Source organism: Kribbella catacumbae DSM 19601 (assembly GCF_000372465.1).
Classification (GTDB): Bacteria; Actinomycetota; Actinomycetes; order Propionibacteriales; family Kribbellaceae; genus Kribbella; species Kribbella catacumbae.
Genome location: NZ_AQUZ01000002.1, coordinates 114,360 through 229,702 on the forward strand (window position 1 = coordinate 114,360; position 115,343 = coordinate 229,702).

A 115,343-nucleotide genomic window follows, 5' to 3' on the forward strand; every position below is an offset into this window, starting at 1 on the left:
CGGTCGGGTTGCTGCTGACCAGCTTCGCGATCGGGCCCTCGATGATCTGTGGAAGCGAGACCAGGAGCTCCGAGACGAACTGGTAGAGGAACAGCGTGACCAGCACTTCGAGGATCATGGCAATCGAGTAGATGACGACCTTGGCGATGCCGGCCATCACGCCCAAAGTGGCGAAAGGAACTGCCGCGACGGTGCCGAAGGTCCGGCGCAGCGCACCGGTGAGCATTCCGACGCCGTAGAAGATTCCGATGAGTGTGATCGAACTGAGCAGGGTGAAGGTGTTGGCCCAGTACATGAACGACGCCGGCCCGTTGCCGATCTGAGCCACCGACGAGTGGAACGAACGCGTGAAGCCCGAGGTCACCTTGTTGGACGAGAAGATCGTCATCGAGTCCGTGTTGAACTCGGTGTTCAAGTAGTTGTAGGCGCTGAGCGGGGACAAGTTGCAGTCGGCCGGTTTACCGTCGGTGTTCGGCTCGACGACCGTGAAGCCGCACTTGGTGTTGCCACTGGCCGAGGTGAACTCGGTGCTTTCGCCGTCGGTTCGGGCTGTCAGGCCGGACCCGCTCGTCGCGAGTAGCGGGTGTTCGTTGGGAGGCACGGGCTTGTTGCCGTCGCCGAAGTCCTGGGAGTCCTTATAGCTCTTGCCGAGGAACCAGTCCTTCTTCAAGTCCCAGTCCACATCCTTCGGGTCGATCGCGGTCACCGACCCCTGGATGTTCGATTCGAAGTCCGACGCGTTCACCGTCTGGCCCTGGAGGTAGCGGCCGAGCATGCCCAGTGTGGCGAACACGGCGTTCTTGTCGGTGTCGTTGTCCTTCAGCCGCGGGGTGCTGTTGGCCCAGGCGCTGCCGGCGTCGCTGATCTTCTCGCCAGCGCTGATTCCGGGGAACTGCCCGGTCTGCGCGTTGATCGCGAGTGCGGAGTTCCGGGCCGAGAACACCGAGACAGGTTGGGCGTGGCCGGTGCTTGCGTCCCAGGTGATCGAGGCGTTCGCCGGCACCTGGAGGCGGTTCGTGTTCATCCATGCGTCGAAGTCGACATAGGTCGAGAGCACGACCTTCGTTGGGCCCGAGCTCTGTGAGAGCAGCGAGTCGTCGAACTGGTTGAGGATCGAGGTGTACATCCCGCCGATGAGAGGAAGCCCGACGCCGATGAAGACGATGCGTACGGCAACCTTCTTGATGGCGCTGCCGCGCTCCATCTTCTTGAAGAAGACCAACCCGAGCAGCAGGAAGCCGATAAAGAGCGGCACCAGCACTCCCCACGACAGCGACACGAGCGCGCCGTACCACTGGGACACGAAGCTCGACAGGCCCGAGAGGGCTTCCGGTGTCGTGTTGACGCCCGACGATGTGGTCACCATGCCGTCGGCCCATGTCTTGTAGGTCGGGGACACTGCCGCGATGCCGTCATGGAACCAGAGGAAGGGGTTCAGGAGCTTCAGGATCTGGATGAAGATCCAGAACAGCAACGAGACCCCCATGGCCAGCGCGTAGACCAGCCAGATCAGCGAGCCGCCAACCGCGTGGATCATCGGGTCGAAACCCGCGGACGACATCATGGCGTCGAAGCCGAGGTCGTGTGCGGCTGCTCCGAAGTGGGCGTAGTCCTTCATGCCGGAGGCTTGTGCGCTGTCGAGCGCGTCGTACTTGATCGTCTGTGACGAGCCCGAGATCGTTGAGAACAGCCATTTCACGAAGCCGTCGTCGTCGGCGTAACCGAGCATCGAGCCGGCCTGGGCAGGGTTGGCGACAACAGTCTTCCAGGAGTTGCCTACTCCTTTACCGCCGTTCTCAGGGGCGCTCTTCTCACTGAAGTACACGCTTGCGTTCGAGGCGAGGTGGTAGAGGCTGTAGTCCTTCTGATCCTTGTTGCTCGGGTCGTCGGCCTGCGCCAGCGGCGCTACCGCGAGCACGATGAGCAACGCGAGCAGAGCCGCGAGCAGCCCGCCTGCGACGGTCCGCATCCAGGACGGCCGCGCGTCGGCGGCTGCGATGACTCGTCCACGCAGCCACATGACGGATATCGTCGGCGTGCTGTGTCGAGTCATGGCGCTCTCCGGTCTGGTTGTCTCGTCATCGAGGTCTGCGTTTTCTGGAACCCCGGATCGCCGGGATGGGTTCTCGGCTGCGATCCGGCACCGAGGAACTTCTTCCGCAGCCGCGCTGGCACCGCACCGTCCTTCGGGATTGTCGTGTCCTTTCCCGAGCCGTTGCCGCCGCCTGCTTGGGTGATGTTGGCGCCCGGGACCGGTGGGTCGGTCATGACGGCGTCGAATCTGGCGGCGTCCGTGGCTTGTCGCGCGGCGCGCTGCATCGTGCGGCGTTGCTTCTCGCGGTTCGGATTGATGCCCAGCGCCAGGTCGAGGTGGAACACGACGTTGGAGACTCCACGCCGCAGGTAGCTCAGGTTCTCGCCCTTGCGGGTGATGAGCTGGGCCAGGTCGGGTGGGATTCGCTGGTGCAGCAGTTCCTGGTAGTCGGCCACGGTTTTGTCCCGCATCGAGCCGAAGATCGTGTAGTCGGCGGCGTCGAATTTGTTGAACTTCACGCAGGCGAGCATCTTGTCGATGTCGTTGTAGCTGAACACGACCCTGCCGCCGCGCTGGTAGAGCTGCTCGAGCTGCATCTCGATGTACGCCGTGACGCGGTCGTCGATGTTCTCCGCGCCGTGGATGACGACCGTATCGCCGCGCTCGAGTTTTCCGACCGCGAAGCCGACGATGTTGACGAGCTGCGCCATCGCGACGCCCCGGCCGCGACGCAGGAGCTTCGAGAAGTCGTAGATTACGCGCTTGGCGTCTCGGATACCGTCGACCGCGGCGGCTGTGTGGTTGTTGAACAGGTCACCGTTGTTGTCGAGCAGGTTCTTCGCGACGCTCTTGAGTACGTTGTACGCGCGCAGTTGGTCGGGGTCGTTCTTGTCGGAGTTCAGCAGGGCCTTGTGCTCGGTGTCCAGGTAGGAGACAAACATCTGTAGGCGCGGCACCTGCTCGTGTGGAATGCCCACGACGCGCAGGCGATGCCGCTGGGCTTTGGCATTTCGTACCCACATGCGCTGGTCGACGTAGAACTGTGTCGCTGTCTTCTCCAGTTCGTTGCGGATGATCGACCCGACTCCGCCATCGGCAGATTCGTAAAGCTGCTCGAACATCAGCGCGAGCTTCTGCATCTGTGCCGCGAAGACCGGCAGTTCGTCGGCCTCTTCACCGAACATCTCGAACATGTTCACGTCACCTGTGTTCAGGTCGACGCGAGACGTCAAGGCGTCGAAGCGTGGCCCCAGCGTGTCTAGTTCCGCGCCGTCGAGCACCAGGTGCACCACGTGCCCGTTGTTCAGCAGGCACGACTGCGAGAGCTTCGAGCACCACAGGTCGGAGATCTGTGCGCGGTCCAGATAGTCCGAGGTCGCACCGTCGGCGATGACTACGTGGTGGTCGTAGCCGTTGGAATCGAAGAGCACCGCGGAGTTGTTTACGTCGCCGACCATGTAGCCGACGTACTCGCCGCTGCGGTCGTTGAGGCCGTTCGTGACGAGCGAGTACGAACCGGCGAACTCCGTGGAGGTGAAGTGGAATCCGCGGCCGCGCTTCTTGTCGTTCTTCTTCAGCAGCCCTGACAGCTCCTGGCGCTGCTCGCCAGCGTAGGCCGCGGCCTGGAGCGTCCCGAAACGGTCGATGTAGAGCCGCGAGATCCGATCGATGCTGTCTTCCAGGATTGCCAGGTCTGGGGCTTTGAGCAGCAGCCTGTTCTGCACCGACAGGTATGCCGCCCCGTTTTGGATCTCGCTGATCGTGGCCTCGAGGTCGCCGGCGACCTTCCTCGCCTTGAGCTTCGAGGACGTCGTACCACCGTCGGCCAGCTCGCCCGCCTCCAGGTTGTCGAGCTTCTCGGACTGCTTCGTGTACTGGTCGATCCACTTGTCGGTCATCCGTGCGACCTGTTCGAGTACGACAGCGGTCACCCGTTCGTCGAGGCCATCGGGGATGCGCCCGATGCCCCAGAACGGGCCGAAGCTGTCGTGGGCGGCCATGTCGTGGAAGAACGCCAGGACGCAGCCGACCGAGGCGTCGACCTGGAAGTAATCCGACCGGAAGAGGTACTTCTCCTTGGGCTTCAGCGCGAGCAGGTGTGGGTACGACTCGAACTCGCCCTCGAGACGCTTCGCCTCCTGGCGGCGCCGCCACCAGCCGAGCCTGGCCTCCGAGACTGTTTGATCGGCGATTCCGCCGGCCGGATCCTGGCCGCTCGCCATGGATACGGCAGTTGCCGGCGCGTCGGACGAGAATTCGTCGGTGAGCTCGGGACGCGCTTCATCCTTGTTCGGGGTCCCGAGTGAGGTTCGAAGCTTGGTGAGCAGTGCCATCGTCTCGTTTTCTCCTGCGTATGTGCAGGGGTCGTGGTGCTGTCGGGTCAGCCCAGGAGGCTGTCGGTGGTGCCCTGGTAGAGGATCCGGAGCATCTGATGGGACTCGTCGCGGCCGAGCATCGTGACCTCCTTGATCATGAGAGAGGAACCCTCAACCTCGGCCTGCAGGACCAGGTGTCCTTGGCGCAGCGCGTCGACGCTCTTGCCCTTGAGCAGGACGTATTGATGGATGGAGGTGAACTTGCCACCCACATGGCCGGTGAGGATGTCGTACTGCTCGTTCTGCAGCTCCAGGAGATCCGGATCCCGTACCTGGAGCGCCTGGTTGCGGCGTTCGAGATTGGCCACCTGGTGGTAGATCCGCTGCGGCTCTTTCGTGGTGATGAAGATGTGCTCGCAACTGGTCGGCACTTTCCTCCAGAACGAATCGACGCGATCCAGGATCGAGGTCTGGTCCTCGTCGAACAGCAGGTAGCTCGCCGAACCGACGACGAGGTATAGCTGGCCGAGGCTGCCGTCGGAGAAGCTGATCGCGCCGTTTTCGGTCACGTCGTCGACACCGACGATCGAGTAGAAGCCGCTTGGATCAGCACTGCGCCGCGTGAGCACCAGCCGGGCCTTTCTCGGCAGGTAGGCCAGCAGTGCCGGCACGGTCATGAAGCGCAGTTCTCTGGTCCTGGTCAGGCCGCCGAGGTAGAACACGGTGATGAGCGACCAGACGACGAACAGCACGATGAGCGCCGGGCCGGCCGACTTGATGAACGTTGTCGTTGCCGCCCACAGGGTGACGAGGACGCCGCCGCCCAGGAACAGGATCTGCTTCATGGGAGACGGCGGGACTTGCCAGCCGCCGACGCTGAACGAGATCTCGTGGTCGAGGAAGGACCTGTTCAGTGGTGCTGGGATCTTGTAGGAGTGGCGGGCCATAGTTGCTGTCCTTACTGCCGGGTCATCGGGCCAGGGAGTCCTCGGCTGTCACGGTGCCTCGAGGAGGGGGACGGGACCGCGCAGATCGAGGACCGCGAAGCATCCGGGTGTCCGCTCGCGGTCGAGGATTTCCTGGCGGATAGGGACCGGCTGAGTCGCACCGTCTGCCGTTCCGCGCCGAAGGATCGTGCGCTCGGAGTGGCGCAGGTGATAGCGGCCGCTGACGGTGAGCGTTTCCTTGCCCGGGTCGAGCACCGAGAGCACGCGTTCGGTGTGTTCGCGCTGCGCTGTCCGCGCGTACGTCAGGTCGCTCGGGTCCCAGCCCGCGCCGTCGCCCAGGTAGGCGAGCAGCCCCGGAGTGGCCAGAGCCTCATGCGCGAGCACGACGTCAGGACCGATCGGCGACGACAACAGTCCCTGCGCCTGCGCATCAGTCGTGAGCTCCGCGGGCCACCAGTTCCTGCCCGGGACACGCAGGCTGCGGTCGAGGCTGGCTGCTCCCGACAGCCAGCCGATCGCGTGGACGGGATCGGCGAGGCCGCCGTTGCCTGCGAGGATCACGCCGGAGCGGGGCAACAGATCGATATGGGAGAAGATCTGAGCAGTGCCGTTGGCGTCGCGGGGGAGAGCGTCGATCAGGTCGTAGTTCTCGAGGCTGCCGAGCACCACGTAGAGCCGGAGCCCCACCTTGGCGAGGAAGCTGTTGAGCTCGTCGAGGGCGCGTGACTCGGCGCGGGTGCCGCTCCAGATCAGCCCGAAGTTGCCGAGCTGTACCAGCGAAGTGCACCCGCGCTGAGCCAGAATCGCCGCGGCTCCTCGCAGAAAGCAGGCGTCGCCGTGCGCGTCGCCGATCAGCCCGACGAGTCCGCCCAGGACCGGGTCCGATGCCAGCTGCGCAGGGGCTACAGCCCTCGAAGGATGAACGGTGGTCATCAAGGAAGTCCTTTCCGTTGCTGCCGCGGAGTTCATGCGAAGGCCGGCACGATCCTTTTCCTGCCGTCCTCGTTCTTCCAGGTGAGGTCCGCGTCGAACTTCCTGCCTCTGGCCGAGGTCAGGCCCTTCACATGGATGCTCGTCCCGCTGGCCAGCGCGGTGCGCTCGTCGTCGGTGAAGACGTGCTGGCACCAACTCGTCGGCGGGAGCGAGGTGTCGAAGTCGGGGACGATCTTCTTGCCTTCGCCGGGCTTGTCTTCCTTGAACCAGACCTTGCACTGGAAGGCGTTGCCCTGCTTGCTGAGGAAGTCGCCTGCCTCGACCGATCCACCGGCCGCGAGCTGTTTTAGCTCGGCGGGTGTGAACACGTGGGAGCACCACTCCTTGGGTGGCTGGGCAGCGCCGCTGGCGTCGCGGCGGCCGAGGCCGAGCTTGCTGAAGCCGACAAACTTGTTGCCTTTGAACGTCTGTTCGGCCAGCTCGCCGAACACGTCGTAGGCCTTGCCCTGCTGGCTCCTGGCCTCGAACTCGATTGTCTCGGCGGCCAGCAACTGCTGTACTTCCTGGTCGCTGAAACGGTGGCCACCCCACGCACGGGCAAATGTCACTGACTGGCCGGTCTTCACCCAGATACCAGCCGCACGCTCCTTGTGCGTGCCTGCGGTGCCTTGCGGACCGACTTTTGCCTCGATTGCCGCGGCGTTCTTCTCCATCTGCGCGATGTCCTCCCGCACCCAGTCCGCGACGACGGCGAGGCGTTCCTCGGCGGTCGCGGCTCCGGCGGCGATGTCGCGCATGTCGGCATAGATCTTCTCTGTGAGATCCAGGCTGCCGATCCGTGTGCCGGGCAGCAGTAGCCAGCTCAACTGGCCCGCGTCGGCGAGGGTGAGCTTGCGGCCGCGCTCCACGAGCAGTGGGTACTTCACGCTCGTAGAAGTCACCTCGCTGTAGGTCGAGGTCCGCGTCGCGCCTGTGCCGACGTCGCGCTTCTCGAGCTGCTTCATGAGCCACTTCATGCTCGGGTGCTCGGGGCGCTTGTTCGCACCTTCGAAGACGAACGGCTCGGCGCTGCGGCCGAGTCCTTTGCTGGTCTCAGTCGCCACCGGGTCTGCCGTAGCGGAGTTGTCTGCAGGATTGTCACCGGAGTCCGGATCGAACACAGCCTTCCAGCCAGCGCTCTTGGGAACGTTCGCGATCCCGACGAACTCCGGGTAGCGCTGCACGTGGCCCTTCTGCTGCTCGTAGACGTAGTCCTCGGCCAGCATGGCCAGGTAATTCTTGGCCAGGGTCTCGTAGATGAGGCGGCCGGTCTGGCCGAACCGCTGCGCGACGTCGTCCAGCGACGCAGGCACCTTCGGTCCCGGCCGGTTCGCACCGTGCGCGCCTTGCGGTTTGACGTGCGTTCGGCGTGGCTTGCGGTGCGTCAAAAGAGCAATGTCGACACCGGTGACCGCGGCGATGCTGTCGGCGAGCGGCGCGAGCTCGTTGAACTGCTCCGGGGTGATCGTTTTGTCCTCGGTGCGCGGGTAGCTGACGACCTGTGCCTCGTACATCTTCTGGTACGTCTCGAGTACGAGCTTGGCCTTCACACCCTTGCCCACCAGCATCGACGACAGCGCCGCGAGGTCGAGCAGCCGCGGCGGCGCGGTCTGCTTCGTCACCGTGGCGCCGAGCACGACCGGCGATGCCGAGTACCGCTGCGGCACCTGAGCCTTCTGCCCGAATCGCGGCTCGTTCGGGTTCGTGTACATGACGTCGTTCTCGTCGCGGAAGCGGTTCTGGAAGAACGGCTGCCTGACGTAGTCGCCGTACGCCTTCAGCTGGTCCCCGACCAGCTTGACCATCGCGGACTTCAGCCGGCCCTGCCGCAGCACCGTGTCCCGGCCGCGGGAGCGCGCGATGCTGGTTGCGCAACGGGTCCACTGCATCGACAGGAAGTCGAACTTGGAGCGGTAGATCGCCTTGGCGTACTCGTCGAAGTGCTGCAGCGAAGCGATCGTCTTACGCGACGAGAACGCCTTCTGCAGCGACACCGGTGCCTCGTCGGTGAAATACATGCGCGACCACGACTTCGGCCGCAGCCCCAGCTCAAGGAACGCATTCACGGCAATCATGCCGCCCTCACCCGTCGGGTCCACATCGGTCGCGATCACGATCTCGTCGCAGCCGGCCAGCGTCTGCTTCACCTCCTGCGCCACCTTGGCGGCGCCCTTCATGAGCTCCAAATCCCAGGTGAGGTCGCGCGGATTCCACGGAAGATTCGCCAGGTCCCACTGGTGATACCTGCCTGCCAGAGCGGGATCGGACACCATCTGGTGCGGGTCGACGAACTCATATAGGTGCCCACGCGCGTGGGCGATGACGAACCGCTCGCCGTTGTAACTGCCGCTCTTGCCTCCCAGCGCCGCTGCGAAGTGGCGCGCGGCCGACGGCTTCTCGGTCAGGATCCCCACAGTCATATCGACTCCACCTCAGATGTCGCCATCGCGGACACTGAGCAGCCTATCCTGATAGTCATTCAATAGTCTATTGAATGACTATCTGGATGGTTCGAGTGTTGAGGTGAGGACGTGGATCGGTCGCGACTACTGCGGTCGGAGCTTCCATGCGCCGGATGCTGATCTCGTGCTGCCGGCCGGCCGCGGCTCCGTGCTCACCGGATTGGCCTTCCGTCCCGGTCGTCCTCGAACTTGCTGCGTTTCCGCGTCTCATCCCGGGCTCTGTCGCGAATATAGATCGCGTCCTGGTGCGTGATCGGCGCGTCATGGATGTTGTGCGAACCGCGCAGGAAGTTCACGGTGCGATCGGCGATCGAGTACGCCACCGATTGCTCGATGACAGCGCTGGTCCGCTGAATGGCTGTCGCCATCGCGTGCAGACGCTCCAGCTGGGCGGTGCGCTCGTGCTCCAGTTGCTCGAGGGTATCGATGCGCCTGGCAATCGAACCGAGCAACGGGTCCTGTGAGCGGAACAGCTCGACGGCCGCTTGCGTCGCCGGGTCCGCTTCCATGCGCACGTCCAGCTGGGCCAGCAAGAATGCCGTCACCAGAGCACCCTGGCTCAGCCGCCGGCTGAACGCCTCGGCCACCTTGTCGCTGACACGTCGCTCGCGTATGGCCGCGGAGCGAAGCTGCAGGCGCAGCGCATCCACGAGCGGGCGAGGAAGGTTCCGCACCATGGGCTGGCTCGCCAGACCGATGATCCGGAAACCTGACTCCGGCAGGGATTCGGCAGTACCGCTGCCGCAGCCCCTTGTCCCGGTTGCCGCCTGGATCGCGTCCTGCTGGTCGGTCTTGCGGTGCGCTGACACCGCGGACACGGTCAGGTGATCGAGGTTCCGCTCGTCCTCGGCGTCCAGCACCGCATCGAGCTCCTGAGGTGCTCTGATCTCTGGCCGTGGACCACTCGTATCTGTGCCATCCGATCGGGGAGACGTCGCGGCTGGTTGCTGTGGGTCCGGTAGGGGCGCCGATGTACCGCCGCCCGACGAGCTGCTGCGGCGCGGGCTACCGCCGTGGTTCGTCGGACTTCCCGCGCCCACTGCCTCAAGCCCATCGTGCGCCGCTCTCTCGGGGGTGGGCTTGTCGGGCACCGGCTCGGACGCCGGGGGGCCGGCTGCCTGCCCAACATGAGTGGCATCTTCAATCGGTGGTTCGGCAACGTCGAAGGTCGGCTCGTCGTATCCGGCTCCCTCGGCCGGCGGAGGGGTTCCCGCGCCGGTCCGCCGGAACTCGTCGAGGAAGGATGTGTCGACCTCCATGGAGTCGTTGGCCTTCGCGTCATCGAGCAGGTCCTGAAAACTGCCGCCACCCATGATCACAACTCCCCGTCCTCGGCATCGAGCAGATAGTTGTCGCCTCGAGTGAGGCCGATGAGGGAGTCGAAGCCCTGTGTGACAACCCGCTCGAGATTCGCGCTGTTCGTCGACAAAGCCTTGACCTCGTCGACCAGCTGATTGAGCCGGGCGATCTCAAGGGTCGGCAGGTCGTAGTCCAGGTTCTCGCGCCGGATCTTCTCGTCGACAGCCTCGGCCATGTACTCGTTGACCGACGTGTAGCCGCGGCGCTGGGCCCAGTACTCCGCCCGCTGCTTGACGTCCGGATGGAGGCGCACGACCGCGCGCTCCCGGCGATCCTGGTTGACGACTGCCGACATGCTGAACCTCCCCGGTGAGCATCCACGTCCTTTATGAATACATCATACTAAGCCATTTAGATACCCATGTAATGTCGATCTGATGGTTCATTGTGCCTGCGGGTCGGCTTGGGCTAGTGAGATCGACAGAGTCGATCCGGGATCTCAGCGAAGAAGAAACCTGGTTGGTTGCAGGGCGCCCGGTTGAGTCCGGGCGCCGGAACCCGCAGCACTACGCGTGCGCAGGACCTCCAATGACCACTGCAGGTCTCATCCATCGACACGACATTGAGGACCATCTGCCATGCCCACAAAGACCATGACCCGAATCGACGCCGGACTGATCACCCTGAACCTTCCGGTGAGCTCAGACGGCGGAACCTGGTACCAGATCCCGTTCAAAGGCGAGAGCGCCACGTACGTCGACCGCCAGGCAGCCGCATACGTCATCGCCTACGGGGACCGGGTGGACATCGCCATCGACGAGAACACCGACTGGTCACGATTCCCGACAACCTTTGACGCCCTGTGCGCCAACGTGCCCGTCTACGCAGTGGAGTACGCGCAGGCCTGATCCACGTACTCGCTCACCCACGTCCCGAAGCGGGAGCACCGATCACCATGTCATTCCTCGAACGCATCGGCTACCTCGAGACCAAGGGACAGGAGCAGGCGCGACTCGCCCAGTCCCCCGAGGGCTCGACCAACCACTACCTGTCCACGCTGCCGATCACTCTTGCCGACTGGCCCCAAGACATGCTGGTCGAGCTGCCCTGGAAGCCGCCGCGCACCACGGAACCGCACCGTGTCGTCGTTGTCCCCCTCGACTACCGGCCGGACTCGCGGCCTGGTCGCGTTGACAAGGAGCCGTTGCCGCGCAAGCGCAACAGCGGTGCGTGGAGCTGTGCTGTGGTCTCGTCCGACCACCCGAGCTATCCGGCCGGCGGCTATCGCATCGTCGTGTCAGCCGCCGAGATCGCGCGCGGCCGCAGGGTCGACCTCGCCGGCGTCCTGGTCAGTCCGAAACCGACCCCAGCGATAGCCACGTGCAAAAGCACGGCTGGGCGGTCCAATGGAAGTGGGATGCCGTCATGAGCACCGCTACTTTCACCGACAAGCTCGGCGCCACCGGCCGCACCGGAGAGCAGGTGATCGTGCCGATCTGCAACGACGACGGGCTGCCTCAGCTCGCGATCGCCGAGGTGGTCGAAGTTGTCGTGCGGGAGCCCAATCCATTCGCTTCCGAACTGAGCGTGCGCACGCGCGTCGGCGACGACGAAAGCTGCGTCTACGAGCCCGACGAGATCGTCATTCTCGCTGCGGCCGGCACCGCGCCATGGGGTACGGCTATCGGTCCGGCGGCGAGACAAGCCAGCTCGCTGACAACGACTTCTCGATGACGTGCATGAGGAGCACCTGCAACACCATCCCTGTGCTGCCCTGCATGGTAGCCACCAAGACAGGAGAGCCGTGATCTTCCGTAACATCGCACGAATCCTCGCCGTCGTCCTGATCGGCGCCGGTGCCCTGGTGGCCTGCAGCGACGATCAGCAGGCCTGTGCCGCCATCGCAGGTAGCCTGTCGAAGCCGAGCCCGCCGAGGCCGGGATCCCAGCGCACCTCGTCGAAGGTGCAAGACCGGCCGATGAAGACCTCTGGCTCGAACCCGGGCAGCAGCAAAAAGACGACAACGAACCCGTACTGGCGCACGTCGACCAAGCCCAGCACCTGGGGCGGCTACAACACCGGCGGGCGAAACTGGTCGAAGCCGTACCGGAAGAACATGCCGCTCGCACCTCAGCCGGTAATCGTGAACTACTACGGCCGCGACTACCGCAGCTATCCAAGCTATCCCGGCTATTACCCAGTCGGGGTATGGCCCGAAGGGTACGGCGCCCGGTACGGCTGCGTGGCTGACCGCGAGAGTACTCCGGAGCCGATCGGCACACCGACGCCGTCCCCGACAGCAACGGTAACCACCACCGTCGAGCCGACCACGACTCCGACCGCCTCCGCGACTCGCAGCGGAACAGCCACTCCGAGCGGAACGGCCACTTCGAGCGGCACTGCTCGCTAAGCGGTCACCGCCACCTGGGCCTGTGTCCCGCTGCAGGACTCCCAGGCCAGGGCATGCGAACGGCCGCCCCGTTTCGAGGAGCGCGATGCAAGGACAGCCGCAGCCAGACGCCCCTCGTCCACCCCTCCACGCAGACAGGAACCGTCCAATGCGGATCTATCACGGCACAGCGGTAGATGGCGACGCGCCGATCATCAGCATGGTGGCAATCGCCAAGGATGAGGTGTCAGCGCGTCGGGTGATGCACGAGTACGAGGCAGACGTCCACACGGACGACCCGCGCCTGGACGACGAGATCTGGCTCAGTCCGGAGCTGACCCACATTCAGTTCCTCGGCGAGGCAGCACCGCACCTCGCAGCAGGGAGCGTGGTCTGTCCCGTACCGGGTGCGATCTAGCCGTGGAGGAGGCATTCGGCCCGACCTCCAGCAAGGAGTCATGGAAAGAGGTGATGGTCGATCCGACCGCTGCTCGCTCGGGAACGACCAGGCAGCCCAGAGGTCGCCCCAGAAGTGTGACGCAGTGCCGCCCTCTGCGCGTGCTCCCGAACGACCCGCCCAAAGCCCACCAAGGAGACCCCAATGACCAGGCCCGAGCCAACCATGACCACTATCGGCAATGAGGTACCGATCCGCTTCTCCGGAGGCCTGGTCGAACTCGTCGGCACAGTGCTCCACGACCCGGCAACCGGGCTACTCGTACTGGACACCGGCGACGGCGAGCCCGAGGAGTACCTGAGCATCTCGCTTGATGCCTACGGCATCTCGCGAACAGCCGACGACGAAGTGTTCGTCAAGGACTGCGACGAAGGCGAGGGCGTCGCACAGAGCCTCATCGACGCAGGCCTGGCAGAGATCGTCAGTGAGCACAGCATTGGATCGTTCTCGGCGCGGGCCGTACGCCTGCGCATCCTCCCGAAACAAGAGGGCTGACCAGCGTGGTCGGGAGGGAGGACGAGCACGCCCCTTACCAGGCGAGCCCGCAAGGCATCCGGGAGGCAGAGAAACAGCCAGCTTCAGTGGGGGATGCGGCGTGGCAGAACACGAGCAGGGATCAACGGAGTTGATCCGGGCTTCATCTGGACAGCACACCTGGTCTGGCTGATCTCGGCCTCGGCGGTCTGCTTGTCGCCACTCAACCGCCTATCCCGTCGACTGGTGCATGACACCTCGGCCGGAGGAGGCCTACGGCGTTCACAGGAGGACTGCCCCATGCCCGCACACGATCCGAGCGAGACCGAGATCGACATCGCCGTAGCACAGAAACAACTCGTAAAGCTCGCCGAAGAGCAGCGGCGCATTCAGGACAAGATCCAGGTCGAGCTGAGGACCCAGAACCTGATCGCGTTCTTTGCCGTCCTCAAGCAGCCTGCCAGTCCGGGCGCCGACGACTCGGAGCTCGAAGAACTCGAGCAGGACATTCGCAGCCGCTTGAAGAGCTGATCTGCATGACGCTGTGATGGCCGATCTAATGCCTGCTTCAGGTGGCTCTGGCGCGCCCATCATCACAGCCCCTCTCCCTGCGCCAGGTGTTCGGAAGACCTTCATCGAGGCCAGGGACCCGAGCACAGCAGGGCATCAGGCCAGGTCGACGTGGTTGATCCGCGACTCAGAAAGCGCTACTGCACTCGATCGGCGAGGCCGATTCGGGCTTTGAGATGACTACTGAATTGTGACGAGTCGTCTGAACGGCGCAGCCCATTCGAGGCACGCCACGAGCCCAGTCAGCCACCTGTTGCACGCCGTCTCGGCAATGGGACCAGCAAGTCCATGGCCGTGCCCGCTCCTCCATCCAGCCAACTCACCCAAGGAGACAACATGTCGAACCCGGTCAACCACGGAACCCTCATCGGCCGTCTGGCCCGCGACCCGATCCGATTCAACAACAGCGACGGCTCGCAGAAGGTCGTCTTCACAGTCTTCGCGGACCGCGACTACAAGAACGCCCAGGGCGAGGCACTGTCGGACGCGATCTCCGTCGAGGCGTTCGTGCGCAAGGAGACGACCTTCGAGGAGACTCCCTTCGCCAAGATCCATCAGGGAGACAAGGTCGCGCTGAGTACGACCTTGCGCATGGATTCCTACGTCCGCAACGGCGAGAACATCTTCGACCTGAAGGTCGTCGTCGAGAAGATCACTTTCCTCGATTCGCTTCAGGTGACCCAGGCCCGCCTGGCTGAACGCGTTGCCGCCGCCGAGCAGACCAACCAGGCGGCCCGCGCAGCTGCGCCGGCCCAGGCCAAGGCCCTTGCCGGGGCCCAGAGCTCGCCGATTGGCTCCGAACTCCCCTTCGGCTGATCACATCCGGCCAGCAGCCCAGACACCTGCGGACGGGAACCACACCAGGCATCGGCTGCCGGGAGATGGTTCCCGTCTTCTGGACAATGCCGCGCCGATGCAGATCAGCGTGGCCCGGTCCTGACCTGGACGAGGATCCGCACCGGGCCAGGCCCACCATTCACTTTCTGAGCGAACGCCCGGATCCACCGCAGCCCCCAGAGGGCCCCACCAGCGGAAATGAATTGAGAGTGCTGCCCCATGCCCGAACCACTGCTGTCGAAGACGTGGCGCTTCCTGCACCGCGGCCAGGTATTGCGTGCTGCGCAGAGCTTCCGCGCTGCCTGGGCCACACACGCGATGGTCGACGGACTCGCGCCACGCATGCTCTGTTCTGAGGCAATAACGCTAGTGCCTCGTCAAGCAACGTTGGGTAGGTAATCGGGTCGGCGGATCTTGGAGTCGACAGCGAAGTGGCGTTTGGGTTGAGAGCGTTTGTTGTGCCAGCGGACGTAGCCGGCGATCGCGTTCTCCTGAGCGGTGTGGCTGGGGTAGTCGCTGCCGTCGAGGGTGAAGTAGCGCAGCGCGGTGAACTCGCACTCGATCCAGTTCAGCCAGGAGGCGTTGCTCGGGGTGAACACTAACTCGACGCCGTTGTCACGGCACCAGGCAACGACTTCGGATTTCTTGTGGGGTGAGAAGTTGTCACAGATCACGTGCAGCTTCCCGGTCGGGAACCTGGCCCGGAGTTGCTTGAGGAAGGCGAGGAACTCCTGCCAGCGTTTGCGGTCGCGGAACCGGTAGAACATCTGGCCGGTGGCCAGGTCCAGGCCGGCGAGCATCTGCCTGATGCCACCGGTGCGATGGTAGGTGGCTCGCTGTCTGGCCGGGCCGGCGACCGGGAACCAGCCTCTACCAGGCCGGGGCTGGAGGTTGAGCGGGCCGAACTCGTCGACGCAGATCACCCGGCCATCAGCTGGTGGATGGTCATACAGGTCGAGGATGTGGGCCATCTTCGACGCGAACTCGGGGTCCCGGCTGCCTTTCCAGGTCTTGGTAGCTTGCCAGCTGACACCCGCGGCCCGCAGGATCTTGCGCACCGATTCGGTACTGATCCGGATCTTGCTGTTCTCGGCCAGGTACTCGACCAATTTCGTGAGGCTCCACGTCGTGAACGGCCGGCCCAGCCGTTGCGGCGGAGTTTTCGCGACCCGGCAGACCGTCTCACGAACCGGGGGGCCGAACCTCTTCGGTCGCCCCCCGCTCCATTTTGGGTCCAAAGCCGCGAACCCGGACTCGTTGAACGCGTGAATCACCTCCCGCGCATACTGCGCCGTCGCCGCGAACATCCCCGCCGCATCACCAGCACTACGACCCTGCACCGAGGCCAGCACGATCCCGGCCCGCCGCAACCGCACCCGGTCCTTGGCCGTGCGGGTGATCTTCACCAACCGAGCCGCTTCTTCGGGCTCCAACGCACGCACGAACACCTCAGGCTGTCGACCCATCGCCACCTCCGACAGCCAGCCTCCAAAACCAGCCCCAGCCAGGTCAACCCGACACGATTACAACGCCAACGTTTCTTGACGAGGCACTAGCTGACCTGCTGTGCGCGTTGGGCGAGCCAGAGTTCGCCGGCCTGCTGCTGACCGCCCACACCGTCGAGCACGCCGGCGTGCCGGAGCGCTTGGCCCGCCACCACGGCGATTCCAGGATCGACCACGCCCAAGTAGACGCCAGGCTCGCGCATTGGCGGGATTGGAACGAGGTCAGACAGCCACTCCCTGCCGATCACGGCCTCGACGTCACAGCGCATACAGCGGCCTGGGACCAGATCGCGGCTACGGACCGGATTGCCTGACCTCAACCAGTGCCGGCCTTGCGTCACCGCTCCACAAGGATTCTTCATTGAACTCACCGATCCCTGAAGATCCCCGAACCGGCGCCGCATCCGGCTGGCCATCTGGGCTGCCAGGTGCTGAGCAGAAGCCCGAGACGCTCCAGGCCCGCGACGAGGCCTGCCCGTGGACACCGACGTGATGTCCGATGGCACGTTGCCGCACTTCACGTACTTGCCAAGGGCACCGACACCGATGAGTCGTCCAATTCACCCCAGCCCATCACGCGCCACAGATCGACAGCGCCGGTCTGTGGCATTCCCCAGAGGAGATAGCACTCGATGCAGCTCATCAACGACCGCTCCGAGTACACGCAGTTCACCGACGAGCACCTGCTCAGCACCGACTGGCAGCACGCGGCCGAGAGCTACCTCGACGCCAGAGTCGAGGGACGCGCGTTCACTGCCCACGGCCACTGGCCCCGTGCGATCCAGCGCACCCTGAAGCAACCACTCGAGCAGCACGTGATCTTCTCTCGCGTAATTCGCGATGAGTTCACCGGCGCGGTGATGGTCTCGACCGACATCGCCGCGGTCAACCTCGCCACCTTGTGCGCCTGGGCCGCGGAACCACCGCAGAACCAGACAGCCCAGTCCGATGGCATCGACGGTCATCGACGAACCCCGGAATGAGGTGATGGCTGGATGAGCCAGCCCGTCGCGGTGTCGGACCTGAACCCAGGCGACTACGTATGGGACATCGGGTGGACAACGCCACTGTTCGTGACAGGAGTGTCGCCCCCCATGCACCCGGCACTGGAAGCCGCCGGCTACCTGGTCGTCGCCGGCCACCGGTACCTACTCACCGAGAACCACTGGAGCCCGCGCGAACAGAAGCTCACCTACCGGGCCAACAAGCAACTGACACTCGATGATCCGGCCGCGGCCGCCTCGATCTACGGCGCACCGGCAGGCAAGGAAACGATCGACGGCTAGAACGATCACCACCATCAAGCCCACCACGGTCTAACGCGGCACCGTCTCCAGATCCAAGCCACGAACACCAGACGATCGACAGGGCCACCGGAGCCACGGAGGAAGCCGTGAGCCAAGAATCTCAAGGCGAGATCGATGCTGCATGGCAAGCAATGAAGCTCAAGCACGGTTGTGTCTGTCTGAAGAACCAGACCTCTCCTGAGTGCAACCTGCACAAGGACCAGAAGGAAGTTTCGATCATGTTCCAGGGGCTCTTCGACAAGGCCGCTGACATCACCGACATCGAGTTCAGCCATCGCGTGGACGCCCTCCACATCGATATCTACGGGGAAACGTAGCGAGCAAATCCGAACCATCGCCCGGTGCCGGCGGCCCCGTTGAGCACACCAAGCTGAGGAGCGCTGCTTGACCAACCTCGTCCACAAGTACGCCGAACTGCAATACACAATTCCCAGGGCCACCGCCGCGACGATCCTGCATCGGGCAGCCGCCGACCCGAACGACCAAGTGACGCTGATCGCCGACGAAGGCGGCATCACTGCCACTGTCACCCTGCAGACCGGATACGACAGCGCCGCCCAAGCGACCAGCGACGCGATGACTCTGGCCAGCGCCGAGATGTACCGCCATACCCGTCAGCAAAGTGGCATCCCGGCGCCCTGGCGGGTGCTGATCGTCGACCGCGACGGCATGGCCGACCACCTCGCACATCCGCAAGCCACCACCGGCCCCGAAACATTGCCTCCGCACGATGACGGCTTGGCCGGAACCACGCCCTGATCCACACCGTGATCTCGAATGCCCCCGTCAGAGCCCAGGGCGACGGGGACCCCTCAGCGGCGACGACCGTGAGGATCAGCAGCCAGGCAGATTCCCGCTGACCTGGACCGACAAATCGAGTACTCCGGGCGACCCCCGCCGATCGAGCCTGGCGCTCCGTCGGCGGGGGTCCTCTTTTTCCGCGCAGGGCAAGAGCCCGTCGACGTGACATCTCGCCGTTTGAGGACTGCGGGTGAGGCGCCGGCCGCTGTGCCGGCTTCTGGCCCACTGTCACTCAGGCAGTAGCCGTCTGGCCATGACCCGGACGGCGGTTGAAGGGAGTACACAATGGCTGAGATCTCCTGCGCCCACTGCAGGAAGACATGGGACACGCACTATCTGCGGCATGAAATGGGCTGGTTCAAATGTGTTGACTGTGGCGCGCCCATCACGAAATTCAGAGACGGGAGCTGGCAGGACAACCGCTTCCCTTGGCAGGGATCACCGGGGAACTGTACGCATCCGCTCGGCGGCGAGCTGCGCTGGAACATCAGCCACCGCGCTGGTGTCCCCGATGAGATCGCCGACAGCCTTGACCCGGAGGCCTGGTTCGAGGCTGTAGTTGCTGACCTGGGTTGTCCCGGGTGCGGGGTGCATGGCGGGGGCCCAGCACCCCGAATGTGGACACTGATGCGGTGGGTGCGTTCCTCGATGAGGAAGATCAAGAGAGCGGCAAGCTGACCGCCCACTGAGAGAGTTGCGAGAAGCCCTGCCCAGCTTCGGCCGGCAGGGCTTTTCTTGTGTTACCAATCTGAACTGGGCTCGGCCTGATCGCGCACGCACCCCGACAGTCCGATCAGGACCCCACAGACTGTTGCCCTCGGCATTGACAGGTCGATGGTGCGAATTGCGTAGCACCGTTCAGGTGCCGACCGCGGGACCTCGCGCTGTTAGTGGCTTCGAGTCGGGCAGGGACGGAGCCATACGCGAGCGAGGCCCGGAAAGCGAATGCCCCGCTGGAAAGCGCGAAGTGAAGGGAGTACCTCTGCTTCGCACCTGCATCAGACGGGGCATTCATGATCCAGCCGCACTGAATCCACCAACCCATGACGGAGGTGGGTGCTCCCAGACCGAAACCATGCTCCCTCACCGTCGAGGCCAGACACAACCACACCCCGACGATGCCTGATGCGAGCGTCGACTTGACGCGACCCAGGCCCCACGCCGCATAACAGGACTCCCCGTTCGCTAGGCCTGCTTCGCTGTTGCGCTGCGAGTTATCCACAGGTAGTTCTGCAGGGATCCGGCTCATCGACCTACGATCGAGACTCAGACCGAGGTCACATGGGCAGGAGGCGGGATGAGCTACGGCAGTCCCTTCACACCTAAGCCCGGTGACGTACCCCTGTGGCCGCATGGGCGCGCCGCCGAATTCGATGCGATCCGGGACCTAGCCCAGCGGGTCGCCGCAGGGGAGGTCGGTGACACGAACGGCTTGCTGATTCACGGCACCCAAGGCATCGGCAAGACAGCGCTCCTCAATGCCGCCAGCAAGCAGCTGGCCGATGGTGGCTGGCAGGTGGCTGTCATCAGCAAATACGACTCGCACGACCTCAGCGACATCTTCCGCAACAGCGTCGACTCCCAACGGATGCGCGGCTTCGCCGCACGAGCTCGAGAGCGATCGGCGCGTCTGAAGGGCAGCGTCCACGGCGGCAGCCTTTCGATCGGACTGCTGCGCGGTGTCGGCGCCTCAGTCGAGATCGGGCCCTCCAAGACCACGTGCGACGTCGCACAGCAGCTAGTAGACGCCGGCCAGCGTGCTGCCCGATCCGCCCGCCCCGCCATGATCCTGGTCGACGACCTCGAGAACTGGTCGCCTTCCGAGCTCCGGCAGCTCTGTACCGGTCTCGAGCAATGCTCACGGGCGGGGTCTCCGGTCGGCGTGATTGCCACCAGCGCTCCCGCCGGCGACCTACGGCTCGCCCGGGCCGATCGCGCTGGTGTCATCAACGCCCGTCGGCTCGGTCCCCTGACACCAAGCGAGGCCCTGGCGGTCTTGCTGCACACGGCCGGAGCGCGCGGAATCGCTATCGAGCCGGGCGCCTACGAGCGACTCCTGACCTTCTCGCGGGGACATCCACAACGCCTACAGCTAGCCGCCCACGAGGCCTGCAAGGCAATGTCGCCCAACTCAGCCTTGCTGACCGTGGCCGCCGCAGACCACGGCATCGAACGGGCCATCCCCAAGCTGGACCGCCAAGTCCACGCACCGAAATGGCACATTCTGACACCAGCAGAACAGTCAGTTGCACAAGCCCTCGCTAGCGTCGGTGGGAACCTCCCGCGCGCCCGCGCAGTACTGCGTGCGCACCTGCCAAGAGCAGATCGGGCCCAGTTCGAGCCAGCCTGCGACGCCCTGGTGCGCAAAGACGTGGTCATCGAAGATGCGGCTGGCCGGCTTGCTTTCAGCAACCCCGGCACAGAAGCCTGGATACTGCGCCACCGCCCTCCCATCGGCTCTCCGATCCACGTCTTGCGGGGATCGCCACAGCAGCGTCCACTAAGCTCCCGGACTGCTGGCTCTGGACGACGAGCCAAGCAACTAGGCCAAGGTGCAAGCGCAGACCAGCGCAGCCGACGAGGGATTGGCGGGCCATGACTCAACCTGCATCAGCCGAACGCCAGCGCACAGTACCCGGCCTGAATCTGGATATCGACGACGTCATCGACACCCCAGCCCAGGTCGCCGCGATCGCAGACGCTGCCTCCGACAGAGAGATGGCTGCGATCATCCACTGCACCGAAGCACTCGCTGCCTACGTCGCCGAACTCCACGCCCCGCACGGCTTCGACCAGTTTCTGACGCCAGCCGAATGTGCACAAGTCACACAGTTCATCGCAGGACTGGGCAAGAACGCCGCTCGTGCTGATGAGTTCTTCGAGCCGCGGACCGGGCTGGAGCTTCGCCGTCGCAACCCGGCAGCCGGCTGGAACGCCACGACCGCGCGTGAGGCGGGCGTGCGAGGGACCGAGCTCCAGACACACGAAGGCCTACCGGCCTACGCGCTCGAATGCATCGCGTTGCTGCAGGCACTGATTGCCTATCTGGACGATTTCCACGGCACCGACGGCTTTCAGGAAGTACTCACGCCGCAGGAACGATCGAAGGTAGGGGAGCTGATCAGCCAGATTCTCAGCGACTGAACAGCCAGCCGAAAGAGAGCACAGCACAAACACCGCTTGTGCATTTGTGAACCGACTTCGCTGGTTTGTGGTGCGCTGGGCACGTTCAGTAACTACAGTTGCCCTGGCGCGGCCCACTGGGGAGACCGCACGTTTTCGGGAGGATGCTGTGGCTGGCACGCGGGCCGGGCTCGAAGGTCGGCAGCACACCCACTTGCTTTTGCCGCATGCCGCCTTGGATGCCCCGCAGCGAGGCTTGTTCGAGAGCGCGTTACGCCCAGCCGGCTGGACAATCGATCCCGACGACAGCTCCAGCATGTCCCTACGCTGGAATCGGGGCCGCGCTGCCCTGCGGCTGCAGACACTCGGCTGGTTCCCACTACTGGTGACGGTCGGCCCGATCGGGAAGGCGACCGCGGTCCACCGGGATGCCGCAGCCAGGCTGACGGCGGCTGTCCTGGCCGGGCGCGGTATGAATTTCACCGATCAGCAACTGGTCGAGTACCTGCCGCAGGCACAAGCCCGCTGGCAGCGCGCGCTGATGGAGCGTCGGCGACTATTCACAGCGGAGCGACTGCTGCGGGCGCGCCGCTGCTCATACTGTGCCTCCTGGTCCGACACGTCCGCGACGCACTGCGCTGGATGCCGTCGACGGTTCACCGTCGCAGACGACACGGAATGGAACACCACAGTCAGCCGAGCGACGGCAACCGTGGCTGAGGCCGAGGCGATCCTCGCCGACCTGGCGCGTGGTGTGGTGCTGGAGCGGCTGACCGGGGCGTCGCATGGCTGAACCGATCGTTGCGACCCGTGAGGCCGAGCAGTGGGGCTGGGAGTACCGCGGGCAAGAGGTTGTGGTCGTCGAGCAGCAAGACCCACCAGTTCCCGCCGTGCCGCCTCCGTCGACGCTCGCTACGCTGGAGACCAAGCGTGCTTCTGCAGCCCGGGTAAGTCCCGTCCTGACCTGGGCGACGGCGGGAGTCATTGCCGCAACGGCTGTGGTCTACGTCGCCGTCGATCCTTTGCTGGCCCTGATGCCTGCCGTGATGGCAGTGGGTCTCGGCTGGTTGCGTTGGGGTCGTCCGGAGATGCTGCGCCAGGCTGCGGTCAAGGAGCACCAGCGGTGGCTGGCCGACTGTGTCACCACGATGGCCGGGTTCGAGCGGGACGTACAGGTTTGGCAGCAGGAGCTGAGCCAGCGGGAGCAGACGAAGGCGCTACAGGTCCGTGCCGTGCGTCCATGGGTGCCGGTAGGCCCGGTGACCAAGGAGCGCGTCGACCTGTACGGCGGGACCGCAGCCGGCTGGCGTGCTGCGCTGCTCGCGATGGGCAGCTCGCTGATGAGTGCGGGCGGGCGGCTCGTGGTACTAGACCTCACCCAGGATGCCGTCGTTGAGCCGCTGCGCCGCATGGCCGGCGAATACGGCGCACCGATGCGGTCGGCCGTCGTACCGAACGAAGCGAAGGCTCTGAATCCGCTGACTGGCCTGAGCCCGGACGAGATCGGTGTGGTGATCGCGGAAGGGCTGCGCGGGGCAGAGCCCGAGCAGAACGAGTCGCGCGGTGTCGACGCGAGCTTGGTCCAGCAGATTGTTGAGTGCTTGACCGATGGTCCGGTTACGTTCACGAGGCTTCATTTGGCGTTCCAGGTGCTGCTGCGGCAGCTAACGCCGGACCAGCGGGGTGAGCTGACGCGTCCGGAGTACATGAAGCTGGCCGATCTGCTCAGCGAGTCTGCGCGGCGTACGGCGGAGGCGCGGTTGTTCCGTCTGGCTGCTGGCGTGCTGCGGTTGTCTGCCGTCACCGGAGATGAGCCGATGGACGGGTGGGACGGCGACGAGGTTTCGTTGCGGGTATTCGAGCTCTCGCCCCGTGAGTCGGAGCTGTCTGCTTCGTTGCTGCGGCACCTGATGTTCCAGATCACGATGGTCCGAATCCAGCGCGGACAGTTGTCGGGGCTGGGCGAGCGCATCTTCGTGATCGCTGGAGCGGATGCCGTCGCGCGGCCGGAACTCGAGCGGTTCGACAGCATCTGCCGACGCAACGGGCTCCGGCTCGTGCTGCTGTTCGCGCATCTGCGCGACAGCGCCGTGGAACTCCTCGGCGGCGGCGACGCGGTGCTGTTCATGCGCCTCGGGAACGCGAAGGAAGCCGAGCAGGCCGCCACGTTCATCGGTCGGCAGCACCGACTGGTGGCGAGCCAGTTCACGTACTCGCACGGGACGAACACGTCCACGTCGACGTCTGACAGCACCACGCGCGGAAACAGCGCCTCGACGAGCGACTCGGTCGGCGTACAGACATCGGACAGCCGGCAGGCGACGTTCGGGCTGCTGTTCAGCCGGCGGCACCGGTCTGGTTCCAAGACGTCTGGTGAGCAGTATTCGTCGTCGACCACGGGTGGAACGTCGTGGTCGGAGGCGATCACGAGTTCGGAATCGAGCGGCTCGACGGAGAGTACGTCGGTCGGGTATCAGCGCACGTACGAGTACTCGATGGAGCCGACGGTGCTGCAGGGCTTGTCACCAACCGCTTTCGTGATGGTGGACCCGCTCGATCCGGCGAGTCCGCGGCTCGGCGACTGCGATCCGCGGTTGGGGGATTCATGATCTCGAACAGCGCGATTCCGCAGTGGCGCATCACCGAGGTGCCGCTGGCCGGCGGGCCGACTACGGATGCGGCGCAACGCCTTACCGCGCTTCGGCGCGGGCTGTTGCCGACGCTGATGATGCTGGCATCGGCCGGGCGGCCGTTCAGTTGCTGCTGGACTCGCGCGGTGGCCGGCGGACCGCTCGAGGTCAGGGTGGGGATCGAGCCTGTGGACGGTTCAGTTTCCTATCCGGTCGGCGCACGAGCTGCCGATGCGGACTCAGTGAACTTTCCCTACTGGGCAGAGGTGAATGGCGCGCACGACGTACTCACCGCGCTGCCCGAGGCCGAGGTCGAACCAGCCGGAACGCTGGAGGACATGGCCGAGGTTTTGCCGGCCTTCGCCTGGCTGATCACGGCTGCTCCCGTCGGAGCAGGGGAGCGCTCCGAACTGCTCGACGACCTTCATCTGCAGATGACGATGGGGCTGGACCGCGAGAAGGTCTCAGGAAGGGACGCGCTCGAGCTGGAGCGCAACCGCGCCCGCTACCGCGACTTCTCCGCCGCACAAGGCGGCCTGTGGTCCGTGCAGATCCTCGCAGGAGGGGCCGATGAAGCCAGTGCGAGACTTGTCGCGCAGACCTTCGCCGGGGTGGCCGACCTGCACGCCACCTCCTACGCCTTGACTCCGCAGCCTGCGATTCGCACTGAAGCGGCCGTGGCCGAGGCGAGTGCACCCGAGCCGACGGGCTTCACGGCGACGGGTGAGCTGCTTGCTGCGATCGGGCGACCGCCGGTGCGTGAGATTGCCGGCGTCCGTGTGGTCGAACAGGTGCGGTTCGACCTGACGCCTGAGACGCCGGTGAACGGGATCCCGCTGGGCGATGTCATTGATGCGGCCGGGCGGGCGGTCGGGAGCATGACGGTTTCGCCGGACACGTTGAACCGGCACGCATTCGTTGCCGGCGCTACGGGGTCCGGCAAGTCGCAAACGATCCGGCATCTGCTCGAAGGGCTCACTGACGCATCCATACCGTGGCTGGTGATTGAGCCCGCGAAGGCCGAGTACGCGGCGATGGCCGGCCGGTTGGGCTCGGACTCGAGTGTTGCGGTCATTCGGCTCGGCGACCCTGACGCCGTACCGCTGAGTTTGAACCCGCTGGAACCCGAAGCCGGGTTCCCGCTGCAGACGCACCTCGACCTTGTCCGTGCGCTCTTCCTCGCGGCATTCGAGGCGCACGAGCCGTTTCCACAGGTGCTCAGCCAGGCGCTGAACCGGTGCTACACGTCGTACGGATGGGACCTCGCGCTGAGCCGAGGCGGGACCGAATACCCGTCCCTCGCCGACCTGCAAACGACAGCGCGCGCGGTCGTTGACGACATCGGGTACGGCGCTGAGCTCGCGGCGGACGTCCGCGGCTTCGTCGATGTCCGCCTGACCTCGCTGCTCCTCGGGACGCCTGGCCGGTTCCTCGGCGGGGGATACCCGCTCGACGTTGCTGATCTGCTCAGCCGCAACGTGGTGCTCGAGCTCGAGGACGTTGGAGACGACCAGGACAAAGCGTTCTGTATGGGCGTCGTACTGATCCGGTTGATCGAACACCTTCGCATGCGGCGTGGACCGTCTTCCAGCCTGCGCCACGTGACCGTTGTCGAAGAGGCGCATCGCTTGCTCAAGGCAAGTACTGACGGCACCGCTAGTCACGCAGTGGAGATGTTTGCCGGCTTGCTCGCCGAGATCCGGGCGTACGGCGAAGGCATCGTTGTTGCGGAGCAGATCCCCAGCAAGGTCATCCCGGACGTCGTCAAGAACTCTGCGCTCAAGATCCTGCACCGGCTACCCGCCGCTGACGACCGAGAAACCGTCGGCGCCACCATGAACCTTGAAGAACCTCAGTCCCGAGCCGTCGTGTCGCTTCCGCCCGGTCAGGCCGCTGTATTCACCGACGGCATGGACCGTCCTGTCCGGGTTCGCATCCCGTTCGGCGAACCGCGCGAGCGACGGGCCGTCACAGCGCCGACGGTCAAGGCTGCCGGACGTCGGGCGCGGCTTTCTACAGTTCGCGAGAGCGCTGATGTTGCTCAGCTCCTTGAGCAGAACCCGAGATTCGTCTTGTGGGTCGAATTGCTGACGGTGGCTCATTTGGCTGCTGCCCCCAAGCCTCTGCCGCAATCGCCCTGGGCGTTTGATGATGTTTCGCCGGCGGTGGTGGAGCGTGCGATTGCCGAGGCCGTGGGAGCGGCTGTTGCCGGACGGGCGTCGGCGATCGAGCATCACGTCGTACCGGCTCAGCTCATCGACCATCTGGCCGAGGCTGTCCTTGGCATCGTGAGGCGGCGAGAGCTCAGCTGCGCGACCACTGAGATCGAGTGGCAGGCGGGGGCCTATCGGTTCGCGGACGTGGCCGACGCCTTGCAGACCTACACCGGACCGTTTGATGCTCCGCACCCGTTGACGGAGGAGTGGGCGGCTCGTGGGGTGAAGCTGTGGGGATCGACCCTTGAGGAGCAGATCGTGACTTACTCAAAAATCCAACCTGAGAAGGCTTCGCCGTCGTTGTTTCTCGGTGATGGGACGCTCCTTCGGGCCGCAGCCAGTCTGTCCACGGGCACTGATCCGTACTCGCAGCTGATCACCGCAGCCCACGAACTGACGGTGCCTGGGCAATGGCACCGTCACGTCTTCCGGATGCTGGAAGGGGCGGGTGAATAGTTTCATGGACCGGCCACGAAGACCCGAACCCATCGAACCGGATGACTCTTCCGGCCAGACGTCCAGCTCTGACGCTCCAGTCGAGCGGCCTATCTCGGACGCTGTTGACCGCCAGCAGGAACTTGCAGACCGCCGGCCACAGAGTGTCAACGGCGCCGGCGATCGAACTGTCGAGGAGCCATCCACGACCCCTGCTGAGTCAAGCAATGACTCGCCTGCCTCACGGCCGGACGAGGCCCAGGAAGATCGGCCGGATCAATCCTCGGTCCAGCCGGATCGGGATGCCGTAGATCCCGCCGGACAACCAAGTCAGCGAGACGCAGCGACGGTAGACACTCCACGCTCTTCTGGCGACGCCACATCAGGCGTTCAGGTGGCCGGCGACCGAGTGTCTGCGGCCACGCGCGAATTGATGCTGCAACACCCGGCGTTTACACGCTTCGGCTGGGGATCCGGCGACGCCAGCATCACTGAAGATCAGCAGCCGGCCGTGACTGGAAACGCGGACCGAGCACTGCAGATCGAAGGAGGGCGCGACGAACAAGCCGCAGGCGACGAACCGACCGCCGATGTGGTGCATCGCGAACCGACTGGCTCAACAGTTGCCGTCGAAGCGACTGCTACGGAGTCTGAGAACAGTTCGGACCCCTCTACGGACCGCTCCGAAGCCTCCCGGCCGGAACCATTCGGTGACCCAGACCGCAGTTCTGAGGACCGAGCTGAGCCTGATGCGGTACCTCAACAGATCGCGCCACAATCCGATACGCCGGTGCTGCCACATCTCTCCCCTCTGCCTGAACAGACCGAGCGCTCCTCGAGTACCGATGCACGTTGGCAGGGCCATGCCGATGGTGGCGTGCAGGAGGCACCCGCGGGTCACGAGACTGTAGAGCACGGTGACGATGCCGAGGACCCCACGGCGCGCGCCAAGATCGCCGAACAGAGCATTGAGATCGGCCGCGAGGTCGTCCAGCCCGCCGGACGTGCTGCCGATGAATCTGAAGGCTTGTCCTTGGCAGCGATTGACCCTGCACCATCCGCGAGCCCAGACGCCAGGCTCGAGCGGTCGCTGACCAGCGAGGACGGCGATCAGTTGACTACGGATGTCTCGGTGACGACTGAAGATGAGGCTCAACGTAGGTACGAACTCGGATACGATCCTGCGGTTAAGCAGTTCCGTCCCGGTGAAACCGAGACGGCATTGCGTATCGAATCCAAGCGAGGTGTTCAACTCGAACGCGCACAGAGCGCCGACGAGAAATACGACTGGGTTGACTCAGATGGACGCACATATGACGCCATCGGCAATTTTCCTGCAAAGTTTCTGGATCGCCAGTGGGATAATTTCAAGGAAAAAGTGGAGCATCACCTGGAGAAAGCAGATTTCGTGCCAATTGATGTCGCGAAGTTCACTCCGGAGCAGTGTCAGAGAATCCGCGACACGTTTGCAGTCTACTATCCGCGTGTATTTATTGTTGGAGATGATGGATTCGATGGCCGGAACGATTGAATTTGGCGGCGGTGAGCGCTGGGATGGCCCGCAATGGGTTTTCAACTTTGTAATGAGCTACCTTGTGACCGCGTTGGATGGTGAACCGATCGCTGAAGAGATCCGTGAGATCGATGAAGAAAATGTTGGTTTCCTGAATATCGGTGAGCTCGATACCGCCATGCGGATCAGGATCTTAACGATGATCCACGAGAGTCTGGTCGCTGATGGCGATGCTCGGCTTCCGGAGGATCTGCCAGGGCGAGCGGGAGGTATAGGTCAACTCCAAGAAGTAGCCGATTCGGCGGGGTCTGCCTTGCGATCAGATCGATAGCCTCAGAGCGACTGGGACCAATCGAGGCCAACGCCGTCGCCGGCAGCTACTGATTCGTCCTCTGTGCAATTACCCTTGCGGCATGGCGGATCCCTCGGACTACGAGCTCGCGGCATGGCGTGACATCCAACGGTTCAAAGGCCGGCCACTGTCAAGAGGGACGAGAAACGTCGGCGAGCAAATGGCCAGCCGTGCCGCCGGCCTCGGCACGCGCGCAACGAAGTACCTCGAGGATCACCCACGGGCCCAATCGGCCGTCTCGCGAGGGCAGGAAGTCGCCGCCAGAAGCACTCACGTAGTCGGCACCGGAGCTCGCCTAGCCGCCGATGCCCTCCCCGACTGGACAGGCACTGCTCTAGAGTCTGCACGGCGGACGGTGGGACGGATCTCGCGAGTTGGACTCTCGTCCAAACGGGTGGTGTCGATCCACAAGAAGCGCGGACACGACGTTGCATCGCTTTCTGACCTGCGTCGCCTCGACCTTGAGCAGATCGACGCTGTCGGTGGACGAGGAGCGAACTGGTATTACCCGGCTGCTGCGGCACTCTCGGGAGCAGGTGCAGGACTGGTGATCTCCGGAGGCGAGCTTGTCGCCGCAGCCTCCGGCGGCGCCGCGGCAGCGCCCTCGGGCGCAGCAATCGCCGGCGCCTTCACCGGCGACGCCGCAGTCGTTCTCGGCCTCGCGTCTCGCTCAGTCGGTCACATCTCGCTGCTCTACGGCTACCATCCCGAGGCGCCTGCTGAGAAGCTATTCGCGATGTCAATCGTCAACGCCGGGACGGCGATGTCAGCCACCGCCAAAACCAGCGCGATGGCCGACATCTCGCGGCTCACCCAGGCACTCGTCCGCGGCAAGACGTGGGCCGTCCTGAACGAGACAGTTGTTGCGAGAGTCTCCGTACAGTTCGCGAAGGCATTCGGCGTCCGCCTTACCAAGCAGGGGCTCGGGAAGGTCGTGCCCGCAGTCGGGATTCTCGTTGGCGGCACCCTCAACTGGGCCACCTTAGAGGCGATCGTTGACGCCGCCGACGTTGCGTACCGACGGCGGTTCCTTCTTGAGAAGTACCCACACCTCGCCGACGAGGAAGCCCCCGGATCGTTTCCTGATGTCGGCTCTGCCGTTCCAGACAACACCGATGAGGTGATCAGCGTGCTCGGTGAACTCGCAGAGGCTGGCGGACCCGACATCCCCTGAACCCCGGGCCAGTTCACATTGACCCTGAAGATTCGGCGCCGCCAAGGTGCTCGCGTTTCGGCCGCCGCGGCGCCCGCAACGGGTCCATCCAGGCGATCAACGTTCGCCTATACACCTCCGCGGCTCCAAAACGCGGCTTCCGGAATATGACGACATAGCCTCATCGCTCCACGGGACAGGCGGTTCGGTCCGTACCTACACCCCTGGATCGCGAAGAGCCAGCAAAGACTCGTGGTCGGGACGTGGTTTGCTCGACGATCCTGTGCCATGACGTTCCAGAGTTCAGGGGCGACAGTCGGTCCGGGCGACGGGATTGGCGTGAGGTGGGGAGCAGGTGGCCATCGGTTCTCGCGACGGCACGAGGTGACGGGACATCTTGCGCTGCGTTGCAGCGCCGGGGGAGTAGCGACCATCGAGTAGCTCGTTCCCACAAAGAAATGCGAGCACAACCATGAGCGCACTGCCCACTGACTTTCCTCAGGTCCCACTCAAACAGATGGATCCGTCGATGCTCGTTTTCGAGCTCGGCCGTGAGGTTCACCGACTCATGCCCGAGTCGAGCGAGCTCATCACCTCCGCCGCTGCGATGGCATCCTTCCTGCACCGCAGGCAAACCAGGTTCGTTCGTGGTCGTCTGCCGTGGGTGCCGTACATCGAGCACCCGCTTCGCGTCGCGCTACGGCTGATGCGATGGGGCGTTCGTGATCCAGAGGTCTTGGCCGCGGCTCTGCTGCATGCCGTAGTAGAGGACTGCTCCGAAGAACTGCTCCGCATATTTGGTCGTCAAGACGAGACGGCACGGGATTGCCTGGCTCGGCTCTTCGGCGATGGGACGGCACAGCACGTGCATCAGGTCACGAACCCTGCTGCTGTGGTCGACCTGGAGAGCTACCAGATCCACATGGCGGCGCTGGCGTGGTTGCGGACTCCGGCGGTCCTGATCAAGGCCAGCGATCTCAAAGACAATGCTGGATCGATCCCCTACCAGCTGGGATACGGGCAGGACGAGCGGATGCTGCGGCTACTTCGTAAGTACCTGCCGTGCGTGCGCGAGGTTTCACGGGGCTTGAGTGCTATGGGTCTGGAGGCAACATCTGAGTTCGCTTGGTCTGCGGCCGCAGCCGACCTGTGCCGGCTCACGGCAGAGTTGGAAGAGCTCGCCGGCGAGCTGGGCATTGTGGTGTGAGCTACCGCTCCGATCGCGCCAGCTTGCGGCAAGCCTCGCTCCAGCGATCCATCTGCCTTCGGCGCTCAGCGGTGCTCATCAGGCATCAGCACAGCTGATTCGGGGGCGCCCGGCCAGACGAGTGGATACAACTTGGAGTGATAGCCGTGGGCCAGTTCGATCCGACACCCATGTTCACCGGAGAGCTCGCTTTCCTGTCGAACTTTGACCAGACACCGTTCCTCATGCCGCTCCTGGACGCCGAGGTTGCCTCGGCGGAGCACGCGTTCAACGCATTGAAGACCGTCGACGAAGACCAGCAGCATCATGTGCTCGACGCTCCGACGCCGGGGGAGAGTAAGCGGCGCGGCCGCCGGGTGACGCTTCGGCCCGGTTGGGATGCCGGCGTTCGGGTCTGGGCCATGCGGCAGGTACTCACCGCCAAATTCGCGGTCCCTGCCCTTCGCTACCAACTCGTGCGTACCGAGGACAGCGTGCTTGTGGAGACAAATCACTGGCACGACCAGTACTGGGGCTCGTGCTTCTGCCCGAGGCACGAGCGGTCTCCTGGTACGAATATGCTCGGCGAGCTGCTGATGGTCCTCCGCGCTCGTCACAGCTGACGCTCCCGATTTTCACCCGAAGAAGCCCTCCCGGTGCAGAGTTCATGCTCTGATCCGGGAGGGCTTCTCTTTTGCCCAACTCTGGCCTAAACCTTCGCAGTCAGCGGTGACGGGGTGGTGGTCATTACTCTTCCTCAGAACGCCGCGAGTAGGTGCTGGTGACCTCGAGCTCGCCGCCGGATTTCCGCCGGCGCAGGAGCACTGCGAGCTCATCTCGCCAGGGTTGCTCGGGGACAACCCAGACTGCCGTGTCGTAGCCGTGTGACCAGACCTGGCCGGTGCGTTCGACTGCACACCAGCGGGGCCGTTCGCGGCCGAGTTCCTCGTCGAAGTAGAGCGGCCCGTCGACGTACTGCGTCCAGAAGACCTGCGCTCCTGGCTGCATCGGCTTCTGCGCGTACGGCTTCGGGTTCTTTGCCGGGCGCCACTTCCAGCGCTTGGCAGCGTCCCGGATCCAGGCTGGCGTCGGCTGGCGCCAGGAGAACCGCGGACCCGTCTTCAAGTAGGCGGTCAACGGCGCGTGCACCATACCGAGCTTGCGGCCATGCATCTCGGCCATGTGGGCGTCGAACAGCGGTGGCTCGTTCGTGGTGAAGTCGCAAGCGACCGGGATCGCGCGCCCGGCGCCGTCGACCCACCGGCCTCGGCCGGCGCCGTCAGACTCGGCCGCGGCGAGTTGTTCTCTGGTGGCGTCCGAGACCAGGACATCACGACTCAGGTGGCACGAGGCCTTGAAGTCTCGCCTCGTCACGGGCGGGCCTGCGCTGTGCAATGTGGCGGTGTCGCGCTGAGCAGCGTCTGGAGCTCTCTCGCAGCGTCGGTCCAGCGGAGCCTCCAACCCCATCCACCGAGGACGTGCGCCGGGGTCGGCCAGCTATCGAAGGTCTCCATCGTGAGCGTGTCTCTACGGTGCACGACCGCGGGGATGTGGAGCAGCGACAGATGGACGTAGGCCATGTGGACGGCCTGGGGTGCGATGTCTTCTGCCGTCACATGCAACTGGGTCTGGGGGTTCAGCCCGGCGCTTTGCATCTCCTGCGACACGGCGACGATGAATGCGGCTGCTCCACATGTCGGCTCGTAGAGCCTGGCGAATCCGCAGGTCCTCACTGTGTCGGCCAGCGCCTCGATGTGCATCCCAGCCATGAGCCGAGCGACGTCGTAGGGGGTGAAGAACTGGCCGAGGCGGTCGTTGCCCAAGGCCAGCTCCATGTAGAGGCGGCCGAGTACGTCGCAGGGCTCGTCACCCATCGCCTTCACGACGAGTGCGAGGGCGAGCCCGAAGCGGTCCAGCTCCTCACGGTCGTAGCGTCCCGCCGTACGCAGGTACTGCGCTTCGCGCTCATCGCGCCCCCGGAGATCCACTGCGTTGCGGAAGGCGAGCGCCGACATCTCGACGAAGTCGTCGAACACTTCCGACATGCGCTTCGCGCCGGCGTTCGCCTCGAGCAGCTTCACAATCTCCCGGTAGGCACTCACGATGTAGGCCCGCCAACGTCATCGTCGAAATGCGGCATGAGGAGAGGCGGGACCATCAGACAGCCACCTCAGCAGTGGTCTCGCTCTGCGTAATGCTGCCGATCTCCACGTGGCGCGCTGCGATGTACATGCCCTCGCGATTGAGGTGCCGCGAGTAGCTCGAGTCGAGATACAGCACCGGAATGTCGCCGGCCACCTGCAGGAGTGCCGGGTGCAGCAACTCGCGGACCGGTCCAGCGCCGCCGCCGTAGACGTAGACGACCTCGGTCGTCGCGCCGGCCTGAGAGAGAACGTCACCGAAAGCCGAGACGATCTCATCGACCAGGTACCTCGCTTCATCGGTCACGAACCCGGCAGCCCGCTCGTGCCTACCCTTCTGCAGCATTGAGGGCTCGCCCTGGAGAAAGTCCGCGAGCTGCTTTCGCGACGTGAACTGCAATGAGGAATCCGACTCGCTCATGCGCTCCATGGCGTTCATGAGCGCGGTGCCATAGCCCTGCTCGAGCGTAAAGGCCGCCTCGGGGTTGAATCTGCCGTCGGTGAAAACCGGGAAGTTGACCGTGCCTTCGCCGACATCGACGCCGATGGTGTTGCGGACCGCCACCAGGTGGGCAGCGGTGACGTCCTCGGCGAGGTGACCCTGGCGGCCGCGGAGATCGTCGAGAAGAGCCTGTGCGAGCGGCTCGCCCTTGTCGGTGATGGCGAACTGGGCCGACGCGCCTTCGGCCATGACCTGGACATCGACGAACTCGAGACGAACCGAGACCGGCGTAGAGAAGTTCTTGATCGTGACCAGGTGCACCACTGGCGCGGCAGTGCCAGCAGCGCCCATGAACTCGGCGGCGTAGGTATGGCGGCGCGCGACAAACTCAGAAATGGGCAGAGCCAAACCGGCGCGAATCCTCACACGCAGCTCGCGGTCGGGAAGGGTGCCCGCTGCGCGAACGTGGTCGCGCAGTGCCTTGGCTGCGAAGACGCCGAGCACGAGCACCTTGGCGAGTTCCTGGTCGACCTTGCTGTGCTTGCCCAAGACCTCGAACTCGGTGAACTTCGACCCTCGCGCGTGGAGCGACGAGCGGCCGAAGATGCGGCGGTCGCTGGCGGCGATCAGAGGAGTGGTCATCGTGCAGTCGAGCCGGTTGTAGAAGTCATCGCCTGCCTTTGCGGCGTCATCGCCGAGCACCTCGGCGGCGGTCGCGTCCGGGAGCGGCACCTTCGGGTTCTGGCGGGTCGTTGACACGACCGCTGACGGGAGGTCGATCTCGTCGAAGACGCCGGTCTCTGTGTTGCGAATGACGCCCTTCACGTAGCCGTTGCCAACGTCGATACCGCCGGTAAGGGTAATGGTCTCTGCGCTCATGTCTGGATCCTTCTTTTGCATGGTCTGGTGATCTGCGGCACTGCGGCGGGCACTGGACTACCGGCGGGTGGACGACATGATTTCGTCGATGGAGACCTGCTCCCGGACCACAGGTGCTTCGTGCTGCGCGGGTGTGGCTGCCGGTGCAGCCGCGGGTTCATCGGCGGACTCGACCGGCCCGGAAAGTCGATCCGCGGTCGAAGACGCATGGTCGTGTTCCTTTGCCGGCGGTGCATCGCTCAGCTGGTTGTGTGGCTCGCCTCGCTGAACGACGGACTCCGCCTGCGAAAGGTGGGCCGGCTTCGTTGCCGCGGTAGCGCCCGGCTGGGCTTGTCCGGGGCGGAGCAGTTGCTCTACCGGCTTGTTGACGACGTCGATGTAACCATCGCGCTCGATCGATTCGCGGATCAGCAGCCGGAGCGAGCCCGAGATGTTCTCTTGGAGGTCGAGCCACTGGTTCACCGAGACGTCTGCTGCGGGAACGCTCCAGCGAAGCCGCCGCGGATCTGCCGCCTCTGGCTGACTGGTCTTGGTCATCCGTGCACTCTCCTCGGCCTCGTCTACGGGACTCGGCCAGGTCGCCCCTGAGTCCTCTATCCGATCCTCATCCTATGAGTATTAGATGGTCTTTTGCAAACCTTTTAAAGACCATCTAAAGACCTATCCTCCTTCGGGGTCACCTCGGGGCTCGGCAAGGCCGTCGATCAGACCCAGCCGAGTCCACCCGCCAACTCCTACCGTGGCCCGTTGATGGTCTTGTCAGCGCTCCAATAGGGGACAGGCCTGGTATTCGGGCCGCCCCGGTTCGGGCCCGGGTCCAGCAAGCGCCCAGCATCGACCCGGAGCGCGCCGCCAGACGTTGTCGACGGGACCGGCGGAAGACCCCGATGCGCCCCGGTCCTCTCGCAGCCCAGTGATGCACGCCATCGAGGCGAGATCTGGACGCGTCCGGGCCCATACGGGGACCGGATGGGTGCCGGTCGACACTCGCAAGCCCTGCGCTTGAAGCTTTCTTCTTGATGCGCCCACGACTGCTGCGCAGTAGCTGTGAAGGGCCTGCGGCCCACCTCGGGCGCGATGCAACGAGTGCCGGAACGACAGCCGTCGGACGAGCGATGCCGACGACCGTCACGGATGCCGGCCCAAAAGAGCCCAATCGAACTCCGGCACACGATGAGGGGGCAAACCGCTGCGCGGCGCAACAGCCTGTGGATCCACAGCGCCAACCACAGGGCGATAGAGCGTCGGACCACCCTGTGGCGCCGCTGTGGTAGCCGCTAGCGGCAAGGTATTGCGGAGCCGTAGGCGGTTAGAAGACCCACCAAAGCGAGCATCCGTACAGACGGAGGAAGAGTGCGCCGCTCGTACCTCGCGAGACTGCGAAAGCGCATCCGTACGGCGGTGCCACGCGCGCCGATCAGAGCGAACAGCATCAGAGGGCCAAGACCAGGCGAAACAGCACCGGACCGTACACGCGCTCCGCGCAAGATGACCCAGAGTCCGGACCGGTACGTACCAACGATTTCGCCTGATACACCAGCGTTCCAGTCCTCCGCTAACGCTCCGGACGTGGAACAGAAGGCGGAGAAGAAAAGGGCATAAGAGAACCTGGCAACACGTGCCCTGAAGACGTCGCTTCGCTCGCCCCTCTCCGCTGCGCTTCGAGGACGTGTTGGTCGGCATAGCCGACGGGTTCCAACGGTCGCTGGCGCTCCCTGACCTCGCTGCGCTCGGCATGCCCAAACGGCCCGGATGAACCGCCGCGCTCGCCGCCAGCAATCAACACAGGGATGCCCTGCGGGCGCTGCGAGTGAGCCGCCGAGGCGACGACCTTGAGGTTGCCGAAGCGGCTCAGAGCCAGCAGAGCTGGCACGGGGCGAAACAGGAGCAGATCGGGCCAAGCCGACTCCTGTACGCAACGAGGAGAATTTCGTGAATCACGCCTCACACGAGTGCACTTACGCGACCTTCCAGGTGAGAACGATTCCCTGCCGATCGGCTCGCCTTCGTGGTGCCTCCTGTTGACCACCGACAGTCCTGTGATCACCATTGCGGCCGAGTGCCCTGAGCCGGAATGTGACTGGATCTCGTGCAGCCGCAGTCTCGGTGAGGCCGTGTTCGCCCATCTGGTCGAGAAGCACGACTACCTCGATACCACCGCGCACGTACTGGCCCACGAAGCGAGCAAGCCGGCAGACCAGTAGAGCAAGACAGCTCGCGGTCACATGCGCTGCCACTAACGGAACGCCGCCATGCCTACTGGCGCCGGCTTGCTCGCTGCCTGAACACCTACCGAACCACAACGGGGGAGGCACGTGATGCCACATTGCTTCGTCACGAGGTCTGGAGTCCGGACCACGGGATCGAGTCACTGCGACAATCAAATGAAGGAGTACAAATGAGTCTTGTTGTTGCCTTTGCTGTCCACTGGGTCAAGGGATACGAAACGGGCATCATCGATGCGCCTGGTTTCGACTCCGGTGTGACCCTGATCGATCTGTTCCAAGCTGACGCTCAGATCCGATCCTTCACAAATCGTGAAGAGGCCGAACAGTGGCTGAAGACGGTCGACGCAGAGACCGCCCAGTCCGACCGGTGGGACTGAGAGAACCCGACTCATCGTCGAGCACCACCGCGTGCACGCGCAGCTCGCCGATTGCGGGCGAATCTGATCGTTCGTAGTGGATCGACCAGGTCGGCGCCCAGCGCGCCGACCACGCGGTCGGTCACCGCTCAGAGAGAACCGTTCGGCACAATCCACTCGACGGGCTGCCCAGTCACTACCGCAATCCGCTCGTAGTTGTCGTCGTAGTGCAGCACCGTGTACCCCGCCAGTTCCGCGGTGGCGGCGATGATGAGTCCGGGCAGGCTGAGGGTGGGCTGCTGGCTCGTCGCGAGCGCGCGATGGACGCTGAGCGCCCGATCCATCGCCTCAGCGGTGACATCCAATCGGCGCTGACCGTGCAGCGCGCCCCACAGCGTCTCGTACCACTGGGTATCGGGAGCGTTGTTCAGGTATTCGAGAGACGTCATCTGGCAGGTCGCCAGCCGGCCTTCCACCAGCAAGGACTGGAATCGCTGCGACGCATCGGCTGAGCGCGCCTGGCAGACATATGCCGAGATGTCGGCCAGGTACAGGGACTCTGTCATCCCTGTCCTGCTTCTTGCTGGGCGTGCCCGATGAGGTCGTCGAGATTGCGGCCGCCGCCATAGCGCCAGGCATCAGCCGACCCAGAGAAATCGATCGGAGCACTGGCGAAGATCTCGGCGATCTCCCGGCCCTTGCGGCGCATTGCGATCTCCCTCAAGGCGGCGTTGATCGTGTCCACCTTGGAGCTGGTGCCCAGCTCGGCGCGCGCGGCGTCCAGCCACTCGTCATTCACGTCCACAGAGATGCGCGTCACCTTCGACAGGTTACGCCACCGCGGCCCTCGGGAGGCGCTATCCATCCTGAGGGGCCGCGGACTACTGGCTGCCTGAACTTTGGTTCAGCACGCATGACCGCAACCGATCGATTCTCGTCCCCGCCAGCATGGAGCTCTTATGCGGATCATCTTCCAGACCCCTGGAACGGACCTATTCGACAGTGGCGCGGACATCCTCGTCAACGCCGTCAATACACGAGGAGTCATGGGCGCTGGCCTCGCCCTGCAGTTCAAACAGCGCTACCCGGGCATGTTCGCCGCCTACCGCGATCGCTGCCAGTCCGGTCTCGTGTCCATAGGGTCCCTCGACGTCCACGTCGTGGAAGCACACTCGCTGCGCAGAGTGATGGTTGCGAACTTCCCCACGAAAGAACACTGGCGCGACCCATCGAAGCTCCAGTGGATCGAGGCGGGGCTCGTCGCCCTTCGACAGGTAATCATCGAATCCCAAGCCCGATCAATCGCCATCCCGCCTCTTGGCTGCGGCCTCGGAGGACTCGACTGGAGCGACGTATCCAACCGCATCGTCGAATCGCTGACGACGGTCGCCGAGGCCGGCGTCGACGTCCTTCTGTACCCGCCTGTCAGTCGCAACTGAGCAGGAGTCGTCTCGCAGATGATTCATCGCACGAGAGGATTTACGATGCCCGACCTCACTCCGGACGATGCCGCAGCGGCGCGGATCGTCAATAACCTGCACCGCCCCGTGTACTCACACGTCGACCTGGTCACCGGTGCGCGCAGCTGGGACGACGAGATCGGCATGCGTTCCGCCTACCGCGAGGGCTGGCGGGGCTGGGGACCGTCGAGCGTGTCCCGCCCGCTGCTGGTGTCCGGGCACTGTCCGGCAGATCCTGACGGTCGCGGCGCGGACGCCATGGCTGAGATGTTGTGGCGGGCAGAAGGTTTCGAGGTTCTGCCCGTTCCCGCCGACTGGACGACCTATGGCAAGAAGGCCGGCTTCATCCGCAACCAGCAGATGGTCGACCTCGTTGTGGCCCTGCTCGAGCAGGGCAGCGCCGTGCGCTGCACGGCCTTCCTCGACCTGTGCCGCAGGCCGCGATGCCCGCAATCGCACGACCAACAGCTCATACCGCCGGTGCCAGGGCACTTCTCCCATGGCACCGTTGACTGCCGGACCCGAGCCATCCAGGCCGGCATCGAGACCTTCGACGTGATGCATCCCTCGCTGCGTCCGGTGTGATGCTGGAGCCGGACCGATAAGCGGAACCCCGCTGCGGACTCGAATTCAGAGCCCAAAGCGACGATCGCATCAGGTCGTGCCGGGGGCTATCTCTCCCGGGCGATCCCGTGTGCTTCGTCGTAGGCGGCCTGCAACTCTTTGCTGATCCGCCCCTTGCCTTGGGCATTGAAGCCGTTGTCCCGGCCCCAGGCCCGGATCGTCTCCCGTTCCTCGGGAGTCATCGCGGGGACCTCAGGCCCGGCGCTCCGACGCGGCTTCGGCGCTGCTTTGCGACTGGCCGTGTCGATCCCGTGTGCCTCGTCGTAGGCAGCCTGCAACTCTTTGCTAATCCGGCCCATGCCTTGGGCATTGAAGCCGTTGTCCCGCCCCCAAGCCCGGATCGTCTCGCGCTCCTCGGGAGTCATCTCCGGAACTTGCCGCTGCTTCCTCGGCTCGGCTCTGCGGCCCGCCTGGACGTACTTCTTCAGATCTGCCTCGAACTCGCGCCGCTCCTTGGCGGTGAGGTCGATCTCATACCACTCGTCACCGACCGCGAAGGTGACTGTCGCGGCATTCGGACGCTTACTGAGGTCCGACTCGACGACGCTTCGCTTAGCCATGGTGTCGACCATAAACCACTAACTGATCTATGAAAAGTCATTGGATGACGATTCCTATAGATTAAGCAAAGATGATGTGATAACAGCATCAAGAAGAGGTTCGCGCTGCTAAAATCGCATTAGACGATCATTCGATCAGCAAGGACATGATGATGACCACAACCCCCACCTTCGTCGACTCCGATCGCCAGCGGCAGGGTGCCGGAACCACCTCCGACCTGTTCGCGCTCCTGCGCCAGCGCAGGGGCTGGACCGACGAGTACCTCGAGGCCATCGACTGCGAGAAGCACGACGCGCTGAAGGACCTCGAAACTATGGTGGCCGCGCTTGAAGGCGTCCGTCGTTCGGGAGGCACGATCACCGTAGCTCCCGATTTCGACATGGACGGCATTGCTTCAGGCGTTCTCGGATTCGCGGGGCTCAAGGAGCTCGGGTTCGAGGTGAACCTCTACATCCCCGACTACCGCCGCGGGCACGACCTGACCATCGAGGACATCGCCGACATCCACCGGCACTACCCGGAGACGACCACGCTGCTCACCTGCGACGGGGGAGTGAACTCCCATGCCGGTGTGCGCGCCGCACAGGCGTTGGGGTGGAAGGTCCTGGTGACCGACCATCACCAGGAACTCGCTCCCGGCAGCGCAGCCGACGTGACCGTCGACCCGTGCCGCCTCGATGAGACCTACGCTCTGCGCGGGATCTGCGGCGCGCACGTTCTTTACCAGGTGCTGGAGGCCTATACCGCGGCACACCAGCCATCAAAGCGCTGGGCCATTCGCCTGCTACGCCTGTTCGCCGGCCTCGGTACCGTGTCCGACGTCATGCCCGTGCTGTACGAGAACAGGCAACTGGTGCGGGACTCGCTCTCGATCGCGCGGCTGCTGACCGCAGCCGCGCCGAGGACGGTTCCGAACCCTTATGGCGGCTTGGACCCGAATCCCGACGGCATCGATGTCCAGAAAGCCACGCTCCTGCAGCTGCTTGCCGCACAGCCGGGTGAGCACGATGCGGCGTACCTGGCCGCGTTCGAGGGTTTCGCGGTTCTCCTGAAGGCCTTCGCGCAGGCAGGCAAAGTCCGAAGCGTCGACGACATCGACGAAGGCTTCTACGGCTTCTATGTCGCCCCGGCGATGAACAGCCCCCGGCGGATCGGCACACCCTTGTCCGACTGCTTCGCGGTGTTCACGAGCCCGACCACGAACCAGAAGCTCGCAGCGGCCCAACGGGTGATCGCGAACAACGAGCGCCGCAAGGAACTGGTCGTCGAGCACCTGGCTGAGCTGGCTGACGGCGACCAGCCATTGGCGCCATGGGTCTATTTCTCTGCCGCCCCTGCGGGCATGTACGGCCTGCTGGCCAACCAGATGATGGAGAAGCACGGTCACCCGGTCGTCGTGCTGAACCGGCCGGCGACGCCGTCGGAGCCGGTGAGCGGGTCTGGCAGGGCTCCTGCCTGGTTCGAGATCATCGCCGCGCTCGAGGGTCATGAGGACCTCTGGGCCATCGGTCACCAGCAGGCATGTGGAGTGAAGCTGCGCACCGCCGCAGCGCTCGACAAGCTCTCGGCAATCCTCGAAAGCGCAACCCGCGTCGCAATGCTCGCCGCCGCAGACTCGATCGGGCCGGCGAGTGACCTCGTGCTCGGTCCGGGCCCCGAGTGCGACGCACCACTGACCGACGCCGAACCACTGATCGAGCTGGTGCGCCGCATCGAGACACTCCGCCCGTTCGGCCACGGCTTCGTCGAGCCGGTCTTCGAAGTCGCACTCGACGGATTCAGGGTGGACCGGATCGGCACCGAGAAGCAGCACCTGCGACTCGTCACCGGCACCGGTCTTGCCTGCCTGTGGTGGAACGCGGCCGAGGAGCACCATGACCGGCTTGCTCAGACCGCTACCAGCCACGATCTGGAGGCGTTGCGCTTCCTCGGGAGACTCCAGCTCAACACGTTCATTGGCGAGACCCGTCTACAGGTGGTCATCACGGAGCCGCTGTGACGAACACCGAGACGGACTGGAAGCCGCGGACCGAGCCGCCTCTCGCGGCGTCGCGCCGCATCGGCTGGTGCGTGCTCGTGATGCTCGTCGTTCCCGGCGGGTACATCCTGCTCGCCGCGCCTGTCCTGGTGTGGATCCGGAACCCGGTCGTTGCCACGATCGCCGTCGGAGCGATCATCACGCTGACTGTTGGCTGCGCGCGCTACCGACGGCCCAGATTCTTCGCCTTCGATCCCGGACCTGGGCCACTGGACGGCACGCAGCGATCCCCGGGGTTCTGGCGCTGGGTGCTGCTCGCAATGCCAGTGACATTTCTGGCTGGTCAGACGATCGCGCTCATGCTCTATGGGCTGGTGGGGTCTCCTGGCTTCGACCGGCACCGCGAAGCCGAGCAGGCGTCGGCTCAGGTGCTGGTGATCACGCTGACTCTCGTGGTGGCCCCGCTCAGTGAGGAGGCACTCTTGCGGGGGCTCACCTATCCCCTGCTGCGCAAGCAGGTAGGTGTCGTGACGTCGGCAGTGCTCACGTCGCTGATCTTCGCCTGTATGCACGGCAATCTCGTGCAGGCGGTGGCGACGGCGCCATTAGGGCTCGTGCTCGCACTGGTTGCCGAGCGAACCCGTGGGCTCTGGCAGGTCGTCGTTCTCCACTCGGCGTACAACCTTGCCGCAGCTCTGGTTCCACCCGGCGCCGTCCAGGCGCTGGCGACACCGGTCGGCGTCACGGTGATGGGCGCGGCCTGGGTTGGGTGCCTCGCCTGCCTGTTCGTGCGAGTCCGGTCGCGAGGTAGCGCGGCGAGGCCCGGGTGACCGGGGTGAAACCGGTCACCGGGGGACAGTGGAAAGCCGAGTTCGGCCGGCCTGCTGGCCGGCCTGTGCAGCGAAAGGAGCTGATCATCATGGCTGTCATCGAGACCTGCGTCTACGCGGACGGCGAGCTGATGGCTCCGGCGCTGCTGCCGACGCTCAGGGCGAAATCCCGTCTGGCCTTTGCCAGCGCGAAGTACTTCCCAACTTTCGACATCGGCTACACCCACATCTACCGCATCACTGCCTGGGGTCTGTCTTGCGACAAGGCCGAGCGCCGTGCCAAGCGCAAGGTCGGCCGGTTCTACCGGAAGCTGAACCAGGTCGAAGGCTTCAGCACCATCACGCTCGACAAGCGTGAAGACTATGTGCGCGGTAACCAGAACTACTCGGTCACCTACGACATCGTCTATGTGATCGAGCGGACAGGCTCGCGCACCCAACGACCCGACGCCCCGTACCCGGAGTACCAGCACGATCTTCAGAAGCTGACGTTCACGCCGGAGACGGCCGCGGTACTGACCCGGCGGTGACAGGCCGCAGGAGCGTGCGTCGGGCAGGACATACGAGAAGGACCGAAGGGATCCCTTCCCACGGGGAATACCCTCCGGTCCTTCTCTTCACGTTTCCATCCGCCAAGAGCGACGGCGACGGCGACAGTCTCCTGCCGTCTGCTTGTCATCGTAGCGGAATCAAAGATCATTCGACAACCATCAATAGATAATGCAGATGTGATCCCAATAGAGCCCGAATAGTCATCCATGACCCTCCCCTTGCGAGTGGCCGACCGCAGTGGCAGTCGTCCACCCCAGTTGCCCGGCAAGATGAGAGCTGCTGCCGGCCATCTCCTACCACCCCGAAGCCGGCTACTGCCGGCTCTTCTGCCCCGGATGAGACCTCCTGTCTCGTCCGGGGCATCTTTGTTCAGAGCAGATCGCTGCCAGATGTACCACTTGCTCTGGTACACCTCAGGAACCGCGGTCTGACCTGGGGAAACGCATGGCCTGGGATTCGACAGTGCGAGTCGCCCGTACCACTGCGAACATTTCCGTGGTACGCCCGTTTGTCCTGGTCAGACACGGATTTCAGCCCGATGTACCAGAGGTACCACCGATCTGGCACCTTCCTCTAGCACTGGGACGGCCGAGATACCGAGTCCCGCCGTCGCGGTGGCGTCGCAGGGGAGTGGGGGCCCGGCTGAGAACCCCGGACTGGTTGCAGGCGCACCCGCAGGCATGCGCATGTCAGGTCTGAAATCTCTGGTACCTCTGGTACAGGGGTGCTAAAACCCCACCTGACCTGGCGTTCTGTCTGTACCACTTCAATTTTGGGAAGTGGTACAGCCCGGGTAGAAGCCCGGCAGAAACACGATCTGACCTGCGGAAACGGCTGTACCACTTGACGTGGTACAACTTTCGCTGCCCAGGACACCTCGGATCCGCCCGGGCCTGCCGCCTCACGTCCTAGCGCATCCGACGAGCGGCCCCACTGGGACGAACTCGGGCGGCTGACGCCGCCCCCGGGTGCTGCTAGGCACCCGCTCGACGTCGAGCACCCCTCGCTGCACGGACTGCACACTCCGGCCCACGCAGGCCGCCCCTGGGAGTAGATAGCCATTCAGATAATCATTCAATGGATTGCAGATGATCATTCGAATGGCATAGGGTCGGTGGACACGTTCCATTCAGAGACGAACCGTGTCGGCTTCCCACCCCCTGCCGACGGGTCTCCATCACGATGCGAAGAGGCGACGCATGACCACTCCCGGCACGGGCAACGGCTCGTCCGTCTCGCCCGGCGACCTCGGATCCTCGCCGCCGGTAACGAGAACCGCGACTCTGCTGACCGAGTTGCTCGACTTCTTCGACCGACGCTCGCTAGCCGCGGCACCGCAGAACCTCATCGTTACGCACGTCACGACCACCTACTTGTCGCGCCTTGACCTGGACGCTGCGCCCACCCCTCGGATACTGGAGCAGGAGTTGCTTGCCGCCAGCAACGCGATCATCAAGGCCGAGAACGTCAAGATCCCCAAGGGGGACGGGCGGTTGCCGCTGGCCAGACGCCTCTCCTGCTGGCAGATCGCGCAGATACTCCTGCGCCTGCACCATGTCATCAGGATCGCGCCCAACGCGAAGGACACCGACCGCGAGTACGACCTACTCGCGATGTACAACGCCACCGGAGTCAATCGCGGCACCTACACCGTGAGCGAAGACGACCTCCGCACGACTGCGAGGCGTTACGACACCCAGCTCACCCTGAACGACTTCAAAGAGGTCCTCGCGATCCTGCGTGAGGACAGCCCTCGGACCCAGCGGTGCGCGCACCGGGATCTGCTTGCCGTCAACAACGGCATCGTCTTGTACAGCACAGCCGACCGCGACATCGAGATCGGTGGCCGGACGTTCCACTTCGAGGGCAAGAAGGTCCACCGCTTCGACCCAGCCATCGTCTTTCTCTCCAAGAGCCGCGTCGACTACGTCGAGGATGCGCCTCCGCAGGTCATCACCCACCCCGAGGACGGGGACTGGGAGATCGTCGCCTGGCTAGAGGAAATGTTCGACCAGCCCGGTCAGGAAGGACTGGCCGATCTGATCTGGGAGATCATCGGCGCGATCGTCCGGCCCCATGTTCGCTGGGGCAAGACAGCGTGGTTCTACAGCGAGCGCGGCAACAACGGCAAGGGCACGCTCTGTGCCCTCATGCGCAACCTGGTCGGTGACGGTACCCACACCTCGATCCCGCTGTCCGACTTCGGCAAGGACTTCGCGCTGGAGCCACTCGTAAGGGCCAACGCGATCATCGTCGACGAGAACGACGTAGGAACACTCATCGACAAGGCCGCCAACCTCAAGGCGATCGTGACCGGCGACGTCATCCAGATCAACCGCAAGTACCGGATGCCGATCGCGTTCCAGTTCCTCGGCTTCATGGTGCAGTGCCTCAACGAATTCCCGAAAGCCAAGGACAAGTCCGAGAGCTTCTACCGCCGGCAGCTCTTCGTGCCCTTCACGAAGAGCTTCAGCGGCTCAGAACGCAAGTACATCAAGGACGACTACCTACAGCGCACAGAGGTCCTCGAGTACGCGCTGTGGTACGCGATCAATCGTGCCGGAGCCGCAGAGCCGGGGAACTACTACCAGCTCTCGGAGCCCGTGGCGACGAAGGCCGTACTCGCCGAGTACAAAGAGGTGAACGACCCGGTCAGGTCCTTCTGGGAGGAGCTCCGCGAGCTGTTCGTCTGGGACCTGTTGCCATTCCCGTTCCTCTATGACCTGTTCAAGAGCTGGTTCCTCCGGGCGTCTCCGTCCGGGTCTCTGATCAGCCGGCAACGATTCGTCTCCAGCCTCGTCGCCATCATCGACGGCGACTCCGACTGGCACTGCCCGGACAAGAACCGCAAAATCCGTCCCGGCCAGATGCTGAACAAGCCCGAGCCGATGATCGCCGAGTACGAACTGAAGAGCTGGTACGCCCCTGCCTACAAGGGCACCGACCCGCTGAAGATCGGCAAACCCCTGCTCCAGGCGAGCTACCGCGGACTACTGCGCCATGCCCTGACCGCGACAGGCGCGGCGCCCGTCCCGGCTCCGGGATCGAGCCCCGATGAGCCCTGACACGACCAGCCCCGCTCAACGGCATGAAGCCGTGCCCGGACGAGATCCCGGTTCTGCAGACCCCTAGAACGAAATGAGAGACACGATGCCTGCTACCCAAGAGAGGACCCAGCACCGGCGGCGACTCCCACCCGTCACAGCGGAGTCATCGCTGTTCACATTCTATGACATCGAGTCCTTGTCGAATGTGTTCAGCCTCGTCGCCTACACGCCGCGCCCGGACCTGGCCCGCGATGCACTCGAGGTCTTCTACCTCGTCGACGACGCCACGCTGGCCGCAGCGGTCCAGACCCACTCGCTGGTCGAGGTGATCCGCACCGGCAACCCCGGGCTGCCACAGGTCGAGGCTTCGCTGTACGACCTCCACACCATCCGAGGCAACCTGCGGCTGGCGCAACTGATGGGGCTTTCCGACGCAGAGCAGGTGTGCGATCCGGACCAGGACTCCTCATACCCCGGTGACTTGCGTCCCGTCTGTGATACCGACCCCAGCTTTGACCCGGCGGCCCACCCGTTCCTCGCCGGCTACAACTCCATGAACTACGACACGACCATGTTGGCGCTGTACCTGTCCGAGGTGTACTCCGACGTCGTCGACCACCGCGCCCGCCTGGCGTACGCACAGCAGCAACGCCGCAGTGCGAGTACGCCGCAGCGCGTCGCAGAGACCGAACAACTTCTCGTCGACGTCCTCGCACAGCGCCCACAGTTCAAGCCGATCACCGCGGCCGCGTTGCGCGGACACAACGACGAACTGTTCGATGCCAAGAACATCGAGTACATGCCCGGCTACCTCGGCTGGGACACACCTCAGGGCAAGATCCGCCGCGCGATGCTCCAGTCCGGGCGTCACCTCGACGTAGCGCGGCTCAACGAGCTGCAGCGCAAGGTCGGGCTGAAGCGCCTGCTCGGGATGCTCGGGCACCAGATCAAAGAATCCGGCAAGCTGGGCCACGACTCGATCATCACGACGCTCGAGGAGCTCTACGAACTGCTGGCCTACAACGTCGCCGACTGTTTGGGCCTCGCCCAGCTGTTCGAGCACCCGCTGTACTCCAGCGCCTTCGACCTCAAGGCCGGCCTACTGACCCAATACTCCGAGACCGTCTTCAACCGCAACGAGACGGTACGCCGCGACCGGCTGACCATCGATTCGTCCTCAGCGAAGTTCGTCGGCCGCATCCTCGCCCCGCACACGCCCCTGAACGACATCGAGAAGGTCTCGTTTGTCTACCCCGCCGCAGAAATCGCTCACGAGCGCGGAATCGCCCAGGTCAACGTGCTCGACGAATGCGTGCGGTTCTTCGAGGAGCGCGTCGCCCCCGATCGCGCCGCCAACCCAGCACAGGCGAAGGCGCACACGGACTTCCTGCAGGTCGTCGCGTACTACCGGTCGATCGAGGGGCAGAACTTCAACGACTCCGAGGAGTACAGCGAGCTGTACGGACTCCCGGTCCGGTCGCTGAAGGAGATCCCGAAGTCGCCCAACAACCTGCCCTACTTCCTGGCCGACGGGACCCCGTCGTCGTGCTTCGCGACCTTCTCCACCGGCGGGATCCACGGGGCCGAGGCCGATATCGCCGGGTTCGAGCGAGACCTCGCAGAGCACCGCGCCAGCACGATGATGCTCGGCCTGGCCCGCCACCTGTACCCCGACGCGAAAGACTTCGTCGCCGAGGCGAAGCGCCAGCACAACATGCTCGCCCTGCCAGACGGCACGTCAGTCGACAAGCGTCTCGTACTGCTCGGATCGGACCCGGCGAAGGTCAAGTACCGCAAACCCAAGAAGGACGACCCAGTCCAGGCAGAGCAACTGACGCGCGCCCAGACGCAGATCCCGGACCCCGCAGGCCTCCTGGCGGTACAACGCCCGGACCACGAAGCCCTGGACGTTGCGATCACCGACAGCATGAGTCCCGGCGGAGTGTTCGTCATCCGGGGCAAGACGGTACTGGCAAAGTCCGCGGCCACGTCGGCCGAGTACCGGACGGAGGCGGCGAAGAAGGCACCGGAGCTGTTCGTTGCGAAGGAGGACGCGTCCACCAAGCTCCACCCGAAATACGCCCGGACCTCGACCGGCCACGTCACCCACGAGGACTTCACGAGCTACTACCCGAACCTGCTGCGCAACATGAGGGCCTTCTACAACCCCGAGCTGGGAGAAGACCGCTACGCAACGATCTTCTTCGACAAGGAACGACTCGGACGCGAACTCAAGCAGCCCGGCCTCCGCGCGGCTGAGAAGGAACGCCTGACCACCTTGCGCAACGGGACGAAGCTCATCCTCAACGCCGCGTCCGGCGCAGGCGATGCATCCCACAAGAACCCGATCCGGATGAACAACCGGATCATCTCGATGCGCATCATCGGTCAGCTCTTCAGCTGGCGGATCGGCCAGGCGCAGACGCTCGCCGGTGCCCGGATCATCTCCACGAACACCGACGGTCTCTACTCCGTACTGGACCGGGAGATCAACGACCAGGTGCTCGCCGAGCAGGCAGCACTGATCGGGGTCGACATCGAACCCGAGCCGATGTTCCTCATCAGCAAAGACTCGAACAACCGGCTCGAGCTCACCGCACCCCGAGCAGAAAGCACGCTCGCCGAAAGCCGGATCATCGCTGCTTCCGGCGGCACGCTGGCCTGCCATGTGGGACCCCGTCCGGACAAGTCACTGGCCCACCCGGCCGTCGTCGACTTCGCCCTGGCCCAGTACCTGCAGGTGGTCGCCACCAGGGGAGAGGCCGCACTGTCGGAGGCCTTCGACACAGACCTCGGGCGCAAGCTCATGGGCGAGGCGATCGACCCCGAGGACCCGCTGCGAACGGCGCTGCTGTTCCAGAACGTCATCGCCGCGTCGCGCGGCTCCATCACCTACCCGTTCGCTGCGGCCCCACTGGACCCCACTGCAGGCGACGAGGGTCAGCGGATCGTGGACCCGAGGCCGCTGCAGATGGTCAACCGGGCGTTCGTCGTGCGTCACGGCACCGACGGTGCGGTCAGCCTGCTCAACGCCGGCGCCTGGAAAATCCCACCGGCCACCCAGGCGAAACGCCGACAGGGTGCTCAGCGCCCGGTACCGGATGAGATCGCCACATCGATCCTCGCCCATCACGGCTGGGCCGCGACCCGCTGGATGAACTCCCAGAACCCCCGTCTGACCCTCATCCCCGAAGACCGAGACGTCTCCACCCGCAAAATCAACGGTATCGAGCCGGCCTGGTCCATGGTCATCTGCAACGACGACCTAACTGCCCTGGGACCACCCGCCCTCATGGCAATCATCGAGGCACTCGACCTCGACGTGTACACCCAGATGCTCGCCGAGACGTTCACCAAAAACTGGATGAACACCTAGATGGGCGCCGTCAAGCGTGACGTCGACCGGTACCTGCCGAAGGAACGTCTCCCACGAGGCTTCCTTTGCCTGAAGGCCCTGTCACCCCTACGCAGCGGCCTCCACGCCCCGTTCGTCGCCGACCTGTGCGGCGATCAGTCGGTTCCCGAACCCGAGCGGCGGACAACTGAATGAAGACCGCGACCACCCGAAGACACCAACACAAGGCAGATCGATGAGCCGCGGCCTCACACGATCGAACCGCCAAAACACGACCGCCTTCGGCCGCATCACGAACCACGACCTCCTGGGCTTCGACCAAGCCGCCAGGGATCTGATACTCAACGCGATCGCGCAGGGCTGCACCGGCAGAGTCTCAGCCAAAGGCCACTGCATCCTGCGCAACAACACCGCGGAGACCGCCTCGGTACCGCGCAACATGACCGCTCCGAACAGGGCGTCCCGCAACGCCAAGGCTCAGATACGCCGGCTGCTGGCCACGCACCGCCTGGACGAGGACCCCGAACAAGACACCCTCGCCGAACCATCGGAAATACCGAGACCGATATCGATTGCCCAGGCATTCAACGACTACGCGGGGGCGTTCTCTTCGTGGCTCGACGAGCAGGCCGACGGCCTGCCGGGGGACGCCGCGATAGAAGTCCGGTTCGACCAGAGCGGCGCACCCACGTTCCGGCTGAGACCGCACCCGGCACCGGTCGCATCCGACGAGCGCCTTGCGTGTGAAGAGAAACCGAAAATTCCTATGACGACCATCCCTAAGACGTCACGCCGCCCGCACGAGAAAGAAGACGATCACCCGAGCCGCGTTCCGCAATGCGTCCGCGAGGCACGCAGCACGACGACCATCATCGCTGAGCTGCAAGCCGCGAACCAGAGCCTGCGCGCCGAACTCGAGCGCCAGCGGAACAGAGCCGACGAAGCCGAGGCACGGATCGCACTGGTCAAGGATGCCCTCGGCGTCTGAACCAGGACGCAAATCCAGCACAGCAGGTCATCACACCGAACAGGAGTACCAGGTATGCGCCGGATCCCAATGAAACGACAGCCCAACGCTGGGCCTGAGGCCGGCACGACGGAGACCCGGCAGAAGCAACTGGCGATTCCGGCAATCGTCGGCATCTGGCTCCTGTCCCTGGCCTGCCTCGCCGGCGCCTGGGCACTCCTGCGCTGACCAGCACCAAGGCCGGCCCTCCATAGACCAACGACGAAAGGAGGCAGCCGGCCAGTCCAAGGCGGCTCGCCCACGATGACCACTCTCGCCACAACCCCGCCCTCGGCCACTCGCCTCATGCCGCATCAGCAACACACCGTCGACTTCATCGTCGACCACCCATTCGCCGGTATCTGGGTAGACGTCGGCGGCGGTAAGACGCTCTCCGTCCTCAGCGCCCTGCAACGCATTCGGCCCATCGGCCACATCCTCGTGATCGCCCCCATCGCGGTTGCCCGCTCCACCTGGATCGACGAGATCGAAGACCGAGGCTTCAACATCCGCACCCGGTCACTGATCGTCGACGAACGCGACCGAAAACTCTCGCGCGAGCGACGCGTCCAACGGTTCCGGCAGGTGCTCTCCGACCCGCCGACCATGTACTTCATCAATGCGGATCTGCTCACCCAGCCGTCCCAACAAACCAGAGTGATCACACCGGTAGCGAGCAAGAAGACAGACCCGGTCATGTCTGCGGAGGCGGCCCAGATCCTGCAACTGGTGCGAACCCGAAGGATGCTCAACTACGACGAACTCGTCACCGAATACCGCGACCTGGCGGCCACAGATCCCGGCCGCCCGACCCCTGCCAAGTCCAAGATTCACACCTGGGTGCAGGAGCTACGCAACGCTTCCCTGGTCACATCGGCGTCGTGCGCCTGCCGCACCTGCTCCGGAGCCGGCTGCCCCGAATGCAGGTTCGGCCTGGTCGACCAGATGCCGATCCAAGACCTCAACGGTCAAAAGACCCTCATCTGGCCGTTCCAGACCATCATCATCGACGAGAGCCACGCATTCAGATCCCACTCCTCAAACCGATTCAACGCACTCAAGGCCGTGCGCCCAGCAGTCACCCGGCTGATCGAGCTCACCGCCACCCCAGCGCCGAACGGCCTCGAGGGCCTGTGGAGCCAGGCCTACCTCCTCGACCAAGGCAGGGCTCTGGGGACCGATATCGACGCGTACCACCAACGCTGGTTCACCCCGACGGTCATCCCGGACTCCAAAGCGCCCCCGAAATGGAAGCCCAAGCCGGGCGCCGAGCAGGAAATCCAGCAGGCCATCGCACACCTCGTGATGAGCGCCCAGAACACGTCAATCAAGCTGCCGCCACTCATCGTGGAGGACGTCCACGTCCGCCTACCTCCCGACCTGATGACTGCCTACCGGGAGTTCAAGCGCGACCTCATCGTCCAGATCGTCAGCCAAGCGGCGCTGCAGAAAGCCGAGCTCGCCTACGCCGACTGGCTGCGAAACTCCGCCGAGCCCGAAGCCCAAACGATCCGCACACACCTGGCGACACTGACCGGCGACGACCTACGCGACGCCTACACGACGTGCCGCCAAGCAACGATCGGCAAGTTCCTCCACCAACCCGACGAGCACCTCGTCCGCACAGTCGTCGCCGACAACCGGGGCGTGCTGATCAGCAAGCTCATGCAGTTCGCCTCCGGCACCCTCTACACCTCCGACCCTGACGACCCGAGCACCAAAGGCCAGTACGAGATCATCCACGACGAGAAGATCCAGAAAACCTCGCACCTGATCCGCCAGAACGCCGGAGAACCCGCGCTGGTCGCCTATCACTTCAAGTCGGACAAGGAACAGCTGCACACCCGTCTGAACAAGACAGGCATCCCTACCGAGGTATTCGACGGCTCGCGCACGATGATCCGCCGCTGGAACGCCAAGGACATCCCGGCGATGCTGATCCACCCGGCTTCGGCCGGCGCCGGCCTGAACCTCCAGCGCGGCGGCTCCACGCTGATCTGGTACACGCTGCCGTTCCTGCTCGACTACTACCAGCAGACCATCGGCAGGGTGTACCGCCCCGGGCAGACCAAGCCGGTGAAGGTCTACCGGATCATCACCGCCGGCACGCAAGACGAGCGTATGCCGGGGGTCTTGTCCACCAAGCGGCAGATCCAGGACAGGCTCCTCCGGTACGTCGACGTCGACAAGGCTCTACTCGCCGCACTCGACGACGAGATCCGAAGTGACCTCAACGACCTCTGGTCCACCCTGCGGCTCTGAGGCTCAGCTCGTGTGCAGCAACCGCCAGGGTCGGCTCTGCCCAGCCGGCGGAGCCGACCCTGGCGAACAGCGCAACCGACAGGAGATCACGACGATGCCCAAGACCAGAAAATCAGGCAACCCGGCTAAAGCAGCCGGAGGCCCGCAGCGATGGACCCGATTCGTCCAGCACGAGAACACCACCACCGGCGAGCAGGTCTGGCAGAACAGCCGCTACATGGTGCTGGTCGCCACTCGCAACGACCGAACCGTTCGATGGGGCGGACTCGAAGGTACCCATGATGCCCACCTGTCGTTTCGCCGCCGCGACAGACAGCCCGAACCGATCACCTGGCGAGACATGCAACGGATCAAGTCCGAGTTGTGCGGGTCAGACGCCGAAGCCCTCGAGTGTTTCCCTGCCGAGTCACGACTGATCGACGGCAGCAACCAACGTCACCTATGGGTCTGGCGGGCAGGCAATCTGAACAGTCCACAGTTGGGCTGGTACAGCGGCCGCGCAGTGCTGGACGAAGCACTGTCCGAGACCGACGCCGCCACCGTCGCGCCGCTCGTCACCGTGCACGGAGGCAAGCTGTCCAACGCTCGGCAGAACCCCTTCGAAGACGGCACCGACGCCAACCTGAACCACCAAGGCGTGATCTGGTCATGACACATCAATTGACCCAGCTTCACCACCTGCAACAGCGGAGGTGCGACCGTGCGTAACTTCACGTCCAGAAGCAACAATGACAACGCGGCCTCAGATCAATCGCCGCCGTCCAAGCCCGCAGATACAGGCGTTGCCTTCGATGATACGGCTTCAGCTGATGACCTATCAGCCACCGGAATTCTCAAGAAATCAATTTCTGACATGGTCGGCCCGCACGGAATTCGCAGCATTACGTTCGTCGAGCCCCAGGAAATCGTCGATGCGCGTGCTCACATCCGGCACCGTGAAAACAATTTCATGCACGTCACCGATGGCACCCCAGACGGCTGCCTGTGTGGTTACCGCGCTCAGCATGCCCCTCCGAAAAGGGCGCCTGACTGTCCTGTCTGTCAGCTCCTGGACTGCTAACACGCGCGCCTTCATGAATGCAATATTTCGCCGTGGGCATCGCCAGTGACGAGCGTGCCGGCAACATAGCCTGAGTGCCGAAACTGCGTGCACCAGATGCGCTCCGTGAGCGGCTGCCCGGGCCGGAACTCACGGCTGGCGATCTGTCCGGCGGTCAAGAGGTCGCCCAGTCCGGTGCGGATGCCGGTGCACATGCGCGGCGCCATCTGTCGAGACGGTTTCACAATTCTCCACAAACCGTCACGGTCCGTATTCGCGCCAAAACTCACTGCGCATTTGATCAAATGTGGCCGAGCCTGCCTGGACCGGCAGATGCGATTGTGTATCCCACATACCTGGCAATGGCCGTGCGGATGCACGTGCATGTGCGGGTGCTGACGCTTGTGCGCGTGCATTCAAGGCAGTTGACAACCGGGTGTATGCGCGTTGCAGGTTCGTGCAATCGAGACCGATTGGTCTTGATTTGGTCTATTGCCGGAGGCAATGATGGTCGGCCTATTCATGGATTCGGAGGTTAGTTGCTGAGGACATCCAAGGTTCCGGAGTTGGTTTTCCACATGTCCTCTCTGCCTCGAGGCGGCTGCTGCTTGCAGCAGCTGGGGATCTCGTGGATGGCAGTGCCGCGGTCTGTATACAACACGCCCACGTGTGTACCGGCCCGGAGACGCTCAGGCGATCGAACAGCTCGACGGGGGTCGGGAAGCGATGCTCAAGCAGTGCCGACGTAGTTATCCACAGATCCACAATTTTCCTCCGCGACGGGCAGGAGGAGTGGATAGTCTTCTGTTGCTGGTTCACCGGCCAGTGGGGGGAGCAGGGAGGGGGGCCGAGACGGCTACTAGACGGGAGGTGGTTGCCGTGCGAAACGGCAGTTGTCAGCGGGTGGTCCGGACCAGACAGTCTGATGACGGGTTCAACGAACGGATCCACGAAACCGGTCATCGACGAGTTTGCATCGGGTTTCACCGCACTCCGCGACCGTGCGCGTGAAGGGGGCGCGCCGATGAGCAATCTGCAGCCCGAGGCACCCAGCCCGAGCGAATTCCAGGGTTACAACAGGGCCCGCTGCCTTATGTGGTGCCATGAGGCCCGGGTCCGGGTGTTCGAGCGTCTCGACAAGGAGACGGCTTTCGTCAGAGACACCTCGGTCGAGGCCGTCCACGTCGACAACACCAAGCTGGCCGATCGGGTCTTCCTGACGGCATTCGACGATGAAGGCCGCGTTGTCAGCGGCGACACCCTTTACAACGACGAGCCCGATCAGCGACTGGAGGTCGCGTCGGAGTTCGACCACGACTTCACTCACATGGAAGTCCCACCGGGGTCGGACCTTGAGAAGGTTGTTGCCCGCGAGGACGGCTGGGTCGTCAACATGGAAGTGGTGCGGGAATACGACGTCGTCGACGATCGCCGGAAGACGCAGCGTGCCGTGGTACTCGCGCATCTGCCTGACCTGATGAAACGGGGCGAGGCTCGCGGCTTCCTGCTCGGCCAGGACGAGCCCGACGAGGAGGCTGATGCCGAGTGAGACAGCCGTTGCTGCCGTTCGCCTGCCGACCCAGAAGACCCGCCCGGATGCACTGAGCCCGGCGGGTCTCCTACATTTGGGCGGCTCGGGCGCCGTGCGGCGTCTACGGCGACGATCAGCGCAGCTGATCCGGAAGGGGGAGAGCAAAGGGTGACCGCAGCAGCACGAGGATGCTGTCGACAACGTCCGGATGAATGTGGACGGTTGCAGCGGACCGACTGACGTCGGTCTCGGGTGCGATGTGGTGCGGCGTCGGAGCCGGCCGAGTGGTCCACGCCCGCAAGCTTGCGGCGGCATGCCGGATTGCTCCTCCATCAACCGCTGCCATCACGCCGGACAGTCGTCCGATGCGCGGGTGTCGATGCCACTCACCTCGTGAATGCCGGACGAAGGAACAGCGATGGACGAGCGGTGTATCGGGCCTGGCTTCTGGGAGATCGACGGGTTCCGTGTCGAGCGCCGAGCCAGGCTCTGGGGCGTGTACCTATCACCCAACACTGAGCCGGTGTTCGAGCATCGCACGCTCAAGTGGTGCCGGCAGTTCGTCGCGGACGGTATGGCGCATGACGCACTGACCGACAGACGTCGGCGATAGCCCTCCCCGGAACCCGCGTATCGACACCTTGTTGACATGACTCTTGCCATGGGCACCGAGCTCGTCGGCCGCAGCGGGAAGCCAGCAGTGAAGACTGCCGCCTAGATCAAGCCCAGGCTCCGAGTGCTGCCAGCCGGGGCCGGCGCACTGACTGCGGCTCCTGATTACCGAGCTGCATGTACCTGCCCGAGACCTGAATGACGTCGACCATCGGCGTCGGACCTACCTCTCCCCAGGTCCCCACTTGCCGTTGGCATTCTCCAACGCTGCTGGACGCCAAGCCGGTTGGGTTCGCCTGAGCCGGGAGGCGGTCCAGTTCCCCGATAGCGCCAGGTCACCCGATCTGAGCCGAGATCGACGCGGCAGTAGCTGAGCTCCGACGTGCTCCCTGTTTTAAGACCCAGACCAGCGAATCCACCTAGAAGGAGCGCCATCATGGCCAACTATTCAATCTCTGCCGCCCAGCTCAGCGAGGGGGAAATCGTCCTCATCCGCGGCAAGCTCGGCTTCTCCCGCCTGACCCGACTCATCGACGGCGCCCAGCTCGAGGCATCTGACGCGCGCAAGGTCCAGAGCGGCGGGATCGCTGTTGGGAAGCCTCACACCTCGGCGACCATCACCCATGCCGAGGTGATCTGCAAGGATGCGGACAATCCCACGGTGGAGGAGCGTTACGTCGCCGAGCGACGCTTCGCGTCTGCCAAGCACCCGGATACCGGTGCGAACTACTCGATCGACAGCAAGGGCGGCCTGCCGGGCATTGCAGTCCCCGGTGATGGCGGCAAGGTGGTTCCGGACGACTCCGGCAGGGAACTGGCCCAGGGCCTCGACGTGACGCTAGTGCTGCGCGTCTTCAAGCCCAAGGGGTACGCCAACCGCGGGCTGTCGCTCGATACGGTGATTGTCAACGAGCCTGTTCGTTACTACGTGGGCAACACCAACGCTGCCGAGCTCGCCGCTCGTGGCATCGTCTTCGCCGCGCCGCCGCAGAGTGTGCAGGCGGCCGCGGCTCCCGGGTCTGAGCAGCACGGGGCTGTGGCCACGGCTGTCGACGACGGAACCGGCACCGTGATCGACGAGAACGGCTTCGCGCTGCCTGGCCCATCGGCCCATCAGCCGCAGCAGGCCGCACCGGCCACCGCGGCGGCGCCCAACTCGGTGCCCGCTTCGCAGGCAACCGCGCCGGCGGCGCAGCAGGAAGAGACTCTCGAGGCCAAGCTCGCGCGGCTGGAGGCGGAGAACTCGGCGCTCAAGGACGCCGGGTCCGCCATCGGCACTCCGTTCGCACTGACCGCTCCGGCAAGCCCGTGGAGTGACGACTCCCCGGCAGGCGAGACCGCGGGGATCACCTATCAGGGCTGAATCCCCGACGACCGATATGGCCCCTGCACCGAACATTCCTGCAGGGGCCATGTCATGCCTGCTCGCTTCGTCGAGTCCGCTGCCGTCCTTCAGGAAAGATCTCGATGACGCTTGACGATCCCCGCATCAGGTTCGCCGACTTCTATGCCAACCCGGCGGTTCGCGCGCTTGCGGGCGCTGCCCGGTGGACGATCTCCGGCAGCCTCGGCGATGACCCTGACGATCCGACGACCACACGTAAAGCACCCATCGACCTGCGCGCGCTGCTCGACCGCAACTGGCTGCGAGGTGCCTGGACGCTCGACGAGCAGTGTCTCGTGGTGCTCGACGAGCTCACCGACAGGCTCCCGGCGGCTACCAACACTGCCTTCTACCTGCGTGCGCTGACCGACGGCCTCATGGTGATCGACATCGAGCCAGATTGCCCGCCGGAGGTCGCCGCCCAGCTGCTCGCACTACCTGCCGTCCTGTACCGCGAGCAGTCGATGTCCGGGCTGGGTTTCCACGTCGTGACTGCGCTGCCGGACAACTTCCATGCGTTTCCTGTCGCCGCCGGCAAACGGGTGCTCCGCGAGGAGCACGGCTGGTACGAGATCTTGCTCGACCATTGGGTGACGTTCACCCGCAGTCCGCCTGCACCCGATGTCCTGGCCCGGGCCACGGCGGGGCCGGCAGGGCAGTTCTCCACGGTCGAAGACCTGTACGCCTTCCTGGCCCAGAATGCGCGAGTCCCTTCGGCGTCCGCAGCCGACGTCGACACCGGCGTCGAGGCCCCGGACATTCCGGGTGGAGCACAGATCGTCAGACAGACGGTTGCCGGCGCACGCCGCAGGTTCAAGACCCTCGACGACTTCGACGGCGACCACTCGCGTCACGAATTTTCAGTTCTCGGCACGCTCCACCACCAGCTGCTCAATCACCTGGTCGAGCACATGTCCGTCGGCCGGAGCTTCTCCAGCAGCGACCGGGCCTGGCTGCTGTTCCAGGCAGCTCAGCAAGTGATTCCACCGCGCGCGAAGCACAACGAGCGCCGCAACGGGCGCCCGTTCCTGCTCGACCGCGCCGCGGCGATGGTCGCGCAGCCGACGTCCGACTCCTGACCTCCCTGTCAGCCCACCACAGAAAGCATCCTCACTATGCGCTTCAACGACACGCTGTCCGAGGTCATCCAACTGGACCTCGAGATGAATATTGTTCCCGCCCTGATGGGCGAGCCCGGCATCGGCAAGTCCTCCTGGGTCGAGGCGCTGGCCTACTCGATGAACACAAGGGCCTTCGTGCTGCCGTGCAACCAGCTCGCTGACAAGGCAGACCTCACGGGTGCGCGTCTCGTGCCGACCAACGGTGGGTCCTACAAGCAGGTCTTCTACCCCCACCACGTCATCCAGGACTGCATCGACTATGCCGAGGCGAACCCGCGCGAGTGGCCGATCCTGTTCCTCGACGAGATCAACCGAACCACCGCCGACGTTACGTCCGGCGCGCTGACCTTGGTCACGCTGCGCTGCATGGGGCACGTCGAACTGCCGAAGAACGTCCGCATCATCGTGGCTGGCAACGACAAGGGCAACGTCACCACGCTCGACGAGGCCAGCCTGTCCCGCTTCTCGATCTACCGGGTCGAACCCGAGGCCGCGACGCTCATGAACATCCTCGGTGACGACCTCAACCCGTGGGTGAGGAAGGTCCTGACGCAGTATCCGGCACTCGTCTTCCAGAAAGCTGTGTCGGGCATCGCCGCAACTGACGGACCCGACGATGACGACGATGCCACCACTTCGTCATTCGCCGAGCTGTTCGACTCCGGCGAGGAGATGAACCAGCTGACCACGCCGCGAACGATCGACAGCCTGTCGCGCTGGCTGAACAAGGCCAGCCGTGACCAGTTGTCGCGCTACCTGGCCACGCCGACAACGATCGGCGACCGTGAGACCTACGTCCTGAACGAGGTGATCGAATCGCATGTGGGCAACACGGCGTTCGCTGTGCAGGTCGTTGCGGTCATCGCCGAAGACCTTGCTAGCGGGGCCGGCCAGGCGGTGTCCAACCAAGTCGTTGTCCCGAAGCCGAACTGCTACGCAGAGCTCAAAGCCGCACAGTCCGTGACGGACCTGTCGGCGCTGATCGCGGACCTGACCGACTCTGACAAGTCCGGTTCGCTGCTCTACGCGCTCAGGGATCACGAGGACAACACCCGGCTGATCGAACAGCTCGCCCAGGCGACGAACCAGATCGAGACGGCTCATATGCGGACCCTGTTCGAGATGCTCTCTGCTGCCCAGGCGGATACCCAGAACGTCGAGGCCTTCCTCAACAGTGGGACACCGGTGGCCGAAAGGGTCAAGCCGATGATCTCGGCGTTCCTGTGATCGAGGCCTGCTCACCGGATACCCCGCAAGGAGGGGCCAGTCATCATGACAATCACCGTTTCCAACCAGAAGCCGGCCGTGCTCGACCCAGTCCACACGATCTCGTGCAAGGGTGACTACGATCCACTGCCCGTCCTCGGATCTGTCGTCGTGGACCCGCTGCGAACGCCACTCAACCCCGGCGCCCCGGCGAGCATCACGGATGCGCACGGCAACGACATCGGGCCGGATATCGAGCAACTGCTCATGTCCTGCCTTGCCGAGACCGTGCAGCCGGCGGCTGAGCAGACCATGAAGGAGATCCTTGGTCAGACCCTGGTCAGCTACGACCAGGGGACGACCCTGCCGGTGGGCGAACTGTTCGCTGCCCAGGCAGGGCGGGCACACAAGCTACCTGCTCCCAGCCGGACGGTCATCTACACCGCGCACCAAGACGTGATTCCCGCCGCCAAGGCGCTCTTGTCAGGATCCGGCGACAGCAACGAGTTCTTTGCGGCCCTCGCCTACGCCTATCACCCGGACACGCTCGGATTCTGGTTCCAGTCTGCAGCCGCATTCGACGACTTCAAGGCCTGGCTCACCGTTCAGACCCAGGCCATGAGCGCCGCGCTGCCAGTTCAGACGGTCCGGCTGCTCGGCGACTTTGCCGCGCTGCCGCTCAAAGGCCTGACCGAGTCGCTTCAGCTGCGCGTCGACGATGCCGACGGCAACGACGAATTCTCGTTCGCGCGGGCAATCGTGCACATGCTGATGCTCTACGTCGAACAGCAGCGTGCGGGTGCAACGCTTCAGCAGGGGGTGGCGACAGGCTGCTCGGCCGGTGTCTTGCCCTTCACTATCGGAGAGCTGTTTTGCCCGCGGTCGCTCGTGCTGGTGAACGTTGAAGTGCATGCCCGGGCGCGTGCCAACAAGATCACCGCCGAGTGGATGATCATCAACCAGGCCCTCGCTGCGCCGGTGAAGGTCGTCTCAAATCAAGCGTTGTCGAAGCTCACGACCCTGCAGCGCGCGACAGCCCGGGCCAAGGTTCTGGCCGGCGCACAGCAGACTGGCTGGCCGACAGGCCGGGCCGCCCGGGTGATGTTCCGTAAACAGCCGCCCTCGAAGGTCGACCTGTTCGCAGCGCTCACCCGGGTGCTGAAACGGATGGGCAAGGTCAATCGGTCCCAGAACATCTTCCGCAGGTCGAAGACCACATTTCTGAAGGCGAACCGCCGTGATCCCGACGACTTCAACAAGGCCGGCCGGATCACCAGCGTGAGCTATATGCCCGACCTCCACCTCTATGTCGACACCTCCGGGTCGATCAGTGAGGCGAACTATCAGGAGGCGGTGCTGATGCTCATCAGGATCGCGAAGAAGCTCAACGTCAATCTGTACTTCAACTCGTTCAGCAGCGTGCTCTCGGAGGAGACGTTGCTGAAGGTGGAGAACAAGTCCGTCACCCACATCTGGCGGGAGTTCCGCAGGGTCCCGAAAGTCAACGGTGGAACCGACTACCTCCAGATTTGGCGCTACATCAACGCCAGCGCGGTCCGCAAGCGCCGGCTGAGTCTGGTCATCACCGACTTCGAGTGGACTCCACCCTCGACCCGTGAGGACCACCCAGCCAACCTCTACTACGCGCCGTGCGGAGCCATGGACTGGGACTCCATGGTCAGCAACGCGAAGCAGTTCACGAGGGCCATGCAGCACATCGACGCGGCCACCGCGCAACGACTGCTGGGAATGATCGCCTGAGCCTTCGCTCCCCAACGACGGTGCTGCCCACTCGGGCGGCACCGTCGTCCCGTCTCGCCACATTTCACCCGCGAAGGAGCACGATCAATGGGCCTCCAGAACTTCACAGGCCGTCCCGACGATGACACGGGTTCGCCGAGTGGACCCGGTGGCCCGTCCGGCTTCGCTGTCGGTCTGCCTATCGGAGACGACGAGGACACCAACGGCAATGTCGTTGAAGAGATGCTCATCGACTACAACGAGAAGTACCGAAACGCTGAGCCCACGCTGTTCCGCGACAGGCTGACCGAGCAGATGCTCTCGATACTCATCGGAAGGACCAAGCCCAACGCGCTGCTGGTCGGTCCCGCCGGTGTCGGCAAGACCAAAATCGTCGAAGACATTGCCCGGCGCATTGCCCTTGGCGACACCCTCATCCCGGATCAGCTCAGGAACCACACGGTCTACGAGCTGCCACTCTCGAATCTCGTCGCCGGATCCTCGCTGGTAGGTGCGCTCGAGGAGAAGGTGAAGGCGGTCGTCACCTATGCCTCGGATCCTATGAACAAGGTCATCTTGTTCATGGACGAGATCCATCAGCTCACCACCAGATCCGACGGTGGCACCTACGGGAAAGTCGCGCAGATCCTCAAGCCCGCCCTGGCACGCGGCGACATGATTGTCATCGGTGCCACGACCATGCAGGAAGCGCGCTCTCTCGACGACGACCCCGCGTTCAAACGCCGCTTCTCCCGGCTCATCGTCGATGAAATCACGCCCGAGCAGACAGGAACCGTGCTGGAGAAGATCCGGCCCGGCCTGCTGGCTCACTACGGGTACCAGATCAGCGTCACCGACAACGTTCTGGCCACCGTGGTCCGGATAGCCGACGCGAACTCGCACCTGGGGTCCCACCGACCCGACAATGCGATCACGCTGCTGGACCGGGCGATGGCCAACCGAGTCCTCGAGCAGAAACGGCTCATTGCTGTGGCGAGTGCGGCCGGTGATACCGCAGCCGTGCAGGCACTCCAAGCGATCCCGTGCGTGCCGCTCACCGAGACCCGGGTTGTCGACGTTGCTCGTCAGCTTGTCACCGGCAACGCGATGAAGAACGTCTTCGACGTCGCGTTGTTGAGCGCCGCTCTGACCGAGCGGCTGCAAGGCCAGGACTCTGTGCTCACCACCCTGGTCGACCAGATCGCGCGTGAGCAGCTGGAGGTGTTCCCGCGCACAGCACCAGTGGCCTGGCTGTTCGCCGGCGCTTCCGGGGTCGGCAAGACCGAGACCGCCAAGGTGATCTCCGAGCACCTGGCCGGCCAGGAGCCGATCGTGCTGAACATGACCGAGTATCACCACGACTCGTCCATCTCCCGGATCATCGGCGCACCTCCCGGCTACATCGGGTCAGACTCGAACGCCGAACTGCCGTTCGATTCGCTCGAATCCAATCCGCACAGGGTCATCCTGCTCGACGAGTTCGAGAAGGCCGACCGAGCTGTGCAGCGCCTGTTCCTTCAGGCCCTCGACGAGGGCTTCATCACCACGGCACGAGGCAAGCGGATCGACTTCTCCAAGGCGTTCGTCATCGCGACAACCAACGCAGCCCGCGACGTCCTTGACGGCCAGCAGGTCGGCTTCGGCGGTAGCCCGAAGGCCGTTTCGAACCGCAGCCTCAAGGCAGCACTCGCGCAGTTCTTCGACGCCGAGCTGCTCGGTCGCTTCTCGACGATCGTCGGCTTCAACCCCATCGACGAGCAGACCTACCGCGACGTCCTGACCGCGCACTACGCGCATCAACGGGGACAAGCCGTCGATGCTAAGCCTCGGCTCAACCACGTCCTCCCCGCAGCGCTCCCGGACGCCGAGCTGTCTGCCATGTCCGAGCGAACCTTCGTACCCAGCCATGGGGCTCGTCCCGCTGCGCGTGCGATCAGGGGCTGGATCGAAGACGCCCTGATCGCCGCACAGACGACACCCCCGATCACCGCGGCACAGCAAGTTGCTCCCGCCCCGGACGACCCCGAGCTGAGCGACTGAACATCAGCTGAAAGCAACAGTCCGGACGCTCGGGTACGTGCGCGGTCCTGGCGTAATCCACCGCGCGCTGCCTTCGGCGCGCGGTGCCCGGGGCCTCACGGCCCCGACGGGTGGGAACACGAGGCATCTGCCCACCTCTTCGCGAACCCTTCCCGGCTCGGCTCGCCGAGTCGCACCCGGTGGTCACCGCCTGCTCCTTCGCAAGCAGGAAGGAACATCGCCGGCCCCTTTTCGCGCAGCACGCCGATGCCCTGCGGCATGCCTTCCAGCCCCTTCTCGCCGGATCACAGAAAGCGCGCACAATGCCTCTCCTACTTGACGACATCGATCTCACGATGCCGACCAGTGTCAAGGTCGTCGACCCGAAGTTCTTCTCCTCGAAGCTCACCGGCAACGGCAAACACAAGACAGGCCTGCTCCGCGGCGACCTGCGCCCGGCCAGCACCTCCCGCAACAGTGCCCATGCCGCGGGCACCATCGACCACATCGAGGTCAAGTCGAGTTCCACCCAGCACGGCATCACGACCGCCAGCATCCCGTTCGCGCCGGTGCTGCGCCGCGCACTCACCGAGGCCGGCGGCTCCTTCACTCTTGCCACTCCGCAGGACCAGGACCGGTGTGCTGTCGAGACCGGTTCGACAGACTGGGATGTCGCCTTCGACATGACGCCGCAGGGGGCCAAGCTCGTCGAAGACGCCAACGGCGGCGGCGCGAACGGCGCTCCGAAGATGAGCCGCGACTTCGTCGTCCAGTACCGGATGGAGCTGTACTTCTTCAGGAAGGGCCACGCCGAGCCCGAGCGTACGCCGATCGCCTCGACGACGTCCGGTCCCGGACATCACACCGCCGCTGCTTTCGTGAGCTGGGACAACAGCCCGATGGACAACGCGGGTGCCTTCGTGACCGAGGTCCTGCGAGCGATCGGCCTGACGCACCGAAACCCTGACCTGCTGGTCGATTGGCTGACGAACGAGTTCAACATCCACGACCGCATCACCCGTCAGGCCGAAATCTGGGACTCCGAAGTGATCGCCGAAGAGATCCTCGCCTACATCGACGGTCTTCCGGCCTCGCCTACGAAGCAGCACCTCAACGCCCTCGCCGTGCAGCTGCGCTACCTGGAAAACTACAACGTCCCCCTCGAGGCCTACCGCTCGATCCATCAGAAGATCGAGACCACTTTCGACAACGAGACCGCGGCGGCATTGTCCAAGCAGAACCTCAACCTGCTGATGAGTCACACGCTGTTCCACCTCGAAGGAATGAAGTCGCAGCTGACTACCGTCGCCGCGCCGGGCGTGGCCCCGGTCATGCCGGCACACCTGTCGGTCCAGCAGCGGGCTGCCCTCACGACCCACGAACCGCTCGTGATGGTCCAGGCCGGCGCAGGAACCGGCAAGAGCACCGTGATCCTCGAACGCATCAAGTACCTGGGGAGCTGCGGTGTTGCCGCCTCCGACGTCACGGTGCTGAGCTTCACCAACGCCGCAGCCGACAACATCACCGCGAAGAACCCTGACGTCGGATCGATGACCATCGCCCGGATGATCAACGATATCTACCAGCTGAATCACCCGATGCACGAGCTGTCCAGTATCGACACGATCATCAACTCGATCGACATCTTCTACCCGACCAGCGACTTCGCTGCCGGATTCCGGCTACGACTGCTCGAGGTCGACCAGAACAAGACAGGCGCGTTCACGGCCCTGAACACCTACATCGAGAACCACTTCGATGAGGTCATCGCCTTGCTCGACATGATCAAGCAAACCTCGCTCGAGCTGGAAATCATCATCTGCTACCAGCGGATCGACACCATGCTCGAGCCGACCAACGTGCAGTGCAAGTACCTGATCATCGACGAGGTGCAGGACAACTCGATCTTTGAGTTCATCTACCTGCTGAAGTACATCACCAAACACGCCCAGTCCCTGTTCATCGTCGGCGACGCCAGCCAGACCCTGTACGAGTTCCGGTCGGCGAACCCGCGCGCACTCAACACCCTGGAAGGCTCAGGGGTGTTTACGACCTTCAAGTTGACGACCAACTACCGGTCCAACCAGGAGATCCTGGACTTCGCCAACGTCGTACTCGGCGATCTGGAAACCAACCAGTTTGCCGGCATCCAGCTGCAGGCCAACTCCCTGGCAGTCCCGACGGCGAAATCCTTCCAGGAAAAGGTGACGCTCGATTACCGCGCCGTGCCGAAGCTGACCTCGTTCGTCGCCCAGGATCTGGCCGGCATCGTAGGCCGCACCATTTCGCGCTACGTCGATGCTTGCCTGGCCCGCGGTGAGCAGGTGTGCTTCCTGGCCTACTCGCGTCGCGAGGTGACCGTGATCCAGACTGCGCTCGAACAGGTCTATCCCCAGCGGCATGTCGCGTCGCTCGTCAGCGACAGAGTCTTCGCGACCGATGTCTTCTCCAAGTACATCAAGCTGTACTGGAACGACGTCCTCCAGGTCCAGCCTCCCGCCGCCTCGTTCGTGGTGACTCAAGGCATCAAGGACAACCTGGACAAGCTGACCAAGAACGCCGGCAACCAGAAAGTCGTCTTCGCGGTCATCGGTATGGTGCAGAAGTGGTGGCTTGAGAGCGCTGTCACCGTCCGCGGGTGGGAACAGCTTCACCAGCAAGGCGTGCTCACACGCGACGACTTCTTCGAGCGACTGCGAGACAGTCTGCTGTCGTTCGAGATCCGTCACAACGCGGTGCGCCAGTCGCTGGTGAACCAGAAGAACCGCGACCGAAAAGCAAAGAACGCCGAGTCCGATGCCGACCTGGTGGTCTCGACGATCCACGGTGCCAAGGGCATGGAGTTCGACAACGTCGTGGTCCTTCACAAGGAAGGCGCTGCGACGACCCAGGCGAGCCGTCGCGAGTTCTACGTCGCGTTCACCCGGGCCAAGAAGACTGAATACATCCTGTCCTACGGCACGGTGAAGAACCCGCCGATCGAGAGCAGCTACGCGCAGATCGTCAGCCTGCTCACCAAGCGCGACGCCCAGACCGCTGCACGTGCAGCCGGCGTCGATCCGGATCTTCTGGACGACGACGGCGCCGATCCCGGTGCGTTCGGCGACTTTTCCACGGTCGCCCAAGCCGTCTGACGACACGCGTCCTTCACACACCGCAGAGGTGGGTACCTCGTTCAGCGATCACGCCTACCTCTGCGGTGTTCCCCATCCAATCAAGGAAGCAGCCAAAGGAGTTCGCTGTGACAGCCATCGGCGCCCATGTTGAGTCCGGCGAATTCATCGAGAGCCCCCACGCCACCTACGACCTGATCATCTGCCACGACAATCGGATCGTCTTCCGCGGTCACTACGAGACGCGTGAGAAACGACTGGACCAATGCATCGGTGTCCTGACCAGCTCCGATCTCCTGGCCGGCACGATCACTCCAGAGCGTGCCTCGATGATCCACGAACTGCATCACGCTCATGCAAGCACCAACCCCGACACGATCATCAACAACATCGCGGAACTGTGCCGCCGATGGGACATCCAAGTCTACGAATGCACCACCTCCAGGCGGAGCTACCAGCATGTGACCTCGAGGCGGGCAGAGTTGCCTCAGGTGCTCTACTCAGTCATCACTGTCTACGGTCCTGGCCAGATGATTGCCGAACACTTTCCCAACCGGCACTCCCGTACGGCCAGCCTCGTCGACCGCGCCGAGCATTTCTTCGCCTCCCCGGGGCAGATCCCTGACCTCGTACTCTGCGACGAGCAGCGCTTGGCCGCCCTTGTGGCGACGTTCCTCATGCCGGCCACGATTGCGCTGACCGAGTCCGTACTCGACGAAGCACACGGCGTCTACCGCCCGACGGGCATCGCCTCACCCCTAGGGTTAGTCCCCAGCCCGAACAACAGAGCCGGTTGATGCCGATCCGGCGCATCCAGGGCGGCACCCGCTTTGCTCAGCCTGTGGGGCTCGGCGTGACGTAATGCGCGACAGATGAAGTATCACCGGGTCTTTTTCGCCGTACCAGACCATCTCAGCCTGATACTCACCACAGCTCTCGATGCGCAGCCCGGGGACGCCCCCGAATTCGCCGTCGCTGTAGTCCTTGGCGGCTAGTCGCGTGACGACATCGGGCATCTCCGGACCGTTGATCCACTCAAATCGTGCGATGTCTGTGGTCGTTTGCCACATGTCCATCCACTGTCTTCTCGTACGATCGCTGAACAGCGAGGTCCGGAGCACCGTGCCCACCTGTCCGAGCAGCAGCGCCGCCGGCGTTGCCATGAAGGTCTTGTTGTACAGCTCGTTCGGCGACAGCTCGGTTCCAGTAACGATGTCGGGGTTGCTCTCGTGGATGTGGGTTGCCAGGTCCATTTTGCTGTTCCGCTCTTGATCTGGGTGATGGGTTGAATTGAGGGTCGTGCCCGCTGGCGGTAGCCAGTGGTGGTCTTTGTCTGACGGGCGAAACTTCCGGACATGCAAGGTTGCGGATCCAAGGGTCACGGCAGTGGGCCCCGATGGATCGCTGATGTAGGCGCCGGGGATGCCAATATCTGGATCGGTGAGCGCTGACGCGATGTCCGCGGCAGGGATGGGTCCGTTGAACGCGAGGTTCCACTGGCCCTTCGTCCTCCACAAGGTGCGCCGTAGCCGGGGGAAGGAGCCCGAGCGGTCACGCTGCAGTGGATCCCACAGCAGGGAGCCAAGGGCCCAGGCAGAGTCGGGATGCTGGCTGGTCAGCCGCACCACGACGCCCGCGACGAGCGTCTGCAGGTCTGGGTCCGCCGCAGGGATAGCTGCCGCGATCTTCGCCTCGCCGGGCGTCAACGGCTCACTCGCGACGGTTGTATTCCACCGTCGCGGCCAGTCGTAGCCGTTACCGGCCGCGATTGGCATCGTGTAGGCGTCTTTTGCTTTCTGCGTGCCTTGCAGGCGCAGGAATCCGCCAGTGGGCAGATGCAGGAACCGGTACCACCGGCCGTACTCGTCTGCGTCGTAACAGCGCAGGCCAGGGATCCCTGACACTGAGCCGGTGCCGCCTCTGGGCAGGATCTTCTGGATGAGGTGCTGGTGGATGTCACTCAGCAGCACCAGCTCGTTATGCCACGGGGAGATGACGATGTTCTCGCGGAGGATCTCGCAGCTGGCACAGACCGCCAGATCACCCTGCCGCGCAGCGATCTTCTCGCCCTGGTTCAAGAAGAGCATGCCGAGGAAGAACCTGAGCTCGCGCTGCTGAGGGGCGCAGACATCGAGACCATGCGAACCATCCCGTGCGAGGTTTCGCGCGGCCAGCCACTTCGGCTCCTGCGTGTACGAGACGCGAAGAAGAGCAGTGCGACCGATGTAGCGAGACATGGCTATCCCATCTAGCCCGCCCGGACAGGCAATGGGGTGTCGTAGCCGTGTGCAGCAAGGTCGCCTTCACAACGAGATGGGCATGGTCCCTGCCCTCAACTCCAGCTACGGGCCGTCCGGGGGCGTCGCAGCCAGATCTCAGCTCTCGGTCCGAGTCTTAGCGGTAGGACCGTAACACCAGCGGTGCCGCTATCGAAGCATCTGGACTGTCGTCTTGATACAGCGTGTCGCCGGAAGCGGAACTGAGCTCGGACAGCCCTGAGCTGCTGGATTCCACAGAGGATCGGCCGCCGGCGCGACCAGTCGATACAGGTTGGGCCGGTCGCCCCAGCCAGAGGAGCACCCATGGACACCAGCAATACCGAGGTCACGGCCGCACCTTTCCCGGACTACACGTGGAAGAAGTGCCCCTGCGGACGGGAGCACGGCACCGCAAGCCGCAGCAGAACTCGCAACACCAAGCGCAGCTGTCCTTGCGGACGGGTGCACGGAGCTGACGAGACGGTCGCTGTCGGTCGATTCCGTCCTGCAGGCCCGGCCGGTTACAAAGCGAGCCCGGCGATTCGGGCGGATGCCCCTCTCCGGCGTACACGCCAAGCAGCGGAACTGGACGTCTGCGATGAGTTGTCGTTGGCCCGGAGCCGGTCGGTCCTTCGACCATGAACATTGAAAGGTCAGCCATGGTTGATGAAAAGCCCGAGAACCCGTACGCCCGGACGTACCTCAATTTCCTCAATTACGCCGCCGGACACGAGCTCACCGTCGTTCATGACAACGGCCTCTACCGGCACCTGCGAATGCGTGACCCGCAGATGGGCGGTATCTGGAGCTGGGATGTCGTCACGTGGCCTGGGCACCTGGCCACATCCGGCGACCTCGCTTCGGGGTTCGTCTTCGCGCGCATCGAGGACATGCTCGCCTTCTTCAACCGCGCCGGCCACCGCAGCCACTATTCCGACGGTGCACCATCGATCGACTTCGCCTACTGGGCGGAGAAAATCGTCGGACGGGACTGCTATCACGGCGTTCGAAAGTACTCCCACAACATCTTCCTCAGGTACGTCACGCACACTCTTCAGGAGGACTCAGCCCTTGGGCTCGACGCCCAGGTCGAGTACGAGAAGACCGTAGAGATTGCCCGCCGGGTCACCGCGCGCAACGGCATCCGCTACGAGGACTACCTCGAGCACCAGCGCCAGAACCCTTCTCTCGCGCACCTGGACATCGACGGCAACTCGGCCGACGAAGAGCAGTACTTCGGGCTGCCGATCCCCGAGACCTCGCCGGCCGAACGCCGGCAGGAACTGATCGACGATGCCCGCCAGGTCGAGAGTCGTCGCGAGGACGCGCACCAATGGCTCAACGACCACGACGACTACCTCGGCCAGGACACCTGGGAATGGGACCTGTCCGACTTCGACACCAGCTTCATCACCGCCTGCTACGCCCTCGACAAGACCGCCCAGGCCTGGGCGGAACACCGCGCCGTGAACGCCGAAGCTGCTTCCTCATCCGCCGCTCACACCACACCCAACAGGATTCAGGTCTGACATGCCCCAATACCGTGTCATCTCCGAACTGGACCCCGGCGACCAGCACCGCGACCCCCGCGGTACGCGACTTCGCCTGGATGAGGCCCGCACCGTGACCGTCGTCCAGGCGGCAAGCCTTGCTGACGCCACCGCTGACGCCGGCGATGTCGAACCGCACAGTGAACGCCGCATCATCTCCGTTGAGGAACTCGGTCCCGTGCTTGCCTTCTCCGATGAGGTACTCAGCCGTGCTCTGGGAGACGCCGCAGGTTCACCGACAGGCGAGCCACTCGTAGACCCTGAGGCCTTCGGCGACGACCACACGCCGCTCCTTCGGCGCCCGGAGTTCGTTACTACCGTCCATCAGGTTGTCTACGGTCTACGCGAATCCGGGCTCGTGCCGGGCTTGGAGATCTCGGTGCTCGCCAACGAGCCCGATGAGCCTTACGCAATGATCGAGGTTCACGACGACGCCCGCGGCTTCTTCCACTCCCGAGGAACCGAGATCCGCAAGCTGACCGACGACCACTCAGCCACCGGCTGGAACGGAGTCCTTGCGGCCGCGCGCGCCGTCATAGCCCTCAGCAACGACCTGCAGTGACCGCCGTGCACGCAGACCCTCAGATCATCTGGTCCGCGATCGCACTGCTCGGAGTCCTGATCCTGGCGGGCCATGCAGGCAGGGGCCGCCGGCGTCGAGACCCGAATCGGTTCTACACCTGGCCCGAGAAGCAAGTACTGATCCAGCAGGCCGCCGGCCGCTGCGAACACAAGCCGCCGCTGTGGAGACGTTGCCCAGCGCAAGGAACACAGGCCGACCACATTGTTCCCTGGAGCCGCGGGGGACGGACCGAGTTGTGGAACGGGCAGTTGCTCTGCGAGCGCCACAACCAGCGGAAGTCGAACCGCGTCCCGAGCACGCTCTATCGATGGCGGCTGCAACGACGCCGTACGAAGTACTGACGACCCGCCCTGGCGCTCAAAGCCTCGCCGTTGAAAGCCGCGTCCCGGCGAACGACCTGGGACACCGCGCCAGACGACGAAACCGGTTGTGTACTTCACCGCCCCTACCCATGCTTTTGCAGCCTCCGTCTGCAAAAGCCCGCCCGCCCGTCTGCAACTGACGGCTGTCTTGAGGAGACAACCACCATGCCCCTTGACTACATGGTCGGTTCGGCCAGAGACCCGAACGGCGCCAATCGCCAGACCCGCAAGAGAATCGAAGCCGCTGTCAGGCGGACCCTGCGCACCGGCGGCGTGCAGGCACTGACGGCCGTGGACGCATCCTCGGACATGGTCATCAGCTACTTGACGACAGCCAACAGCGCGAGCCTGAAGCTTGTGCACGATGTCGCAGGAAACGAGATCGCGCGCCTGCTTGAGGAGTTACTACAAGGCGGCGTCCAGGACCGCCCATGAAGACCTTTGACGAACTGATCAGCCGGTTCGATCAATGGTCGGCCGAACGCGACCTCATCGAATCCGACGTACTGCACTCCCGCAAGGCCTGGGAAGACTCTGACGATGCCGGCATCGCGCTCCTGCGGGAGATGGTCGCGGCCCTGCGCTGCTGCACCGCTGAGGGCCCCGCCTGCGGTGGGGTCCGGACGCTTGGCGATCTCGCCGCTGGCCGGCCACTGCGCGTCGACCCGCGGCTGGCGCCGTCAGCTGGCACGAGCCGTGAGTAGCAAACCGGGGCCCTGCCCGGATTGCAGCGCGGGAGCCCGACAACCGCACGCCAACGACTGCGACGTTGCGCGATGCCTGACCACGGGAGGCCAGCGCCTGTCCTGCCTCATGCTCGGCGCGTCACAGAGTCATGACTGCGGACACGACACCTGGTCCGGCGAGTGGCCGGGCAACGCCGAATGCCGCGAGTTCGGCTGGTACGTCTACGGCGACCCGAGCGTGGACGGTTTCTGGGTGCGCTGCGGCGCCGACCACCCTCAGGCGACCGAAGACCTCAACCGTCTGGTCACCGAGGCCGACTGGAACCCGGCCCTGCAGCGCTGGCAGCAGCGGCCGTGATCAGCAGCAAATAGACCTCACGGCCGGCTCGGCGTCGTCCAGCGCCGCCACTGGACGAACTCCACCAGCCCATCATGCTTGCTCTGCGTTGCGCAGCAGGCTCATGGACCGCCTACCCCGACCACCACAGATTGCGACGACGATGGCCTGGATCAGATGCCCCCATTGTGACGAGAAACGGGACACCTCCGGGCGCTACACCTCGCCGACCAACGCGAAGCGCGATCACGACTGGTGGCTTGAGGAGCACCTCTCAGGCAGGTGCGTCCTGAACGATCTGTCCACGCAAGACGCAGCCCGGAGCGCGGCCACCAGGCGACAACCTGAGGGCACAGCTGACCTCTGATCGAAGCGCCATCCCCGGCGCTGGCCTCTTGTACTTCCTCTACCTGACTCAATCGACTAAGGAGCCCGCCATGGGCGCAAGTATGAGCACGGCGTACGTCGCCGCGCTTCCCGACGCCAAGCTCGACTGGGATGCCGGTTCGGAGGCTCTGGACGAGATCACCGATCCGAGTGCCTTCGAGTGGGATTCGTTCGAGCTCGAGACTCAGGCCGAGTTCCTCGACGACGATGGCGACATCCCCGAAGAGCCGACCTGCGAGATGGCCGATCTCGCGACACTCAAGAAGTACGGACGTCGCGTGCTCACCGAGCTCAAGGATGCGCTGGACACACCCGACGTCACCTTGTTGACGATTGGTGGCTACTGGATCTATCTCACCGGAGGACTCGACGTCGACGCTGGAGTCGACGACGAGTACGGAGCGATCTACGCCTCTCTGGGACTGCCCGACCCTGTGATGAAGGCCGTGGGCTTCGTCCCGAAGCCCGAGTACCCTCCGTCGCGCCGATCCGGTGCGCAGGGAGACGCGACCGACACCGACATCGTTGATGCGATCGCGCTCGGCCTTGGAACGAAACCGAAGTGGCAGGGGCGGGTCGAGCTCACATGGATCGCCGACGCGATCGGACAGGTGCGCCCCCACCCGTACGACGCGGATCCCGTCGACTACTACGAGGACTTCACGGGCCGAACGGGCTTCGACCCGCTGAACGACGCCTTCCTCAGTCGATACGTCGGCGAGCGGGCGACGGCCGACGATCACCCCGACGAGCAGAAGGCCCGCTGATGTTCAGCACGACTCGTCGCGTCGTGGCAGTCAGCGCATTCGCGGGCTGCAGCGTTGCTGTCCTGGCCGGCTGGCTCACCGGGTTCTTCGCTCGGGTCGTGACCGGCGTCAGCAGGTCCTGGGACTCTTTGCTCGCCTGGCTGCGGGCACCTCTGGACATGAGCCATCTCGTCGCCGCGACCGCCGCAGTCCTTGTCCCGCTGGTTCTGATCCTCGTCATCATCATGGTCCTGTCCGACGATTGACTACCACCACATCTGTGCCTTGCACACGACGAACCCCGAGCACACAGTGCACCCCGGACGCGATTGCGCCCGGGGTGCACTCTTTTTCGAGCATCGGCAGGCCTGCGTTGATCCTGCCGATGTCCGTCCAGCCTTGGATGCGGCGTTGGTTAGCTAGGCGACGCAGTAAGGCGCCGAGTTGGGCAGCGCTCTGGCAGCCTCGATTGCCGAAATACCCGCGTGGGCGAGGTCGACAAGGTTATGGATGGCGCGCTCGCCCGCGGTCCAGTCGATGTAACCATCCGCTGCGACGATCAGGACGTGGTCGGGGCGGGTCATCAGGTTGCGGAACGTGTCGACGACGGCTGTGCTGCCGCTCTCGCAGGCGTCAAGGATTAGAAGCTGGGCGGTGATACCCCCGGCGGCGTGTAGCGCCGCGGCCAACGCGGGCAGGGTTGTACCGAAGCCCCAGTTGCGGGCACCGACATACCAGGCGGCATCGCCGTACGGCCACGGCGAATCGTCTCCCCAGGATGTGGGGCTGTAGCCGTGGCCGGTCAGCAATACTGCGTCGGACGTACAGATTGCCTCGGCCAGTTGGCCGAGGCGTCCGGCGACGATCGGGGAAGCCACCGTGTCCGGTGCACGCTGGTGCAGTTGCGTAGCGAACTTCTGGTACGCGGGCAGTCCGGTAAAGGTGACGGGGTGCAGCAGACTGGGCACGACACCGACGCTAGCAGCGGATGCGTCGCTGGACGGCTGCGACGGTCTGAGTCGCTGTCCGCGTCCGGGATGCATGTTTAGGCCGGTTCGTCTTCCACGATCGCCTCGTCGGTGAGACTGGGGTGTCCCTCGAGTTGCCGGTTCACGATGGGCGAGGCAGAGAACTTCAGAACTGAGTAGTCGTCGACCGCGGACTGGCCGAAGTGGACCTTGTGGCCCTTGTGCGCCTGGTGGTAGAAGCGACCGAAGCCTGTCAGTACGACGGTCTCGCCTTGGGCGACCGCGTCCATGAGCTCGCCGAAGATCTCTTCGTAGACGGAGGTGACCGTCTTGATCGGCCACCCGCTGCGCGCTGCGACGCGCGAGATGAACTCGCGCCTCGCGACGCGCCGGTGTGGGTCGGTCATCACCTGCGTCATGTTCAGGCCCTGCTCTCTGTTTCTGCGTAACGCTGGTTTTGTTGGGCTCGGTTGACCGGAAGAGGTCTCTTGAATGGTCAGCATCGGCTGGGGCGTTCGGTCCGGCTCGGCCGATTGGCCGTCAGAACTCGAAGCCTTCGTCCAGCGGGTGACGGAGGTCGCGGTCTTGGATGTCCACGGTCTCGATGTGAGTGATGGTTCGCCGGGTCTCCTTGGACTGGTCGCGTTCCTCCTGGGCGGCGACTTGGTGTGCTGCGCGCAGTCTGGCCTGGTTCTGCTCGCGGCCGACCTCGGACGCTGCCGCTATCGCGGACTTGATGAACTGCGTGGCGGCGGTGGGCGTCTTGTCCTGTTGCTGGTAGTGCCGGGCTTGGTCCCACTTCGCCCGGTCGTCCGGTGTGACGAAGCCGAATCCGAGGGCGGTCTCGCTGGGGCGGGGGAGCCCGTTGCCCTTGTGCTGGTTGCTCATAGCTTCAGTTCTCCATTTGAAAGCTGATAGTCACTGACTGCGGCAGTACAGGATCGGTGTGATCGGTCCGGGACGTCAGGCCTGGTATTCGTGCTCGGTCCCCGCTGATTGTGAGGTGCCGTTGGTGCGGGGCTTGCTGGTGCTCGATGCGGTAGAAGCGGTGCTCTGCTGCGACTGCCATCTGTCGTAGGCCTCGGCTGGATCGTTGCCGACGTGAGCGATGAACTGTTGCCAGTTCTGCCCGTACCGCTGCGCCCACTGTTGAGCGAACTCCGGAAAGGCAGCGTCGACGGCCTCCAGCGCGTCGGCGTAGGCGTTGGAGTAGAGCAGCCGTTGATCCTTCTCGCTCACGCTGTCAGCGGCCATGGCCGCCTGCATGGTGCGTGATTGGAAGAGCCTGTCCGGCAGTTTGCCGGGCATCCCCTCCCCGTCGACCTTTTGCGCGCGGGCGACGCAGCCGAGCATGTAGCCGGCGAGGTCCTGGTTGAACGCTTCCATGTCGCCGTGCGCAGCCGCGTGCGACATGGTCATCGCCATGGTCTCGGAGATCCGGTCGCGATGTTCGGCGTGCCCCATCTGGGGGCGAAGGGTGAACGCGCCGAGCACGCCCTGGCGGCTGACGGCGTCCTCGTACCGGGTTGGATCGACGGGCCATCCGGTGCAGTCCAAGAAGTCACCGCGCCAGACCGTCTGCATCTGGTCGGTGCCAGCGATCCGCTCCTCGTGCGGGGGCGACATGTGCCATTGGCCGTGGGCGAACCCGTTGACCATCACCTGCACGCGCGGGTCTTCCCGAATGCGTTGTCCGAGGACGACACGCGAGGCCTCTGTGACTTCCTCGCGACTGATGCCGTCCTCTTCGGCCTGCCGGTACAGCCTGGCGATCATCGTGGTGTAGCTCGCCATGATCGTCTCGGTGTCCGCACCGGGCTGACGCAGTGCCGCGAACGCGTTCTCGGTCAGTGCCATCTCGGTCATTCCCGCGGAGCGTGGCGTGAACATCTCGCGGTGGCCGCGCTCACGAAACTTGAGGTCGGCGTAGCGTCTCTGCCACTTCTTGGACAGGTAGCCACTGGGATCAACGGAGTCAGCGTCGGGTCGCGACCCTCTGCGTTCGGCCTCGTGTCCTGATGCCAGTTGCTGTGCCCAGTTCATCTTCGACTCGGCCTTGGCGTCGATGCGCTGCTGGATCGCCGTCGAGACTGGTTCGAGGCGCTCTTTGACGATGTGGCGGAACGTCGGCGACATCAGGTACATCGCCGCCATCGTGGACATCACGCGCACGACCGACGCCGCGCTGACGCCCTCGTTCAATGGCCGCATGGCGGCCATGACCATTGTCTCGGCATGCACGCGGTGCATTGCGCTGAGCTTCTCGACGCGCTCGTCGTCGTTGAACCCTCGCACGAGAATCTTGGACGCACGCAGCGATTCCATGTACTTGTTCCCGGCGTCGCGGACGTTCTCGCGCAGCAGCTTGAGCTGCTCGCGGTCCGTGAGATCTTCGGTCGCGTTGGTCTGCTCGCGGTCGGCTTCGCGCCGACGGGCCTGTTCCTCCTCGCGGCGGCGCTCCCGGGTACTGAAGAAGTCGCGGGTGCGGTCCCACCGGTCCTGCCAGCCGGAGCCGCCGGTTCCGTTCTGCCCGGAGGGCTCGTCTTCCCACCACTCGGCGTCGATCGGCTCCTCCTGGGCGCCGGTTCGACGGTGCTGACTTTGCGCCGGGTTGAAGACCAGTTCGCCGGTGATCGGGAGCGCCTTGCGGCCCCGGCTGTTTCGTTGCGCCATGGTGCTCAGCTCTCCATTTCGTAGCCGGCGCCGTCGGCGGGCGCGGCTGGTTCAGGGTCGATCAGCGGCATGTAGGCCGGGGCCTGGCCACGGGCAGGCCGCGCAGCGACGGCCACTGCGACGGCATGTGTCGAGCGGCGGCGGTCGCCTCGTGCCTGTGCGGCGCCGTGCTCGTCGGTGACGACGTCGCGTTTGACGAGGGCGTCCGCGATGGTTTGCACGGTGGGTTCACTGTGCGACCCCGGGTCCGGGAGCAGGCCGTTGGCGGGCCGGCGGGATCGTCGGGTGGCCGCTGAGCAGAACTGTTCGTTCATCTCGCCGTCGAAAAGGTTCTCGTGCTTGCCGGCGGCGACGACCAGGTCCTCAAGGGTGCCGCCGTACGCCATCCGATCCATCAACGAGCCTTGCAGCGACGCATCGTCTTCCAGGTTGCGTACGAGCCCGGTCTTCGGGTCGGTGAGCGCCTGGGCCACCCGGTCCACGTAGGCAGGGTTGACGGTGACGGCGAAGCCGTCCTTGGCCCGGTAGAAGTCAACGAACTGCTCCACCCACTGCTCAGGTGTCGCCTGGAGCGGGACACCGTCCTCGAACAGCGCCCGCCACTTGCCTGGCCCGAGGTGTTCCAGAACGCGCCCGCGCCACAGATCGCGCCCCGGTCCCTGCAGCATCTCGTACTTGTGCCGGGCCTCGGCGGCGTCATGCTTGGCCTGCAGGACGGACTGCGTCACCGGGTAGGTGACCTCGAGGACGGCTTTCATGTCCTCATTGCGCAGCGCGCGGACGGCGCGCTGGCTGTACGAGCCACCGAGACCGGTGCCGTGGGCCTTGATCGCGGTGGCGAACATCGAGGCCTCCTGGTCGGCCCGATTGATGCCGGAGCGGCCGCTGTGGCCGCCGAGGTATCGGGCGTAGTCGGTCAGCTTCTGGAGGTTGCCTTTGGCGCCGGTGGTGACGCAGACGTCGCGCACGCTGTTCAGGTGTGACTGCAGGTCGGCGAACGACAGCGCCGTGCCGAACTCGCCCCGCTGGGCCCTGCGGTAGAAGCCGCTCAACCGGACGGTCACGTCGTCCTGACGCGCACGGGTCGTCTCCGGAGCTTCATCGGCTGCGCCCCAGCGAATGAGGTTCGCCGCGCCACTCAGGCTGTCCAGCTGTTGGCGCAGCTCGGGGTCCTTCGAGAGCGCCACCTGGGTGTCGAGGGAGACCTGCATGGCGAACGGGTGCGTGCCCTGCTCGCTCACGACACCGGTATCCAGGAGGTTCGCCGGCACCGACAGCTTCGCCATTGCCTCGGCCTTCGCCGCCCGGCTGTGCAGTTTCACCACGGCGACGGCGTCGCCGTCGAAATCGCCGTCGAAGCACTGGTCCATCACCGGGTTGATGGCCACGCCGGTGAGTCGCTGGTCGACCGCGACGCGCAGATAGCGCACGCCCGCGTCGCGCAGCACCGGGTCACGCCAGACGAGCGCGTGGTCACCCTCAATCAGGCCGAGCTGATCGGCCATGACCGGGCTGACAGCGATTTGGTCGACGTCGAGGCGGGGATCTGCGGTCCATACGGCGGTCGCGGAGTCGGCGAGCCGGCTCGACATGAGGCCGGTCTTGAAGATGTTGTGTTTCCCGCTGAAGACTCGCTGCTCGAGGTCGGTGGTGATGGCCTCGAAGTTGCGCTGGGCACGGGCGGCGGCCTGGCTCATGGCGTCGCCGAGTTCTTCGCGCTCGCCCTGGCCGAGGGACCCGGCGTTGAGTTTGTCTTGCAGCGCCCGGTAGCGGCAGGCCTGCTCGTGGATGTCGAGGTAGCGGTTGGTGTAGTCGTGGGTGACCACGCTGCCGTCGTCGAACTCCTGGCCCGAGCGCAGGTGCGAGGACAGCACCGGTACTTTCCAGGAGGTCCCGGAGGCCGCCTCGGTCTGTTCGCCGGTCAGGTAGCGCAGCGGGAACGGGATCTCGAGGTCGCCTCCCTTGTCGCCGATGAGCGCACCGAAAGATCGGCGCATCGCCACGACATGCAGCCCGCCGTTCGAGGTTCGCACCAGCTCAGGCATCGCGAACAGGCGCCGCTCGGGCTGCTCATCCACCAAGTCGTGGCCCGTCCCGCGGTCATTGCTGTCCCGGCCGATCACGTGCAGTGTCCCGTCTGCTGCCATGGCGAGCCCCACGCTGAGCATGTACTCGCGCAGGTTCGCCTCGGCACCGGCGTTGTGGCCGTAGAACTCCTGCATGATCGCCGGGCAGCCCTGCGCACCGAGCGCCCAAGCCAGCTGAGAAGAGGCCTTGCGGCCCTTGCCGGCCAGCACCGATTCGTCGTCGTAGATCTTCGTCTTCTCGTCGACGGCCATGTGGGTGACGATGAACCGCATGCTGCCCAGGCTCCCGGCCCGCACACCACCGCCTGGCACCGTCAAATCTTTGGCCCCGGTGGCCATGAGCTCGCGCGCCGAACCCGCATTACGCCGTGAGATCAGCGAGAACGGGCTCATCACCACGTGGAGGTCCGGGTTGGCGCGGAACCAGGCAACCTCTTGCTCGACGCGCTCCCGGCCGGCGTCTTCTGGGCGCATGCCGCGGTCGACGACCAGCGACACCACGCCCTTGTTGCCGTGAAGATCCGACAGTTTGTCGCCGACGACCAGGTCGCGCAGCTCATTACCCGCGCCGCGGATCTGGTTGGCCTGCGCGAACTCGCGGCTGATCACGATCGGGTCGTCTGCCGTCCAGCCGCCGAACGTCATCATGGCGGTCCCGGTGGCCGACGTGATCTTCGATGACTGCATCAGCGTGGATGCGGTCATCTGCTGGCGGTCGAACGGGTCGTACCGGAGTGTTTCGAGCTCGGGGCGGTTCATCAGCGGGGCGCGCCCGCCGGACGTCGTCGCCGGGTCGCCGGGAATGATCCGTCCCTCAGGACTTACCGTCGCGTCTTCGGTGAGGTAGCGCACGATGCCCTGGTTGGTCGCACCTCCGGTCATGACCGGGTCGAAGTAACCGGCGGGTGCCGCGACGCCGTTCTGGTCAGTGCCAGTGAGCACCGCCATGTTCCGGCCGCCGGTGAGCTTCCACGCGTCGAAGTGGTTGTCATCGGCGGGGTCGGACTCGCCCTTGCCCGCCTGGTGCTCCGCGTAGACCGTTGAGCCGGTCTTGATCTCGTTCGAGTAGCGGACCCGTTTGGCTTCGGTGGCCAGGATCGCTGCCGTCCAGGGGTCGAGCTGGCCGGAATCCTCGTCGCGGGCGCGATCGATGAAGTCGGTTGCGTGCTTGGTGCCGTACAGCTGTGTGTAGACGCGGTTGAGCGACGAACCCTCGCCGACCTCGCTGCGGCCGGACAGCAGATCGTTGGCGAGCTGGTACTCGATCCGGTCGATCATCGTCTGCTCGTAGCCCCGCAGCAGCGTCCGCTCCTCGACGCTTTTGGCCTCGCCCGGCACCTGGGGTGCGATGCGGGCCTCGTATCCGGGCACGATGAGGCCGTTGTCGCCGCTGATGAAGCCGGTGATGATCTCGCCGTGCCCGCCGACGTCGAAGACCTGCCCGATCTGCCCGGTGACGGCTGTCGTTGAGCCGTCACGCCTCATCTTCTCGGCGGTCCAGCGGATGACTCCTTGCTGGTCGATGAGAATCTCGCCCGGCTCTGCCGCGTTGCGCGCGAGGCTCGAACGGACGGTGTCACCGACGCGCCGCACGAACAGCGAACTGTGCGCATCCGCAGGGACGGCTGTCGTCTCGTCGAACCGTACGAGCCGATCCTTGAACCGGTCGGTCTGGAATCCGGAGCCGCGCATCTCGCCTGGATCGGCCTCGATTCGGCGCAACGCCTGGGCGAGCTCGTCGAGGTTCGACCACTGGCCTTTCGGGCTGGTCATGTACTTGGCGACGCGCACCGGGTCGAAGCGTTGCTCGACGAATTCGCCGTCGACCAGGAGCGTCTCGGGTTCCCGGCTGCCGATGAGCTCGTCGGCGATCTCGTCGGCGTGTGCCCGGACCTTCTCCGCGGCGGTGCCGCCGTAGACGAGGTTGCCGAAGTCCGGTTCGATACCGGGCCCGGAGGACTGGAATTCGCCGATCATGCCGAGGCGCTCCTCGTACATCTGCTCCGTTGCGCCAGGGCGCAGGAGCTCGCCGCGATGCCCGGTGAGAACGTCCCAGTAGGAACGCTGAACGGTCGCGATCTCGGGGTCGCTGGAGTATTGCGGAGGCTCGAACTCGACCAGGTTCAGGCCGGCGGATCGCTGCTCCTCGAAAGCCGCGATGAGACTGTCCGCATCCAGCGAGGCCCGCAGGTTCTCCCGGGCGCTGTCCACGGCCTTCGAGAGGTACTGTTCGGCGGCTTCGGCATTGACGAAGAACTCGGGCAGGCTGCGGTCGTTTGCCTCACGGCGAAGCATCACTTTCGAGCCCTCGCGATGGCGCTGGCCAGCCGACCGGTAGTCCTTGACCACGAACATCGAGTCCTTGCCGACGTGGTAGCTGTCCTCGATCTCGACCGGTTCGGCGGCGCCCTGGCGGCCTCTGCGGGCGGTCTCGATGTGCGTCGAGCCGTTCTGGCCGGCGAGCAGGTCGGGACGGTCCTGGCGTACCACCGCCCGGCCCTGCGCGAAGCGGAGCAGCTCGACGGCCTCGGCCGGAGTGGGGGAGTACAGCGCGGTCTTGCCCCGCTCGATCTTGTGGTTCGTCGAGTAGCGCACGACCATCCCGTTGTCGTAGATGCGGGCGCCGGCATAGTCCTCACGGGGCCGGGGCTCGGTGAGGCGGATCTCCATCCCGGTCCCGGAGACGCGGGCCTTGATCTGACCTGGATTCTGGTCCCGGCGTACCTCGTAGCCGAGTCCCTGGGCCTGTAGTTCCCGCAGCATCGCGACCGACCGCTCCACGGCGGCGGCAGACATGAACCGGTTGCGGTCCACTCTGCCGGTGCGAGGATCGCGGCCGCCGTCGAGAACCCACTGGCGCACCTGCTGGTAGTCGCGGACGCTCATCGAATCGCGTAGCGCGGTCAGCCCGGAGGCGTCCTCGTCGGTCATCGCCAGACCTGCCTCGGACAGACGGCCGCCGGAATCAGCGATCCACAACATTGCCTGCCCGTGCTCGGGACTCGCGGCTCGGTTCGTCTCGCCGCCCATGTCCCGTTCGATCGTCTCGTCCGGAAGATAGACCAGGGCAGTACCCGCGCCCTTGATCGTTGCCCGCTGCGACCACTCCGGGTCATACGGGCTGATCGGCAGGGCCGGCGCCGCGTTTACCGGGCCGGCCAGGCCTACCTCGCGCAGGAAGCGTGCCTGCAGCTGCTGCAGGAGCGGGTCTGTGACCGTGGGCTCGGTGAAGATCGGACCGGAGCCCGGCACGGACTCCTGGATCGACGCGTCCAGCGCTGTCAGCAGGTCCTGCACGCCGAGCTGCGGGTCGGCAACAGACCTGCCCAGCGGGGCCAGCCGCTCGTCGGCGCGCAGCCTGATGGCCTTCGCCTGTGAGATCGGGATGACCTGGCTCGCTTTGTGTCGCGCCAGCCGGATCGCGTCGTAGACGACGTACTCGAAGAAGTACCGCCGCAGCCCATGTCCTGTCTTCATCGTTCATCGCCTCCGCGGGAGTGATCGGCACATAACCATTCTATAGAGAGTAGATCATTATTCGTGATCATTATTCAATGGTCACTGAAAAGCTGAGTCGGCCGCGCCCACACCTCAAGGCAGGGCGGCGGCCGACGTGCACGGCGGAGGCTGAGTCCAGTTCAGCTGTCCAGCATCTCGACTGCCATCGCGCGGTCGAACGCGCCGCCGGCCAGGTGTTCCCAGGTCGGTAGGGAAGCCAGGAATCGGTAGAAGTCGGCTGAGATCTCCACCGTTGCCAGCGCCTGCAGGTCTTCCTCGCGCAACTCGCTGTCGAAGAAGACCCTCGAGTCTCCGCTGCTGGCCGCACTGTTGAGCTTGCTTGCAGCCTCGGCGAATGTCGACGAGCGCAGTGGCGTGATGTAGGTCCGCGACCCGTCGGCGCTGCGCAGCTCTCCGTCGCCGCCGACGGAGAAGTGGTCCCGGTCTTGCTGGAGCTCGACGAGCGCTGACTTGTATGCCTCGGTGAGCTGCCGATCCAGGCTCTTGACTCGTGCAGTTCCGTCGGGTTTGACCAGCATGTCTTGGCTGATCGTCGCTTCGGCGTAGATGAGCCGGCGACGCGCGGCGGCGGCTGTCTCGCGCTGGGCGACCTCCGCGGCGAGCTCGACGTTGTCGACAACTTGGTCGTCGTCGTAGATCATCGCGACGTCGAGGTCATCGACGTCGACCTCGCGGACCGCATGCGGGTCGCGTCCTTGCTCGACGTTGACCTTCATCTGCACGATCTCCATGACCTCGTCGGAGTAGATGTCCGGATCGAGGCGCGCGATGTCGACGTCGGCGTAGCCGTAGCTCTCCTGATAGACGTCCTTCGCGCTGCCGGAGTGGATCGCCTGATTCATCCGCTTGTCGAGCATCTTGCGGAAGTCCGGCTGGTTCATCCGCACGTCGAAGTCCAACGCCGAGCTCAGCGTCGGGATCGTCTGGAGCGTGTAGGGGTGCCCGGGGTGGATGATCGCGTCCTCGAACAGCCGCCACGACATCGGCAGGCTTGTCTCGTTGCGATTCCAGACCGGAGGGTCGCCCGCGCGGAAGACGATCGAGTTGCGTTCGGGGATGAACGCCATGTCGTTGTACTTGATCAGCGGCTCCTCCTTGGTGTTCATCGTGTAGGAGACGCGGCCCTCGGTCTTGCCGCCCACGACCTTGTCCAGGTCCTGGCTGATCTGCTTGGAGTCGATGTAGGACTTGTGCGTGGTGCCGCTCATTTTCTCGAGCGTCTCGATCATCGAATCGTCGGTGGACTTGAGGAACACGATGTTGCTCGTGTTCCCCTGGACGATCTTGTCGACGCTTTCTCCGTAGACGTCACGCAGCTGCTGCAGGGTCTGCAGGATCAACGTGAACTGCTGTTCCTGGCCCAGGCCGATGGAGAGCATCGTCTCGAAGCCCGCGATGCCGTTGCCGTCGGACTGCAGGTTGCCCAGCTCGTCGAGCATGAACCGCGTCTTGTACAGCGGTTTCTGGTTGCTCTTGGTCATGTAGGACTTGTCGAAGTTCAGATCGACCAGCTGTTTGATCAGGATCAAGATCAGCTTGGCGTACTTCATCAGGTGTGGCGGGGTCACCAGGAACACAGCTTTCGGGGCCTCGGAGTAGCGCACCATCGTCTGTGTGATCGCGCGTGCGTGCCCCCTGACCTTCTCGGGGGCACCGGATGCCGTGAGATCGAGCCGGTCTTGCGGATAAGTGGTGTCGGCCGGCTGGTACTCGGTGATCGCGCTGTCGTGCGTGGCGTCTGTGTGAACCGGCCGGAGCTCACGGATCACGCCGTTCTTTACGATCTTCTTGCCTGTGACGGGCTCGGCGACGTAGTGCCGGCCGTTGAGCGAGACCTGATAGTTCTTCTTGAAGTGGAAGTAGAAGGTACGTACCAGCATTTTCGACTGTGGGTTCACCAGTTCGAGCTTCAGCCAGGCCTCGTCGGTGGGGAACTTCCCCCTGAAGTAGTACCGGGCCCAGCCTTCACGCGAGACGATGTCGGCGTGGTCGAAGTCCTCGCCGAGAGGTTCGGCGAATCTCGGGTCGGCATAGGCCGACCACATGGCCTGCTGGCCGATGAGGTGGTCGCGCTTGAGGTAGTTCATGGAGAAGCGCACGCCCAGCCTGCGCGGGAACGACAGCCCGCCCAGGTCGGTGTTCTGCGAGGGTTTGCCCGAGGTGAGGGTCGAGATCGTGGGGTCGGTGAAGAAGCTCATGGCCGTGATCGCGATGCCGTACACCGACGCGAGCATCTTCTCGGCACCCGCCATCGCCCGCAGCGCGTTGTTGGCGTTGCCGATGAGCGTGCGCATGGTGTTGGTCGGCAACGCCTCGGTCGCGTTGAAGTAGAGCGTGAGCATGTCCTGGTCCGCCTTGCCCTCCCATAGGAACGCCTGGCGCTCGGCGTCGTCGCGGGCCGCTTCGAGGCCGGCCTCGTCGTTCTCGAACCCGCCGGCCTTGACCTTCTTCTCCAGCTCGGCCTCAGGGTTCTTGAGCTTCTTGCTCGTGAGCTGGACGAAGAGCTGGTAGCAGTTGTAGAGGGTGACGTGCCCCCACATGTCGTCGAGGCGCCTTTCCAGCGTCTCGGGATCCATGCGCGTCGCCGCGGCATGCTCGCGCAGCTCGCGTTCCTCTTCGAGATAGAAGTCGATGAGGCCGTAGGCCGCGCGCTTGAAGGCGTTGTTGGCCGCGTTCGGCCAGACCGGATCCTCGCCGCCGTCGACGGGGAAGAAGACATCGGCGATGTTCTCGACGTACAGGGCGCACTTGGTCGAGTCGCCCTCGCGTGCCGCGTCGGCCGCCATACCCAGCGGATTGTAGATGTCGGTCTTCATCGCGTTGATGAGGTTGAACTGCACCGGTTCGAAGCCGCGGGTCACGAACGGGACGTAGTTCTTCACGAGCAGTTCGCCCTTAGGATCGTTGATGACCATGTTGGACGGGCGCTTCTCGCGCGACCACATGTCGAGCATCGGCTCGATGTAGGTCTGCCCCTTACCGGCCCGGGTGATCGCCAGCACCATCGTGTTCACCGGTGCGGTGTCCACGATGTACGCCCCGCCCGGGCGCTGGACCTCGTAGGCAGGAAACGACCAATCGTCGTTGATCAGGTCGGCGACCGTCTTGTAAGGCCCGAGCTTGGCGCGGTCCTTCCCGTCCCCGTTGTACGGGATCGCCGTGGTGGCGTACTTCTTCCGCAGACTTTTGTCGGCCGGCAGCCCGGAGGTGTCGAAGAGGTCGTCGCCGAACTGTTCATCGATGATCGGCAGCGAGTCGAAGACCGGTTCGCCGGTGTCGTCGTCGATGGCCTCACCGGCGTAGTAGACGAGCTGGCCGTCCTCGTCCACGACGTCCGCGGCGGCGCGACGCGACACCGCGATCATCTTGAGCCCCTTCTTCTGGAGCATCATGTGACTGATCATCGAGGAGACCTGGACACCCGAGTGCGCGCCGGTATCGGGAAACCAGTCGAACTTGCGCTGGATCTCTTCGGGCACCGCGATGTGCTGGTCGTTCTCGTACTGGTTGATGTCGGAGGTGTCGCGCATCAGATTGGCGGCGTCGACCCGCTTCGAGACCCAGGCGGCCAGCACGACGCCGAGCACAAGCCCCGTCCCCAGGGAGACGAACAGCTTCAATCCGGACACGTCAGCCAGCTGCGCACCGAGATTCGTCGTCTTGGCAGGTTCGGTTCCCTGCTTCTTCGCGTCGTACTGCTTGGCTGTGTACCACTGCGGCACAGGAACGTCGGCGAGGTCCGGATAGCACTTCCCGGTGGGCTGCCCGGCCTTGTCGAGCTGCTGGTAGCAGGGTTCGGCGGCGCCGCCCTCGGCGGTGCGGGTCGACTTGATGTAGAACTTCTCACCCGGGCGGTCGCCATTCGCGGTGTTCGAGATCGTGCTTCCCAGCCCTAGGACGACCAAGGCGATCACCGAGTAGAGGACCCAGGTGATGACGGCGATGATCGCGCCGGCAATGATCGCGCCGGCCATTCCGGGTGCTTTCGATCGCCTGGCCTGCAGCTGGCCCCGGTCGAGCTGTTGCCGGTCGTGCACGTCGCGATGTGACAGCGTCTGCCCGGAGCCCCGGGCCGAGATCTTGTCCCAGCCGCTCGCCCTCGCCCGCGACGCCTTCCGCTTCCCTCGCGCCATTGTTGCGCTCCTCGTCCTCACTGTGTTGCCGGAAAGTCGATAACGGCACAGGCGCGGGGACGATCCCCTGTACGCCGCTGGCCTCTTTCTGCGATCGGGTGCGGCCCTGCGATGCGCTCAGATCAGGGTCGCGCCGATGACGAACCCGCCCGCCAGCATGAGTAGTGCGAGCACGGCCGCCATCGCGATCAGTGCTGTGTTGGATCGCGACTGCATCAGGTTCGATCGCTCCAGATCGTTGATGTAGGCCTGGCGGTCTGCCTGCAGCTCATTGACCCGTGCGTCGTAGTGCTTGCCGAACGACTCGCTCATGTGGTCCATCTGTAGCAGCAGATCGCTGACCCGGTTCGTCTGCGACGTCGTCTTCTCGCTCTCCAGCTTGAGGCGGTGCTGCCACTCCTCGTCCCGGGCACGCAGGTGCTCGATCGTGGAGTGACGCGCGCGCTCGAACTCCTCCTCGGCCCGGCGTGACTGCTCCTCCTGCTCAGCACGCATCCGGGCGATCGCCTCGGCGTGCTCGCGCTCGAGCGAACCGACCCGGTCGACCGTGGCCTGCTCGGTGGCCAGCGCCTGCGCGCGGCTGATGTCGTTCTTGCGGTTCTCGTCGATGACCGACTGGATCTCGTCCGTCAGGCGAACCAGCAGCTCGCGTTCGGCCGCCAGAGCCTCGGCTTGGCGTTCAGCCAGCACCTCGAAGACCCGGGTCATGCCGATCGCCATCTTGCGTTCGGCGTCCTTGCGGCGAAGACCGAGGATCTCCTGGCGGGTGTAGTCGTAGTCGTTCTCGACCTTCGCCTCGATCGCCGTCACGGCATCGAGCTGCTCGCGCCGGATCCGTGGACTGTTCCGCTCTCGGTACTGCGCCTCGGCCTGGGCGGCCGCCTGCTGACCGACCCGGGCGATAGCGGCCTCGAATACGTCGGCGATCTCGGCCTGAGCCTGCCGGCCCTTCTCCTCCCTGGCAGCCAGCGCTTCGCGGTACTCGGCCCGCGCCCCGGCGGTCAGCCCCTGGTAGACGCTTCCCTCGCGATCGATGGAGACCTCGCGGATCACCTGCTCTGCGTGCAGGCTCATGAGCGTGACGAACTGCGTTTGCAGCGTCGTTTGACCGTCGGCGTGCAACTGCGACAGTTGCGCGTTAGCCTGCCGAACCAGTTGCGCGAGCTGATCGCCGAGCCATGAGGTGGCGGCTTGTGGTGCCTCGATCTGAACGGTCAGCGCGCCGACGCCGAACGACGTCGTGAACTCGTCCAGCGTGACCTGCAGGTCAAGGTCCTCGCTGAGGAACCGTCGAGCCAGGCTTCCGCGCACCTGAAGCTGGTTCGCTACCGGCGCGGCCGGCAGCTGTTCTGTGGGCTGATCCAACCCTTCGCCGCTGGGCTCCGGATTGCCCGGTCCGATGACCCCATCGGCCAGCTCGTCGGGGGAACCGTGCTCGTCGAAGGACGGCGAGTCGAAGCCCTCGTCGTCGGTGAAGGCGGTCGAGAAGTCCAGATCGTCGTCCGGGTCGGTGCCGAATACCGGTTCTTGGTCGAACAGTGGGTCGCCGTCGTCGAAGGATCTCTCGTTCGGCTCCACCGCGACCTCAGCCAGCTCGGCGTCGGCGGCCGCTTCGGTGAGGCCGGCATCGATGTTCGCCTCGCCGCTGTGCCGCGCCCACAATTCGGAGCCGACCGCGTCCTTGAGATCGACCCGGCCCTGCGAGACTCCTTGCGCCTGAGCGAAGGTTGCTGGCGCCGCCAGGTCGACCTGGAGGCCCTGGCCGCCGCGCTGGTAGACCACCGCCCAGGTGTAGTCCGCAGTGGTGAGCAGCCCGTATTCGTCCATCCGCTCGAGCGTCCCGATCGTCGGAATGATCCCGAAGATCTGCTGGTCGAGCATGTCGTCGGTCGCTAGCGTGCGGATCGAATCGTTCTCGATCAGCTCGATGATGGAGCCCCTGGCCTCGTCACGGCCGTGACGCCTGCTCAGACCGCCGATGCTTTCTGCGGCAAGCACCAGGACCACCCATGCCGTCCCGCTGGGCAAACCGAAACGCTCGTTGCCGCGGAGCAACTCGACAGCCGCCGGGACGGCGGTCTCCCGGACCACCGACGACAGCAGCTCGTCCGGCTTCTTCTGCCGTTCCTTCCTCCGCACGGCATGCTTGGGTCCTGTCAGGATGCTCACACCAATGGGTCCCTTCGATCTATAGCCCGATTTGCCTCGTCTACCAGGAGGTCGATGCAACACCATCCAAAGATACCATTTAATGATCATTTAATAGATCATTCGGAAAGGATTGTGGATAGTGGAGGGACTACCTCATCGCGGAGACCACGATGTGGCCGTCTGAGATCAGCATCGTTTTGTGATTGCTGGCCAGTTCGCCCTTGACGTCGACGCTGAGCCGGCGCTCGGTGGGGTGCTCGTTGACGAAGCGCGCTACTTCCGTGCTGACCTCGTCGGTGAGCTTCGCGACCGCTGTTCGAGCGCCGCCGGCGTCGGAGTCGGAGTCGCCCTTGTCGTCGACCAGGTACTGCAGGACTCGCTCGGACATGACGACTTGTGCGTTGTGCTTGACCCGGACCTCCTCAATCAGGCTCCACAGTTTGTTCTTCACGATCTTTCGTTGTGTCTCCAGCGAGAGCGGCTGGAACGGAACGATCGCGTCGATGCGGCCCAGGAGCTCGGGCGGAAAGCGATCGGCGCCCGCGGTGGTCGAGATCGACCGCCGGATCAGCTTGTCGTACTCGCTGAGCTTCTTGCCCGAGCCGGTGTCGTCCGGCTCGTACTGCGCGATGGTCGAGAAGATCTCGTTGCCCACGTTCGTGGTGAGCACGATGTAGGTGTTGAGGAACGACACCTCGCGGTTGTTGTCGTCCGACAGCCGGGCGTCGTCGAGTACCTGGAGCAGGACGCGCGTGACCATCGGCGAAGCCTTCTCGATCTCGTCGAACAGGAGCACGGCGTGTGACAGGTCCCAGACCCGCTTGGTGAGCTCGGAGCGGAAGAGCCCGAAAGAGTCGTCCGAGGCGAACTCGGTCATGTCGAACCGGATCAGGTGACGCTGATCGTCGCCGAACAGCAGCCTGGCCAGCTGCTTGGTCAGTTCGGTCTTGCCGACACCGGTGCTCCCGGCAAACAACATGGATGCCATGGGCCGTGATGGATCGTTCAGATCCGCAACGCACAGCTGCAGCCGCCGTGCAACGACCGACGTGGCATGGTCTTGGCTGTACACCTTCTCATCGAGTTGCTGCTTGATCAGGGCGCCGTCGACCCTGAATGCGACGTTGACGTTCAGCGACTCCATCAGTACGTCCGAGAGCAGGCGCTTGTCGATGGCCCGCTTCGTGTGCCGATGCCAGCCCACCATTGAATCGAGCACCAGGATGGACTTGCGCGGCTGCGAACTCGCCGGCATGTATCGCTGCGTGTACTCGTAGATCAGCCGGAAGAGATGGTCGCCGTGGAACTGATCGGCCACTCCGTAGCGCTCGGCCATGCCTTCGAGAATCTTCACCGTTGTCGCCTCGTCCGGTGGAGCGAGATTGATGCGCTGCAGCCGCTCCACGAGTGGCTGGTTCGGCGCAATGTGGCGGTGGAACTCCTCGTACGTCGTGGCAGCGATCACCCGGATTCCTCGGGCCCCTGAAGCGGCGAGCACAGGCTTGATCGCCTCGACCGCCGCATCCGACAACTGCACGATCTGATGGAACTCGTCGATGAACAGGACCAGTTCACGGTTCTCGTCGCGGGCAAAGCGTTCGGCCTCGTCGAAGAAGCCCTTGAGTGTCGAGGCCATCCGGTCGGAGTCGCCGGCCTCGGAGATCATTCGCGCCGGGTCGACTTCGAGGTAGAGCCGCTGTGTGTCGATCTGACTGACGCCCTGGACGAGCACGCTCTTTCCGGATCCAGCAGGAGCCAGCAGCAGAGCGTTGCACAGTTCGGCGCGCCTCATTGCCGCCAGCAACTGTGTCATCTCGTACCCGCGGCCCACGATCTCGCGCTCTGGCGGCTTCATAGGGCTGGACAGGCGGGCGAGCAGTGCGTAGCCCTCGCTCAGCCGGGAACCGTCGAACATGGCCTGCTTCCTCCGCTGCAGTCATGACACGGTCCTCGCACCACCTTGGTCGAGGCGTTGCGAGGACCGTATGAGCTCACCCCGGCTACCGGGGCCTGATGGTTGATCTGATCCCGATCAGCCCACCGCGAGCTCCTCGCCTCTCGCCGGCGTCGCGGCGTCCTCGAACAGCGGTACGTCACCGTGCTCCGCAGCGGCCTGCGCCTCGGTGACAGGCGTCCCAGCCTCCTGCTCAGCCGAGGTGCCTGCGGCCTTCTTGGCCGCCTTCATGGATGCGAACTGGCCGTCCATCGTCTTGTCGTCGATCTTGAAGTCCGACCGGGTGAGCGACTTCGAGTTGAGAACGAGTCCGCCGCCCTTGGTCGACGGCATCACGTTCGCCTTGACCGCGTAGACGCGGCCGATCTCCTGGCCGTCCTTGTTCATGATCGGCTCCGAGTTGGGGCCGGCCGCGTCGACGATCTCGACGAACTGCCCCTTCGAATACGGCGCGCCGTTGTTGATGCGGTCCCCCTCGGTGCGCTGAGAGACCAGGTGCAGGTTCGTCTGCTCCGGTCCGCGCGGGTCGCGGTGGTCCACCATGACGTCGAGGAAGCGCGTCTTCCCGTCCTTCGTCGCGTTGTTGTTGTACGTCTTGGCCAGCAGGTTGACGCCGGTCATCGCGCCCTTGCCCTTGAGCAGTGCCATGATCTCTTCTCCCTGTTTCTGCCCGGCTCGACCACGAGTCGGTCTGGATCGGCAACATCCGCTGCGGGTACGAGACCCTACTCGCGAATCGTCCACAGATTACTATCTAGATAATCATTAATGCAAGTAGAGAAGAGTATCTAATGGTCATCTAATGGGTGATGTCGCTGGCAGGACCTGCCTAGGTGTCGCGGTTCGCCTCGGATTCGTGGGGATCTGGGGAGTCGGGACCTGAACGGGCGCCGGTCTCAAGGACGACCCGATCGATCTGGTGTTGGAGACGAATGACGAGGGCGGCGTCGAGTGCCGAGGTCGTCCGGCGGTGGGTGAGGTCCTGCCGGGTGCGCAGCTGCGCGAACCGGCTCGGGAGGATGCTCTGGCCGGCAGAGTCCGTAGACCGTGCCAGTTGTGCGGCGAGCTCGGTCATGGCCGCGACGTCGTCGACCGGGAGGTCCGTGATCGCTCGTGCCTGCCCAGAGTCGTCCAGGTAGGCCATAGCCGCGATCAGGAGCCGCCGCCGCTGTGCAGCCGCGGTGGTGAATCCTGTCCGGGCCGTGGCCCCGATCGTGACGTCGGAGAAGAAGTCGTAGCCGAGGTGGTGCAGGTCGAGCGACCTGACTTCGTCGAAGTCGTAGTCCGCGCCTCGGATGATCTCCACCCCGGCGGGCCCGTCGGCGGCGTTCAGGGTGACCAAGACCAGCCCTGATCCGTACAGCGAGGCCCGCAGCCCGTCCAGACGCTCGTCGTACGATCGCTGCATCGTCAAGATCCGGTGGTCGAGGACGGTCCGGCCCGCGGTGCCCTCGGTGAGCAGACGCCCTCCGGGCTGTCCGTAGATTTCGCGGCCCAGTCGCTCTGCTTCTTGAGCGTCCCTCATCCGCTGTAGCGAGGCATCTCTGCGCAGGCTCATCAGTGACAGGAGCCGTTGACCGTAGTCCGAGACTTGCCTGTGCTGCTCGTACCACGCGCTGGTGTCGCCGACGAACGGCAGGAAGTGCCGATACTTGGCGGTGAGCTTGCGGTGATATTCCTGCTCGAAGCGGTAGAAGTCGTACAGCGGGCGCGATTCCTCGGCCGCGACACCGGCCGCCTGGGCCTTCTCCCATTGCCGGGCCAGATCCCGATAGGCCAAGACGCGCTCTCGGTGGTGTTCAAGCCGGGAGTTGTAGCTGCGCAGCCGGAAGGCGAACGAGACGAGGTCGGTCTCCTCGGGACCGCTGTCAGGGGCGCGATCGTGAGCCAGTGCGGTCAGCTGCTCGTAGTCCAGGCCCATGATGTCGAGCATGGGCGTGCGGATGCGCAGCTGATCGGCAGGAAGCGAGCGCACCAGTTGGTAGACGCCGTTGATCGCCTGCTCGAGGATCTGCGCGCGTCCGCGGCTCACCAGTTGTTGCCACTCACGTGTTGTGAGCGATTCGCTCGCGCGGCGCTGGTTGGCGTAGTCGACGATCCTTTCCATGGCCTGCGGCAGTGGGGAGCCGGGGCGCTCGAGCTGCTCGGTGACGAGCTCGGTGGCCAACTGGTTCGCCTTACGCATGCGGCGGTCATTGCTGCCGGCCCGCCAGAGCCGGTGGTCTTCTGGGAGGCACGCGATGAGGAATTGGGGGAGTGCGTCGTCGCGCATGCGTTCGTGTGCCCAGCGCTTGATGAAGGTAGTGACGTTGCGCCGCTCGTAGCCAACGGCGCTGGACAGGTGCGCCATCGTCTGTTTCTCGTCGAGCCAGGCGTCAACGCCGCGGCGGAGCCTGGATTTGTGCCGGTCCAGAAGCTTGCCCCGCTGAGTTCCGGACGGTGTGACCGTGCCGGTCCCGGCGTCGACCATGGCCAGATGGCAGTGCACGTGCTCGGTGTCGACCTGGATGACGCCGACGTAGCGCAGATCGTCGAAGCCGCTGTTGCCTGAGCTCATCCGTTCCAGCCCGTGCATGATCGCCAGACGCAGCTTCATCTGGTCGATGTGACCGCGGTAGTCCCCTCGTGCCTGGCAGTGGAAGTCCTGATCGACGATGCCGTGCTTTTTCAGGTAGGCCTCATCGAACGATAGGACCGTCTTGAGTACCGTGCGGCCGGCCTCGAACTGGTCCTGGATGTCTCTACTGGCCGCGCGTAACTGTTCGTCGGACAAGGACACCGAGCTGTAGCCGAAGGCGACGCCGCCGGCACCCTGCGCCTGGCGCATGTCGTTCTTGGCCGCTTCGCGCGATATGGCGTGGTCGACGGCTGATGCCCGGGCCATGTACCGGACGATGAAGTCGTCGGTGCGCAGCCGCTGTACCGGTGCCAGCGACTCGGTCGCCTGCTCCCGCGCCATGTAGCGCTCGACGTAGCTGCCCGGCGTCGCACCACGTGACCCCGAGCCGTCCGGATTCTTGATCGAGAACTCGTTGACGATCACTACGTCCTGCTTCAGGCCCATGCCCATCCCCTTGGTGATCTTGGCGGCCGCCATCCCGGCGACAAGCTCCTCGCCATCCGCCGCGCCGTTGTGCCGGCCCGATGTCAGACCTGGTGGTCCGGAACGGACCCTGCTTCGCCGGGGTCAAGGTCAGCAGCACGCAGCCTCACTTGGCGCCTCAGCTCGTCGAGGCGAGTCATGTCAGCGGGCGGCTCGGTGTGGACTGGCTCGACAGGCAGTTCCTCGGCTGTCTCGCCGTCCAGGTCGACAGATACAACCGGCTCGGGTCCCTCGTCGATGGCCGCCTCGGCGCTGGTCTCCTCGAGAGAGGCGGCGACCCTGGAGCGGTAGACGTTCTCGGGGGTGCCTGCTTCTTCCTCGCGCTCCAGGCGAAGCTGCGCCTGCTCGGCGTCCAGGGAGGCAGCGACCGCCTGCATCTGTGCCGCCAGTGGCCTCTTGGCGTCGTTTTCTGCTCCGGGGCGCGCCAGTGCCGTGGGGGTGGATGCTTGCCCGAAGTCGGCGTCGTCGAACAGCGACGTGAATGCGTCGGAGCGAGCGCTCACGCCAGTCTGGCTGACCACGTCCTGGTCGTGCCGCGAGCCGGCCGTCGTGCTGTGATCGGCGAAGTACTCCGTGATGTCGTAGCCGGAGGACTCCAGATCGACGTCGAGGCTGCCGAGGCCGTGGACGCGGACGAAGACCACGGGCACGTCCGGGGCGCTCTCGGGCGTTGTGACGAGCGTTGTGTCTCCAGCCGGAGCGAGCACGAGGGCATCGACGGTGGCGGGCAGCTCCCAGTCGATCCCGGTGACTTGCTCGGGGAGGGTGAATGCCGGGGAGAAGTAGCCCTTGAGGGCCAGTTGTACGAGTTGCTGGTCGTCGAACTCGTAGAACACGTCGACCGGCTGGCTGCCTCCGATCGGGAACGTCACCTCGTCGACGCCGTACGGCAACTGCTGATGAGGACGCACCGAGCGCAGTTCGCCGTGCAGGTGGAGGTATGGCCGGTAGTTTCTCTCCGGGCCGTAGTGCTTCAGCTCCATGGATTCGACGAACACGGCAACATCCGCGTCGATCTTCTCCGTCCGTGTGGTCTCGACGCCGCGCTCGCGCAGTACGCGGTGCGCCCACACGTCATTCATGGCAAGTCCTGCGATCCTCATATCAGAAGCTCCTGTCGGCTCATCTCCGGTTCCTGGCCGGCTTCTTGCGGGTGGCCCGTCCGTCGCGGTGAGCGGTCTCGGTGTCGGCGACCTTCTCGGGTCCGCTGCGCCGGGCGTGCTTGAGCCTGGCGATCCGGCCGCTTCCGGCCCGCCACAGCCAGCGCATGAAAGCGATCTCTGCGACCGCGAGCGCGACGACAACGAACAGGAACGGCACGAGCCAGACTGCGATCGTCGCGCTGGCAGGAGGACTGCCGAGCGACGTGCCGGACCGTTGATGCAGGTACGCCCCGATCATCGGAATGACACTCACAGCCGTGACCATGACGAGCATGTAGTCGGCCAGGGCGGTGGCGAGCCGGATGACAGCCGTCCACACCAGTAACGGTGTGCCCGCCTTGACCCGGACAGTCACCGCGGCGAATGCCGCTCTCGTTGGGCTCTTCGGGCGTTCGGTCTTGCCCTCTTCTCGCTGCTCCGGCTGGGCAACCGCCTGCGCGGGCCTGGAGATCGTCGTCATCTGTCTGATGTCCTTCGTCTGAGGTGGTGGTTGCCGGCTCGAGAGCCAACGGCGGCCGGCGCCAAGGGCCGCGAATTTGTCTGCGGTCAAGCTGAATAGGGTCATCGCGAGAAGCGGGTCGAGCCCGATGGAGCAATCCCGGTCAGGTTCGAGACCGTCCCATCGGCGCTGACGGTGGCGTAGAGAAGGACCCGCCGAAGAGCGGTCGGCTGCCGCGTCGCCCGCCCCTCTCCGTTCTGCGCCGCGCTGCTGACACCGACCTCGATGTCTGCGATGACCGCGTAGCGGTACCGGGTGGCTGTCACTTCGACCACGTCGACATCGAGGTTGCGGCTGACCGCTGAGGTCATGGCGATCGCGTCGATGTAGTAGCGCCGCTTCCGGCCGGCGTCCTCGTTGAATCTGGACGGTGGCAGGAAGGTCTGCAGGAAGGCGTCCTTCTCGGACAGACCGAAGCGGTCCTTCAGCGATTCGCGGGCGAGCTCGTAGGTCTCGCCGGAATCCCAGGTGAAGGCCATGGACAGCAGCTGGGCAAGGGTCGCGGTGTCTTTCCTGACCCGGGCCGCGCTGATGCCGGTCCCTGCCAAGACGGTCTTCTCCGAGACCTCGGCTTCCTGCCGGGCCTCTTGTGAACTCGACGCCTCCAGGGACCTGACCTGCGACTCCTGAGCAGCGAGATGCCGCGACTGGTCCACCGCCTCGGCAGTAGCCAGGACGATCCCGGTGGCCACTACGGTCGCGAACGCCAGGATCCAACGGTTCCTCGCCCAGAACCCACTCTTGTCCGGCACCGTCATGGCTTCCGCACCGGCCCTTCTCCCAGCTCCGGCGCTCTGCCGGCCCTTGCTGCGTCCGTCTCGGGCTGGTGCTCCCGGCCCGCGGCCGTGACGACCAGCCCGAGTCCGCTGAACGTCCGCGTCGAGCCGTCGTAGGTAGCGCTGGCCCAGGCGAGCACCGTGGTCTTGCTGTCCCTGCACACCCAGACCACCCGCGCCCTGGTCGGCGCGTCGAGTGTCGGCATCACCGACTCGACCCTCCAGCCGTACGACTTCGGATCCGCAGCCTTCAGCCCGTCGTAGCGGACATACCAGGCAAAGCGCGGGTCCATCTCGTCCCTGCCGAAGTAGGGCGTCGTCGTAAAGGAATAGGCGAGCCGTTCGTCGGCGACGAAGGACTTCGGATCCCAGAACGGGGCCAGCACCCGGCGATGCTCGACGGTCTTCAGGACGGCTTCGTTCGGTGCACTGTTGCCAGCACCGGGAGCGTTGTTCACCGCATGGAAGAGCCCGGTGTACTCCTGCTGCTTGTCCGCCACTGCTTTTGCAGCCGCCGCGGCCCGTGCGTTGAGCACCGCGAGCGCCTTGCTGTCGACCCGTGCCGCCGTCGGGGTGGGGGCGCCGTCCGGAGCCACCGCGGAGGAAGTTTGAAGCGCGCTGATCCGGAGTGTGTTTGCCGCGCTCTGCTGGTCGTAGGTGCGGTTTCCGACTGCGCTGAGTACGGCCGTAGCGGCCAGTGCGAGCCCCAGCACGATCGCGAGGCGTTGTCTCGGGCTGTGCCTGGGGCTGCTGGGTGTGTGGGCGTCGGAAAGTCTGCCCGGGCGAGTGCGCCGTGCGGCCGCCCAGTTGTTGAAGCGGACCTCGAGATCGGGACCCGTGACCTTGCTGTGCTCGCGGCGTGGCCGTTGGGTGAGGTTCTTGTCGTCAGCGTCCGTTGCCTCCGGTGCTGGGCCGGTTGTCTCGTCGGTCATCTGTTCGTCTTCCGGGTCGTTCGAGGGGTGGCTGAGTGGTCTGGTCCTGGGGGCAGGGAGCGGGTCGGTGGGGGTCATGACTTTTTGACCTGATCGGCGGGCAGCATCAGGTCCGAGACGTCAACGAACATCCAGCCCTCGGCTGCCATTGCCGCGGCGCTGTCGACGCGCACCCGGCCCATGTAGGCGCAGTAGCCCGCCTCGCCGAGGATGACCTTGTCTCCATCGACACCAAGCACCACGAGCGTGTGCCCCCATCCCGTGGAGCCAGGGCCGGATCCGACCGAGTACGGGACGGGCGTCGACTGCATCTTCTTGCCAGTCTGTTCCGCGATCGAGTAGGCCGTCCGGATACCGTCGCCCGGGGGATAGGCCTGGAACGACGTGTACTTGTTCACGAAATAGATGCTGAAGCTCGTGCAGTTCATCGCGTGGTTGCTGCCGCACGATCCGGGTCCACCCTCTTCGCCGTACCGGCCGTCGAGGAACTTGTCGCCCTCCTGATTGAAGAGGTCGACAAGCGCCTGGGCCTCTTCCTGGGTCATGCCGCCGCTCTTCGGCGAGACGGCGCCGTCGTTGCCAGGGGCATTGCAGTGCCCGCCTCCGAGGAGCAGGTTGACGATGGTGCTGCCCTCGTTGAGGAAGTCGCCCACCGTCGTGCGGACCAGTCCTTTGTCGACCGTCCAGCCGCTCATCTTGGCGAACCACATCTCGGCCTTCTGGCCGCGGGCCGCGATCCCGGCAGGTCCGTCGGCCGACCGTTCCCAGTTCTCGTGGAAGTACGCTGCGGCCTGAGCCGGAGTGCCCTGTGGGGTTGTGAGCATGCCCTTGAAGACCCGGACGTCGCCGGGGTTGTCCCCGCCGTTCAGATCGGCCATGAATCGCAGTTGCAGTCCGAGGTTCCACCAGTCCGAACCCTTCGCGCCGGCGTAGTTGCGCAAGAGCGTGTTGCGGCCGAAGGTCCACTGGCCAAGGCCGATGCCATTGTCGGTGTTCAGTGCAGCGCTCTTCTTCTGGTCGGTCATGACGTAGGTGCCCGTGGGGAAGTTCTGCACACTCGTCGGGTCGATCCCGGACTCCTGGGTCCAGTTGCCGAGGATGCCGGCGATATTGACCTCAGGCATGCCCCAGGTCTTCAGGACCGAGTACACGGCTTGGGCGTTCTTGTCGGCGTTCGTACCAACCGGGTCGTTACTCCCGACCGGGACCACGCTGTCGCCGCGTGCGCTGCAGTCCGTGGCGATCGGATCGTCGTGCACGGTGAAGGTTGTGCTGACGACGCTGAGAAGGCCGCCAATGAGCGCGAGCACGCCGAGGCCGGACACTGCTGCAAGTCCTGCCGCAGCGACCGTTGTCGAGATCACCACACTGCCGCCGGAGATCGCGGCGACGACCTTTGCCACCGCGGCCCCGGCCGCCATGAACGGCTTCGTGGCGGCATTCCACATCGCGGTGCCTGCACCGACGATCCACTGCAGCATCATCTGCAGGAACGACAACGCCTGCGCGAGCATCGCGAAGAAGAACGACTTCAGCCAGTTCAGGAAGAGGATGAGTAGCGCGAGCAAACCAGCCGGCGGCGTAGCGGACGCCGCGGTGGCCAAGGCCACCTTCTTGTTCCGGCCACCGCTGTCTGGATGTCCCGGTCCGTTTCCGGCAGTGGTCTCGGGTTCGTCGCCTGAGGCTTGGTCGCGCCGATAGCTCGTGCCGCCCGTACCGAGTTTCGGGTGAAAATCTTGGTTGTCGGGATCGACAGTGGGGCCTGCGTGGTTACGGCCGTCCGGCTCCGGGGTGAGAGCGTGCTTGTTCCCCTCCGAGGTCTGCCGCAGGGCGGCAAGCCCGGTCTCCTTCGCGGCGCCGACGCCTGCCCCTGCTGCGCCGCCCCGCATCGCGCCCTCGGCTGCACCGCGGGCGCCGGCGGCCAACAGCCGCTTCTTGCCGTCGGACAGCCTGTCTCCGACGGCCTGGTCGACCGCGGCCTCGGCTGCGGCTCCGGCCATGGCACCCTTGAAGTCCCCGCGGGCCGGAGTTTTCCCGCCCTTCGGGCCACCGGTGGCACCAGCCGTCGGCTGCTCACTCGTGCCCGCGTTCGTCGTCGCGTCGTGGGTCTGTTGGGTGTCGTCCTCCATGTTTTCCTCTTTCTTGTGGCGGCAGAGAGCCCTGTCGGCCGCGCGGGCTTCTTGCCTCAGACCTGCCGAGGTGGCTCAGCTGTAGGTCACGAGGAAGTCCTCGTCTGCGTTGGTCGTGTTGTTGGTGCGCACGTCGCGAAGGTCGACGTCGAGCTTGAGCAGGCCGAGCAGGAGGTCCGATTGGTACTTGGACTTGCTGGCGTAGTAGTCCTGGTATGCCTGGGACAGGTTGTTCATGACCGTGGTCAAGGGGCGCATGGTGACGTCGGACGTCCGGTAGTCGGTGGTCAGGCTCTTCCCGTTCGACAACGTCCACGCGATGTCGCTGATCTCGCTCGACGTACCGGTGGTGCCCGCCGTCTCCGCTGCCTTGGTCTGGAGGTAGTCGACGTAGCTTTGGCCTTTCGGCACGAGCTGATCGAGGTAGCCGGCTTCGACGTTGCTCGAGCGCCAGTCGAACTTGAACCCGCCAGGCACGACCTTGGTGGTGTGCAGCGCGAGCGTTGACTCGCCGGCCTTGGATTCAGCCTTGGTTTCGCCGGTGACCTGGTCGCCGGCGATGCTCGCCGGGACGGCCGGTGGGCGCAGGAACAGGCCGTCGACCTTTGTCGTGGCAAGGTCTTTGCTGTAGGAGCTGATCTGCGTAAGGCTCGTGCGCATCTCGCCGAGCTTCTCGTCGAGAGCGTCGTGAGCCTTGGTCTCCTCCCGTTCGAGGACGACCTCGTAATAGGCTCGCGCGGCATCAAACGCCGCCGCGTCCAGCGAGTCAATCGTCGTGGTTCCCGACGCCCCAGGATTGAGAAAGATCCGCCACTGGTCGTACTTCGCGAACGACCTGTCGCCGATCAATTCGTCGGCATTCGCCCCGGCGGCTCGCTGCTTGCTGAATGAGAGCTCCGCGTTGGCCCGGATGGTGAGGTTGAGCACCTGCGGCTCGAACGCCCGCTGCGACTCGAGAACCACTCCCACGTAGCCAGTCGCCCCGAAAACGTGGAACGACCCGGTAACGCCGGTGGTCTTCAGCTTCTCGGTCTTGAGCTTGTCGTCCGATCCGAGCAGGAACGCCTTGTAGTCGGACGCGTCGTAGGAGATCTTGGCCCGATCGTCGAAGTGCATCATGACCAGAGCCTTGTTCTTGCGCTTATTGGTGTAGACGCCGTCGACATCGCCACTGAGCTGTGTCTTCGAGGTCGTGAACTTTGGGGTCCACAGAGCCCTTTCGGCGAGAGTGTCGCGCCCGGCCGTGATCGCCGACACACCCGATGCCGCGAGCAAGAGCACGCCTGCGAGGGTGAGCACGCCGAAAAAGAGCCCGAAGCGCTCAATCGCGTGGTGCGAGTCGAGCCGGAAGACCTTGCCGAATGCGGTGAGCCTGTCGTTGATGCTCATGTACGTCCCTGCGTTTGTCGGCCGTCGAGTGCCGATGGAGCCGGCGTGCGGCTGGTCTGGCTATCGGCCCTCGATCGGACCCGGTGCGACGACGATCGTTCCGCCGCCGAGCTCCTCGATCGTGGTCTGGCCACCGGAGCCCACCGCGTTGACGAGCGTCCAGCCGCCGGTGCCGACTGCTCCGCCGATCAGGATGAGCATGACGATCTCGCCCCAACCGTGGCCCTTACCGTTCTGCTGCCCGCCGATGAGCTTCTTGATGAGCTGCACGACTCCCCAGATCAAGCCGGCCGTGCCGAGCGCCATGAGCAAGAGGCCGCCGGTCGTCTGGAGGTAGGTCTTGGCATTCTCCAGGAAGGACTTGACGTCCCAGGCCGCGTCAGGCAGCGGCACCTGCGCCTGGATGAGCGCCGAGGCGACTGACTCGCTGATCCGATTCATCGATCGTTCCCTTCGCGTTTCGATCCGTTGCCCGAAGAGGCCCGGGCAACCTGGGTGATCATCATTGAATGAGCTTATCGAATAATCATCTGAATAACCATTAAATGATGAGCGGATGATCGGGGAGCGGGTCGGGTCGGGTCGGGTCGCGATGCGAACAGACCGGGTCGAGCCATCGGGGTGCCTGCCTGATCCCGACCCGCTAGGGGCGCCTCCACCGGAGTGCTCTGTTCGAGCGTCAGTTCGTAAAGATTTCGGCAGATCGGGAGCGGCTATCGGCCGTCCCGACTGGCGCTAGATCGCAGGTTTCGATACAGATACGAGCCGAAACCGAATCAGAGACCGATGGGTTGCCGCTGTAGCTACAACGGTTTGGGTTCGGTAGCCTCCTGGTGCACATCACGCGTGCCCCCGATCGAAGCCGGAAGCCCTCTCTATGCCCCCCATGCCTGCTCTGCCCTCCGACACCTTCGCCCGCCGTCTCCGAATGGAGCGCGAGAGGCAGGGGCTGAGCCAGGCGGAGCTTGCGCGGAGGGTGACCGAAGTCCTGGGGGTCAATGTTGACAAGTCGGCAGTAGCGCGCATCGAACAACAGACCCGAGCGATTCGCCTCGACGAAGCGGCCGCCATGGCCGAGGTCCTTGGCCTCCCGATCGCGGCACTCCTCTCCGACCGCAGTGCAGAAGAGAACGAGGCGCTGAAGCAGCAGTATCTAGCGGACCGCGTTGCTGCGCAGCGCCAGTGGGAGCAGATTCGCCAAGAGATCGATCGGCTCACCGGCCTCATTCAGAGCCTCAGTGGGACGAATGAGGCCGACCGTGACTCCGGCCGCGGGTAGCTCTCGGATGTAAGAGCTCTGACGGAGCCGGCGCCAGTGCCCGCATCCCGGGCCAGGTGTTCTGCGGCTGTCGTCAAAGGGGTGTGCGTTCGAAGCTAGGGATCATGGCTGCAAGCCCTGCTGTCTCTGGGGCTAGCTGACGAGCTGCCCCTTCACATACTCATCAAGGTCCACCTCGCGGTAGCGCACGGCCTTGCCTACCTTCGCGTAGCGGGGGCCCTCGCCTCTGAGTCGCCAGCGCTTCATCGTCGAGCATCCGACCTTGAGGTAGTCCGCGGCCTCCTGTGGTGTCAGGACCGAAGTGGTGGCACGTGTCTCGGGCACGGATGACTCCTCGTGATTGCGCATGGGGATCAGATTGGATCTAATAAGCTATCAGATGATCATTTGGATAGCATTCAATCTCTTTCTGCAGGAGGGGTGGCATGGCGAAGAAGGCGGCAGCACGCCCGCGGGCGACGACGACTCGACTCGAGGTCGGGGAGCACACCATCGATCGAAGTGAGCCGTACGAGCGAGACGGCGGGTGGTGGCTCGACTGGACGGTTCGCCTGCTAGACGGACGTATCGCAAGAAGGCGATCGAAGGGGAGCACGAAGGGCGAGACGCGGCGACGTGCGAAGAAGGCCGTGAAGGTCTTACTAGCAGCGTCCGGTAGGGGTATCTGGAAGGCGACTGACAGTCTGGTCACCTACATCGAGGCGGTAAGCAAGCCGACGATCGAGACAGCGAGGATCGCAGACAACTCGCGCACGAGATATCTGGGTGTCTACAGGCTGATCGTTGGTCGCTGTTTGCGCGAAGATCACAAGCACCGCCACAGCCTCAAAGGTCACACAATCGGCACCGGGACGCGCTTTCGCACCCTCGAGAAGTGCCTTACAGAGATTGCCGAACTCCACGGGTCGGAGACAGCACGCCAGGCTCGCAGCGTGCTGGGCAAGTATGTTCTCGATCAACTCATCCGCGACGAGTTGATCGATGCTTCGCCCATTGCGGGCAAGCGCCTCGATCTGGCCGGAAGCAAGGATGACGCCCCAACTCGTGGAGGTGTGGCTCTCTCCGCCGACGAGTGGAACGCCGTAATCGACTATTTGCTTGCTCTCGACCCTGCCGAGGGGATCGAGCCCCCCAAGCGCGGGATGTATACGCTTGAAGACCGTATCGCGGTAGTGGCCAACGCGATTGATCTGACATTGCTACAGACCATGACTGGCCTGCGGGTCAGTGAGGCAACGAACGTCGATCCCTCCATGGTCACGTGCGACGACGACAAGATGATCTTCGACCTGCCGCCGGAGATCACTAAGACGAAGAAAGGGCGCTTCGTTCACGTGACCGATCCGGCGGTCGTGGAGCGGCTCAAGCCGCGGTGGGAGACCGCACGCGCCATGGGTGGTCCGCTGATTCCGAGTCCTGCCAAGCCTGGCGTTGTCTGGGACCAGCGGCAGCGCAACGAGGCGGTGAAGGAGCTGTATGTGAAGATGGCCAAGGAGCTAGGTATTCCAGCTCTTGAGACCGAGCGTTCGCACGTCTGGCGTGCAACCCTGAACACTTTGACGCTCGTAGACGGCGTGCCGGAGGCGATCCGGGCAGCGCATCTTGGACACACCGCGCAGGTCAACCGTCGCAACTACACCGACACCAGGGACGGAGCGCTGCTCGCCCAGTCGCTGGCCAAAATGCGGCAGGCCAAAAGTACGCACAAAAGTACGCACAACGAGAACTCCGCAACGATCCCTGACGAACCGACCTGAGCCCCAAACGATCGGACGAATCCCAGCTATACAAGGCTTTTCGCCACCCAATAGCCTCCTGACCTGGGGATCTCTGCTCGGCCTTGAGATAATGAGAAGGCCGTCGGTTCGATTCCGACAGGCGGCTCCATGAAAGGCCCTCTGACCAGGCAAAACGCCTGAGTCAGAGGGCCTTCTTATCGAACCGGATCTGCCAGGTACGCACAAAAGTACGCAAAGATGGGCAGGGTTGTGCAGGTGTCCGCAGTGGTGTAGGCCGCGCGGGTGTGTGGGCGGGTTTGCTCTCACCTGCGTGTATGAGCGAGTCGCGGACTGTGACCGGGGTGCATGCCCTCGGGAAGAGCCTTGAAGCTGTCGGGCCGTGCAGGGGCTGCTCGTGGTCTCGTTCTGGCGTCAATGAGGGCTCTGCCTGGTATCCCTGTTGTCCCAAGTGGGGCGTCGGCTCGGAATGACCCGGTAGCGGTCGCGCAAGAGGCGATAGAGCGCCGCCGATGAGACCCAAGATGGACCTGGTCGTGGCTTGGTCCTTTGGCACTCGCAGAAGGGTCTTGGTCTGGGCCTGACCGAGGCGATGTAAAGCCGAGCAGCGGCCCGAGATCTGCCCGTTGACTCCGTAGGGCAGCGAGTTGCTGAGGTGTTCCTCGCTCGAAGAGCGCTCGTGTCGTCTACGGGCGGAGTGGGGCGGTACTCGATCGGTACGTCGGTGTCGCGGAGCTGGGGCTGAGCCGAGGTCCGTGCGCCATTGTTCGACGTAGGCGTCTTGGGTCTGTCCGAGAGCGGGCTTGAAATGCCTGGGTAGGGTCGCCTGGGAGACGCCCGTCGCTGCGGCCAGGGCCTTTGTCTAGCCAGGGGCGCTCGGGCTGGGGGTGGATATATGTCAACGCGTCGCGCACGACTTGATCGCGCACTGCGCCCAGCTATGAGGTGCCCTGCACTCCGGATGGCGGGCCGCGGCTAGCTCGGCTTCGGTGTGGGCCTGTGGTGCGCTGGGCGCAGGGTGGCGAGGAGGGTTGGAATCAGTGAGTCGGCGGCGGTGTCTGAGGACAGTCGGCCGGCGTCTACTTCGTCTGCTGCGGCGTGCAGGATGGCGTAGAAGACGGCGGTGAGCCAGTCGCGGGTGAGGTCGTTGCGGAAGGATCCGGTGTCTTGTCCGCGAGCGATCAGTTGGTCGACGTGGCGGAATGCGGGGTCGTGGTGGGCGCGGAGTGCCTCGTGCCCGATGGCTGTGAGGGCCACGGTTCGGACTTTGCGGTGGCGGTCGAGGATCGGCCACGAGGTTCGTACGAGTCGCTCGAGGGCGTCCTCGACCGGGCCGGTGTCGAGGCCGAGATCTGACAGGGCGTCAGCCGTGTCGGCGACGGCGCGGTGCACAACAGCCTCGAGGAGCAGTTCGCGTGTTGCAAAGTGCTTGTACAGCGTGACTCGGCCAACGCCCGAGGCGGTGGAAACCTCGCTCATCGATGGAAGTGTTCCTTGAGCGAGGAGTCCCCTGGCAGCGGCGAGAATTGTCTCGGTGTTTCGCTCGGCGTCCGCGCGCCGCCGGGGTTGGTCGGGTGTCATGCTACAAAGCGTACGGACTGCTCGTAGCCGGTTCAGTGGCCGTGTCCGTGCCCAACGACAGCCGCTGGCTTTCCGCCCGGCACCAGTACGAGCGCCACGAGCGCCGCCGCACCCGCAGCGACGGCGCAGGCGAGATACGCGTCGGTGAATCCGTCAACGCTAGCCGCCGCACCGTCGGGCGTGGACAGGCTCGCTGCGGCAATCGTCGACACAACGGCAACTCCGATGCTTCCGCCGAGCTCGTGGAAGGTGTTGACCACACCCGAGGCGACACCTGCTTCCGGCGTAGGCACATTGGCCAAAGTGGTGGTGGTCGCCGTGACAAAGACCGGGCCGATGCCGATAGCAGCCAGCAGGAAGCCCGGCAGGACCGAAGTGGCGACGCTGTCGCCGGGGGAGACCTGAGTCAACAATGCGGCGCCGGCTGCGACCAACGAGAAGCTGGCGACAGCGATAACCCGGCCGCCAACCCGGCTGATCAGGTGCGCGGCTGCCTGAGCGCCGACGGTGATGGCGAGTGCAACGGGGAGGAACAGCAGCCCTGTCTTGAGAGGACTGAACCTGAGCAGATGTTGGAAGTAGAGCGAGGTGAGGAAGAACAAGCCAAGTAGCAGCCCTGTCGCCACCAACATGAGGAAGGTGCCCGACACGACAGGGCGGCGGGTCAGTGTCTGAATCCGCATCAGCGGAACAGCAACCCGTGTCTCGACCAGTACGAACATGCCGTACCCGATCGCGGCGCCGGCGAGAGCGGCCAATGTCCCGGCTGAGGTCCAACCAGCCTCGCCTGCGTGGACGAGGCCGTAGATCAGCAGTGCAGTCGCGCCGGTGACCAGCATGGCGCCGGGCACGTCGATGCTCTGACGCTCTCTGTCCACATCTGCTGCCACGAGCCGGGGAATGAGCGCCAGGACCAGCACGCCGATTGGCACGTTGATGATGAACACCCATTGCCAGCCCGGGCCTGCTGTCAGCAGGCCGCCGAGCAGTACGCCGATCGCGGCGCCGGTGCCGCCGATTGCCGCCCAGACCCCCAGTGCCCGAGTTCGGTCCTTCCCGTGGAACCTGGTGGTGAGGATGGACAACGCCGCTGGGGACATCAGTGCCGCACCGATCCCTTGCGCCGCCCTGCCTGCGATCAGCAGGCCTGCGTTGGTTGCCAAGCCGGCTGCCAGTGATGCCAGCGTGAAAACGCCGAGCCCGGTGAGCAGCATGCGACGGGCGCCGAAAACGTCGGCGAGGCGTCCGCCGAGGATCATCAGGCCACCGAAGACCAGGGTGTAGGTGGTGACCACCCAGGTCAGGGATTCGCGGCCCAGGCCGAGATCGTCGCCGATGCTCGGCAGAGCGACCTGCACGACGGTGATGTCGACGATCAACATGAATTGAGCGAACGCCAGCAATGTCAGCGTGATCCACCGACGTGGATCAGCTCGTCCCGCGACCGGAGGTGTCTGCTGGGGTGATTGGTGTGTCATCTGGTCTCCCTGTGTGGCCGTAGCGACATCCTCGACTAAACTGAACACTAGTGTATAGTTTATATACTGTACGGGGGTATGGCTAGTGGGAGGAGTGCGCTGTGGTGGGTGAAAGCTTTGCGCCGCGGATCGCAGTTGCTCGGACGGCTGAGGTTCGGTTCAGCTATGCCCGCGCGGGGAGCGGGCCGCCGGTAGTGCTGGTGCCTGGAGCCGGTGGATGGCGCCTGACTTTCGGTGCGATGGTGGCTGAACTTGCCTCCAGGTACACGGTTTATGCAGTGGATCCGCCGGGCCAAGGCGGCACTCGGGTTCTCGGATCAGACTTTGCTCACGATGCGGATGCGGTTGCTCTTTCCATCGCCGACTTCCTTGATGCGGTCGGTCTGTCGCAGGTGGCAATGGTGGGCCATTCGTGGGGCGGCGGCTTCGCGTTGCGGCTTGCTGAGTTGCAGCCCGAGCGGATCAGTCGGCTCGTACTGCTGGCGCCGGCGGGGCTGGATGTGCCTGATGTCTGGGAGTTCCGCCTGCTCAGGTTGCCGATCGTCGGTGGGTTGGCAGCCCGCTTCACCTCGGCTGCTTCGCTGCGGCACATGCTGCGGAAGTCCTTTGCTCGGCCTGACCGGATGCCGGCCGATGAGGTCCTTCGTTCCGTGGCTGCCGCTATTCGGCACGAGCCGTCACTGCGACGAGACATGCTGCGTGTCGAGCGCAGCGTGCGATGGCGCGGCACGGAACGCGATCTCGGGCTGGTCGGATGCCCGGTTCTGATCCTCTGGGGAGATCGCGACCGGTACTACCCTGCAACGCTTCTCGATCGGTTTGCTCACCGGATCCCTGGCGTCCTAACGCACATACTCCCTGGCGCGGGTCACTCGCTGCACGACGACTGCCCCGAGCAGACCTACCGCCACCTGAACGCTTTTCTCGACCCACCCATGGAGGATCTGTGAACTCGCGCCGCGAAGCACCCGCGGTCAACGGCCTGGTGGTGTCCGGACTGGCGCAGATCGCAGCCGGTGCGCTGACCGGATTCCCGTACGCAGCAACCGTCTACAAGCCGGAGCTCCTGGCGAAGGCCGGGGTGCAAGCGCCCGGCCGCATCCGTCAGCTTCACCTCGACCTCATCATCATGGGAGGAATCGTCACGGCCGCCGGTCTTGCTCTGCCGCGGCTACCGCGCGCGATCTCGGTTCCCCTGGCCATCGGTTGCTGGACGAACGCGCTGGCCTTCGCGCCAGTCGCCATCCGGCCCTCCGTCGAGCACGCGAAGCCCTACCGCGCGGCGTTGGCGACCTCGTTCGTCACCACGACCGCCAGCTGGGTAGCGGTAGCCGGCATCGCCCTGCACCGCTGGTCGAACCGCAATAGGCAGCCGTCGCAGTCATGGTCGGCGCGGAGCACCAAAGGAGAGCAGGGAAGTTGAGTAAGAGGCGAGCTGTCATCGTCGGGGCGGGGATTGGCGGTCTGGCCGCTGGAATCGCTCTGCATCGGCGTGGGTGGAAGGTCAGCGTTCTCGAGCAGGCAGCCGAGTTGCGCGAAGTAGGAGCCGGGATCTCGCTGTGGCCGAACGCAGTGCGAGCACTGGACTTGCTCGGGTTGGGAGACCGGGTCCGCGGCCTGGGCGGAATCGAAGCTGCCGCGGGCTTCAGGGATTCCAGTGGCCGTTGGCTGTTCCGTTCTGACATCGCAGCCATCCGCGAGCGCTATGGCGACACGCTCATGATCCGCCGCCCGGATCTTCTCGAAATCCTGAGAAGCGCACTCCCCGTCGAGGCAGTCGTACTGGACGCCAGCGTACGCCAGGTAGTGCCTGGCGGACGGCAGGTGACCGTCACGCACACCCGAGGTGAGCACATCGGTGACCTGGTTGTCGGCGCGGACGGAATCCGCAGCACGGTTCGGGCGCATGTCTTTCCGGCCGCGAAGCCACCGGTTTACGCTGGTTACACCACCTGGCGTCTGATGACGCCCCCCTTGCGGATCCAGATCGAAGCCAGCGAGAGTTGGGGCCATGGCGAGCGGGTCGGGATCTTTCCACTCAGTGACGGCTCTATCTACTCCTACCTGACGGCCTCCGTCCCGCCCGATCTGCGCTACACCGATGACCACGCCGAGTTGCGGCGGCGATTCGGGCGATGGCATCAGCCGATCCCCGCGATGCTCGAAAGTGTCAGAAACGCGGAGATCCTGCGCCACGACATCTATCGGCTCCCGCCTCTTGATCGCTATGCCATCGGCCGTACCGTGCTGGTCGGCGACGCCGCCCACGCCATGACGCCGGACGTCGGCCAAGGCGGCGGGACCGCTCTCGAAGACGCTGTCGAACTCGCCGAGGTTCTCGATGAAATCGCAGACGTCGCTGCCGCGTTGGTTGCCTACGACCGCCGCAGACGCGGTCGCACGCAGGCGATAGCGCGCCAGTCAGCCTTGTTCGGTTCTGTCGCGCAATGGTCATTGCCGCCGTTGGCGATGTTGAGGAACGCCCTGCTCGGCCGGCTGCCGCCTGTGGTCCTGCTCCGCTCGTTGAAGCCGATGCTGAGTTGGCACACCTGACGTCGTCTCAGACTGCAACCTTGATCGCGCAGCCGCCATCAGTCTTGATCTGAGCTGTTGCCTGCAGCTTTGCTCCCGACGTCAGATCGAGTTTCGCGCCGCAGACCTGGCCGAGCGGCCCCAGGCCGTCCTCGCCCGTCGTTGGGCAGTCACCGGTACAAGGGCGGTGCCAGACGATCACGCGGTATACACCCGGCGGCAGCGCCCGGGTGACTGAGATTGGCTGGCCAGGGTAGGCCTGCTCCAGTAGTGGTTTGGCGGTCGTGTCCTCGATCCTCAAGTACCACAGGGTGTTAGGGGGCGCCTTGCCTTCCTGTGTGACTGTGACGGTTCCTGCGGCGACTGTCGCCAATGCGGCAGTGGGCGGCGCTGCCGAGGGGACCGGTTCGCTGGCGGCAGTGGTGGGCGACGAGAGGGGCGACCCGCCGCAGCCGCCCGTGAGGAGGACGGCTGCGGCGGAAAGCACCAGTGCGAGACGGTTCACTTCGCCCAGGTGATCATGGTGACAGTGCTGCCGGTCTTGATGGTCGTCACGCCTTTCGTCCCGGACGCGGCGGCGGCCTTGTCGGAGTGGGAGTAGATCGAGGCGAGCTGGTTGAAGTCGTGGCTGTTGGGGTGCTGGTTGGTGCCCCAGTTGTTGGTGTAGTCCATGCAGGTGCCGAGGTTGGGATTGTTGAAGTTCTCGTCCTGGTGTGCCAGACCGTAGGTGTGGCCGACTTCCTGGCACATCACGCCTTGCCGCTCGGCCGCGGGGGCGCCGGACTCGTAGGTGTCATTGAGCTTCACGCTGCCTCGGCTGATGTGACCGCCGGACAGATTGATGGACGCCAGACCGGCCCAGCCGTTGTTTCCGTAGGTGTAGTTGCAGACGCGGATCTGGCCGGTGGCCATCGGGCAGGAACTCCGGGTGCTGGTCGACGTGCTGCCCGCGACGACTCCGCTTTGGATGTAGGGGCTGGCGTTCCAGTCATCCTTGGCGACAGTGAGGTTGCCTGACCAGTTCGAGGTGACGCTGGAGATCAGCGGCGCCGTGACCTGGCCGCTCCGTGACCAGTGGTAGGTACCCCAGGAGTGGCTGGCCTGGGCGGGGAGTGCAGCCGCGGCGGCCGTGACGGCGAGCAGTGCCGCGGCAGGGATCGTGAGGATGCGAAGGAGTTTCATTGGGCGGTTCTCCTTTGGACGGTTCTCGCGATGGGCGGTGCGAGAGTGTCCAGGAAGTTACTACTAGCCAGCATAGTAGACCAGGGCGCAGTGCAAAGGTTCTCCCTAGAGATCAGCGGGACTGGCGAAGGAATGCCCTAATCCGCGGCGCGGTGCTGCCATCGGCGCGTCAGTGCCAGGCGCTGCTGGTGAAGTTGGCGTCTACTACGCCGCATCGTTGAGAAGGCCACTCGATGCCCGCGGCCGCCAACGATCCACAGGGCTGGGGAAAGGCCGTGACGATCGCTCTCGCCTTGCTCGCTACGTCGTTGCCATGTGCGCCGTCGGCGCCACAGTGTTGCTGTCAGTTGGTTGAGGACAGGAGTGATTGGCACGCGTCGCTGCAGCGCTGGCACGCCTCGCTGCAGATCCGGCAATGCTCGTGCATCTCGGCGTGATGCCGGCACTCGTCGCCGCACGCCGTACACGCCTGGATGCAGGCCTGGAGCAGGGCTCGGGTGACGTCAGCATCGTATGCGGTGTGGCGTGACAGCACGCGAGACGCGGTCGCGCAGATATCAGCGCAGTCGAGGTCGGTACGGATGCACTTGCGTAGCGGATCCACGTCCAGCTCCGAGAGACACGCATCCGCGCAGGCGGTACAGGCCTGGGTGCATTCGAGAAGGGCCTCGACCGCATCAGCCAGGAGAGTCCGGTCGAGGTTGATCGCTGCTGGGTAGGACTTGATCATTTCCCGTACGGACATGGCTCCTTCACCTCTCCAGTTGGTGGCAACATTCGGTACCCCGACGGAAAATTGGTATTCGTCAGCCGACACTGCCGCGCCGGGTACCGGCGCCGGCGCGCTTACTGCGCGCCTGCTGGTCTTGCCGCCGCCATCCGTAGCGGGTCAAACCCTGAGGCTTGAAGACCGACAAAATCAGGATGACCAGCAGCATCGACAAACCCCCGATGGAGTGCGGGAGCGTGCCGGGGAGTTGACGGGGATCGGCCGCGAATTGCGCTGTCTCACCGAGGTAGCGCACGGTCTGGGTCTCGATGAGCAACACCACTGTGGCGATCAAGGTCAGCAGGAACTTCACCAGCACCCAGTAGTGCCGCACCAGACCCCACGGCGTACCGAGCGCGTTAACGATCCCGATGACCACCGACGCAAGCGCGAGCGGCACGATGACATATCTAGCCACCAAAGCCATCGCCGAGTAGGCGCCGCGAACGGCATCGAGGTCCAGGCTCGTCACAGTGGTGACATCCAGCGCGAGGTACGCGACCACTGAGCCTAGCCAACCAACCGACGTGGCCACGTGAGCTGTAAGTACGACCTTCCGTAGCCTCGGGGGCATGGTCACCGGTCGGCCGGGCCGGCGTGACCATCCGTAGCTGATTGGACCGCTGTGACGCTGAACGGCGCGGCGCCGGTGTGCCGGCCAGGGCCGTGGCCGTCTCCTGCGCCGCTGAGCTTCAACGCGATGGCCGCAAGGATCAGGACAGCCACCACGATCGCCGAAATCTTCACCCAGCGCGGGGCCTTCGGTGGTCCGGCGGCAGGTCGACGGTGAGGCCCCGGAGAAGCGGCGCTGCCAGGGTCGGGGTGCCGGGTCGGTTCGGTCATCAGATCTCTCCAATTTTGCGAGACACTATGTCTGTATAGAATCATACTGTCGCTCACATGTCGTCCTGTATGCTTCAAGGGTGCCGAAGCTGTGGAGCGAGACGATCGATACCCATCGCCGTACCGTCCGGGACGCGATCCTGGAGGCCGGCTGGGCTCTGGTGAGCGAGCGCGGGCTGATGTCTGTGACGATGACGCAGATCGCGGAGAAGGCAGGTATCGGCCGCGCAACGTTGTACAAGTATTTCCCGGACGTCGAAACGGTTCTGGCCGCTCAGCACGAACGACATGTCGCCGCACATCTCGAACAACTCACAGCCCTTCGCGAGCAACCTGGTGGCCCAGCTCAGCGGCTCAAAGCGGTTCTCGAGCGCTACGCGCTCATCTGCTATCACCGCGAGAAACATGGCACCGAAGAATTCGCAGCTCTGCTGCACCGGGGGGAACACGTTGCCCACGCCGAGCAGCAACTGACCGCCCTGTTCGAGGAACTGCTGGTCGAAGCTGCCGCCAGTGGTGAGCTGCGAGACGACGTCCCCGCGGAGGAGCTCGCCAGCTACTGCCTGCACGCGCTGGCAGCTGCCGGCGGTCTCCCAACTGAACAGGCGGTCGCTCGACTTGTCTCGATCACGCTGACCGGGCTGGGCCTGTCTGTCTGACACTGCTGCCTGCCGATGAGTATCCGCGGTCGAGCTGGGCTTTCTACTGCAGTCGCCTTTTCCAGCGCGGCACGGCCAGGGAAAGGGCCGCGATGATGGTCGCGGCGGCGGCGATGCTGGTTCCGATCCACAGCGGTCCGCGGTCCACGGCGGCCCCGGCGACCGCACTGCCGGCCGCGAAGCCGAGCCAGTTGGCTGTCGTCAAGGCGGCGAAGGCCTGGGACTGTGCTTGGCGCGGCGTGTGGTGGGCGATGAGGAGCGCCTCGATGGCATCTGCTGGTCCGGTTGCTGCGCCGGCCAGGAACAGCAGCGCGATGGAGATCGCTTCGCCGGGACCGGTGCCGATGGCCACGATGAGAACGCCGTACAGCGCCAGCGCGATCGCGAGTTGTGCTGGCAGCGATCGGGGCAGGGCCAGGCCGCCGTAGGTGAAGCTGGCCAGTACTCCGCCGCAGGCTATGGCCGCAATGAACGGCCCAGGGTTGAGGTTGAGGTGAGCAGCCTGTGCTATGACGCTGACCTGTAGGGCACCGATGGCGACTGCGCTAAGGACCACGACGGCCAGTACGTGCAGCTGCCGACTGTCGAGGGTGGTACGGCGAGAACGCTCGCAGCGAGGGGTGTCCCGGTTGGTCGCGTCGAGGGAGCGGACGGCCGGGGCTGCGCGAAGCCACCAGACGCCCGCAAGCGCGACGACGGCCGTGATTGCTACAGCCAGGATCGGCTGGGTGACGGCGACGACGCCTCCGACGATCAGTGGACCGACGACGAAGACCATCTCGGCGAACAGCCCCGAGATGGAGAAGAGCGCCCGCCGGCTGTCCGGATCGTCGTACACCGCGAAGACCTTCTTCGCGATTGCCGACGCAGGCGGCGTGCAAGATCCGGCAGCTGCGGCGGTCGCGATGAGGACAAATGCGGGAGCGTCGACGAGCGTGGCAATGATGTAGCCGGCGAATGCGCTGAACTGTGCGGCGCTCGCGACACCGAGTGTCCACGAAGGGCCACGGTGATCGACGACGCGGCCCCAGACGGGGGCGGTGAGGGCCACCGCGACGGAGTAGGCGCCAACGACGGCGCCGGCGATGGTGTAGCTGCCGGTGCTGTGCGTGGTGCTGGTGAGTAGGGACAGGTTCACCATCCCGGCCAGCAAATAGCAGACCAGAACGGCGCCGACCACGCGAGCGACACCGGGAACGGCCAAGGCGGTGCGGTAGCTGGCCAGCACGTCATTGCCCGCTGGTCGGATGCACGACGGGCTTGATCAGCGTGCCTGCCAGTACCGCGGCCACGCCGGTCAACGCGGCGGCGACGAGCAGCGCCAGGCTCCAGCCGTCGGTGATTGACTGCTTGGATGCCGGGACGTTGGCTCCGGTGGCTGCTGCGCTGCTGATGGTCGTCAGGACCGCCAGACCGAGTGCTCCTCCGATCTGCTGCGCGGCGTTGAACAACGCAGAGGCGATGCCCGAGTCGGCGGGGCCGGCGCTGGACATCGCAGCTGTGGTCAGCGGGACGAATGTCAACCCCAGCCCGAGGCCGGCGACGACCAGACCAGGCAGCAGGGTAGCGACATAGCTGGACGCGGGATCGATCCTGACGAGCAGTGTCAGTCCGAGCGCCACCAATGCTGCTCCGGCCGCAGACAAGCGCCCTGGACTGACCCGGTCGGCCAGCGCTCCGGAGATCCGCGCGGCGACAGCGATCGCGACAGTCATCGGGACGAACGCCAACCCGACGTAGACCGGGTCCTTGCCCTGAATCGTGGACAGGAACAGGCTGACGAAGAAGAACAGTGCGTAGATAGCGACACCCAGGATCAGACCCACGACATCAGCAACGACGACGGTCCGGCTGCCGAGGATGCCGGCCGGAACGAGCGGCGCTCGGCGAGTGGCCTGCAGGATCACGAAAGCCGCCAGGAGTATGACCGCAGCGAACAGGACGAGCAGTGTCCCGGCCGTCCACCCGTGGTCGGCAGCTCTGGTCAGGCCGTAGACCAGGAGAACCAGACCGCCGGTGGCCGTCATCGCGCCGGCTACATCGATCCTCGAGGTGCGTGCTCCGCCGGACCGGGGCAGTACCAGGACGCCGAGCGTCACGACGACGGCCACGATCGGAACGTTGATCCACAGCACCCAGCGCCACGACATCGCCTCGGTTACGACCCCACCCAGCACAGAGCCCAGCGCTGTGCCGCCGGCCGTCACGCCGGCCCAGATGCCGAACGCCAGCACCCGGCCGCGACCCGGCGCGAACACATCCATCACCAGGGCCATCGCCGCCGGTGCCATCATCGCCGCGCCGGCACCTTGCACAGCCCGCGCACCGACCAGGACCAGTTCGTCTCCTGCGGCCCCACCGGCCAGCGATGCGAGACCGAACGCCAGCGCGCCGAGCAGGAACATCCGGCGGTGCCCGAACCGGTCCGCGACCCT

104 protein-coding genes and 1 tRNA gene (2 of these 105 cut by a window edge) are annotated in these 115,343 nt (G+C 64.7%); 59 read left to right on the forward strand and 46 right to left on the reverse strand.

Annotated elements, in window-relative coordinates; genetic code table 11:
* The 7 genes from A3ES_RS0102690 to A3ES_RS0102720 form a co-directional block, all read right to left on the reverse strand.
* Window positions 1-2,053: the 5' portion of a hypothetical protein gene (locus A3ES_RS0102690; RefSeq protein WP_157630287.1), read on the reverse strand. The gene continues 1,229 nt to the left of window position 1, outside the view; the window shows 2,053 of its 3,282 coding nt (coding positions 1-2,053); it begins with the start codon at window positions 2,051-2,053; the stop codon falls past the left edge of the window.
* The gene (locus tag A3ES_RS50940) at window positions 2,050-4,368 is read right to left on the reverse strand and encodes a hypothetical protein (protein ID WP_020385231.1); all 2,319 of its coding nucleotides are present in this window, start codon (window positions 4,366-4,368) and stop codon (window positions 2,050-2,052) included. Before A3ES_RS50940 ends, A3ES_RS0102690 begins: the two co-directional genes overlap by 4 nt.
* A gap of 47 nt (window positions 4,369-4,415) precedes the next feature.
* A complete protein-coding gene (locus tag A3ES_RS0102700; RefSeq protein WP_020385232.1) occupies window positions 4,416-5,297 on the reverse strand; it encodes a hypothetical protein in 882 nt (293 codons plus the stop codon).
* 48 nt (window positions 5,298-5,345) lie between these two features.
* Entirely contained in the window at window positions 5,346-6,230 is an 885-nt protein-coding gene (locus A3ES_RS0102705; protein WP_020385233.1) for a hypothetical protein, read from the reverse strand.
* A 32-nt stretch (window positions 6,231-6,262) separates the two neighbouring features.
* Entirely contained in the window at window positions 6,263-8,689 is a 2,427-nt protein-coding gene (locus A3ES_RS0102710) for a DNA topoisomerase (protein ID WP_020385234.1), read from the reverse strand.
* A 194-nt stretch (window positions 8,690-8,883) separates the two neighbouring features.
* Window positions 8,884-9,591: a hypothetical protein gene (locus A3ES_RS53715; protein ID WP_157630288.1), complete on the reverse strand. Its 708-nt coding sequence runs from the start codon at window positions 9,589-9,591 to the stop codon at window positions 8,884-8,886.
* Between the two features lie 455 nt (window positions 9,592-10,046).
* The gene (locus tag A3ES_RS0102720) at window positions 10,047-10,385 is read right to left on the reverse strand and encodes a hypothetical protein (RefSeq protein WP_020385236.1); all 339 of its coding nucleotides are present in this window, start codon (window positions 10,383-10,385) and stop codon (window positions 10,047-10,049) included.
* 283 nt (window positions 10,386-10,668) lie between these two features.
* On the opposite strand from A3ES_RS0102720, the gene A3ES_RS0102725 reads away from it, so the two are divergent.
* The 8 genes from A3ES_RS0102725 to A3ES_RS0102760 all read left to right on the forward strand — a co-directional run bounded on the left by A3ES_RS0102725 (window position 10,669) and on the right by A3ES_RS0102760 (window position 14,736).
* Complete coding sequence (locus A3ES_RS0102725; protein ID WP_020385237.1) at window positions 10,669-10,938, forward strand: hypothetical protein; 270 nt, start codon at window positions 10,669-10,671, stop codon at window positions 10,936-10,938.
* Between the two features lie 47 nt (window positions 10,939-10,985).
* Window positions 10,986-11,459 carry a hypothetical protein gene (locus A3ES_RS0102730; protein ID WP_020385238.1) on the forward strand — a complete coding sequence of 158 codons (474 nt, stop codon included), beginning with the start codon at window positions 10,986-10,988 and terminating at the stop codon, window positions 11,457-11,459.
* The gene (locus tag A3ES_RS0102735; protein ID WP_020385239.1) at window positions 11,456-11,764 is read left to right on the forward strand and encodes a hypothetical protein; all 309 of its coding nucleotides are present in this window, start codon (window positions 11,456-11,458) and stop codon (window positions 11,762-11,764) included. Before A3ES_RS0102730 ends, A3ES_RS0102735 begins: the two co-directional genes overlap by 4 nt.
* Window positions 11,765-11,834: 70 nt before the next feature.
* A complete protein-coding gene (locus tag A3ES_RS0102740) occupies window positions 11,835-12,440 on the forward strand; it encodes a hypothetical protein (RefSeq protein ID WP_020385240.1) in 606 nt (201 codons plus the stop codon).
* A 148-nt stretch (window positions 12,441-12,588) separates the two neighbouring features.
* Window positions 12,589-12,837, forward strand: a complete 249-nt coding sequence (locus A3ES_RS0102745; RefSeq protein WP_020385241.1) for a hypothetical protein — start codon at window positions 12,589-12,591, stop codon at window positions 12,835-12,837.
* A 183-nt stretch (window positions 12,838-13,020) separates the two neighbouring features.
* Complete coding sequence (locus A3ES_RS0102750; RefSeq protein ID WP_020385242.1) at window positions 13,021-13,371, forward strand: hypothetical protein; 351 nt, start codon at window positions 13,021-13,023, stop codon at window positions 13,369-13,371.
* Window positions 13,372-13,650: 279 nt separating this feature from the next.
* A complete protein-coding gene (locus A3ES_RS0102755) occupies window positions 13,651-13,881 on the forward strand; it encodes a hypothetical protein (protein ID WP_020385243.1) in 231 nt (76 codons plus the stop codon).
* Window positions 13,882-14,256: 375 nt separating this feature from the next.
* Window positions 14,257-14,736 carry a single-stranded DNA-binding protein gene (locus tag A3ES_RS0102760; RefSeq protein WP_020385244.1) on the forward strand — a complete coding sequence of 160 codons (480 nt, stop codon included), beginning with the start codon at window positions 14,257-14,259 and terminating at the stop codon, window positions 14,734-14,736.
* A 398-nt stretch (window positions 14,737-15,134) separates the two neighbouring features.
* Here A3ES_RS0102760 and A3ES_RS0102765 read toward each other — a convergent pair whose 3' ends face one another.
* Both A3ES_RS0102765 and A3ES_RS53720 read right to left on the reverse strand, forming a co-directional pair.
* The gene (locus tag A3ES_RS0102765; protein ID WP_020385245.1) at window positions 15,135-16,223 is read right to left on the reverse strand and encodes an IS630 family transposase; all 1,089 of its coding nucleotides are present in this window, start codon (window positions 16,221-16,223) and stop codon (window positions 15,135-15,137) included.
* An 86-nt stretch (window positions 16,224-16,309) separates the two neighbouring features.
* Window positions 16,310-16,465 carry a hypothetical protein gene (locus A3ES_RS53720; protein ID WP_157630289.1) on the reverse strand — a complete coding sequence of 52 codons (156 nt, stop codon included), beginning with the start codon at window positions 16,463-16,465 and terminating at the stop codon, window positions 16,310-16,312.
* Window positions 16,466-16,894: 429 nt separating this feature from the next.
* On the opposite strand from A3ES_RS53720, the gene A3ES_RS0102775 reads away from it, so the two are divergent.
* The 14 genes from A3ES_RS0102775 (at window position 16,895) to A3ES_RS46030 (ending at window position 31,601) form a co-directional block, all read left to right on the forward strand.
* Entirely contained in the window at window positions 16,895-17,245 is a 351-nt protein-coding gene (locus A3ES_RS0102775) for a hypothetical protein (RefSeq protein WP_020385247.1), read from the forward strand.
* A gap of 12 nt (window positions 17,246-17,257) precedes the next feature.
* Entirely contained in the window at window positions 17,258-17,548 is a 291-nt protein-coding gene (locus A3ES_RS0102780; protein WP_020385248.1) for a hypothetical protein, read from the forward strand.
* A 107-nt stretch (window positions 17,549-17,655) separates the two neighbouring features.
* Window positions 17,656-17,886 carry a hypothetical protein gene (locus A3ES_RS0102785; RefSeq protein WP_157630290.1) on the forward strand — a complete coding sequence of 77 codons (231 nt, stop codon included), beginning with the start codon at window positions 17,656-17,658 and terminating at the stop codon, window positions 17,884-17,886.
* A 67-nt stretch (window positions 17,887-17,953) separates the two neighbouring features.
* Window positions 17,954-18,328, forward strand: coding sequence for a hypothetical protein (locus A3ES_RS0102790; protein ID WP_020385250.1), 375 nt, complete (start codon window positions 17,954-17,956; stop codon window positions 18,326-18,328).
* Between the two features lie 1,339 nt (window positions 18,329-19,667).
* Window positions 19,668-20,969 (forward strand): ATP-binding protein, encoded by a 1,302-nt coding sequence (locus A3ES_RS0102800; RefSeq protein WP_020385252.1) that lies wholly within the window; start codon window positions 19,668-19,670, stop codon window positions 20,967-20,969.
* On the forward strand, window positions 20,966-21,514 hold the full coding sequence (locus A3ES_RS0102805) for a hypothetical protein (protein WP_020385253.1): 549 nt from the start codon (window positions 20,966-20,968) through the stop codon (window positions 21,512-21,514). Before A3ES_RS0102800 ends, A3ES_RS0102805 begins: the two co-directional genes overlap by 4 nt.
* A 295-nt stretch (window positions 21,515-21,809) precedes the next feature.
* Entirely contained in the window at window positions 21,810-22,286 is a 477-nt protein-coding gene (locus A3ES_RS0102810; protein ID WP_157630291.1) for a hypothetical protein, read from the forward strand.
* Window positions 22,279-24,102: a hypothetical protein gene (locus A3ES_RS0102815; RefSeq protein WP_020385255.1), complete on the forward strand. Its 1,824-nt coding sequence runs from the start codon at window positions 22,279-22,281 to the stop codon at window positions 24,100-24,102. Before A3ES_RS0102810 ends, A3ES_RS0102815 begins: the two co-directional genes overlap by 8 nt.
* Window positions 24,099-26,795 (forward strand): ATP-binding protein, encoded by a 2,697-nt coding sequence (locus A3ES_RS46015; RefSeq protein ID WP_020385256.1) that lies wholly within the window; start codon window positions 24,099-24,101, stop codon window positions 26,793-26,795. The genes A3ES_RS0102815 and A3ES_RS46015 overlap by 4 nt, the downstream gene beginning before the upstream one ends.
* A 373-nt stretch (window positions 26,796-27,168) precedes the next feature.
* A complete protein-coding gene (locus tag A3ES_RS53725) occupies window positions 27,169-28,305 on the forward strand; it encodes a hypothetical protein (protein WP_157630292.1) in 1,137 nt (378 codons plus the stop codon).
* Entirely contained in the window at window positions 28,289-28,618 is a 330-nt protein-coding gene (locus A3ES_RS53730) for a hypothetical protein (RefSeq protein WP_026162505.1), read from the forward strand. The genes A3ES_RS53725 and A3ES_RS53730 overlap by 17 nt, the downstream gene beginning before the upstream one ends.
* An 82-nt stretch (window positions 28,619-28,700) precedes the next feature.
* Window positions 28,701-29,813, forward strand: coding sequence for an EcsC family protein (locus A3ES_RS46020; RefSeq protein WP_157630294.1), 1,113 nt, complete (start codon window positions 28,701-28,703; stop codon window positions 29,811-29,813).
* Window positions 29,814-30,321: 508 nt separating this feature from the next.
* Window positions 30,322-30,999: a bifunctional (p)ppGpp synthetase/guanosine-3',5'-bis(diphosphate) 3'-pyrophosphohydrolase gene (locus tag A3ES_RS50945; protein WP_020385260.1), complete on the forward strand. Its 678-nt coding sequence runs from the start codon at window positions 30,322-30,324 to the stop codon at window positions 30,997-30,999.
* 146 nt (window positions 31,000-31,145) lie between these two features.
* On the forward strand, window positions 31,146-31,601 hold the full coding sequence (locus A3ES_RS46030; RefSeq protein WP_157630295.1) for an NADAR family protein: 456 nt from the start codon (window positions 31,146-31,148) through the stop codon (window positions 31,599-31,601).
* 124 nt (window positions 31,602-31,725) lie between these two features.
* Here A3ES_RS46030 and A3ES_RS0102860 read toward each other — a convergent pair whose 3' ends face one another.
* The 4 genes from A3ES_RS0102860 to A3ES_RS0102875 form a co-directional block, all read right to left on the reverse strand.
* Window positions 31,726-32,352 carry a hypothetical protein gene (locus A3ES_RS0102860; RefSeq protein ID WP_020385262.1) on the reverse strand — a complete coding sequence of 209 codons (627 nt, stop codon included), beginning with the start codon at window positions 32,350-32,352 and terminating at the stop codon, window positions 31,726-31,728.
* Entirely contained in the window at window positions 32,349-33,059 is a 711-nt protein-coding gene (locus A3ES_RS0102865) for an N-6 DNA methylase (protein ID WP_202806425.1), read from the reverse strand. The genes A3ES_RS0102860 and A3ES_RS0102865 overlap by 4 nt, the downstream gene beginning before the upstream one ends.
* Window positions 33,060-33,135: 76 nt before the next feature.
* Window positions 33,136-34,440, reverse strand: a complete 1,305-nt coding sequence (locus A3ES_RS0102870; protein ID WP_020385264.1) for a ParM/StbA family protein — start codon at window positions 34,438-34,440, stop codon at window positions 33,136-33,138.
* Between the two features lie 57 nt (window positions 34,441-34,497).
* A complete protein-coding gene (locus tag A3ES_RS0102875) occupies window positions 34,498-34,977 on the reverse strand; it encodes a hypothetical protein (protein WP_020385265.1) in 480 nt (159 codons plus the stop codon).
* Window positions 34,978-36,461: 1,484 nt separating this feature from the next.
* On the opposite strand from A3ES_RS0102875, the gene A3ES_RS0102880 reads away from it, so the two are divergent.
* Together A3ES_RS0102880 and A3ES_RS0102885 are read left to right on the forward strand one after the other, a co-directional pair.
* On the forward strand, window positions 36,462-36,644 hold the full coding sequence (locus A3ES_RS0102880; RefSeq protein ID WP_157630296.1) for a hypothetical protein: 183 nt from the start codon (window positions 36,462-36,464) through the stop codon (window positions 36,642-36,644).
* A gap of 194 nt (window positions 36,645-36,838) precedes the next feature.
* The gene (locus tag A3ES_RS0102885) at window positions 36,839-37,045 is read left to right on the forward strand and encodes a hypothetical protein (RefSeq protein ID WP_020385267.1); all 207 of its coding nucleotides are present in this window, start codon (window positions 36,839-36,841) and stop codon (window positions 37,043-37,045) included.
* Between the two features lie 128 nt (window positions 37,046-37,173).
* Here A3ES_RS0102885 and A3ES_RS0102890 read toward each other — a convergent pair whose 3' ends face one another.
* Both A3ES_RS0102890 and A3ES_RS0102895 read right to left on the reverse strand, forming a co-directional pair.
* Window positions 37,174-37,590 (reverse strand): PIN domain-containing protein, encoded by a 417-nt coding sequence (locus A3ES_RS0102890; RefSeq protein WP_020385268.1) that lies wholly within the window; start codon window positions 37,588-37,590, stop codon window positions 37,174-37,176.
* Window positions 37,587-37,844, reverse strand: coding sequence for a DUF2191 domain-containing protein (locus A3ES_RS0102895; RefSeq protein ID WP_026162507.1), 258 nt, complete (start codon window positions 37,842-37,844; stop codon window positions 37,587-37,589). The genes A3ES_RS0102890 and A3ES_RS0102895 overlap by 4 nt, the downstream gene beginning before the upstream one ends.
* Before the next feature lie 139 nt (window positions 37,845-37,983).
* Between A3ES_RS0102895 and A3ES_RS46035 the strand changes: the two genes are divergently transcribed.
* Together A3ES_RS46035 and A3ES_RS0102905 are read left to right on the forward strand one after the other, a co-directional pair.
* Window positions 37,984-38,463 (forward strand): macro domain-containing protein, encoded by a 480-nt coding sequence (locus A3ES_RS46035; RefSeq protein WP_020385270.1) that lies wholly within the window; start codon window positions 37,984-37,986, stop codon window positions 38,461-38,463.
* A 45-nt stretch (window positions 38,464-38,508) separates the two neighbouring features.
* On the forward strand, window positions 38,509-39,069 hold the full coding sequence (locus A3ES_RS0102905; protein ID WP_020385271.1) for a hypothetical protein: 561 nt from the start codon (window positions 38,509-38,511) through the stop codon (window positions 39,067-39,069).
* Between the two features lie 86 nt (window positions 39,070-39,155).
* On the opposite strand, the gene A3ES_RS50950 is transcribed toward A3ES_RS0102905, so the two are convergent.
* Complete coding sequence (locus A3ES_RS50950; protein WP_169501738.1) at window positions 39,156-39,668, reverse strand: Lsr2 dimerization domain-containing protein; 513 nt, start codon at window positions 39,666-39,668, stop codon at window positions 39,156-39,158.
* 152 nt (window positions 39,669-39,820) lie between these two features.
* Between A3ES_RS50950 and A3ES_RS0102915 the strand changes: the two genes are divergently transcribed.
* The 9 genes from A3ES_RS0102915 (at window position 39,821) to A3ES_RS0102960 (ending at window position 53,351) form a co-directional block, all read left to right on the forward strand.
* A complete protein-coding gene (locus A3ES_RS0102915; RefSeq protein ID WP_157630297.1) occupies window positions 39,821-41,668 on the forward strand; it encodes a DHH family phosphoesterase in 1,848 nt (615 codons plus the stop codon).
* Window positions 41,665-42,477, forward strand: coding sequence for a CPBP family intramembrane glutamic endopeptidase (locus A3ES_RS0102920; protein WP_020385274.1), 813 nt, complete (start codon window positions 41,665-41,667; stop codon window positions 42,475-42,477). Before A3ES_RS0102915 ends, A3ES_RS0102920 begins: the two co-directional genes overlap by 4 nt.
* Before the next feature lie 89 nt (window positions 42,478-42,566).
* Window positions 42,567-43,007: a hypothetical protein gene (locus A3ES_RS0102925; RefSeq protein ID WP_157630298.1), complete on the forward strand. Its 441-nt coding sequence runs from the start codon at window positions 42,567-42,569 to the stop codon at window positions 43,005-43,007.
* A 1,221-nt stretch (window positions 43,008-44,228) separates the two neighbouring features.
* Window positions 44,229-46,094 (forward strand): DNA primase family protein, encoded by a 1,866-nt coding sequence (locus A3ES_RS46045; protein WP_020385276.1) that lies wholly within the window; start codon window positions 44,229-44,231, stop codon window positions 46,092-46,094.
* Between the two features lie 85 nt (window positions 46,095-46,179).
* On the forward strand, window positions 46,180-49,452 hold the full coding sequence (locus tag A3ES_RS0102935) for a hypothetical protein (RefSeq protein WP_020385277.1): 3,273 nt from the start codon (window positions 46,180-46,182) through the stop codon (window positions 49,450-49,452).
* 214 nt (window positions 49,453-49,666) lie between these two features.
* Complete coding sequence (locus tag A3ES_RS0102945; protein ID WP_020385279.1) at window positions 49,667-50,419, forward strand: hypothetical protein; 753 nt, start codon at window positions 49,667-49,669, stop codon at window positions 50,417-50,419.
* Between the two features lie 69 nt (window positions 50,420-50,488).
* The gene (locus A3ES_RS53735; protein ID WP_020385280.1) at window positions 50,489-50,626 is read left to right on the forward strand and encodes a hypothetical protein; all 138 of its coding nucleotides are present in this window, start codon (window positions 50,489-50,491) and stop codon (window positions 50,624-50,626) included.
* Between the two features lie 75 nt (window positions 50,627-50,701).
* Window positions 50,702-52,699 carry a DEAD/DEAH box helicase gene (locus A3ES_RS55390; protein WP_020385281.1) on the forward strand — a complete coding sequence of 666 codons (1,998 nt, stop codon included), beginning with the start codon at window positions 50,702-50,704 and terminating at the stop codon, window positions 52,697-52,699.
* A gap of 94 nt (window positions 52,700-52,793) precedes the next feature.
* Entirely contained in the window at window positions 52,794-53,351 is a 558-nt protein-coding gene (locus A3ES_RS0102960; protein ID WP_157630299.1) for a DUF7694 domain-containing protein, read from the forward strand.
* Window positions 53,352-53,540: 189 nt separating this feature from the next.
* Here the strand turns inward: A3ES_RS0102960 and A3ES_RS53745 are convergent, their stop codons facing one another.
* On the reverse strand, window positions 53,541-53,705 hold the full coding sequence (locus tag A3ES_RS53745) for a hypothetical protein (RefSeq protein ID WP_157630300.1): 165 nt from the start codon (window positions 53,703-53,705) through the stop codon (window positions 53,541-53,543).
* A 65-nt stretch (window positions 53,706-53,770) separates the two neighbouring features.
* On the reverse strand, window positions 53,771-53,965 hold the full coding sequence (locus A3ES_RS0102965) for a hypothetical protein (RefSeq protein ID WP_020385283.1): 195 nt from the start codon (window positions 53,963-53,965) through the stop codon (window positions 53,771-53,773).
* 797 nt (window positions 53,966-54,762) lie between these two features.
* Between A3ES_RS0102965 and A3ES_RS0102970 the strand changes: the two genes are divergently transcribed.
* The 9 genes from A3ES_RS0102970 (at window position 54,763) to A3ES_RS0103010 (ending at window position 67,261) form a co-directional block, all read left to right on the forward strand.
* The gene (locus tag A3ES_RS0102970) at window positions 54,763-55,287 is read left to right on the forward strand and encodes a hypothetical protein (RefSeq protein WP_063745917.1); all 525 of its coding nucleotides are present in this window, start codon (window positions 54,763-54,765) and stop codon (window positions 55,285-55,287) included.
* Window positions 55,288-55,687: 400 nt separating this feature from the next.
* Window positions 55,688-55,882 carry a hypothetical protein gene (locus tag A3ES_RS0102975; RefSeq protein ID WP_020385285.1) on the forward strand — a complete coding sequence of 65 codons (195 nt, stop codon included), beginning with the start codon at window positions 55,688-55,690 and terminating at the stop codon, window positions 55,880-55,882.
* A 435-nt stretch (window positions 55,883-56,317) separates the two neighbouring features.
* On the forward strand, window positions 56,318-57,244 hold the full coding sequence (locus A3ES_RS0102980) for a hypothetical protein (RefSeq protein WP_020385286.1): 927 nt from the start codon (window positions 56,318-56,320) through the stop codon (window positions 57,242-57,244).
* A 104-nt stretch (window positions 57,245-57,348) separates the two neighbouring features.
* Complete coding sequence (locus tag A3ES_RS0102985) at window positions 57,349-58,344, forward strand: hypothetical protein (RefSeq protein ID WP_020385287.1); 996 nt, start codon at window positions 57,349-57,351, stop codon at window positions 58,342-58,344.
* Between the two features lie 36 nt (window positions 58,345-58,380).
* Window positions 58,381-59,613, forward strand: a complete 1,233-nt coding sequence (locus A3ES_RS0102990; RefSeq protein ID WP_020385288.1) for an AAA family ATPase — start codon at window positions 58,381-58,383, stop codon at window positions 59,611-59,613.
* A 45-nt stretch (window positions 59,614-59,658) separates the two neighbouring features.
* Window positions 59,659-61,353, forward strand: coding sequence for a vWA domain-containing protein (locus A3ES_RS0102995; protein WP_020385289.1), 1,695 nt, complete (start codon window positions 59,659-59,661; stop codon window positions 61,351-61,353).
* An 87-nt stretch (window positions 61,354-61,440) separates the two neighbouring features.
* Window positions 61,441-63,372 (forward strand): AAA family ATPase, encoded by a 1,932-nt coding sequence (locus A3ES_RS0103000; protein WP_020385290.1) that lies wholly within the window; start codon window positions 61,441-61,443, stop codon window positions 63,370-63,372.
* A 302-nt stretch (window positions 63,373-63,674) separates the two neighbouring features.
* Window positions 63,675-66,485, forward strand: coding sequence for a UvrD-helicase domain-containing protein (locus tag A3ES_RS50955; protein WP_020385291.1), 2,811 nt, complete (start codon window positions 63,675-63,677; stop codon window positions 66,483-66,485).
* A 107-nt stretch (window positions 66,486-66,592) separates the two neighbouring features.
* On the forward strand, window positions 66,593-67,261 hold the full coding sequence (locus tag A3ES_RS0103010) for a hypothetical protein (protein WP_020385292.1): 669 nt from the start codon (window positions 66,593-66,595) through the stop codon (window positions 67,259-67,261).
* Here the strand turns inward: A3ES_RS0103010 and A3ES_RS0103015 are convergent.
* Window positions 67,229-68,701 carry a hypothetical protein gene (locus A3ES_RS0103015; RefSeq protein ID WP_020385293.1) on the reverse strand — a complete coding sequence of 491 codons (1,473 nt, stop codon included), beginning with the start codon at window positions 68,699-68,701 and terminating at the stop codon, window positions 67,229-67,231. The genes A3ES_RS0103010 and A3ES_RS0103015 overlap by 33 nt on opposite strands.
* Window positions 68,702-69,381: 680 nt before the next feature.
* On the opposite strand from A3ES_RS0103015, the gene A3ES_RS50960 reads away from it, so the two are divergent.
* From A3ES_RS50960 to A3ES_RS0103055, 8 genes are all read left to right on the forward strand, one after another.
* Complete coding sequence (locus tag A3ES_RS50960; RefSeq protein WP_020385294.1) at window positions 69,382-70,251, forward strand: hypothetical protein; 870 nt, start codon at window positions 69,382-69,384, stop codon at window positions 70,249-70,251.
* Between the two features lie 94 nt (window positions 70,252-70,345).
* A complete protein-coding gene (locus A3ES_RS0103025; RefSeq protein WP_157630301.1) occupies window positions 70,346-70,834 on the forward strand; it encodes a hypothetical protein in 489 nt (162 codons plus the stop codon).
* A gap of 5 nt (window positions 70,835-70,839) precedes the next feature.
* Window positions 70,840-71,196 (forward strand): HNH endonuclease, encoded by a 357-nt coding sequence (locus A3ES_RS46060; protein ID WP_157630302.1) that lies wholly within the window; start codon window positions 70,840-70,842, stop codon window positions 71,194-71,196.
* 186 nt (window positions 71,197-71,382) lie between these two features.
* Window positions 71,383-71,652: a hypothetical protein gene (locus tag A3ES_RS0103035; protein WP_020385297.1), complete on the forward strand. Its 270-nt coding sequence runs from the start codon at window positions 71,383-71,385 to the stop codon at window positions 71,650-71,652.
* The gene (locus A3ES_RS0103040) at window positions 71,649-71,921 is read left to right on the forward strand and encodes a hypothetical protein (protein ID WP_020385298.1); all 273 of its coding nucleotides are present in this window, start codon (window positions 71,649-71,651) and stop codon (window positions 71,919-71,921) included. Before A3ES_RS0103035 ends, A3ES_RS0103040 begins: the two co-directional genes overlap by 4 nt.
* A gap of 109 nt (window positions 71,922-72,030) precedes the next feature.
* Window positions 72,031-72,261, forward strand: coding sequence for a hypothetical protein (locus A3ES_RS53395; RefSeq protein ID WP_020385299.1), 231 nt, complete (start codon window positions 72,031-72,033; stop codon window positions 72,259-72,261).
* A gap of 416 nt (window positions 72,262-72,677) precedes the next feature.
* Window positions 72,678-73,394: a hypothetical protein gene (locus A3ES_RS0103050; RefSeq protein WP_157630303.1), complete on the forward strand. Its 717-nt coding sequence runs from the start codon at window positions 72,678-72,680 to the stop codon at window positions 73,392-73,394.
* Entirely contained in the window at window positions 73,394-73,639 is a 246-nt protein-coding gene (locus A3ES_RS0103055; protein ID WP_020385301.1) for a hypothetical protein, read from the forward strand. The genes A3ES_RS0103050 and A3ES_RS0103055 overlap by 1 nt, the downstream gene beginning before the upstream one ends.
* A gap of 153 nt (window positions 73,640-73,792) precedes the next feature.
* Here A3ES_RS0103055 and A3ES_RS0103060 read toward each other — a convergent pair whose 3' ends face one another.
* The 17 genes from A3ES_RS0103060 to A3ES_RS0103140 form a co-directional block, all read right to left on the reverse strand.
* Window positions 73,793-74,341, reverse strand: a complete 549-nt coding sequence (locus tag A3ES_RS0103060; RefSeq protein WP_157630304.1) for a hypothetical protein — start codon at window positions 74,339-74,341, stop codon at window positions 73,793-73,795.
* A 77-nt stretch (window positions 74,342-74,418) separates the two neighbouring features.
* Complete coding sequence (locus A3ES_RS0103065; RefSeq protein ID WP_202806426.1) at window positions 74,419-74,748, reverse strand: HU family DNA-binding protein; 330 nt, start codon at window positions 74,746-74,748, stop codon at window positions 74,419-74,421.
* A 133-nt stretch (window positions 74,749-74,881) separates the two neighbouring features.
* Window positions 74,882-75,229 (reverse strand): hypothetical protein, encoded by a 348-nt coding sequence (locus A3ES_RS0103070; RefSeq protein ID WP_020385304.1) that lies wholly within the window; start codon window positions 75,227-75,229, stop codon window positions 74,882-74,884.
* Window positions 75,230-75,304: 75 nt separating this feature from the next.
* The gene (locus A3ES_RS0103075) at window positions 75,305-77,014 is read right to left on the reverse strand and encodes a hypothetical protein (RefSeq protein ID WP_020385305.1); all 1,710 of its coding nucleotides are present in this window, start codon (window positions 77,012-77,014) and stop codon (window positions 75,305-75,307) included.
* A 5-nt stretch (window positions 77,015-77,019) separates the two neighbouring features.
* Window positions 77,020-82,578, reverse strand: a complete 5,559-nt coding sequence (locus tag A3ES_RS0103080; RefSeq protein WP_020385306.1) for a hypothetical protein — start codon at window positions 82,576-82,578, stop codon at window positions 77,020-77,022.
* Between the two features lie 161 nt (window positions 82,579-82,739).
* Window positions 82,740-86,753: a type IV secretory system conjugative DNA transfer family protein gene (locus tag A3ES_RS0103085; protein WP_020385307.1), complete on the reverse strand. Its 4,014-nt coding sequence runs from the start codon at window positions 86,751-86,753 to the stop codon at window positions 82,740-82,742.
* 117 nt (window positions 86,754-86,870) lie between these two features.
* Entirely contained in the window at window positions 86,871-88,922 is a 2,052-nt protein-coding gene (locus A3ES_RS0103090) for a hypothetical protein (RefSeq protein WP_026162508.1), read from the reverse strand.
* A gap of 130 nt (window positions 88,923-89,052) precedes the next feature.
* Entirely contained in the window at window positions 89,053-90,819 is a 1,767-nt protein-coding gene (locus A3ES_RS0103095; protein ID WP_020385309.1) for an AAA family ATPase, read from the reverse strand.
* Between the two features lie 117 nt (window positions 90,820-90,936).
* Complete coding sequence (locus A3ES_RS0103100; RefSeq protein ID WP_020385310.1) at window positions 90,937-91,506, reverse strand: hypothetical protein; 570 nt, start codon at window positions 91,504-91,506, stop codon at window positions 90,937-90,939.
* 181 nt (window positions 91,507-91,687) lie between these two features.
* Window positions 91,688-93,955 (reverse strand): relaxase MobL, encoded by a 2,268-nt coding sequence (gene mobL / locus A3ES_RS0103105; protein WP_020385311.1) that lies wholly within the window; start codon window positions 93,953-93,955, stop codon window positions 91,688-91,690.
* A gap of 50 nt (window positions 93,956-94,005) precedes the next feature.
* Window positions 94,006-95,043 carry a hypothetical protein gene (locus A3ES_RS50970; RefSeq protein ID WP_020385312.1) on the reverse strand — a complete coding sequence of 346 codons (1,038 nt, stop codon included), beginning with the start codon at window positions 95,041-95,043 and terminating at the stop codon, window positions 94,006-94,008.
* A gap of 40 nt (window positions 95,044-95,083) precedes the next feature.
* Window positions 95,084-95,584: a hypothetical protein gene (locus tag A3ES_RS0103115; RefSeq protein ID WP_020385313.1), complete on the reverse strand. Its 501-nt coding sequence runs from the start codon at window positions 95,582-95,584 to the stop codon at window positions 95,084-95,086.
* A gap of 101 nt (window positions 95,585-95,685) precedes the next feature.
* Window positions 95,686-96,381, reverse strand: coding sequence for a hypothetical protein (locus tag A3ES_RS0103120; RefSeq protein ID WP_020385314.1), 696 nt, complete (start codon window positions 96,379-96,381; stop codon window positions 95,686-95,688).
* A complete protein-coding gene (locus A3ES_RS0103125) occupies window positions 96,378-97,331 on the reverse strand; it encodes a hypothetical protein (RefSeq protein WP_020385315.1) in 954 nt (317 codons plus the stop codon). The genes A3ES_RS0103120 and A3ES_RS0103125 overlap by 4 nt, the downstream gene beginning before the upstream one ends.
* A gap of 74 nt (window positions 97,332-97,405) precedes the next feature.
* The gene (locus A3ES_RS0103130; protein ID WP_020385316.1) at window positions 97,406-99,460 is read right to left on the reverse strand and encodes a phage tail tip lysozyme; all 2,055 of its coding nucleotides are present in this window, start codon (window positions 99,458-99,460) and stop codon (window positions 97,406-97,408) included.
* Between the two features lie 75 nt (window positions 99,461-99,535).
* Complete coding sequence (locus tag A3ES_RS0103135; protein WP_020385317.1) at window positions 99,536-100,849, reverse strand: hypothetical protein; 1,314 nt, start codon at window positions 100,847-100,849, stop codon at window positions 99,536-99,538.
* A 60-nt stretch (window positions 100,850-100,909) separates the two neighbouring features.
* Window positions 100,910-101,290, reverse strand: a complete 381-nt coding sequence (locus tag A3ES_RS0103140) for a hypothetical protein (RefSeq protein WP_020385318.1) — start codon at window positions 101,288-101,290, stop codon at window positions 100,910-100,912.
* 445 nt (window positions 101,291-101,735) lie between these two features.
* Here A3ES_RS0103140 and A3ES_RS0103145 point away from each other — a divergent pair, with 445 nt between their 5' ends.
* Window positions 101,736-102,128, forward strand: coding sequence for a helix-turn-helix domain-containing protein (locus A3ES_RS0103145; RefSeq protein ID WP_157630305.1), 393 nt, complete (start codon window positions 101,736-101,738; stop codon window positions 102,126-102,128).
* A 132-nt stretch (window positions 102,129-102,260) separates the two neighbouring features.
* Here A3ES_RS0103145 and A3ES_RS0103150 read toward each other — a convergent pair whose 3' ends face one another.
* Window positions 102,261-102,452, reverse strand: coding sequence for a helix-turn-helix domain-containing protein (locus A3ES_RS0103150; RefSeq protein ID WP_026162509.1), 192 nt, complete (start codon window positions 102,450-102,452; stop codon window positions 102,261-102,263).
* 101 nt (window positions 102,453-102,553) lie between these two features.
* Between A3ES_RS0103150 and A3ES_RS0103155 the strand changes: the two genes are divergently transcribed.
* Window positions 102,554-103,885 carry a site-specific integrase gene (locus A3ES_RS0103155; RefSeq protein WP_020385321.1) on the forward strand — a complete coding sequence of 444 codons (1,332 nt, stop codon included), beginning with the start codon at window positions 102,554-102,556 and terminating at the stop codon, window positions 103,883-103,885.
* Window positions 103,886-103,938: 53 nt separating this feature from the next.
* Window positions 103,939-104,015 (forward strand) — tRNA-Ser (locus tag A3ES_RS53750).
* A gap of 824 nt (window positions 104,016-104,839) precedes the next feature.
* On the opposite strand, the gene A3ES_RS46075 is transcribed toward A3ES_RS53750, so the two are convergent.
* On the reverse strand, window positions 104,840-105,445 hold the full coding sequence (locus tag A3ES_RS46075) for a TetR/AcrR family transcriptional regulator (protein ID WP_063745913.1): 606 nt from the start codon (window positions 105,443-105,445) through the stop codon (window positions 104,840-104,842).
* Window positions 105,446-105,477: 32 nt separating this feature from the next.
* The gene (locus A3ES_RS46080) at window positions 105,478-106,923 is read right to left on the reverse strand and encodes an MFS transporter (protein ID WP_040453891.1); all 1,446 of its coding nucleotides are present in this window, start codon (window positions 106,921-106,923) and stop codon (window positions 105,478-105,480) included.
* Between the two features lie 194 nt (window positions 106,924-107,117).
* Here A3ES_RS46080 and A3ES_RS50975 point away from each other — a divergent pair, with 194 nt between their 5' ends.
* From A3ES_RS50975 to A3ES_RS0103180, 3 genes are read left to right on the forward strand one after another with little or no spacing between them, the layout of a single operon-like run.
* Window positions 107,118-107,873, forward strand: coding sequence for an alpha/beta fold hydrolase (locus A3ES_RS50975; RefSeq protein WP_272944595.1), 756 nt, complete (start codon window positions 107,118-107,120; stop codon window positions 107,871-107,873).
* On the forward strand, window positions 107,870-108,346 hold the full coding sequence (locus tag A3ES_RS46090; RefSeq protein WP_020385325.1) for a hypothetical protein: 477 nt from the start codon (window positions 107,870-107,872) through the stop codon (window positions 108,344-108,346). Before A3ES_RS50975 ends, A3ES_RS46090 begins: the two co-directional genes overlap by 4 nt.
* Complete coding sequence (locus tag A3ES_RS0103180; RefSeq protein WP_020385326.1) at window positions 108,343-109,476, forward strand: FAD-dependent monooxygenase; 1,134 nt, start codon at window positions 108,343-108,345, stop codon at window positions 109,474-109,476. Before A3ES_RS46090 ends, A3ES_RS0103180 begins: the two co-directional genes overlap by 4 nt.
* Before the next feature lie 7 nt (window positions 109,477-109,483).
* Here the strand turns inward: A3ES_RS0103180 and A3ES_RS53755 are convergent, their stop codons facing one another.
* The 5 genes from A3ES_RS53755 to A3ES_RS53760 all read right to left on the reverse strand — a co-directional run bounded on the left by A3ES_RS53755 (window position 109,484) and on the right by A3ES_RS53760 (window position 112,153).
* Window positions 109,484-109,756 (reverse strand): hypothetical protein, encoded by a 273-nt coding sequence (locus tag A3ES_RS53755; protein ID WP_157630307.1) that lies wholly within the window; start codon window positions 109,754-109,756, stop codon window positions 109,484-109,486.
* Window positions 109,757-109,956: 200 nt separating this feature from the next.
* Window positions 109,957-110,637, reverse strand: a complete 681-nt coding sequence (locus tag A3ES_RS46095) for a hypothetical protein (RefSeq protein WP_020385328.1) — start codon at window positions 110,635-110,637, stop codon at window positions 109,957-109,959.
* A 343-nt stretch (window positions 110,638-110,980) separates the two neighbouring features.
* A complete protein-coding gene (locus A3ES_RS0103195; protein ID WP_020385329.1) occupies window positions 110,981-111,382 on the reverse strand; it encodes a four-helix bundle copper-binding protein in 402 nt (133 codons plus the stop codon).
* A 61-nt stretch (window positions 111,383-111,443) separates the two neighbouring features.
* Window positions 111,444-111,911 (reverse strand): DUF2269 domain-containing protein, encoded by a 468-nt coding sequence (locus A3ES_RS0103200; RefSeq protein WP_202806427.1) that lies wholly within the window; start codon window positions 111,909-111,911, stop codon window positions 111,444-111,446.
* Window positions 111,912-111,982: 71 nt separating this feature from the next.
* Entirely contained in the window at window positions 111,983-112,153 is a 171-nt protein-coding gene (locus A3ES_RS53760; RefSeq protein WP_020385331.1) for a hypothetical protein, read from the reverse strand.
* Window positions 112,154-112,329: 176 nt separating this feature from the next.
* Here A3ES_RS53760 and A3ES_RS0103210 point away from each other — a divergent pair, with 176 nt between their 5' ends.
* Window positions 112,330-112,908 (forward strand): TetR/AcrR family transcriptional regulator, encoded by a 579-nt coding sequence (locus A3ES_RS0103210; protein ID WP_020385332.1) that lies wholly within the window; start codon window positions 112,330-112,332, stop codon window positions 112,906-112,908.
* Window positions 112,909-112,951: 43 nt separating this feature from the next.
* Here the strand turns inward: A3ES_RS0103210 and A3ES_RS0103215 are convergent, their stop codons facing one another.
* Both A3ES_RS0103215 and A3ES_RS0103220 read right to left on the reverse strand, forming a co-directional pair.
* On the reverse strand, window positions 112,952-114,112 hold the full coding sequence (locus A3ES_RS0103215; protein ID WP_157630308.1) for an MFS transporter: 1,161 nt from the start codon (window positions 114,110-114,112) through the stop codon (window positions 112,952-112,954).
* Window positions 114,113-114,137: 25 nt separating this feature from the next.
* Window positions 114,138-115,343, reverse strand: the 3' portion of a protein-coding gene (locus tag A3ES_RS0103220) for a DHA2 family efflux MFS transporter permease subunit (RefSeq protein ID WP_157630309.1). It continues 240 nt past the right edge of the window; only the last 1,206 of its 1,446 coding nucleotides appear in the window; its start codon lies off the right edge, out of view; the stop codon is at window positions 114,138-114,140.

Excerpts from the sequence above, each read along its gene's own strand:
- A3ES_RS0103015 (WP_020385293.1), bottom strand. The coding sequence starts at position 68,701 with ATGTCTCGCTACATCGGTCGCACTGCTCTTCTTCGCGTCTCGTACACG.
- A3ES_RS0103145 (WP_157630305.1), top strand. The coding sequence starts at position 101,736 with ATGCCTGCTCTGCCCTCCGACACCTTCGCCCGCCGTCTCCGAATGGAG.
- A3ES_RS50960 (WP_020385294.1), top strand. The coding sequence starts at position 69,382 with ATGGTTGATGAAAAGCCCGAGAACCCGTACGCCCGGACGTACCTCAAT.
- A3ES_RS0102995 (WP_020385289.1), top strand. The coding sequence starts at position 59,659 with ATGACAATCACCGTTTCCAACCAGAAGCCGGCCGTGCTCGACCCAGTC.
- A3ES_RS50955 (WP_020385291.1), top strand. The coding sequence starts at position 63,675 with ATGCCTCTCCTACTTGACGACATCGATCTCACGATGCCGACCAGTGTC.
- A3ES_RS0102730 (WP_020385238.1), top strand. The coding sequence starts at position 10,986 with ATGTCATTCCTCGAACGCATCGGCTACCTCGAGACCAAGGGACAGGAG.
- A3ES_RS0102970 (WP_063745917.1), top strand. The coding sequence starts at position 54,763 with ATGAGCAATCTGCAGCCCGAGGCACCCAGCCCGAGCGAATTCCAGGGT.
- A3ES_RS50945 (WP_020385260.1), top strand. The coding sequence starts at position 30,322 with ATGCTCGTTTTCGAGCTCGGCCGTGAGGTTCACCGACTCATGCCCGAG.
- A3ES_RS0102775 (WP_020385247.1), top strand. The coding sequence starts at position 16,895 with ATGCAGCTCATCAACGACCGCTCCGAGTACACGCAGTTCACCGACGAG.
- A3ES_RS0103155 (WP_020385321.1), top strand. The coding sequence starts at position 102,554 with ATGGCGAAGAAGGCGGCAGCACGCCCGCGGGCGACGACGACTCGACTC.
- A3ES_RS0103035 (WP_020385297.1), top strand. The coding sequence starts at position 71,383 with ATGCCCCTTGACTACATGGTCGGTTCGGCCAGAGACCCGAACGGCGCC.
- A3ES_RS0102710 (WP_020385234.1), bottom strand. The coding sequence starts at position 8,689 with ATGACTGTGGGGATCCTGACCGAGAAGCCGTCGGCCGCGCGCCACTTC.
- A3ES_RS0103000 (WP_020385290.1), top strand. The coding sequence starts at position 61,441 with ATGGGCCTCCAGAACTTCACAGGCCGTCCCGACGATGACACGGGTTCG.
- A3ES_RS0102720 (WP_020385236.1), bottom strand. The coding sequence starts at position 10,385 with ATGTCGGCAGTCGTCAACCAGGATCGCCGGGAGCGCGCGGTCGTGCGC.
- A3ES_RS0103085 (WP_020385307.1), bottom strand. The coding sequence starts at position 86,753 with ATGGCGCGAGGGAAGCGGAAGGCGTCGCGGGCGAGGGCGAGCGGCTGG.
- A3ES_RS0102935 (WP_020385277.1), top strand. The coding sequence starts at position 46,180 with ATGCCTGCTACCCAAGAGAGGACCCAGCACCGGCGGCGACTCCCACCC.
- A3ES_RS0102890 (WP_020385268.1), bottom strand. The coding sequence starts at position 37,590 with ATGACAGAGTCCCTGTACCTGGCCGACATCTCGGCATATGTCTGCCAG.
- A3ES_RS0103120 (WP_020385314.1), bottom strand. The coding sequence starts at position 96,381 with ATGACGGTGCCGGACAAGAGTGGGTTCTGGGCGAGGAACCGTTGGATC.
- A3ES_RS50950 (WP_169501738.1), bottom strand. The coding sequence starts at position 39,668 with ATGGCTAAGCGAAGCGTCGTCGAGTCGGACCTCAGTAAGCGTCCGAAT.
- A3ES_RS0103080 (WP_020385306.1), bottom strand. The coding sequence starts at position 82,578 with ATGAAGACAGGACATGGGCTGCGGCGGTACTTCTTCGAGTACGTCGTC.
- A3ES_RS46020 (WP_157630294.1), top strand. The coding sequence starts at position 28,701 with ATGGCGGATCCCTCGGACTACGAGCTCGCGGCATGGCGTGACATCCAA.
- A3ES_RS0102815 (WP_020385255.1), top strand. The coding sequence starts at position 22,279 with ATGGCTGAACCGATCGTTGCGACCCGTGAGGCCGAGCAGTGGGGCTGG.
- A3ES_RS0103125 (WP_020385315.1), bottom strand. The coding sequence starts at position 97,331 with ATGACCGACGAGACAACCGGCCCAGCACCGGAGGCAACGGACGCTGAC.
- A3ES_RS0102745 (WP_020385241.1), top strand. The coding sequence starts at position 12,589 with ATGCGGATCTATCACGGCACAGCGGTAGATGGCGACGCGCCGATCATC.
- A3ES_RS53720 (WP_157630289.1), bottom strand. The coding sequence starts at position 16,465 with ATGCGCGAGCCTGGCGTCTACTTGGGCGTGGTCGATCCTGGAATCGCC.
- A3ES_RS46015 (WP_020385256.1), top strand. The coding sequence starts at position 24,099 with ATGATCTCGAACAGCGCGATTCCGCAGTGGCGCATCACCGAGGTGCCG.
- A3ES_RS0102735 (WP_020385239.1), top strand. The coding sequence starts at position 11,456 with ATGAGCACCGCTACTTTCACCGACAAGCTCGGCGCCACCGGCCGCACC.
- A3ES_RS0102800 (WP_020385252.1), top strand. The coding sequence starts at position 19,668 with ATGAGCTACGGCAGTCCCTTCACACCTAAGCCCGGTGACGTACCCCTG.
- A3ES_RS55390 (WP_020385281.1), top strand. The coding sequence starts at position 50,702 with ATGACCACTCTCGCCACAACCCCGCCCTCGGCCACTCGCCTCATGCCG.
- A3ES_RS0103130 (WP_020385316.1), bottom strand. The coding sequence starts at position 99,460 with ATGGAGGACGACACCCAACAGACCCACGACGCGACGACGAACGCGGGC.
- A3ES_RS53730 (WP_026162505.1), top strand. The coding sequence starts at position 28,289 with ATGGCCGGAACGATTGAATTTGGCGGCGGTGAGCGCTGGGATGGCCCG.
- A3ES_RS46095 (WP_020385328.1), bottom strand. The coding sequence starts at position 110,637 with ATGAAACTCCTTCGCATCCTCACGATCCCTGCCGCGGCACTGCTCGCC.
- A3ES_RS0102725 (WP_020385237.1), top strand. The coding sequence starts at position 10,669 with ATGCCCACAAAGACCATGACCCGAATCGACGCCGGACTGATCACCCTG.
- A3ES_RS0103135 (WP_020385317.1), bottom strand. The coding sequence starts at position 100,849 with ATGAGCATCAACGACAGGCTCACCGCATTCGGCAAGGTCTTCCGGCTC.
- A3ES_RS46045 (WP_020385276.1), top strand. The coding sequence starts at position 44,229 with ATGACCACTCCCGGCACGGGCAACGGCTCGTCCGTCTCGCCCGGCGAC.
- A3ES_RS0103075 (WP_020385305.1), bottom strand. The coding sequence starts at position 77,014 with ATGGCGCAACGAAACAGCCGGGGCCGCAAGGCGCTCCCGATCACCGGC.
- A3ES_RS0102990 (WP_020385288.1), top strand. The coding sequence starts at position 58,381 with ATGCGCTTCAACGACACGCTGTCCGAGGTCATCCAACTGGACCTCGAG.
- A3ES_RS0102755 (WP_020385243.1), top strand. The coding sequence starts at position 13,651 with ATGCCCGCACACGATCCGAGCGAGACCGAGATCGACATCGCCGTAGCA.
- A3ES_RS0102985 (WP_020385287.1), top strand. The coding sequence starts at position 57,349 with ATGACGCTTGACGATCCCCGCATCAGGTTCGCCGACTTCTATGCCAAC.
- A3ES_RS0103100 (WP_020385310.1), bottom strand. The coding sequence starts at position 91,506 with ATGGCACTGCTCAAGGGCAAGGGCGCGATGACCGGCGTCAACCTGCTG.
- A3ES_RS0102885 (WP_020385267.1), top strand. The coding sequence starts at position 36,839 with ATGAGTCTTGTTGTTGCCTTTGCTGTCCACTGGGTCAAGGGATACGAA.
- A3ES_RS0102870 (WP_020385264.1), bottom strand. The coding sequence starts at position 34,440 with ATGAGCGCAGAGACCATTACCCTTACCGGCGGTATCGACGTTGGCAAC.
- A3ES_RS0102960 (WP_157630299.1), top strand. The coding sequence starts at position 52,794 with ATGCCCAAGACCAGAAAATCAGGCAACCCGGCTAAAGCAGCCGGAGGC.
- A3ES_RS0103050 (WP_157630303.1), top strand. The coding sequence starts at position 72,678 with ATGGGCGCAAGTATGAGCACGGCGTACGTCGCCGCGCTTCCCGACGCC.
- A3ES_RS53735 (WP_020385280.1), top strand. The coding sequence starts at position 50,489 with ATGAAACGACAGCCCAACGCTGGGCCTGAGGCCGGCACGACGGAGACC.
- A3ES_RS0102975 (WP_020385285.1), top strand. The coding sequence starts at position 55,688 with ATGGACGAGCGGTGTATCGGGCCTGGCTTCTGGGAGATCGACGGGTTC.
- A3ES_RS0102925 (WP_157630298.1), top strand. The coding sequence starts at position 42,567 with ATGGCTGTCATCGAGACCTGCGTCTACGCGGACGGCGAGCTGATGGCT.
- A3ES_RS0103140 (WP_020385318.1), bottom strand. The coding sequence starts at position 101,290 with ATGAATCGGATCAGCGAGTCAGTCGCCTCGGCGCTCATCCAGGCGCAG.
- A3ES_RS53395 (WP_020385299.1), top strand. The coding sequence starts at position 72,031 with ATGCTCGGCGCGTCACAGAGTCATGACTGCGGACACGACACCTGGTCC.
- A3ES_RS0103070 (WP_020385304.1), bottom strand. The coding sequence starts at position 75,229 with ATGAGCAACCAGCACAAGGGCAACGGGCTCCCCCGCCCCAGCGAGACC.
- A3ES_RS0102875 (WP_020385265.1), bottom strand. The coding sequence starts at position 34,977 with ATGACCAAGACCAGTCAGCCAGAGGCGGCAGATCCGCGGCGGCTTCGC.
- mobL (WP_020385311.1), bottom strand. The coding sequence starts at position 93,955 with ATGGCGGCCGCCAAGATCACCAAGGGGATGGGCATGGGCCTGAAGCAG.
- A3ES_RS0103195 (WP_020385329.1), bottom strand. The coding sequence starts at position 111,382 with ATGTCCGTACGGGAAATGATCAAGTCCTACCCAGCAGCGATCAACCTC.
- A3ES_RS0102780 (WP_020385248.1), top strand. The coding sequence starts at position 17,258 with ATGAGCCAGCCCGTCGCGGTGTCGGACCTGAACCCAGGCGACTACGTA.
- A3ES_RS0102905 (WP_020385271.1), top strand. The coding sequence starts at position 38,509 with ATGCCCGACCTCACTCCGGACGATGCCGCAGCGGCGCGGATCGTCAAT.
- A3ES_RS0103065 (WP_202806426.1), bottom strand. The coding sequence starts at position 74,748 with ATGACCGACCCACACCGGCGCGTCGCGAGGCGCGAGTTCATCTCGCGC.
- A3ES_RS46035 (WP_020385270.1), top strand. The coding sequence starts at position 37,984 with ATGCGGATCATCTTCCAGACCCCTGGAACGGACCTATTCGACAGTGGC.
- A3ES_RS0102980 (WP_020385286.1), top strand. The coding sequence starts at position 56,318 with ATGGCCAACTATTCAATCTCTGCCGCCCAGCTCAGCGAGGGGGAAATC.
- A3ES_RS46080 (WP_040453891.1), bottom strand. The coding sequence starts at position 106,923 with ATGACACACCAATCACCCCAGCAGACACCTCCGGTCGCGGGACGAGCT.
- A3ES_RS0103055 (WP_020385301.1), top strand. The coding sequence starts at position 73,394 with ATGTTCAGCACGACTCGTCGCGTCGTGGCAGTCAGCGCATTCGCGGGC.
- A3ES_RS0102705 (WP_020385233.1), bottom strand. The coding sequence starts at position 6,230 with ATGACCACCGTTCATCCTTCGAGGGCTGTAGCCCCTGCGCAGCTGGCA.
- A3ES_RS0102810 (WP_157630291.1), top strand. The coding sequence starts at position 21,810 with ATGTCCCTACGCTGGAATCGGGGCCGCGCTGCCCTGCGGCTGCAGACA.
- A3ES_RS0102945 (WP_020385279.1), top strand. The coding sequence starts at position 49,667 with ATGAGCCGCGGCCTCACACGATCGAACCGCCAAAACACGACCGCCTTC.
- A3ES_RS0103040 (WP_020385298.1), top strand. The coding sequence starts at position 71,649 with ATGAAGACCTTTGACGAACTGATCAGCCGGTTCGATCAATGGTCGGCC.
- A3ES_RS0103115 (WP_020385313.1), bottom strand. The coding sequence starts at position 95,584 with ATGACGACGATCTCCAGGCCCGCGCAGGCGGTTGCCCAGCCGGAGCAG.
- A3ES_RS0102915 (WP_157630297.1), top strand. The coding sequence starts at position 39,821 with ATGACCACAACCCCCACCTTCGTCGACTCCGATCGCCAGCGGCAGGGT.
- A3ES_RS0102765 (WP_020385245.1), bottom strand. The coding sequence starts at position 16,223 with ATGGGTCGACAGCCTGAGGTGTTCGTGCGTGCGTTGGAGCCCGAAGAA.
- A3ES_RS0102760 (WP_020385244.1), top strand. The coding sequence starts at position 14,257 with ATGTCGAACCCGGTCAACCACGGAACCCTCATCGGCCGTCTGGCCCGC.
- A3ES_RS0102965 (WP_020385283.1), bottom strand. The coding sequence starts at position 53,965 with ATGGCGCCGCGCATGTGCACCGGCATCCGCACCGGACTGGGCGACCTC.
- A3ES_RS0102700 (WP_020385232.1), bottom strand. The coding sequence starts at position 5,297 with ATGGCCCGCCACTCCTACAAGATCCCAGCACCACTGAACAGGTCCTTC.
- A3ES_RS46075 (WP_063745913.1), bottom strand. The coding sequence starts at position 105,445 with ATGACACCCGACCAACCCCGGCGGCGCGCGGACGCCGAGCGAAACACC.
- A3ES_RS50940 (WP_020385231.1), bottom strand. The coding sequence starts at position 4,368 with ATGGCACTGCTCACCAAGCTTCGAACCTCACTCGGGACCCCGAACAAG.
- A3ES_RS0103095 (WP_020385309.1), bottom strand. The coding sequence starts at position 90,819 with ATGTTCGACGGTTCCCGGCTGAGCGAGGGCTACGCACTGCTCGCCCGC.
- A3ES_RS50970 (WP_020385312.1), bottom strand. The coding sequence starts at position 95,043 with ATGAATGACGTGTGGGCGCACCGCGTACTGCGCGAGCGCGGCGTCGAG.
- A3ES_RS53745 (WP_157630300.1), bottom strand. The coding sequence starts at position 53,705 with ATGCTGAGCGCGGTAACCACACAGGCAGCCGTCTGGGGTGCCATCGGT.
- A3ES_RS0102805 (WP_020385253.1), top strand. The coding sequence starts at position 20,966 with ATGACTCAACCTGCATCAGCCGAACGCCAGCGCACAGTACCCGGCCTG.
- A3ES_RS0102750 (WP_020385242.1), top strand. The coding sequence starts at position 13,021 with ATGACCAGGCCCGAGCCAACCATGACCACTATCGGCAATGAGGTACCG.